We start from the raw sequence: 114,591 nt of genomic DNA, 5'->3' as shown, positions 1-114,591 counted from the left end.
CGGGTCTTCGACAGCATCTTCACCGTGGTCACCGGTGGTCCGGGCAGCCCCCATCCGGGCCCGGGCCCCGTGGAGGTCGGCAATCGGCCCGATCGGGCAGGCGCGGCCCACACTCCGCCCGTGGTGTTGTCCCCGGTCGGCGACCTGGCGATGGGTGCCGGCACCGCCCTCCGGGACGCCGGTGAACTCAACTCGCGCCCTCGCCGACGCGGCCCGTTCGGGCGAGCCACTGAGGGATGCGGTGCGCGGCTACGAGGCCCGGATGACCGACTACGCCTTCTCGATCGTGGCCGAATCCCGGCAGACGGGGCGCAAACGGGTCGGGCAGCGGTAGATCCCGCCGGCCCGGGGGTGGGGATGCCGGGGCACGTGGCATCCGGCCGGCCTGGTGACGCCCGCCCCGGGCCCCGGCGTGCGTACGTGCTCGCCCCGGGCGGTGTCCGGCGGGCACGGCGTCGGGTAGCGGTCGTACACGGGGCCATGGCGCGGTTGCACGGGTACAAGAGGCGGGGAGACGGAAGCTACGGCGTCAGCACGATCCTGCCGAAGACCTCACCCGCGTCCATCTTCCGGTGCGCCAGCACCGCTTCGTCCAGGGGCAGCAGCTCGTGCACCACCGTCTCGACGTCGCCGCGAGCGGCTGCGAGGAACAGCTCGCCGCGCACGGCACGCCGGTCGGCTCCGCCGACGGTGGCCGCGCTGAAGGTGGCGAAGGACATCGACTTCTGGAACGCCGTCATGATCTTCGTGCCGAAGTCCGCAGGGGGCGGGCCCGCGACAACGCCCACGGCCACCATGCGGCCGTTCGGGTTGAGCCTGTCGAAGAACGACGGCATGTCCGCGCCGGCCACCACGTCGATGATGACGTCATAGCCTGCCGGAGCGTCTCTCCCTCCGTCGCCGGATCGCTCCAGCACGTGGGTGGCGCCGAGGCGGCGCAGTCGTCTCCCGCGCTCGGCCGACGATGTCGTGACCGCCACCGCGCCGGCACCACCGCGCGCCGCGAGCTGCACTGCCATGATCCCGATGCTGCCGGCCGCACCCCGCACCAGGACCGTCTGGCCGGGAGCGAAATGGGCGTGGCGAAGCCCGAAGTGGGCCACCACGCCGGAACTGCCGAGCGTCACCGCGTCGACGGCGGAGAGGCCACTGGGCAAGGGGAGGATCTCCTCGACCGGCGCGACAGCCTGTTCGACGTAGCCTCCCCCCGTGCCGGTGAAGCCCCACACCCGGCGGCCGATCCACGCGCTGTCGACGCCGTCGCCGACGGCGGTCACCGTGCCCGCGACCTCGCCACCCGGGATGTGGCCCTCCCTGAAGCCGTAGGCGGCCAGAGCCCCGCTCCGGATCACGCGATCGACGCCACCGACGCCCACCGCCTCGGTGGTGATCAGCACCTGCCCCACAGCGGGTACCGGTACCGGGAGATCGACCACGGCCAAGCCTTCGGGCCCTCCGAACGTCCGGATCGTGATCGCCTTCATGCCGTCTCCAAGTTCTCGGATTGCGCGGGCGCGGTCCTGCTTCGGTACCCACTGCCGAACGCCGCCGACGGGAGGGCTTCGCACCGTTGCCGGGGGTAGGCCCCAGCGCTGCGCCACGCGGTCGGACGGTAACGGACGCCCCCGTCCGTTTCGGTAAAGTGAGAGTGGTGACCGCCCCTTTGCCTCACCCCCTGCGCTCCGACGCGCTGGACAACCGCGCACGCATCCTCGACGCGGCCCGAGCGCTGTTCTCGGCCGAAGGCCTGGACGTGCCCATGCGGGAGATCGCGCGGCGTGCCGGGGTGGGGCCCGCCACTCTGTACCGTCACTTCCCGACCAAGCAGACGCTGGTCGCCGACGCCTTCGCCGACCAGCTGCACGCGTGCCGCGCCATCGTCGACGAAGGGTGCGCGGATCCTGACCCGTGGCACGGCCTGTGCCTGGTGATCCAGAAGATCTGCGAGCTGCACGCCCGGGACCGGGGCTTCACCGAAGCCTTCCTGACGAGCTTCCCCGGGGTGACGGATGTCGCAGCGGGCCGTGAATACACCTTGCGGGCGGTCGCCGAACTGGCCCAGCGAGCGAAGGAGACGGGGCACCTTCGGTCCGACTTCGTCCTGGACGACCTGATTCTCGTACTCATGGCCAACAAGGGGATCCACACCGCGTCGACCGACACCCGGGTCATGGCCTCCCGGCGCTTCGCAGGGCTGGTGATCCAGGCGTTCGAAGCCCGCCCCCAGCACGCACCCCTGCCACCGGCGGCGCGACTGGCACCCGCAGCACCGCGCGGCCTGCCGCGGTAGCGGTGGGGCCCGGCGCTATACGAGGGGCAGCGGCGGGGTCAGGACGGGCTCGAGCAGCTCGGCGAGCTGCCGGCGCTGAGCTTCGTCGAGCCTGCCCGTCGCAGGAGCCAACGCGGCTCTGAACTCCTCGAACATCTGCTCGGCGAGTTCACGGCCGGCATCCGTGATGAGGACGTCGACGGCGCGTTTGTCCGTGGGGTTGGGGGCGCGTGTCATCAACCCGCGGCGTACGGCGCGGTCGACGAGGCCGGAGAGTGTCGATTTGTCCAGGCCGAGGAAGGCGGCGAGGTCGCTCATGCGGGGGCGGCGGTCGCGCAGGATGCCGAGCACGCGCAGCTGGGTGAGGGACAGGTCGTGCTCGGCGCCGAGGCGGGTGAGCACCCCCATGATCTGGAAGGCGCTGCGGGCCAGGCCGTCCACCAGCACGTCCTCGGAGTCGTCGATGGCCATGGAGACCAGACTACTTGACATGGTTCGTAATCCCAACCACTCTGGAGTCGATTGGTAATACAAACCAAATCGATGGAGGACCACCATGCGTGCTGCGATTGTCACGGCTTACGGCGCCTCGCCCGCCTACGGCGACCATCCCGAACCCGTCGCCCGGGGCGACCACCAGATGGTGGTCGAGGTCCTGGCGGCGGGGCTGCACCCCCTGACCCGGGCGAAGGCGAACGGCACGCACTACTCCGCCACCGCCGCCCTCCCGCTCGTGCCCGGCGCCGACGGCGTGGTCCGCGACCCACAGGGGCGCCTTCGCTACGTGGTTCTGGAAGACAGTGCCCTCGGCACGTTCGCCGAGCGCACCGTCATCGACGTGCGCCGCAGCGTGCTCCTGCCGGAGGGCGCCGACCCGGTACGCATCGCCGCCGCGATGAACCCGGGCATGTCCTCCTGGGTCGCGCTGCGCCGCCGCATCACGTTCCCCGAAGGCCGGCGGGTCGCCATCCTCGGTGCCACCGGCAGCGCGGGACGGATGGCGATCCAGGTCGCCAAGCGATTCGGTGCCACCCAGGTCATCGCCGTGGGCCGGGACGCCGCACGGCTCAAGGCGCTGCCGGCCCTCGGCGCCGACCTGGCGGTCACCTTCGAGGAGGCCGGGGCGGCGGCCGACGTCGATGTCGTACTCGACTTCGTGTGGGGTACTCCCGCCGCGAGCGCGATGCTCCCCATCCTGAAGGGGCGGGCCGACCGGAGTGTTCCGCTGACCTGGATCCAGATCGGGTCGATCGCCGGAGAAGCCGCGCCGATTCCCTCCGCCGCGCTGCGTGCGGCCCGGTTCGAGATCGTCGGCAGCGGCATCGGCTCCGTCTCACCCCGCGACTTCATCGCCGAACTCCCCGAACTGGCCGCAGCGGTCATGGCAGGCAGCCTCGACGTCAACGCCCGCCCCGTGCCCCTCGCCGACATCGCGCGCGCATGGGACGACGGGAGCAGCGAGCGCCTCGTCTTCGTCCCGTAGCGTCGCTGCTCCCGGTCCCGGCCTGCGGAGGGCTGAGGAGGGTAACGATTTCGAGCGGCTCGCGGAGTCCCTGGAGCGAATCCGCGCGACCGGTTCCGAACGCGATCCGCTGCCCTTCGCCGGTCGCCGTGTCCGGCCCGCCGTGATGGATGGCATGGAGGCGGGCATGTGGTCCTGAACGGGTCACGGCGCCTGAAGGCTCTCCGTCTCGCCTGTGAGGACGGGCGGCCGCCCGCCCCCGCGGCGGGTGATCCGCGCGCCGGTGGGAGCGTCGGCAGCTGCGACCCGGGGGAGTCGCACTGAACGGGCCCAGACCGCCCGGAAGAGGCGCCCGTCCAGTGCGGGAAGGCCCTGCCGGACCGCCGGGTTCAGCCGCCCCGCTGCCCGCTTTCCGCTTCCTTCGTGGCCCGTCGCCCGTCGCCCGTCGCCCGTCGCTCGCCGTCCGGCGTTTGTCGCCCGGCGTCCGGCGACGAGGGTGGACGAGACTGCGGCAAATGAAGGGCGCGCGGCCAGTTGGAGCATGCGCGGGGTGTACACGCGCATTGCGTGCCGGACGTGCAGGCGAACCCCGTGCAGAGGTACTGACTCCATGCGCCCCTGGCGGCCGGCGTGCACGGAACCGACGATGACTCACGGTTCGGACCGCCGGCACCTGACGGCATGTCATGGGCCGGGCCGGGGACACCCGGCTTCCGTGCCGGGCCCGCCGGTCGGCGGACCCGGACACCTTCCGGAAGGACGTCCATGTCACACAGACCCACAGCCCTGCTCCGCCTGTTATTACCGGCGGCGCTCGCCGCAGGCGTCATCGTGCCGCTCTCAGCGGGCGTCGCCTCCGCCGCACAGCCGATCTGTCTGAGCGGCTCCCTCCAGTTCGACTACCAGTCCGCCGAGGGGGGTATCCCCAAGCCGACTCTGACCCGGGCCGCCCGCAATGCCTCGGTGGAGCTCTGGGGCCGGGAAAGCGCAACCGAGACCGACCACAAGCTGAACACCGACACGCAGCTGACCGGGGCGGCCGACGGCTCGTTCAACCTCTGCTACACACCGGTCAACACCACGGCGATGGACCACCTGTACGTGCGCTTCGCCACCCGCAACAATCAGGTGTGGCGGGTGGCCGACTCCGCCGGCTCGGTGTACACCTACGAGACGCCGAAGCAGTCGAACGTGTCGGCGAGCGTCGCTCTCGGAACCGTCAAACCGGCTACCGCGGCCCGCGCCTGGCACGCCTTCGACACCGTCAACCTGCTCTGGTCGCGCCGGGTCAACTCGACCACGCCGTGCTGGACGACGGCCGAGACGAGCGCTGCGAGCTGCACCACGCTGACGGTGCGCTGGCAGACCGGGTCCACCGACGGCCCGTACTACGACCTCTCCAACACCGTCCACCTGGCCGACGCGGACCCGGACTCCGAGCACACCGTGCTGCACGAATCGGGCCACTTCTTCCAGCACCGGCTGTACAACGGCACGTTCCCGGCCATCACCAACTGCAACCCGCACTACATCGAGTCGGTGTCCTCCGCCAACTGCGCCTGGATCGAGGGCTTCGCCGACTCGACTGCCGCCTACCTGCTGGGCGACCAGCGATACGTGTTCTCGGACGGCTCGTCCTACCCCTTCACCGCCGCCGCGAACTGGCAGACCGGCGACCAGGTGCAGGGGAACGTGGACGGCTCGCTGCTCCAGCTCTGGAACCAGGTGGACGGCAGCTGGGACCGCACCATCACCACACTCGCCTCACACACGCCCGCGACCTTCGCCGACTGGTTCAAGAACGTCCGCCCGACGGCCGTGCCGCCGCTGTCGACCACCGGCGCCGCGCTGACCGCGCTGGACACGCACGCCATCAACTACGGCCCCACCATCGTCGGCGACAACGCCTACCACGCGCTCAGCAACGGCGGTGGCGTCGCCCTCCAGCGCGGGGGGACCTGCAGCGTCAGCATCTCCTCCGGCGCCCAGTTCGCCGCGCTGGACACCTCCCGGGCCTCGCAGCGCTGGAAGTTCACCGCCAACGGTGATGGAACCGTACGGATCTACGACAGTTGCCCGATCCCGCTCTACCTGACCGCACCGACCACCGCGGGCGGCCAGGTATCCCTGCTGGCCGTCAACCTCGGCGCCGCCAACCAGCGTTGGCAGGTGACCCAGAACTCCGCCGGAACGTACACCTTGACGAATCCGGCCACCGGGTTCGTCATGGACGGCAACGCGACCGCGGGCCAGGCGGTCACCGCCAACACCGCTTCCGCCGGCTCGGCCAGTCAGAAGTGGGCGTCGATCTTCTCCATTTCCTGACACCGGTGCACTCCGGTCCTGACGTTCTCCGATCCGTCATGCACCAGGGTTCGGTCGTGCACCGGGAGCGCTGCGTCCGCGGCACACACAGCACCTGCCGGACCGGAGTTTCCGCCGGGAGACCACGGGCAAGCGACCGGCATGGACAGAAACGAAGAGGTTGTGGAGACCCAGGGCGAGCTTCATCACGTGGTGCTGGCGGCCGACACCAACGGCGACGGCAAGCCCGATGTGTGGATGACGGACACGACGGGGGACGGCACGGCGGATCTGTACCAGTTCGACACCACCGGAGACGGCGAGGTCAACGTCACCATGGTGGAACGCGCCGCGACCGTCGGTGAGGACCGTGTCGTGGTCGAGGGCGACGGTGGTCACCCGGTGGAAAGCTGAGTACACGTTCGCCGGCGTGTGTGCGGACCGACCAAGGTCGGCCCGCACACACGTGTGTTCTCGTGTGCCCGCGCCGGGTGTGTGCCGAGCGGGCTGACCGCCCGGTCCGACCGTCGAACCTCGCACAGCCCCGCAGCTCACCGCTCGCCACCCGCCACCCGGGACCGGGTCGTGATCCCCGTGCCCTTCGCCCTCGCCCCTCGGATTCGCGGTGCGATCCCTCCCGCTCACCCCGCCGATCCGTCCCCGGCGGGCGTGCGGCTATCCTGACCGGCGAACCGGACACGGGGTGCCCCGCGCGGGGCTGAGAACACACCCGTCGAACCTGAACCAGCTAGCACTGGCGGAGGGATGTCTTCATGGCGGCGCCGTATGCGCAGAACGACCGTGCGGTCACGGGGCGAGAAGCCCCGGACCCGCGAACCGCTTTCGGGGGCCGCATGCCCACCGCCCCCGGTGATCTGCGGATCGAGACGCACGGAATAGCGCCCGTGCCCGAGGACCGGCGTTACGGCGCCCCTGGCCGGCTGTTCACCGTCTGGTTCGCGCCCAATCTGACGATGACCGGCGTCTTCACCGGCACGGTGGGCATCGCTCTGGGCCTGGACTTCACCACGGCGCTCGTTGCGGTCGTCGTCGGAACGCTCGTGGGGGCGGTACCCGCGGCCTGTCTCGGCACCTGGGGAAGCCGGACCGGTGTGGGGCAACTCCCTCTCGCACGACTGGCGTTCGGCCGTGGAGTCGTTCTGCCCGGCGCGCTGCAGTGGCTGTCCTCGATTGCCTGGGACGCGTTGATCGGCCTGTTCGGCGGGGACGCGCTGGCCCAGCTGTGCGGCTGGCCGTTCTGGCTGGGCGTCCTGGTCATGATGGCCGCCCAGGGAGCGCTCGGCGTACTGGGCTACGAGGCGATCCACCGGCTCCAGACCGTCATGACGTTCATCCTCGCCGCTGCCTTCGCCGTACTGTCGGTCAAACTGCTGCACGGCGTCGATCCCGCAGCCTCCGGCACCGCGCACGGCGCCGACCGGGCGGGCGCATTCGTCCTGACGTGCACGATCGCGCTGAGCCTGTCGCTGTCGTGGGCCCCGTACGCGAGCGACTTCAGCCGTTATCTGCCGGCCGGTACCTCGCGGCCGCGCATGTTCTGGTACACGCTGCTGGGCATCAGCGTCTCCTTCGTGGCGGTTCAGACGCTCGGACTCTGGGGTGCGTCCGTCTTCACCGATCAGACCGCGCGGGGAATCGACACCCTTCTGGGCGGGGGCGCGCTCGGGGCGTTCGGTCTGCTCGCCGTGGCCCTCGCCGCGCTCTGCAGCAACGCCATGAACGACTACAGCGGCTCCCTGGCACTGCAGACGCTGGGGGTGCACCTGCCGCGCCCCGTCGCCGCCGCCCTCGCCGCCGCGCTCGGTTTCCCGCTCGTGCTGTGGATGCACGCGGCCGACACCACGGCGCGGTTCCAGAACGTGCTGCTCCTGGTCGGCTACTGGATCCCCGGATTCGTCGCGATCGTGGCGGTCGACTGGGTGGCGAGGGCCAGGGACCGCCGTGGTGCCCCGATCGACCTCGCCGCGGAGAGTGCCCGCGACCGGCCGTGGTGGCCGGCGCTCGCCGCCTTCGCGGTCGCCTTCGCCGCAGCGGTGCCGTTCATGAGCACCAGTCTGTACGTGGGCCCGGTGGCGAAGGCGCTGCACGGGGCGGACCTCGCCTACGGCGTGGCGTTCCTCGTGGCCCTGTCGCTCTACACCCCGCTGCGGTTGCGGCACCGCTCCTGACGGGAGGCTCGGATCACCTGGGCAGGTTGCGGCGGACACGGGGCGCAGGGCGCCTTCCGTTCGCCAGGTGTACGGCAGGGTGTCACGAACCCACCCCCGCCCGGTATCCGGGAACCGCTGTCCTTGGGGCGACTCAGCCACCCCCTCACCCCAGAGGTCGTCCCCATGACAGAGCTCGACCGTCGCAGGTTCCTGCGGATCGCCGGTGGTACCGCGGCCTTCACGATGCTGAACGAGAGCATCGCGAGGGCCGCCGCCATTCCCGCCCAGGGCACTACCGGCACGATCCAGGACATCGAGCACGTCGTCGTCCTCATGCAGGAGAACCGTTCCTTCGACCACTACTTCGGGGCAATGAAAGGGGTGCGGGGCTTCGGGGATCCCCGGCCGGTACTCCAGGACAACGGCAAGTCCGTCTTCCACCAGTCCAATGGGACGGAGGACGTCCTCCCCTTCAACCCGCAGGTGGCCGACCTCGGGATGCAGTTCCTGGAGGGGCTGGACCACGACTGGGCCGGTGGGCACCAGGCTTACAACAACGGCAAGTACGACAAGTGGGTCCCGGCCAAGACCGCCACGACCATGTCGTACATGACGCGGAACGACATCCCGTTCCACTACGCGCTCGCCGACGCCTTCACCGTGTGCGACGCGTACCACTGCTCGTTCATCGGAGCCACCGACCCCAACCGCTACTACCTCTGGTCCGGCCACACCGGCAACGACGGCACGGGCGGCGGTCCGGTCCTCGGCAATCAGGAAGCCGGCTACAACTGGAAGACCTACCCGGAACGGCTGGAGTCGGCCGGGGTCTCGTGGAAGATCTACCAGGACGTCGGCGACGGCCTGAACGCCGCCGGGTCCTGGGGCTGGATCAACGACGCCTTCCGCGGCAACTACGGCGACAACTCCCTCCTGTACTTCGACAGTTACCGCAACGCCCAGCCCGGCAGCGCCCTGTACGAGAAGGCCCGCACCGGCACCGACGTCAAGGCGGGCGGGTCGTACTTCGACCGGCTCCGCGCGGACGTGGCCGGCGGGACCCTGCCGAAGGTCTCCTGGATCGCCGCTCCCGAGGCCTTCAGCGAGCACGCGAACTGGCCCACGAACTTCGGCGCCTGGTACATCTCGCAGGTCCTGGACGCGCTGACGTCGAACCCGGCCGTCTGGGCCAAGACCGCCCTGTTCCTCACCTACGACGAGAACGACGGCTTCTTCGACCACGTGGTCCCGCCGTACCCGCCGGCCTCGTCCTCCTGGGGGCTGTCCACGGCCGACGTGTCGAAGGACCTGTACCCCGGCGGCACGAACTACGCGGCGGGCGCGTACGGACTCGGACCGCGCGTACCCATGATCGTGGTCTCGCCGTGGAGCAAGGGCGGTTACGTCTGCTCCGAGACCTTCGACCACACCTCGGTGATCCGCTTCCTGGAGAAGCGCTTCGGGGTGCGGGAGCCGAACATCTCACCGTGGCGCCGCGCGATCTGCGGGGACCTGACCTCCGCCTTCGACTTCACGCGCGCGGACCGGGCCCCCGCCGCACTCCCCTCCACGGCCGGATACCTGCCGACGGACAAGAACCGGCACGCCTCCTACCACCCGACCCCGCCGGCCACGGGCACCCTTCCGAAGCAGGAGCGGGGCTCCAAGCCGACCCGACCGCTCGGGTACAGCCCCTACGTGGACGGCCGGGCCACCGTTTCCACCGGCAAGTTCACCCTGACCTTCGCCGCCGGCCCCACCCTGGGCGCGCACTTCCACAGCACGTCGGGCAACCGTACGGACGGCCCCTGGCCCTACAGCGTCGAGGCGGGCAAGACCCTTTCGGACACCTGGAGCACCAACGGTTCGACCGGCAACCGGATCGACCTCACGGTCTGGGGCCCGAACGGTTTCCTGCGCACCTGGCAGGGCCCTGCGGCGAAGGCCGGGCCCGAGGTCACCGCCCGCCACGCGGCGGACGGCACTCTGAGGCTCACCCTGACCAACGCCGCCCCGGCCGCCGTGCACCTCACCGTGACCAACGCCTACGGCGGAGCGGCCCAGACCTTCAAGGTCAAGCCCGGAGGGAGCCTCTCCCACACGGTGGATCTGCGCGCGACGGCCCGCTGGTACGACGTCGAGGTCGTCTCCGACGCCGACGCCACCTTCCTGCGCCGCTTCGCCGGGCACGTGGAGACCGGTGCCCCGGGCGTCTCCGACCCGGCGATCAGGACGGTGTGACGCGGCCTCCGGCTGAGTCGGCGGCCGCCCGCGGACCGGTGGGTCCGGGGCGGCCGGCCCGTGGCGGTCCGGGTCAGCGCCGGGAAGTCCGCTCCGCCCGGTCCATCAGTCGAAGAACGCGTCGCTGCGCACCACTTCGATCCGATCGTCCAGCGACTCGACGAGTTCGGCGGCATCGCTAGGCGTCCAGCTCCAGGCGTTGACCGCACCGGCGATGAAGAGCGGTCCGCTGCCGGCCGACGCGTGAAGCCGGATGAACGCTGCCCGACCCGTCCGGTCGGTCGGTCGGCAGCCGGGCGGACGAGCCGCGCAGTACCCCGGCGTCAGCCCTTCGGCCGCCCTTTCTCGCCGTACGAGCGGATGACGTCGTCAAGGGTCTTCCGCACGCTCTCGGGCTCACTCCGGCTCGCCTCGCGTCATGACGTCCAGCGGTCGGCTTCACCGGTCCGGTTGCGACGGGCCAGCATCCGCTGGGTGGCGGACAGGGCGGCACCGCTGCCCAGCCTCGAACGAAGCGCCGCCCGGGCCGCGTTGGCCCCGGGGGCTCCGTGCACCCCGCCGCCCGGGTGGGCGGACGCGGAGGCCAGGTACAGCCTTTTCACCGGCGTCTCCGGGCGGCCCGTGCCCGGCACCGGACGGAAGACCAACTGCTGGTGCATGGAGGCCGTGCCGCCGTTGATCGCGCCGTTGCGGAGGTTGCCGTCGGCCGCTTCGAACGAGGCCGGTGACAGAATCCGCCGGGCGCGGACCCGGTCGCGGAAGCCGGGTGCGTACCGCTCGACCTGCGACTCCACCCGGTCCGCCATCCTCTCCCGCTCGTCGGCGTCCCACACCCCCGCGAGGCAGTCCCCCCCGGCGTCCCCCTTGGTCCGGTGCGGAACGTGCGTGTAGGCCCAGGCCGATTCCGTACCCCGCGGTGAACGCGTCGCGTCTGCGGTGGTCATCTGCCCGCAGAGGAGGAACGGCCGGTCGGGGATCAAGCCTCGCGCGATCTGCGCGGCCCACCGGGTGAGTTCGTCCACGCCCTCCGCGAGGTGCACCGTGCCGGCCGTGGCGGCGGCCGGAGCACTCCAGGGGATGGGCCCGTCCAGCGCCCAGTCCACCTTGAAGGTGGCGAAGTCCCACTGGAAGCGGCGCATGTCGTCGAGGATGCGCGGCGGCAAGTGCTCCGCCGGGACCAGCGACTCGTACAAGCTGGGCGCCGACACGTCCGCGAGGACCGCCCGCCGGGCGGGTACGGCCTCCCCGGAGGCCGTACGGACGCCCACGGCGCGGCCCTGTCGCACGACCACCTCGGTCACCCGCTCCCCGCACCGCACCGCGCCCCCGCGCGAGCGCAACCGGCTCACCAGGGCCGCGGTCAGAGCCCCGGCGCCCCCGACCGGGACGGGGAAGCCGTGAGCCTGGCCGAGCATCGACATCAGCCAGCCGAAACCGCCGCTGCCGGCCGCCTCGGGCGCCAAGTCCGCGTGCAGCGCGTTGCCCGCCAGCAGCAACTTTCCCCCCTCGCCGAGGAACTCCTCGTCCCCCAGGCGGCGTACCGGCAACACGAGACTGCGCGCGAGCCGCAGACCGCCCGCCGCACGGAGGCGTGCCGCCAGGACACCTCCGGCGAGGACCGGCGGGAAGGGTGCGAAGAGCGCCTTCACGATGTCCTCGCCGAGCCGGTCCCAGATGTGGCAGAGGCCGAGCCAGCTCTCGCCGTCGCCCGGTGCGAAGCCGTCCAGCGCGTCCGCCGTCACCGTCCGGTCGCGGTCCAGCACGGCACAACTGCCGTCGAGCAGCGGGTGGGCGAGTACATGGGGCGCGTGGCTCCAGCGCAGGCCCTCCCGGTCGAGATCGAGGGCGGCGAGTACGGGGGAGGCGGCTGCCAGGGGGTAGAACGAGCTGAACATGTCGTTGATGTAGTCGGGATGGACCTCCCGGTCACTGCGGACGGCGCCACCCGGTTCGGGCTGCTCCTCCAGCACTTCGACGGTCCAGCCCGCGTCCGCCAGCACGTTGGCCGCGACCAGGCCGTTGGGTCCGCTTCCGATCACTACCGCGTCGACCATGGTGCCGCCTTTCGGTGCGCTGCGGGCCGGGCCGTCGGGCCGGGCCTCGGGGCCGGACGCTGTCAGGCCGGCCGCCCGGGACCCGCCTCGCCGGCCTCGTCCGTGGCCGGGCCGGACTTCTCCTCGACCAGCCGGGCGAGCCGCGCCAGCATGCTGCGGTGGCGGATCTGCAACGCCGCGTCCAGCACCACGTTGTGCAGAGTTGCTCCCAAGCCCTTGAGCGGGTGCTCGTCGACGATGACGAGGGTTTTGCCTTCCCCCCAGGCGCGGATGTCGATGGCGATACGTGCCGACCCCAGCGGGCCGCCGCTCGCCTCGAGTTCCAGCGCTCCGGGCCGGTCCAGGCGACGGACGACCGTGTGCCCGGTGAGCTCCTTCGGCCCCACCCGGAGGACATATGTGATCGAGGACCCCACCTCCGGCCACACCCCCTTGTCCGGCCGGGAACGGGTGGTGCCCACCACCCATTTGCCGTACAGGGTCGCGTCCTCCAGTACCGCCCACACGGCAGACGGTGGCCGGTCGATGAGGTGGTGACGGACTGCCATGGTTCTCCTCGGGTCGGTGGGGTCCCGGTGTGTGCCGCGGTCCGTGCGCCTACCCCGCGCGTGCGCCGCCACCCTCGATTCAACCGCGCTCGGGGCGATCCCGCAGGTCGGGTGTGAGGCGGTCGCTGCCATGGCCGCCGTCGCCCGCCTCGCGCGGAATTGTCGCTCCCCGCTCTCGGGACGGGGAGGCGAGGAGCGGCCTTCCCACGCGGGCGCCCCGGTGGAGCCAAGGCGGACGGATCCGTGGCAATCGTCAGAAGGTGACTGTCTCGGCCTTCACGATGGAAGCGCTCATGTTGCGCTCCATCATGCGCAGGGCCGCCTCGGCGAGGTCGGGGTGGATGTGCGCCACCGCGTCCTCGGGCACGGTGACGCGCAGTTGCCGGATATGGGCATCCAACGCCGAGTACAGGACGCACTGTTCGGTCACCTGACCCACGAGCACGACATGGTCCGCGCCGAGTTGCCTGAGCAGGTATTCGAGCGGTGTCTCGTAGAAGATGGAGTGTCGTGCCTTGACGACGAAGAGGTCCTCGTCGACGGGCATCACCGGGCGCACCAGTTCGGCGTTCTTGCCCGCGAGGCTCGTCTCGACGAGCTCCCCGTGATGCGAGCGCCATTCGCCGAAATTGTCGTTCGCGTAGATCACGGGAACGTCCTCGGAGCGGGCCCGGTCGAGAAGGGCGGTCAGGGAGGGCAGCGCGGTCCGGACCGAAGGCACCAGATGTTCCGCATCGGGATGGTCATACGTGTTGATCATGTCTATGACGATGAGCGCACTCTTTCCCATGGCGCCATCCTCCCACCGCGTTCTCGGGACCACCTTTCGTCGGGTGCCCCCACCGATGCTCCCCGATGGCCGTAGGCGGCCGCGCCGCTGCCGGACGCCGAGGAGCGACGCATGATGGATGTCCGGGGCGGCCCCTCTCTGGCCGGGTGCGCGGCGCACCTGCCGGCCCGGCACGACGCCCGCCGGGCGCCTCGTGCTTCGCACCGGGAGTGGGAGAAGCCGTCGCCACGCCGACGAAGGGAGCCCCTTCATGGAGAGCAACCGATCCGGCGGCAAGCGGATCGTGGTCACCGGCGCGACCGGCAACGTCGGGACGAGCGTGGTCCGGGCGCTGGCCGATGCCCCCGAAGTCGCCTCGGTTCTCGGTCTGGCACGCAGAAAGCCGTCGCTGGAGATCCCGGGCGTACGGTGGGGGACCGTCGACCTCTCGCGGCCCGACAGTGCGGACCCGCTCGCCGAACTGATGCGCGGCGCGGACGCCGTCATCCATCTGGCCTGGCGCTTCCAGCCCACCCACGACCCCGTCGTCACCTGGGCGAGCAATGTCCTGGGGTCGATGCGGGTCTTCGACGCGGTGTCACGGAGCGGTGTGCCCGCCCTGGTGCACGCCTCCTCGGTGGGCGCCTACGCGCCGGGCCCCAAGGAGGAACCCGGCGTCGACGAGGAGTGGCCCACGCACGGCTGGCCGGACGCGGCCTACTGCCGCGAGAAGGCATACCTGGAGCGCGTCCTCGACACCTTCGAGCTGCGCCACCCGCACATCAGGGTGGTCCGGATGCGGCCCGGCTTCCTCTTCAAGAACACGGCGGCGCCCGAACAGCGGCGGATCTTCGCCGGGCGGTACGCCCCCGGACCGCTGCTCCGGCCCGACCTGCTGCCGTTCGTGCCCGATCTGGAGGGGCTGCGTTTCCAGGTGCTCCACACCGACGACGCGGCGCAGGCCTACCGGCTGGCGGCACTCCGGGACGTACGTGGGGCCTTCAACCTCGCGGCCGACCCGGTGATCGACGCCCGCAGGCTCGGGGAGCTCCTCGACGCCCGGGTCGTCCGCGTTCCCCGAGCCGTGGTGCGGGCGGCGCTGGCGGCCTCGTGGCACGTACACGCCGTACCGGCGTCGCCGCATCTCTTCGACGCCGTGCTCCGGCTGCCGCTCCTCGACGCGAGCCGGGCGCGGGACGTCCTCGGGTGGCAGCCGGACCACTCCTCGGAGGAGGCGCTGAAGGCCTTCCTGAGCGGTGTACGACGGGGCGAGGGAGAGGACACCGCGCCGCTGACCGGGGGAAAGCTCGACTGACCCGCGCCCGGCCATCCGGTCGGAGGAGCGGCCGGGGCCGTCCCGACGAGAACGGCCGCCGCTCCCTCAGCGTCCCCGGCCGTCCCCGTCCTCGTCCTCGTCGATGACGTGCACCGCGGCCTCTTCGGCCGAGGCGGCCCCGCCGTCGATGCCGACGTCCTCGGCGAACACATCGGTGTGCCGGCCGGTCGGGTCGTCGGCCGTACCGAGACGGCCCGCACGCGCACCACCTTCGATGCGCTCCTCCGGCTCGCCCTCACCCTGGGCGACATCGCCGATGCCGTCTCCGTCGGGCGGTTCGATGTCGGGGACCTCCTGGGCGATCCGCTGGTCCAGGGATTCGCCGCGGCGCTCCTCGTCCCCCGTCGTACCGAACTTGTTCACCCCCAGGGGGCGCTCGGGAGGGGAGTAACCCTCCTCCATCTGGTCGTCCAGATTCCGCTCGCCGAGGGCGTCCTCCATGTCGAGCTCGTCGTTGGGCGGGTCCTGGCCGTCGCCCTGCGGCTGGTAGACATCGTCGCCGCGTGCCTCGTCCGGCATGACTTGATCCTCACGTTCGCATCGATGGGCATGGTCTGATTCGCTCGCCGCTGTCGTGCCGCGGCAGCGGGACGGCGTCAGCGCCCGAGGGCCTTTCGCAGTTGCTCCTTGTTCATGGAGGAGCGCCCGTCGACGTTCTTCTTCCTGGCTTCCGCGTAGAGCTGGTCCCTCGTCGGCCCCTGCGCACCCTGGTGGGAGCGTTCGCCGCCACGCTGGGGGGCGGACTTCTTGTCCTGCGTGGACGTCTTGCTCGCCGTCCTCGACTCACCGGCCCGGGCCCGCTCCTTGTTCACCGTCCGGGCGGCGATCTCCTCGGCCCGTGACTCGGAGGAGCCGCGCTTCTGCTGGCTCTCTTTGATGTGCTCGTACTGGCGTTCGCGCTTCGCATTCGATCCTGCGGGCATGGCTCGTTCCTTTCCGCTCGTCGTCCCGGAGGGCGTCCGGCCTCCGAGGGCCCGGCCGGTCTCGCGCCGCCCTCACGGAGGGACGTAGACCCGCGTGTCCGGGAACAGGTCCCACTAAACAACGGTGAGCGGGAAAGGGCGCTCGGGCCACCGCCCGCTCCGTGGGCATCCCGGTGACGGCCCCCACCTGCGGGAGCCCAGGACGCCATCTCCGCGATCAGGGCGCCGGGTAGGGGTGATCCGCGAGCAGGCGCGCCAGATGGACCGTGTTGGCGGCGAGCGTGCGGGTCGTCGACGAGACCGCGTCCGGCGTCTCGTCCAGGTCCTGGTAGTCGGTACCCCGCATCGCCTCGCCGACCCAGTAGGTCACCGCTCCCGGGGCGAGGGAGAACCCCACGTCGTCCAGCCCCTGGAAGAGGTCCGCGCTCACTTTGTGCGCCCCGTCCTCGTTGCCCACGACGGCGACCGCCGCCACCTTCCCGTAGGTGAGCGGGCGACCCTGCTCGTCACTCTCGGACAGTTCGGCGTCGAGGCGTTCCAGCACGCGCTGGCAGAGGCTGGAAGGGTGGCCGAGCCAGATGGGCGTGGAGACGAGGAGGATGTCGGCGGCGAGTACCTTCGAGCGCAGGACGGGCCAGCCGTCGCCGTCGCCCATGTCGAGCCCCACGCCCGGGAGGACGTCGTGATCGGCCACCCGGACGATCTCGCCCGGCACCCCGAGGCGCTCGAATTCCGCCATGACCTGCTCGGCGAGCAACTGGCTGCTGGAGGGGGCGGGCGAGGCGTTCAACGTGCAGACGAGGGCCAGTGCGCGCATGTCGGGGGTCTCCTTCGAAGCCGGGAGCGGGCGGTTTCCCCTCCGGTGCGGACGCGCGTCCGCCCGGCGGGGGCGGCGACTACTTCTCGGGGTCGTGACCCCAGTTCATGAGCGAGTAGCGCCAGCGGGTGCCGGAGCTGTCTCCCGAGGGACGCTGCGCCAGGTGCCGCCGGACGTAGCCGGTGACCTTGCGCATGTGCGCGAGGTCGTCCTCACCGAGATCGCCCTTCTTGGTGCGCAGCAGCTCGACGATCCGGCGGCCGGACGCGTGGCCGGTCGACTCGCCCCCGTCGTCCTTCTGGCCCACCTCCCGCGAGGCGTCCGTCCCGAGCCACTTCTCCAGCTCACCGGCGGTCATGTTGACGGCTTCGCCGAATTCCTCGACGGCGGTGCGACGACCTTCGTCGTCCCTGTCGCCCCCGCCGCTCATGAGCCGCCGTTCTTCTTGTGCAGCGATCCGGGCTTGTGCACCGCCGACCTGCCCGTCTTGTCACTCTCCACCTCGTACTGGGGGTCGTCCTTCGAGGCGTCCACCGTGCGGCCGGCAGCCTCGGTGCGTCGGTCGATCTTGCGGGTGACGGAACCTTCGACGTCCTGCCCGTGGCTCTTCCAGGTGACGTCGTCGCCCTTGGACACCTTCGTCTCCTTCTTCGGGCTCTTCTTCGCCATGGGAACCTCCCTCTGCCACCGGCCGCGGCCGGACCGTTTGGGCGCGCGGGGTGCACGCCTCATCCAGCATCGAGCCTGCCGGGTGGGTACGCATGCCGGTCCGCAGCCGGTGTCCGGCGGGACGGGGGAGCGTTTCGAGGGGGGGGAGGTGCTTTACGCGCCTCCGGCCCGGATCGTGCGCCGCTCCACCCCCGCTCACCCCGTCAGGTGACCCACGGCAGGCATGGAGCAAGGGGGCCGGGGGATGCTGGTGGGGACGCCGGTGCGTGGCGGAACGGCTCGCGCGCCTTCCGCCACGCACCGGCGGGGCCGTTGTCCCCGCCTCCCGGCTTCACGACGACCCTGCGTCGATTCCGCCCCGCCGGGCAGGCTGGATCCATGACCGACACCTACACGTACGAAGGCCCCGCCACCCTCGTCATCAACGGCGACGAGACCGCCGTGATGGCCGTATTGCACGCCGCGGGTGCCACCGGGCACTGGTCCGGCACCATCCACGCCGACGGCCTGCAAACCTCGTTCTGGCCGGCCGTGCAGAGCGGTGGCGTCGAGCTCCGCATGCCGGACGGCCGCCGGGGGGCGGCCCAGATCGACATGGACGCGGAGAGCGGAAGCGCGACGGTCGGCGGCGACGGTCCGGCACCCTTCTGAGCGGTATCCGGGCGGGGCGGGCGGCCTGATCCGCCCCCGCCCGGTCCGCGGGACCCGCAACTCCGCGTGTACGCCACACCTTCCCCAGGCGCCCGGAAGGCCCGTCGCCCGGGTCGCCGCCCCGGCCGCTCCGGGTCAACCTGGGGGAGGAGCCGACCCCCGGCTCCCGGCCCGGCGGCGCGGCCCCGGCCCCGAGCCCGTAGCCGGAGGTATCCCGAATGGGCCTGCGTACCTGGATCACCGAATGGCCCGTCTACCGGCAACTCACCGGCGACGACCCACTCGGACGGGGCCACGCCGCCCGCTCGCCGCACACCGACGCCCTCCGCCCCCGAACGGACACCGCCGACCGGATCGTGCGGTCGGTGTGCCCCTACTGCGCGGTCGGCTGCGGCCAGCAGGTCTACGTCAAGGATGACCGGGTCGTCCAGATCGAGGGCGATCCGGACTCGCCCGTCAGCCGCGGCCGGCTCTGCCCCAAGGGCTCCGCGACCCTCCAGCTCACCACCGGAACCGCCCGGCGGCACGAGGTCCTCCACCGCCGCCCGTACAGCACCGACTGGGAGACGCTGGACCTGGAGACCGCCATGGACATGGTGGCGGACCGGGTCGTCGAAACCCGCGCGCGGACCTGGGAGTGGGAGCGCGACGGCGCGCGCACCGCCCGGACGATGGGGATCGCCAGCCTCGGTGGAGCGACGCTGGACAACGAGGAGAACTACCTCATCAAGAAGCTGCTGACCGGTCTGGGCATCGTGCAGGTCGAGAACCAGGCGCGGGTCTGTCACAGCTCCACCGTCGCCGGGCTCGGCACCTCCTTCGGACGCGGCGGCGCCACGACCTTCATGCAGGACCTCCAGCACTCCGACTGCATCGTGATCCAGGGCTCCAACTACGCCGAGGCCCACCCCGTCGGCTTCCAGTGGGTCATGGAGGCCAAAGCGCGCGGCGCGAAGATCATCCACGTCGACCCCCGGTTCACCCGCACGAGCGCCCTCGCCGACCTGCACGTACCCATCCGGGCCGGCAGCGACATCGTCTTCCTCGGCGCGATCATCAACCACGTGCTGACGGAGGAGAAGGACTTCCGCGAGTACGTACTGCGCTACACCAACGCCTCGTTCCTGGTCTCCGAGGACTTCCGGGACACCGAGGACCTCGACGGGGTGTTCTCCGGCTTCGACCCCGAGACCGGCACCTACGACCCGGTGAGCTGGCAGTACGAGGGCGTCGACGTGCAGGCTCCCGCCGGAGACCCCGACCAGCGCTACGACGAACGGGTCGAGGAATCCGGAGGTTCCGAGACGCACGGCTCCGGCGGCGCCCAGACCGAGAGCATGCCGCCCCGGGACGAGACCCTGAACCACCCGCGCTGCGTCTACCAGGTCCTCAAGCGCCACTACGCCCGCTACACCCCCGAACTCGTCGAGGAGACCTGCGGGATTCCCCGGGCCACCTTCCTCGACGTGTGCGAGGCGCTCACCGCCAACTCGGGCCGCGAACGCACCAGCGCCTTCTGCTACGCGGTCGGCTGGACCCAGCACACCGTCGGATCGCAGTACATCCGGGCCGCCTGCGTCCTCCAGCTCCTCCTCGGCAACATCGGCCGCCCCGGCGGCGGTATCCAGGCACTGCGCGGCCACGCCTCCATCCAGGGCTCCAGCGACATCCCCACCCTCTTCAACCTGCTCCCCGGCTACCTGCCGATGCCACACGCCCACTTCCACGAGGACCTGGAGTCCTTCATCGCGGCGAGCCGCACCGACAAGGGCTTCTGGGGCAACATGCGGGCCTACTTCGTCAGCCTCCTCAAGGCCTACTACGGTGACGCGGCGACCCCGAAGAACGACTTCTGCTTCGACCACCTGCCGCGCCTCACCGGCTCCCACAGCACCTACGAGACCGTCATGGCCCAGCTGGACGGAGAGTGCAAGGGCTACTTCCTGATGGGGGAGAACCCCGCCGTCGGCTCCGCCAACACCCGGCTCCAGCGCCTCGGCATGGCCCGACTCGAGTGGCTCGTCGTCCGCGACTTCTCCCTCATCGAATCGGCGACCTGGTGGAAGGACGGTCCGGAGATCGCCACCGGCGAGCTGCGCACCGAGTCCATCGCCACGGAGGTGTTCTTCTTCCCCGCCGCGTCGCACACCGAGAAATCCGGCTCCTTCACCAACACCAACCGCTGGGTCCAGTGGCACCAGGCCGCCGTCGAGCCCGGCGGCGACGCCCGCAGCGACCTGTGGTTCATGTACCACCTCGGCCGCCGGATCAAGGCGCGCCTCAAGGACTCCACCGACCCCCGGGACCGGCCGGTCCAGGATCTGACCTGGGACTACCCCGTCGAAGGACCGCTGCGTGAACCCGACGCCACCGCCGTCCTCGCCGAGATCAACGGCCGCGCACCGGACGGCGCGCCGCTCTCCGCGTACACCGAGCTGAAGGACGACGGCTCCACCTCCTGCGGCTGCTGGATCTACTGCGGGGTGTACGCGGACGGCGTCAACCAGGCGAACCGCCGCAAGCCGCACAGCGAGCAGAGCTGGACCGCTCTCGAATGGGCCTGGGCGTGGCCCGCCAACCGGCGCATCCTCTACAACCGCGCCTCCGCCGACCCCGAGGGCCGCCCCTGGAGCGAACGCAAGGCGTACGTGTGGTGGGATGCCGACACGGGCCGCTGGACCGGCCACGACGTGCCCGACTTCATCCCCGACCTCGACCCGGCACACGTACCGGCCGAGGATGCCACCGGACCCGAAGCTCTGCGCGGCGACGACCCGTTCATCATGCAGGCCGACGGCAAGGGCTGGCTCTACGTCCCCGCCGGGCTGGAGGACGGCCCGATGCCCACGCACTACGAACCGCAGGACTCGCCCTTCACCAACCTGCTGTACCCCGGCGTCTCCCGCTCCCCGGCCCGCAAAGTCCTGGCGCGCGAAGGGAACCGCTACCACCCGAGCGGTGACGAACCGGGCGCCGAGGTGTACCCGTACATCGTCACGACCCACCGGCTCACCGAGCACTTCACCGCCGGCGGAATGAGCCGCTGGTCGACCTACCTCAGCGAACTCCAACCGGAGTTCTTCTGTGAACTCTCCCCGCAGCTCGCCGCCGAGCGCGGACTGGAGCACGGCGGCTGGGCCACCGTCATCACCGCCCGCAACGCCGTGGAGGCACGGGTCCTGGTCACGACCCGGATCAGGCCCCTGACCGTGCACGGGCGGACCGTCCACCAGATCGGCATGCCCTTCCACTGGGGCCCCAACGGAGTCGTGACCGGTGACGCGGCCAACGAGCTCATGGCGATCTCGATGGACCCCAACGCCCACATCCAGGAGGACAAGGCGCTCACCGCCGACATCCGGCCCGGTCGCAGGCCGCGGGGGCCGGCCCTGCCGGAACTCGTCGCCGAGTACCGCCGCCGCGCGGGCATCACCGAGAACACCGGAAAGGAACCGCGGGCATGACCACCGACGAGAACGCCCCGGCCCGCGGGGGGAGCCCGACCCCTTCCCCCGTCCGCCGTCTCCTCTCCGGTCCGGAGGGCGACCCGGCCGCCGACGCCGGCTACCACGACGTCCCGGACCGGGTCGGCTTCTTCACCGACACCTCGGTCTGTATCGGCTGCAAGGCCTGCGAGGTGGCCTGCAAGGAGTGGAACGCCGTCCCCGAGGACGGCCTCACCCTGACCGGCATGTCGTACGACAACACCCAGAGCCTGGGCGCCTCCACCTGGCGCCATGTCGCCTTCATCGAACAGGAGAAGCCCGCTCGCACCGGGCCGCCCGAACCCGACGGCCGCCCGCTGCTGCCACTCACGGTCCCGGGGGAGGAGGCCGCGGACCCAGGGACCACCCGCTGGCTCATGTCCTCCGACGTCTGCAAGCACTGCACCCACGCGGCCTGTCTCGACGTCTGTCCCACCGGGTCCCTCTTCCGCACCGAGTTCGGCACCGTGGTCGTCCAGGAGGACATCTGCAACGGCTGCGGCTACTGCGTCCCCGCCTGCCCCTACGGCGTGATCGAGCAACGCCCGGACGACGGACGCGCGTTCAAATGCACCATGTGCTACGACCGGCTGGGCGCCGGACAGGAACCGGCGTGCGCGAAGGCGTGTCCCACCGACTCCATCCAGTTCGGCCCCCTGGAAGAACTGCGCGAACGCGCGGCCCTGCGCGTCGAGCAGCTCCACGCGACGGGCGTTCCCGAAGCGCGCCTCTACGGCCACGAACCCGACGACGGCGTGGGTGGCGACGGCGCCTTCTTCCTTCTCCTGGACGATCCGGAGGTCTACGGACTGCCCCCGGCTCCCGTCGTCACCACCCGCGACCTGCCCGCCATGTGGAAACACGCCGGGGCCGCCGCCCTGACACTGCTTGCCGCCGTGGGCGCCGCGCACGCCCTGCCCGCTCTCCCGGGCCGGCCCCCCGGAGGCCGCTCACCCGTACGCCATCTGTCCGCACTCTTCGGAAGAGGACCCCGATGACCGCCGCAGCCGACACAGAGGGACCGCGCCGCAAGAGCGGCCGGAAGCGCAGGGGCGAGGAACTCATGGTGCCCCGGGCCGAGTTCCGCTCCTACTACGGCAGGCCCGTCATCAAGGCGCCCTCCTGGTCCGCCCGGGACATCGCCGGGTATTTCTTCCTCGGCGGACTCGCCGGAGCAGGGTCCGTGCTGGCCGCCGGCGCCCACGTCACCGGCCGGACCACGACCGCGACGGCCCTCAAGGTCTCCTCGCTCGGAGCCATCGGCCTCTCCGTCGCCGCCCTCGTCAACGACCTCGGCCGCCCCGAGCGGTTCACGAACATGCTGCGTGTCTTCAAGCCCACCTCACCGATGAGCGTCGGCTCCTGGCTGCTCGGCCTCTACGGACCGGCGGCCGGCGTCGCCGCCCTCACCGCGGTCGGCGGAAGATTCCCCCGCGCCGGAGCGGCCGCCACGGTCGCCGCCGCGCTCACCGGACCGGCGGTCGCCTCGTACACCGCCGTCCTCGCCGCGGACACCGCCGTACCGGCCTGGCACGGGGCGCACCGCGAACTGCCCTACCTCTTCGCGGCTTCCGCCACCGCAGCCGCCTCCGGCATGGCCCTCGTCCTCGGCCCGGTGCCCGAGACCGGTCCCGCCCGCCGCACCGCCGTGCTCGCCGCCGCGGCGGACCTGGCCGCGAGCGCCGCCGCCGAGCGCCGCCTCGGCCTCGTCGCGGAGACCTGGCGCGAAGGCCGTGCCGGAACCCTCCTCCGTACGGCCCGAGCACTCACGGTCGTGGGCGCGGCGGGCGCGCTCGTCTCCGCACGTCCCGGCCGAGCCGCGAAGCCCCTTGCGGTCCTCGGGGGCTGCGCCCTGCTGGCCGGGTCCGCCTGTACCCGTTTCGGGGTCTTCGCGGCCGGCGTCGCCTCCGCCGAGGACCCCCGGTACACCGTGCTGCCCCAGCGCGAGCGCCTGGCGCGGGAGGAAGCCGCCCAAGACAGGGCCACGGAGGGCTGAACCGACCGCCCGTCTTTCGCGGAGCCCCTCCCGCGGGTCAGGAGACGGTCATCGACTACAACAACTACCTCCAGAACGTCACCTCTTACGGCAACCTGTCCCGGGGTGCCTCGAAGACCGCCATCGAGAACAGTTACTTCGAGAACGTCGCCAATCCCTTCAACATCGACACCTCGGCGGCGTCCCTGACCCAGTCGGGCAGCGTCATGGTCAACTGCGCGGGCAAGCAGGTGACGGCCGGGACGACCTTCGCCCCGAGCACCTATGACGCGTACACCCTGGACGCGGCGAAGGACGTGCCCGCGTTGCTCAGGGAGTACGCCGGCCCGCAGAGCACGATCGGCGGCTGACCCCGTCCCGGAGGGGCGGAGGCACCTTGGCCGTTCCCCTCTGAGGACGTGCCCGCCGCAGACACGGTCGCGGCGGGCACGTCCCCGCTCTCCCGGGCCGACGGGGGCGGCCGGGCACGGGGCGGGTGAGGGCCTGGGGCACCATGCAGGAGCGACACCCGCACGTCCGCACCCCCACGACCTGGCAGGACGCGCCCCACCGCCCGACCCCGAGGATGGACATGGCGTACTTCGACAACCCCGTCATACCCGGCTTCAGCCCGGACCCGAGCATCTGTCGCGCGGGCGAGGACTACTACGTGGCCACGTCCAGTTTCGAGTACGTACCGGGGGTGCCGCTCTGGCACAGCCGCGACCTCACGAACTGGCGGCTGATCGGCCACGCCCTGGACCGCCCCGCACAGCTGGAGCTCGCCGGCACCGCGCCCTCCTCGTCCGGTGTGTACGCGCCCACTCTGCGGTACCACGACGGACGATTCTGGATGATCACGACCGTGGTCGGCGGCGCCGGCACGGTGCTGGTGACCGCCGAGGATCCGGCCGGCCCCTGGTCGGACCCCGTACCCGTCGCGATACCCGGCATCGATCCCGACCTGGCCTGGGACGAGGACGGCGACTGCTGGTGCCTCTTCTCGCGCGACGGGATCAAGGGCGTGCGCATCGACCCGGCATCGGGTGAACCGCTGGGCGAGCCGGTGGAGATGTGGTCGGGAACCGGGCTGCAGTACCCCGAGGGGCCGCACCTGTACCGGGTCGGCGACTGGTGGTACCTGCTGCTCTCCGAGGGCGGGACGGAACGCGGACACGCCCTCTCGGTGGCCCGGGCCCGTACGCTGCCGGGCCCCTTCGAGTCGCATCCGGACAACCCCGTGCTCTCGCACCGCAGTACGGACCACCCGGTGCAGAACACCGGCCACGGCGACCTCGTGCGGGCCCACGACGGCAGTTGGTGGATGGTGCTGCTCGGCACCCGCCCCCGGGGCGACACTCCCGGCTTCCACGGCATGGGGCGGGAGACCTTCCTGGCACCGGTGCGCTGGGAGGACGGGTGGCCGCTGCCGGGTCCTGTCGAACTCCGCTCCCAGCGACCCGGGTTGACTCCACACCCGTGGCCCGGGGAGCCGCACCGCGACGACTTCGATTCTCCTGCGCTCGCCCCCCGTTGGGTGACCCTGCGCCGCCGGGACCCGGAGGCGGTCGACCTCGGCGCGAGGCCCGGGCATGTCGTACTCAACTCCCGTGCGGACGGTTTGGACCGGCCCGGCGCCGTCTTCGTCGGGCAGCGCCAGCGCGACCCGGAGTGCGGCGCGCGCACCCGGATCGACGTCGCCGAGGGCGGCCGCGGCGGACTCGCCGTACGCCTCGACGAGGCCCACCACTTCCAGGTGGAGCGAGAGGGCGACACCGTGCGGGCGATCGCCCGGATCGGCCCGGTGCGCCAAGCCGTCGCGGAACGAACTGTACCCGAAGGGCCGTTGACGCTGCGGATCGACGTGACCACAGCCGACGCCCTGCCGCCCACCGTCACGTTCCGTGATGCCGACGACCCGCAGGCCGTCACCGGCCTCCGCGTCGGGGCCCCCGACACCCTGCGGCTCGGATACGAGACCGAACAGGGGGACTTCGAGATCCTCGCCGAGTTGGACGGCCGCTACCTCACGACCGAGGTCGCCGGCGGATTCACCGGCCGGGTCATCGGGATGTACGCGACCCGGGGCAGCGCGGCCTTCGACTGGTTCGAGCTGCGCCCCGCCTGACGCCGTAAGCGCGCCGGCGCGACGCGGCGGCCGGGACTCCGGGCCGGGTCGCGCCGGACGGCCTGCGGCCTGGTACTGCATCACCGTAAACGCAGTACTAGTGGGAGCGGGCTGCCTCCAGCCATTCCAGGACCTCCGGGGTGACCGGGTCGGTGATGTCGGCGAACTCCGTGTGCTTCGTGAGGAACTTCGCCACGTAGGGGCAGACCGGCACGATCCGCAGGCCCGAGGCCCGTACGTCGGTGAGCGCCTGCTGCACGAGGACGGACGCCAGGCCCTGGCCGGCGAACGCGTCGTCGACTTCGGTGTGGAAGAAGACGCGTTGCTCGCCGCGGTCGCGGTAGGCGGTCAGTCCCGCGCGGACGCCGTCGACGTGGATCTCGTAGCGGTGCCTGGCGTCGACGTGGTGGACGCTCGGAGTGGCGGCGGGCAGGGTCATGGAGTGCCTTTCGGTAAGGGGCGGGTTGCCCCGCGGCGCGAGGCTCGCGTTCGGCAGGGCGGGGGCGGGGATACGGTCGCCGGGGTAGCCGTCCACGTGACCGAAGCGACTCGACGCCGCCTCCCACGCTTCGCGTGCCTCGACGATGTCCTGGTGGCTGCGGCCCACGAAGTTCCACCACATGACGATCTTCTCTTCGAACGGCGTTCCGCCCACGAGTACGGCCCGGGCGGGGGCGTCCGATTCGTTGGTCAGGGTCACCGTGCGGTACCCCGGACCGGCATAGCCCAACTCGGCGGCGCCGAGCAGGGTTTCACCCATGCGGATGCTCCCCTGGTCCACCAGGACACCGTGCTCGAACCCGGCGTCCGTGTCCAGCGTGACGGTCACGCGGGGTTCGATGACCAGCTCGGCACCGAGCAGCGGAGTGAACGTCGGCACGGGGGAGGTGTCTCCGGCGAGCGATCCGAGGAACACCCTGATGACGGCGCCCTCGACGTGCACCGCTCCGGGTGCGTGGTGGCGGAAGTCGCGGCCGGCGTGCCGGTGTTTCTCCGGGAGGGCCACCCACAGCTGGACACCGTGCAGGATCGTGGTAGCGGCGGTGGAGACCTCGGTGTGGCTGATCCCCAGGCCGCCGGTCATGAGATTGAGCTCGCCCGGGCGCACGTAAGCGTGGCTGCCGAGGCTGTCGCGGTGTTCGATCTCGCCGCTGAAGAGCCAGCTGACCGTCTGCAGGCCCGTGTGCGGATGCGGGGCCACGTCCATCCCGCCCGTCTCGGAGACGTCGTCGGGGCCGTAGTGGTCGATGAAGCACCAGGCACCGATGAACGTACGGGCCCGCTGCGGCAGGGTGCGCCGGACCGTCATCGCCCGGGGGCCACCGAGGGGAACGTCCCGGGGCGTGAGCACCTCCACCCGGGTGGGCTCGGCCGGACCGCCCTGTTCTGCGGGTTTCTCGGGCCGGGTGGGCCCGTCGCCGGGACCGACTCCGCCCGTGCCGGGCGCCCCGCCCCCCTCAAAGGTGCTTTCATGTTCAACGATCATGTTCTGCATAGTAAGCCGCCGCCCGTCCGGGCGCGCGGGGTGGTTCAGGGGCGACGGCCCCGGTTGAGGAGGCACGGGTGACCAGCACCCGGACGGCCGGCAGCGAGCGCCGGATCTACATCGACAAGCAGAGCCCCAAGGCGTACCACGCCCTGGTGGCGACCTCCGGCGCGGTTCGCGCCGTCGCGGAGGAGGCGGGGCTGAGCCGCACCCTGGTGGAACTGGTCAACCTCCGGGTCTCCCAGCTCAACGGATGCGCCTCCTGCCTGGACGTGCACACCCGCGCCGCACTGCGCGCGGGCGACACGGCCCGGCGTCTGGGGGTGCTGGCCGCCTGGCGCGACACCGAGGTGTTCACCGCAGAGGAGCGCGCCGCCCTCGCCCTGGCGGAAGCGACGACGAACCCCGCCGACGCCGCGCAACAAGAGGGCTCCTACGCCCTGGCGCGGGAGACGCTCTCCGACGACCAGATCGCGGCCGTGATCTGGGTGGCCGTCGCCATCAACGCCTTCAACCGGGTCTCCATCATGAGCAAGCACCCGGTGCGTGCCGTTCCCGGTCAGTGAGCCGGTACACCCCGAGCGGGGTGTACCGGTCGGGGCCGGTCCGTAGTCATCGGGTCAGGTGTCCACCTGTTCGGTTTCTCTTCGAACTCCAATCAAAATGCCCCTCTGCGTGTTATTTGGGGCATATCCCGACATGTACACCTTAGGTTGTGGAACGACTCCACTCGGGTGGCGCGGTGCGCCGCCCGGGCAACGCGTTCCGAGGGTGCCGTGCGGGGCTGTCCCGCTCGGCGGAGGACGCCACGGGGCCAGGAACGAGGAAAGGCAGAGCAGGGTGAACGTGGTCGGCGTCATCATCTCCGGGGCTGTCGCGCTGGTGATCACCGTGGCACTCACCGCGGTCGTCCGCGGTCTTGCCCCGGTCATCGCGGCGAAGGGCGGGCGCCGAGGGCCCCGGCGGACCGTCGGTACGGGCGTCGCGGTCGTCATGGCGACCACCGGCGTCATGCTCGCCGCGCCCCGGCTGGGCCTTCCGGAGCCCGGATCCGGCGTGCGCCTCCTGCTCGCCGCGGCCGCCGCGGTCGCGGTGCTCGGACTGGTGAAGGAGCTGCGCCCGGTGGGGGCCCGTACCGAACTCGTCCTCCACACCGTGCTGGCGGCGCTCGTCGCGGCGTTCTCCGGACTCTCCCCGGTGGCAGCGGTGTTCGGAACCGTACTCATGGTGGTCCTCACCCACGCGCTCCAGTTGCTGGAGGGCTCCGACGGCACCGCGGCCGGAGTGACCGTCGTCCTCGCCGCCGGGCTGCTCACGTGCGCGGCGGCCGACCACCACCCCGGAACCGTGCTGCTGCTCGCCGTGGTGGCCGCCTCCGTGTCCGGCGTCCTGCCCTACAACTGGCCGCCCGCGCGTGTCTTCTACGGCTCCTGCGGCTCGCGTTACACGGGCTTCCTGCTCGCCGGGGCCGTTCTGCTGCTGCTCGCCGGAGCACCGTCCGGAAGCGCCGCGTGGGTCTCCGTACCGGCGCTGATGACGGTGGCCCTCGCCGACCTGGTCCTCGTGCTGCTGTCCCGGCGGAAGGCGGCCCGGCCCCTCCTGGCGCCGGCCCAGGACCACGCCGTCCACCGCCTGCGCCGCCTGCGCCTGACGCCCCGGGGAGCCGCGGTCACCCTGATCCTGGCGACGGCGGCCTGCGCCGCCACCGGGACGCTGATCCACACCGATGTGCTCCATCCGGCGGTCGGCCTGGCTCTGCCCGCCACCGTCGGCATCGCGGTCGTCGCCCTGCTGCGCGTACCGGTGTACTCCCCGGCCGCGCCCCGTACCGGCGTCCGCCGGAAGCCCGCGGGCGCGTCCGTCTCTCCCCAGGCCCCGGCCGCGCCGGCCTCCTCCACGCGGCACGCGGCCACGGTCCCCCCTCCCGCGCAGCAGGTCGCCCCCGAACGGAAGCCCGGAACGCCCCCACCGGCGCCCGCCCCGCACATCGCGGCCACCAGGAAGCCGACCGAAGGGCGCCCCGCGGACCTGGCCGGAGACCGGCGCTGACGGGGGACCGGCGCTGACGGATCGGCACCCGAAGGGCGGAAGTCAGAGTGGGGCGCCCAGCGAGAGGTTCCAGCGACCGGAGCGCCCGCTGAGGGTGATGCGGGAGAGCGGTGCCACGTCGAGGCGCCAGAACGCCGTCGGAGGAAGCGGCACCGCGTGGACGACCGCCGCGCGTACGACAGCGGGCTCGACGACCGCGGTGATCCGCCCCACCCCGCCCGGGTCCGCCTCCCCGGCAGCGGCCGTGGCCCCGTCCGCCCCGGTGAGGGAGTCCAGCCAGCGGCCCATGCGCCCGATCAGCGCGAGCAGTGACTCGCCGCCGTGCGGTGCGGCAGCGGGGTCGCCGAGCCAGGCGGCGACGCCGTCCGGTTCGTCCGCCGCCACATCCGACAACCGAAGGCCCCGCCAGCGTCCCATCTCCCAGTCCCGCAACCGAGGTTCGGCGGTCGCCCGGAGGCCGAGCGCCTGCGCCGTACGCCGGCAGCGCTCCGAGGGGCCCGACAGATGGAGCCCGGCGTCCGGGACCGCCGAGGCGGCGGCCCGGGCACGGCGTTCGCCCGCGTCGTCGATCGGGCCCCCACCGGCACAGTCACCGGCGAACCTGGCCTCGCGCAGCGCGGGGCCGAGCGCCGGTGAGACGAACGTCAAGCGCAGGGTCATCCCCGGAGTCTCCCTCATCCTCAACAGCCGCATGCCGAAGGTGTGTCGGGGGTGGGTGGCGCATCGCACCATGGCGGCGCCCGAACGCAGACGCTATGGTCTGACGAGCATGACGACGGGGCAACGGAAGTCCGGTTGAGAATCCGGCACGGTCGCGCCACTGTGAACCCGTACCTGCGGGAAGTCAGACCCGGCACCGTCGTCTCAGGCACCACGATCGGGACGCGTGTTCCCTCAGGAGGTTCTGCCATGGCACACACTGCCGCACCCGCGACCGGCGTTCCCGCCGTCACCCCCATCTCGCTGAAGGCGATCGCCCCGTGGGCGGTCTTCTTCGGCATCCTCATGCTCGTCCTGCTCTACTTCGTCGGCGCGGAGCAGGGTGCCACCTCCCTCATCTCCGGCGAGGCCGTGCACGAGTGGGTCCACGACGGCCGTCACCTTCTCGGTTTCCCCTGCCACTAGGCATCCCGGGGGACGACTCTCATGAACTCCATATCAGTCCGGGCGCTCCTGGTCCGCGGCATGCTCGCGGGCCTTCTCGCGGGCGTCGCGGCGCTCCTCGTCGCCTACTTCCTCGGTGAGTCCCGGGTGGACGCTTCCATCGCCCTGGAAGAGGCCCACAGTCACGACCATCACGGAGGCGAGGAGCTGGTCGGCCGGACGATGCAGGCCACCGGCGGCCTCGCCACCGGCGTCCTCGTCTTCGGTGTCGCCGTCGGCGGCATCGCGGCCCTCGTCTTCTGCTACGCCCTCGGCCGCATCGGGAGTTTCGGCGCCCGGGCCACCGCGGCCCTGGTGGCGGGGGCGGCGCTGCTGACCGTGTACCTCGTACCGTTCCTGAAGTACCCGGCCAACCCGCCGGCCGTCGGTGACCCGGACACCATCGGTCAGCGCACGGGGCTCTTCTTCCTCATGGTGGCGCTCAGCGTGCTGCTCGCCGTCGCCGCCGTCATCGGCGGGAGGAGGCTGGCCCCGCGCCTCGGCAACTGGAACGCGACCATCGCCGCGTCCGCGGGGTACGTCCTGCTGATCGGACTCGCATACGTGTTCCTGCCGTCGTACGACGAGGTGGGCGCGGACTTCCCGGCGACCCTGCTCTGGGAATTCCGGCTCTCCACCCTCGCGGTCCAGGCAACCCTCTGGGTGAGCTATGGGCTGATCTTCGGCGCCCTCACCGAGCGCCTGCTGTTTCCCTCGCGGGGACGGGGGGCGGAGTCCCACGAGGGCGCTCCCCATCCCGCCGGGGCGGTGAGCTGACCCACTCGCGCGTGTGCGGCCGGAGACTTCTCTCCGGCCGCACACGTCACCGGCGTTTGGGCACCGGTCCGGGGGGCCTCAGTCGGTGGGGAAGTCGCCGTTGAGAGCGGCGGCCATCCGCAGGTGCGGCCCGGCCTCCTCCCGCCGGCCCTGACGCTCCAGGGTGCGCCCGAGCAGCAGCCGCGCGTAGTCCTCGACCGGGTCGCGCTCCAGGACGATCCGCAGCTCCGCCTCCGCCTTGCCGAGCCGCGCCGAGTGGTAGTAGGCGCGGGCGAGCAGCAGACGCGGGGCGACCTGCTCGGGAACCTCGTCCACGAGCCCGCGGAGAATGCGCGCCGCGGTCAGATACTCCTTCGTGTCGAAGAACATTTGCGCACGGTTCCACCGGTCGGCGGCCGTGCCGAACTCGTAGTAGCTCTCGTCCATGGGTTCCTCCTCTGCCGCCGGCGGGGCGGCCGTTCAAGGCCTCCCGTCCGTGTGCTCGCGACAACACCACCCGATGGTTGAAAATTCCACCAAATTGGCGAAGTGGCGGTCGTGCCTGTGCGCCTCCCGCGCAGCCGACGCGCAATAGGTTGACCACCATGAGCAACCTCGATCGCCGGGCCACGCTGTCCATCTGCGGAGGACGGGGCTTCGTCGTGGCCGAACCGGTGCGTGAACTCCTCACTCCGCGCCACGTACGCCTGGGCGAGTCCACCGAAGTCCGCAGGTTGCTGCCCAACCTCGGGCGCCGCATGATCGGCGCCTGGGCCTTCGTCGACCACTACGGCCCCGACGACATCGCGGACGAACCCGGCATGCAGGTGCCGCCCCACCCGCACATGGGGCTGCAGACCGTGAGCTGGCTGCACGAGGGCGAGGTCCTGCACCGCGACAGCCTGGGAAGCCTCACGACCGTACGGCCGAGGGAACTCGCCCTGATGACGTCGGGCCGTGCCATCAGCCACTCGGAGGAGAGCCCGAAGAGTCACGCCCGGCTTCTGCACGGTGCCCAGCTCTGGGTGGCCCTGCCGGAGGCCCACCGCAACGTCGAGCCCCACTTCCAGCACCACGCGGACCTTCCCTCGGTGACGGCTCCGGGGCTCACCGCCACGGTGATTCTCGGAGGGCTCGACGGAGCGACCTCGCCCGGCACCGCGTACACCCCGATCGTCGGCGCGGACCTCGCCCTCGCCGCCGGCGCCGAAACCCGCCTGCCGCTCGACCCGGACTTCGAGTACGCGGTCCTGTCGATGTCGGGCCAGGCCCACGTCGACGGGGTGCCCGTACTCCCCGGCTCCATGCTCTATCTCGGCTGCGGCCGCGCAGACCTGCCCCTGCGCGCGGATTCCGACGCCGGACTCATGCTCCTCGGCGGCGAGCCGTTCGCCGAGGAAATCGTCATGTGGTGGAACTTCGTCGGCCGATCCGGTGACGAGATCGTACAGGCGCGAAACGACTGGGAGAAGGGTTCGCGGTTCGGCGAGGTGCACGGTTACGACGGTGGCCGCCTGCCCGCCCCGGAAGTGCCCACCACTCCGCTGAAACCGCGCGGGCGAGTGCGCTGACCTGGGGAAACCATGGCCGGGCTGGTGGTGCTCCCACTGGCGACCGCCATGCTGAGGCCCTCGACCCGCACCTTGTCCTGTGCTCGTGCTCAGGGGCCCGCTGGGATCGAGAGGGGGCGTGTCGAATCTCGTTCCACCCCGCAGGATTCGACTGGTGGGAGGCATACGGTCTGCTGGCCGTCCGCTACCACCAGGGTATGGGCGGCACCCGCCCTTACGGCTACTGGGTGTGGGCGAACCTCGCGTGTGCCGTACTCATCACCGGCCTGGCGACGGCCGCGGCCTGCGACGGGTCGGCACAGCACTCGTCAAGCTGCCGGGCGACTCCGCCACCCGCCCGGACGGCCCGCGCAACCCGACTTCGGCAACCGGCCGCCTCGCTCTCCTGACGGCTGCCGCCGTCATGGCCCTGCTGCAGCCGACCTGTCCGGGAAGAGCAAGGCGGAGACGGAGCGCATCTGGCTTCCCTTCGCCATGTGGCTGCTCCGGCCTGCGCTTTCCTCACCGGCCCCTGCGCCTTCCTCACCCGCCCCAGCGCTGGGCTCACCGCGCAAGCAGCGCTCGCCCTGCTTCTGAACCACCTGCTGATGACCGGCTGGTGATCCCCGCGCCCGGTGACGTCGGCAGCGATGTCGATAACCCGGCTTGCCGCGTCTGTTCGGTGGCGCTCACGACCGGAATCGGTCCCGTGAGCAGCCTACTGAGGTTGAATTCGTGGTGTCGTCAAGCAGATCCGATGGTCAGGCCGGTCTCGGCGAAGCAGTGGCCCGGGACGTGACCGAGGCGATGCCGGTGGAGCACGACACTCGCAACTGCCGGACCCTGGCCGAGGCACTCGGACGGTCCGGCCCCCACCGGCTGCAGTACTTCCTGTCCCACGGCCGTTGACTACGGCACTGCCCGCGACCGGATCGCCGCCTGGACAGCTGGTGAACTCGCCGACGACCAAGCGGTGCTGGTGGTGGACGATCGGCGACGAGAGGTCCTCGACCGACTGTGGCGGGGCAGCCAGGCAGTACTCCGGAGCCCTGGGGCGTGGTCGGCCTGTGCCAGGCCGCCACCTCACCTGCACCCCGCGACGCGGCCACGTCCTGCATGGGTCCGTACGGCACCGCCCCCACCCATACCGGCCGCCCAACCCCACCACCACTGAAACAACATCACCACCACCGCGCCCACCTGACCAGCAACGACGACCCGCCCCTGGAACTGATTGAATTTGTGCGATCAAGTCCACTCGGTTTGATGTATTGACACCAGATCAAACAACAGGGCTCAATACGAAACAGTCTGACACTCCTGACGCGAAGTAAATCGACTCAAGGAGAGACATGTTCAAGCGCACGCTCGTCGCGACGGTTGCCCTGGCGTCCTCGCTGTTCTTATCCACCCTGACGGGCTCGACGCCCGCGCAAGCCCAGGACAACGGTGCGTCGCGGACGCCGCCGATGGGGTGGAGCAGCTGGAGCTTCGTCAGAAACAACCCGACCGAGGCCAAGATCAAGGCCCAGGCGCAGGCAATGCGCGACTCGGGCCTGATGTCTGCCGGTTACCAGTACATCAACCTGGACGACTACTACATCAAGAACCCCGGCACCACCGTCGATCAGTACGGTCGCTGGGTCGTCGACACCGCCAAATTCCCGAACGGTATGAAGAACCTGGGCGACTTCATCCACGGCCTGGGTGAGAAGTTCGGCATGTACGTGACGCCGGGCATCTCGAAGGCTGCGTACGACCAGAACACTCCGATCGAAGGGACGCCGTACCACGCACGGGACATCGTCTCGAGCACCTCGACCTTCGAGTCGAACTACGGCGGGTTCGGCGATGTCATGTACTTCATCGACTACAGCAAGAACCCCACCGCGGCACAGGCGTTCGTGAACTCGTGGGCGAACCTGTTCGCCTCCTACGGGGTCGACTACATCAAGATCGACGGTGTGCACACCAGCGACCAGGACGACGTCATCGCCTGGTCGAAGGCGCTGAACCAGACCGGCCGCACCATCCACCTCGGCCTGTCGAACACCCTGGACATCAACAACATCAAGACCTGGCAGCAGTATTCCAACAGCTGGCGGACGGGAGGTGACATCGAGTGCTACTGCTCGACCCTCACCACCTGGAGCAATGTCGGGCCGCGTTGGGCGAGCCTGGCCCAATGGGGGCAGTACGCCGGTCCGGGTGGCTGGAACGACCCGGACTCGATCGAGGTCGGCAACGGTGACCACAATGGTCTGACCGTGCATGAACGGCAGAGCGTGATCACTCTGTGGGCGATCACAAGGTCGGTGATGATGCTGGGGAGCGACCTGACCAACCTGGACGCCGGTGACCTCAACATGCTGAAGAACACGGAGGTGACCAACGTCAACCAGACCGACTCCGTGGTGGCCGGCCAGATCTCGAACAACAATGATCTGCAGGTGTGGGCCACGAAGCAGAAGAACCCGGACGGCAGCTATACGGTAGCGCTGTTCAACCGTTCCGACCGGGCCGGCAACGAGACGGTCACGGCCAACTTCTCCGACCTCGGGTTCAGCGGCACCGCCACGGTGCGCAATCTTTGGGGCAAGTCGAACGAAACTCTCACCAACTCCGTCAGCCGGAGTCTGGCCCCCCACGAATCCGCATTGTTCAAAGTCACCCCGTCCGGCTCCTCGACTCCAGTCGGCGGCAACCTGACCAGTAGCCTCTCCGGCCGCTGCGCCGACGATCCGAACAGCACCCTGGTGAACGGCACTCAGCTGGACGTGTGGGACTGCAACGCCGGCGCCAACCAGAAGATCACCTACAGCTCTTCAGCCAAAACGCTGAAGGTGCTGGGCAAGTGCTTCGACGCCCATGGCGGCGCTGCCACCGCCGGTACGCACGTGGAGATCTACGACTGCAACGGCGGCGCCAACCAGCAGTGGAACGTCAACTCCAACGGCACCATCACCGGCGTTCAGTCCGGGCTCTGCCTTGACGTCACCGGGGCCGCCAACCCCAATGGTGCGGGCCTGGAGTTGTGGAACTGCACCGGAGGCGCCAACCAGAAATGGACCCTCGGGTCCGGCGTCAAGGTGGACTGACGAACCGAGCCGTGACCATTGTTTCTGATGGAACGGGCTGTTCGCACGGACCCACTTCCGGTCCGTGCGGACCCTCCACCCCCGCAGCCTCGCCATATTTACGCCGCAGGCTGTCAGCCACAGCGGTTAGTTGGTGATGGGTGGGTCGTCGTTGCTGGTCACGTGGGCGCTGCGGCATCGATGTTGTTCCAGTGGTGGTGGGCCTGGTGCCGGTTGGGGCGGTGCCAGGTGGGCCAGGGCAGGACGTGGTCGCGGGGCGGGGCAGGGCGGTGATCCGGAGGAACCACAGGACCTCGCGGACGCTGGGGGTCGACCTGCCCGAGGCCCAGGGTGCTGTCGGGCGCGACCGGGCCCAGTGCTTCCCCGTTCCCTCCCGGACACTCCCCAGGGTGTCCCACGCCGACACCCGGAGCCCGACCGCCCGGTGCGAACACCCCGTACGCCAGGCGTGCCTGCCTCCCACCGGGCCGCGGCGGCCCGGGGGAGCGCTCGCGATCGTCCCCAAGAGGTGCCTGCGCGGCCGCTTCCTGTCTTGAGCGGGCGGTTGTGGGCGAACCCGGGTCTGCGGTCACCGGCGGATGGGATCATCCGAAGCCATGAGCCGAGAAGACAGCGACGAGGCGTACGTACTCGACATGTGTGACGAGATCCTCGGGGAAGCCGGCCGGCGCGGGCATCGGTTCGATTGGCTGCTGGGAGATCCAGGGGCCACCGGACGACAGGTGAAGCTACCGGTCGATTCGTACTGGCACGGCCACCGACTGGTGGTCGAGTACCGCGAACTGCAGCACGACCAGCCGGTGCCGATCTTCGACAAGCCGGAGAGGCTGACCATCAGCGGCGTGCACCGCGGCGAACAGCGCGCGCTGTACGACGCCCGCAGGGACACCGGGATTCCGGCCCACGGTCTGCGGCTCGTGGTGATCCGTCCGGCTGATCTCGATGCCGACGGCAGGGGCCGGCTGCGCCGCACCCGGCTTTCCGATCTGGAGACAGTACGGACGCTCCTGATGCGGACCAGTGACGAAGACCGTGTGACCGACGCCTTCAGGTGCTGGCTGATCGCCGAGGGCTGGACCCCCGTCACCCCCACTGACGAATGGACCGACATCGAAGCCCTGCGCGGTGACGAGCGCCTTGTCGGGGAGGCCAAGGGGCGCACCAAGGAGAAGGGCACGGACGTCGACATCGCCTACGGGCAACTCCTGCGCCGGATGACGCACGAATCCCCGGCCACGCGCTACGCCCTGATCGTGCCTACCTCGTCCGTCAAGGCCGCCGAGCGGGTCCCGGCCGCCGTGCGCCGATCGCTCAGGATCGACCTGTACGAGGTGGCGGACGACAACAGCGTGATCCGCCGACCCTCATGACGTACGGACTCCCGGAACCGCTACGGCGGCAGGGAGCAGTCGCCGTCCCATAGGCATGCGGAGGACCGCGACGGCCGTGTTCCGGGACCGGTGGCGGGTGATCCGGTCGCGGAAAACGGATGGTGCCGGCGGCGGGCGCGGTGGTGGGATGGGGCGATGCGGCGTGACGAATCGGTGGCGGTGGACCGGGGGCAGTACCAGGACGCGGTGACGCCCTGGGCGACCGATGCGTGGCGGGATGCCGCCCTCGCGTGGGCGGAGCGGGAGTTGGCGGCCCACGGGCTGCGCGAAGTGGGTCGGCGGACGGTGCGGCTGCGACCGTGGTCCGTTGCGGTGCGGATGCCCGTCGAGGAACTGGGCGCCGTGTGGTTCAAAGCCGGCCCGCCCGAGGGTGCCTTCGAGGCGGCTCTGACCGACGCCCTGGCGCACTGGGTCCCGGGCCACGTGCTGAAGCCGATCGCCGTCGACGCCGAGCGGGGGTGGTCGCTGACGCCTGACGGAGGCCGGCTCTTCCGGGACGCCCTGGACCGCGGTGGTGCGGGCCTGCCCGACTGGGAGAACATGCTGCGCCGGTTCGCCGAAGTGCAGCGGGAGCTGACGCCGTTCACGGAGAGGATGGAAGCCCTCGGTGTCCCGAACCGGCGGGTGGCCGCCCTGCCGGAGATCTTCGACAGGATGGTTGAGGAGAACCCGGCTCTGGGGCAGGCCGACCGCAGGGCATTGCTGGCACTCCGCCCCCGCCTTGCGGACTGGTGCACCGAACTCACGGCCATCGGTGTCCTCGACTCCCTCGACCACTCCGACCTGCACGACGGTCAGGTGTTCGCCCCTGAGCCGGGCCGTTTCGCCTTCTTCGACTGGGGCGACGCGGCGGTCTCCCACCCCTTCTGCAGCCTCCTGATCTCCGCCCGGACGGCCCGTGAACGTTACGGGCCCGAGGCGCTGCCCCGCCTGCGTGACGCCTACCTGGAGCCGTGGACGGGAACGGGTCCCGCGGCTGCTGAACTGCGACGTGCCGTCACTCTGGCGTGGCGGCTCGGAGCGATCGGCCGGGCCCGCTCCTGGGGCCGCCTCTTCGCCGGAACGTCCGGCGGTGCGAGTGGCCTCGGCGAGACGGAGAGTGCCCGCTGGCTGCGGGAACTCCTCACCGAGCCGCCTCTCTGAGGGAGGGGCGGTATCACGGCGCTCCGGACGGCGCCACCGCCCCGTAGTCACTACGGGCTACCGTCGGGCCGCTGATGCATACGGGTGCGTATCGGGGAAGGCGAAGGGCATGACGACATTGCTCGGCGCATGTGTTCTCGGTACTCCGGACCCGCCCGCCCTGGCCGACTTCTACCGGGCTCTCCTGGGCTGGGAGGAAGTCGAGCGGGAGGCGGAGTGGGTCCGGCTGCGTGCAGTCGGACAGGAGCGCCCCAGTCTCAGCTTCCAACTGGAGGCCGGTCACGCCGTCCCCGTATGGCCCCCACGGCCCGGCACCCAGCAGATGCAGGCACACCTGGACGTGCAGGTCGACGACTTGGAGGCGGAGACCGCGCGCGCCTGCGCACTGGGCGCGACGCTGGAGGAGCACCAGCCCCAAAAGGACGTGCGGGTTCTCCGCGACCCTCACGGGCACGTGTTCTGCCTTTTCCTCCCGGGCGCGTGACCGGCGCCGCGTCAGGGATTCCCGGCCCAATGCACGCATGGGGGCGGTGCATGTCCGCCGGGATCGACGCATCCGCCGCATACCCGTGGCGCAGCGGTAGTTGAGGTAGCTGGAGCGCCAACACGGCCCTCCTGGGCGGAGGTTGGCATGCTGCGCGGGTCGACGTCGGCCGAGGCGGGTCCGTCGGCTCGGCTGCCGGTTGGTCACGGCGGGGCCCGCGCATTACCCCTTGGGCCCGTTCGGGGGGTGGATCGGCTCACGTGTTGTCGACACGCACACGCCGAAGTCGCATGTGTGCCAGGTTCGTTCGACAGCCAGGGCCGCGCTCTTCGACGGTCGACCGCCTGGCGGGTGCTCGGTAGGTGCTCGCCCGGCGTTCCGAAGGCCGTCGAGGAGACCCGTTTGCCCTCCGCCCGCCGACGCGCCGGCGCCGGGGGAACGCCGGTGGTGGCGGGCGGGGGTGGCCGGCGGCGAGTGGCTGACGATGCACGCTTTCTGGGGGATGCGCCACGTTTGCCGCCCATCTTCCTGCTTACGGCTGGGTATCGACACGAGAAAAACCTCAACGCCTCTTGTACGACCCCGTTGTGAGCGCTAACAATCGAGCTCTGCCGAGACTGCTGAGCCTCGGCCGCCAAGCCGGGACGACGCTGTCCAGCGGCGCGAGCATGCTTGCTGCCGCCGAGGTCGTTCCGGACAGAGCCGCCTCGACGACAGGATTACCAGGTAACGCTCATGACGAAACTCCGATCCGCATACGCTCTTCTGGCCGTGACCACCGGTTGTGCCCTGCTCCTGACCGCCTGCGGGCAGAACGGCGAGGGGGGAAGCGAGGAGTCGAAGGACAAGAAGGACCTGACCATCGGCATCGCCATGCCCACCAAGTCCTCCGAGAGGTGGATCGCCGACGGCAAGAACATGACGGCGAGCCTGAAGAAGGCCGGTTTCTCCGCGACGCTGCAGTACGGCGAGGACGACCCCGACCAGCAGGTCGCCCAGATCGAGAACATGATCACTCAGGGCGTCGACGCCCTCGTCGTGGCGGCCATCAACGGCGAGGCGCTCTCCAACGTCCTGCAGCAGGCGGCGGACGCCCACATCCCGGTGATCTCCTACGACCGGCTCATCCTGGGCTCCCCGCACGTCGATTACTACGCCTCCTTCGACAACGAGAAGGTCGGCGAGCTCCAGGCCACGTACATCGTCGACAAGTTGGGGCTGGAGGGCGGCGCGAAGAAGGGGCCCTTCAACATCGAGCTGTTCGCCGGGTCCAACGACGACAACAACACCAAGTACTTCTTCAACGGCGCCATGAAGGTACTCAAGCCCTACCTGGACAAGAAGCAACTGGTCGTACGCTCCAAGCAGACCCAGCTCAACCAGGTCACCACGTTGCGCTGGGACGGCGGGACGGCGCAGAAGCGCATGGACGACCTGCTGACCTCGTCCTACTCCACCGGCCGGGTCGACGCCGTGCTCTCCCCCTACGACGGCATCTCCATCGGCATCCTGTCGGCCCTGAAGTCCGACGACTACGGAAGCGCCAAGAAGCCGCTGCCGATCGTCACCGGTCAGGACGCGGAGGTCGCTTCCGTGAAGTCGATCATTGCGGGCCAGCAGACCCAGACCGTCTACAAGGACACCCGGGCCCTCGCCCAGGTCGCCGCGGACATGGTGTCCGCCGTTCTCGACGGCAAGAAGCCCAAGACCAACGACGACACCACCTACGACAACGGCAAGAAGGTGGTTCCGGCCTACCTGCTCGACCCGGTCAGCGTCGACAAGTCGAACTACAAGAAGGTCCTGGTCGACTCGGGCTACATCGACGCCGGGGAGCTTGGGTGACCCCCGCCGCGCCCCGCTCCTCCGCGGCACCCACCCCGGCCACGCCCCCCACCGGCCCCATCCTCGAGATGCGGTCCATCGTCAAGACGTTTCCCGGAGTCAGGGCACTGTCGGAGGTGACCCTCTCCGTGGCGCACGGAGAGGTGCACGCCCTGTGCGGAGAGAACGGTGCCGGCAAGTCGACACTCATGAAGGTCCTGTCCGGCGTCCACCCGCACGGGACCTACGAGGGCGAGATCGTCTTCGACGGCGAGCCGTGCCGGTTCAAGGACATCAGGGCCAGTGAGCGGCGCGGCATCGTCATCATCCACCAGGAACTCGCCCTGGTTCCCTACCTGTCGATCGCCGAGAACATCTTCCTCGGCAACGAGCCGTCCCGGCGGGGAGTCATCGACTGGCGCGAGGCGCTGCGCCGTGCGGCCGAACTGCTCAGGCGGGTCGGGCTCGACGAACATCCCGAGACCCGGGTCGCCGACATCGGCGTCGGCAAGCAGCAATTGGTGGAGATCGCGAAGGCCCTGGCGAAGAACGTCCGGCTGCTGATCCTCGACGAACCGACCGCCGCGCTCAACGACGAGGACAGTACGAAGCTGCTGCGGCTGATGCGGGAACTGAAGGGCCAGGGCATCACCTCGATCATCATCTCGCACAAGCTGAACGAGATCGCCCGGATCGCCGACTCCGTCACCATCCTGCGCGACGGACGCTCCATCGAGACCCTGGACGTCGCGGACCCGGCAACCACCGAGGAACGCATCATCCGCGGCATGGTGGGACGGGACCTCGACAGCCGCTTCCCCGACCGCACACCCTACGAGGGAGCGGCCGACACCGAACCGGCCCTGGAGATCAGGGACTGGACCGTCCGGCATCCCCTCGACCGCAGCCGCAAGGTCGTCGACGGGGTCTCGCTCCACGTCCGCCGCGGGGAGATCGTCGGCATCGCCGGGCTCATGGGTGCGGGCCGGACCGAGCTGGCGATGAACGTCTTCGGCCGCTCCTACGGCCGCTACGAGCAGGGCTCCGTCTTCAGGGACGGCCGCGAGGTACGGACGCGCACGGTTCCCGAGGCCATAGCCAACGGCATCGCGTACGTCACCGAGGACCGCAAGCACTACGGTCTCGACCTCGGGGACTCCGTGAGTCGGAACATCTCCCTCGCCTCCCTGGGTTCCCTCGCCCGGCGCGGCATCGTCGACAGCCACGAGGAACGCAAGGTGGCCGATCGGTACCGGAAAACCATGAACATCAAGGCTCCGAACGTCCTCGAACCGGTCGGCCGGCTCTCCGGCGGCAACCAGCAGAAGGTCGTCCTCAGCAAGTGGATCCTCGCCGGGCCGGACGTCCTGGTCCTCGACGAGCCCACCCGCGGGGTCGACGTCGGAGCGAAGTTCGAGATCTACACCGTGATCGACCGGCTCGCCGCCGAGGGCAAGGCGATCCTCTTCATCTCCTCCGAGCTGCCCGAACTGCTCGGCATGTGCGACCGCATCTACACCATGGCCGCCGGACGACTGACCGGTCAGGTGTCCCGTGAGGACGCCACCCAGGAAGTGCTGATGCGGCACATGACCCGGGACACCACAGCACCACCGGCAGTCACCGCAGGTGCCACCCCCAGCGAAGGACACCAGGCATGAGCACCGACGTCACCACGAACACGACCACGCCGGCGCCGCCGGGCGACAGGTCCGCAGGGGGGCCGGTGGGCCGAGTGCTCCTCGACGGCGTCCGGCGCAACATGCGCCAGTACGGGATGCTCTTCGCGCTCGGCCTGATCGTGCTCCTGTTCGAGATCTGGACGGGAGGTGATCTGCTGCTGCCGCGCAACGTCTCCAACCTGGTGCTGCAGAACAGCTACATCCTCATCCTGGCCATCGGCATGATGATCGTCATCATCGCCGGGCACATCGACCTGTCGGTGGGCTCCCTGATGGCCCTGGTGGGTGGCATCGGAGCAGTGCTCATGGTCGAGCACCACGTTCCCTGGCCCGTCGCGGTGCTGCTCACTCTGCTGCTGGGAGCCGCCGCGGGCGCGCTCCAGGGCTTCTTCATCGCCTATGTCGGCATCCCGTCGTTCATCGTGACCCTCGCGGGCATGCTGCTCTTCCGCGGGCTGACGGAGATCTTCCTCAAGGGGCAGACCCTCGGCCCGTTCCCGGAAGGGCTGCAGAAGGTCGCCAACGGCTTCCTGCCCGAGGTGGGACCGGAGACCAACTACCACAACATCACGCTGCTCCTGGGGATCGGACTCGCCGGGTACGTGGTGTACCAGGAGGTCCGGGACCGCCGACGCCAGCGCGAGTTCACCCTGGAACCGCTCCCCGGTGCTCTGTTCGCGCTGAAGACGGCGGCGCTCGTCGCGGCGATCCTGGTCACGACGATGCTGCTCGCCAGCTACAAGGGCACGCCCGTGGTGCTTCTGATCCTGGCCGTGCTGCTGGTCGGCTTCGGATACGTGATGCGCAACGTCGTGATCGGACGTCATGTGTACGCGATCGGGGGGAATCTGCCCGCCGCGAAGCTCTCCGGGGTCAAGGACAAGAAGGTCACCTTCGCGGTCTTCCTCAACATGGGGATGCTCGCCGCGCTCGCCGGGCTCGTCTTCGCGGCGCGCTTCAACGCGGCCTCTCCGAAGGCCGGTGTGAACTTCGAGCTGGAAGCCATCGCGGCGGCGTTCATCGGCGGGGCGTCGATGAGCGGTGGCGTGGGCACCGTCCTGGGAGCCATCATCGGCGGCCTGGTCCTCGGTGTGCTCAACAACGGTATGAACCTGGTCGGGGTGGGGACCGACTGGCAGCAGGTCATCAAGGGCCTCGTACTGCTGGCGGCCGTCGGCTTCGACGTGTGGAACAAGCGGAGGGCGGGCGCCTGACCCCGCTCGCCATCTGACCGCGCCCGCCGGCCCGTCCGCCGGCGGGCGCGGCGATGCCGCTCCCGGCCACCGACGTGGCCACGGGAGCGGTCTGCGGTCCACGGTGTCGTACCACCGGGACCGGTGCGGTACGGCACGATGTCGGGCGCCGGACCCGGAGAGTCCGGCGCCCGACTCATCAGTTGGGGTGGCTCACCCTTCGTTCGAGGTGGATTTCGGTGAACACGGCGACCTTGGCGCGCAGGGCCCACGGATCGAAGGGCTTACTGATGTAGTCGACCGCTCCGGCCGCGTACCCGCGCGCGGTGTGCTCGGGGTCGACGCCCATCGCGGTGAGGAAGATGATCGGCACGTCCCTGTTCCGAGGCCGGCGCTTGAGGTGGGCGGCGGTCTCGTAGCCGTCCATCTCGGGCATCTGTACGTCCATGATGATGACGGCGAAGTCGTCGTGGTGAAGCAGCGCTTTGAGGGCCTCCCGCCCCGAGGACACCGTGACCAGCTCCTGGTCCAGCGTCTCCAGCACCGCTGTCATGGCCATCAGGTTGTCGGGTTGGTCGTCCACCACCAGCACCTTGGGCAGCGGCTCCGGTTGGGCCTGGACCAGAGCCACCGGGCGCTCGACGGCTTCGAGTTGTCGCTCCAGCAGGTCGCACCGCGCGTCCGCGTCCGCCTGCTGCTCCTGGGCCGCCGCGAGTTGGGTCCGCAGCCGGGCCACCTCCTGCCGCAGGGCGTTCCGTTCCTCCAGCAACTCCGACGCATCGGAGTGGGCGGAAGCCAGTTGCCCGGCGCGTTCGCGCTCGGCAACGAGTGTCGCCTCCATCTGGTTCAGTCGCACCTCCAGGTCCGCGATGCGTGTCGCGCGGTCCAGGAGCGCGTCTCCGAGCACATCGCCGCGGACGCTGGAGCGGCGTGACACCCGGTCCGCGTCGGCCAGCTGCTGCTCGATGATCTGCACAGCGAGCTTGGGGGAGGAACCGGCGTCGACCGCAGATCCGTAGAGGTCGCGTACGAAGTCGATGGTCGCCGCAGTGACGGTGGCGCCGCGGTGCTCCGCGAGGTCCGTGAACAGATCCAGGATCACCGCCCAGGGCGGTAAGCGTGTTCCGTTGAGGTAGCGCGAGAATGTTCCGGGGTCGCGCTGGCGCCTCGCGGCATATCTGCGTACCGAGACCTCCAGCCCTTCGAAGAGCTTTCTCAGGGCCTCGGCGAGTGCCCGGGACTCCTGCGTCAGGTCCTGGCCCAGCGGCCGCAGTTCACCCATGGTCGCGGTCCTCCGTACGAACGTCACCGGATTCGGCGGACGCGATCAGCCGGTCGAAGAACGGGATGGCGAGCCCCGCGACGCCGAGAGCGGCCAGGGCACTCCGCGGAGAGCCTTCCCCCGCCAGCCAGGAAAGCCCTCCTGCCGTCACGCCGCTGAGCACGGCCAGGAGGAAGATCAGTGCCGTTCTGAGCGGCACCAGTGAGCGATTCACGCGAACCTCCATGAGTCTGCCCCGCCCGTGCGGGGCGTCGGTCCCGCTCCGACTCGAGACGGAGCGGGTGACGAACAGAATGAAGTGTCGCCGAACTGTTGCGCTACTTGATCAAGGTGAGGGATGGCGGAAAGAGCTGTTGCGCGGGAGGTTGCTTCCGGAGCAACGGGCGGTTCTTCCAGCTCAGGACGGAAACCCATACCCCTGTTGCCAGTTGGGAGCGTGCAACGTGGGCAGGGAAGCCGGACGGTCCGCCTCGGCGCCCTGCGATCTCGCGAGCTTATGGGGTTTTTCAGGGCAATTCGTCCATCATGAGTTCCATGTCCTTCTCTCACCGGTCGAACCCCCGGCAGCGCCGCACCGCCCCGGACTCGCTCGGCATCTGGCTGGTGGCGGCGGCATTCGCCGTGACGATGATGGGCACGACCCTGCCCACCCCGCTGTACGTCCTGTACCAGCAGGAGTTCGGCTTCTCCACGCTGATGATCACCGTGATCTTCGCGACCTACGCGGTCGGCGTCGTAGTGGCGCTGCTGTGCTGCGGACACGTGTCGGACGAGATCGGACGGCGCCGCACACTCCTGCCGGGGCTGGCCCTCTCCATGGCCAGCTCCGGGATCTTCCTGGCCGCGTCCGAACTCGCGCTGCTGTTCCCGGCCCGTCTGCTGTCCGGGCTCTCCGCCGGTCTCTTCACGGGAACGGCGACCGCGGCCATCGTCGATCTGGCAGGTTCCCGGAGCCCCGAGCGGGCCACACTGGTGGCCACGGTCACCCAGATGGCCGGCCTCGGCAGCGGCCCACTGATCGGAAGCCTGCTGGCGGAGTACGCGCCCGCCCCGCTGCGGCTGCCCTTCGCGCTCGACCTCGGGCTTCTCGTACTCGCGTTCGTGGCCGTATGGGTCATGCCCGAGCCCGTCGCCGCCGCCCCGGGCCGGCCACGCCTGCGACTTGCCCGGCCGCAGATCCCTCACCCCATGCGCGGCGTCTTCCTGCGGTCGTCCCTCGCGGGCTTCGCCGGGTTCGCGGTGCTCGGCCTGTTCACCGCCGTGGTCCCCTCGTTCCTGCGCGAGCTCCTCGACGTACACAGCCTGACCGCCGCCGGACTGGTGATCTGCGCGATCTTCTGCGCCTCGGCGGTCGGACAGGTCGTCCTGGTACCGGTCTTCGGCCCGCACTCCCTCCCCGTGGGGTGCGCCGGCCTCATCCTCGGCATGCTCCTGCTCACCGCGGGCTTCGCCACCGCGTCGTTCGGTCTCCTGCTCGCCGGCGGCCTCGTCGCCGGAGCGGGCCAGGGAACGAGCTTCCGCGCCGGCCTCGCCGACATCAACGCGGCCGCTCCCGCGCAGCGCAGGGGCGATTTGGCATCCGTCTACTTCACCGTGCTCTACGTGGCACTCGCGCTGCCGGTCGTGGGAGTGGGCCTCGCCGCCGACCTGTTCGGGCTGCGCACCGCGGGAATCGCCTTCGGCGTGGTCGTCGCCGCACTCGCGGCCTGGACGCTGTCCGCCGTGGTGCGCAGCGCATCGGACGCGTAGCCGCACGCCCGGCGGGAACCGCCGGACACGGCCTACAGCGGGCGGCGCCCAGTGCGGTCCTGCCACTCCCTCCGGGCGTCGTCGAGCGCTGCCCGTGCGCGCGGGAGCCTCGGATCGGACTCGTGGCGTTCACGTGTCTCCTCCAACCGTTCCTGCGCCACCTCCATCGGCTCGGTCGCCTCCTCGGCCTCGCGCAGAGCAGTCTCGGCCGTGGCGATGTCGGCAGCGCGTGCCTCACGGGACCGGACCGCTGCCACTGCCGCGTTCCGGAGACGCACGCTGAACCGGCGCACCGTCTCCTCGGGGAATTCCTCACCGTCGTAGCGCTCCATGCGCTCCCGCCCGTCCGGCTCGGTGAGGTAGACGTAGGACACGTGCGAGGAGCGTGCGAGCTCGAAACGTACGTGCACGCCGGCCAGAGGCAGCTCGTCCTCGCCGACGAGGATGCCGTGCTCGTGCAGGGTGATCGCGCCCAGCTGCTCGATGCGAGCGCCGCGGTGTGGAGTGCGCAACCGCTGGAGTTCGGCTTCGGCGCGGCGGACCTCGCGGCGGTAGGACGACCTGGCCCGCTTCACTGCGGTCCACGCCTGCCACGTCTCACGACGGGCGGTCCTGCGCAGTTCCCGTACGGCACCGCGGGCGTTGTCCAGAGCCTGCCGGTCCTTCCGGTGCTGCTGGTGGAACGCGTACGTCCATCCGCCGGGGTAGCGGAGGAAGAACCGCCAGGCGGTCCGACACGCGATCAGAGCCACCAGGACGACCACCCACCAGAATGCGATCACGCGCCCCACCCCCCTGCCGCCGCAACGTGCCCGTGCGGGTCAACGACAGCAATAGCGGAGTGCGCGGAGACCAGTCAAATCGCCTGCCGGGGCACAGGACGCCCGACCGAACACCCGTCGATGACGAGGGTCCGGAGCGGCGGCACCTGCCCGCTCCGGAACCTCGCTGCATGCGTCCGGACAGGCCCTACTCCGGTGCGTACGCTTCCACTTCGAGGATCCGTGAGTAGTCGCCGCTGTTGGAGGCGTGGACGAACACCCGGACCCCGTCCGTGGTGACCGGGTCGAAGGTGGTGACGACCCGGTCGAGGGTGTTGCCCCGGTAGGACCCGACGGTCAGCCACGCGCCGCCGGACCGCACCTGCACGTCGAAGTCCTTGATGCCCTGGAGCGCCGCCGGGCGGGCCGGAGTGCCGTAGGTGACGGTCTCGATCCGTCCCAGCTCGACCGGTTCGGGCCACTGGACCGCGAGCCAGTCGGGGAAGACGCCCTTGTCCGCGTCGTTCCAGCCGTAGCCGGAGCCCCAGTGCAGGTAGTCGCTGTCCCCGTCGACGGCGGCGCAGGTCGTGAAGCTCCCGTGGGTCGAGGAAGCGGTCACCGCCCTGCCGTAGGCCAGGTCGGTGCCCGGCCCGGGCGGGGGCGGGGCCTGGACCGTGAGCGGGACCACGACCCGCTGCTTGCCCGAGACCGCGGTCAGGTCGTAGGTGCCCGATGCCGTGCCCGGGGGCACGCGCACGCCCACCGAGCGCGTCACCGGCCGATCGGGGTCGGCGGCCGGCAGGTAGGTCGAGAACACCTGGTCCGAGAGGGTGATCGGCGCCTCGGCGGTCAGCGTCGCGTCGGCGAAGAGGGCCGTCGTGCCGGTGTTGGTCATGGAGACGCTGAACTTGGTCGGCAGGCAGGGGAGTTCGGATCCGGTGAGGCTCGACGGCGAGACCGAGAGCACCACGGGGGTGGCGGACGACTTGAGGGAGACACGCTCGGCGACCGGTGATCCGGCCACCGGCCACCGGGTGTCGGCGCGGGCCTCGTGCGCCGAGCCACCGGTGGCGAGGGTGCTCGCGGTGATGGCGACGAAGGCGACGGCGGTGACCGTGCGGACGCTCTTCACAGCTGTCTTCATGGCTCGCTCCTCAGGCCTGCTGGACGGCGGGGACGCCGTCCTCGACGGCGAGAACGGTCCGGCTGCTCACCGTGCCGTCAGGGACGGTGACCCGGTCGCAGACACGGTGGTCGGCCAGCCAGAGATCCGGGGTGATTTCGCAACTCACATAACCGCGCTGGAAGTTGCCGAACTTCATGTGCGGGTTCTCGGCGAGGAGCACCCGCCCGGTGGCGTCGAGGTCCTGTCCGTCCAGTCCGGACGTGATCGAGGTGCCCACGAACTCGGTCGCCACCACTCGGGAGTCGGGGTCGTGGAAGTCGAGCGCCAGATCGCTCGCGACGCTGCGGTGCAGATCACCGGCGAGGCTGACGACGTTGCGGACGCCGCGGTCCGAGATGCCGCCGAGCAGCCGGTCGCGGGAGGCGCTGTACCCGTCCCACGTGTCCATCGGCACGGCCACGTCCGGCCCGTACGTCGTGTCGAGCAGGGTGATGGCGGTCTGGTGTCCGAGGACGTTCCAGCGGGCCCGCGAACCGCTGAGCCCGTCGAGCAGCCAGCGCTCCTGCGGGAAACCGAGGATGGAGCGCGCCGGGTCGGCGGTCGCCGCGTTCGGGGCCTTGGTGCCGTCCCCGTTCGCCTGGTCGTCCCGGTACTGACGGGTGTCGAGCATCGAGAACTGGGCGAGCCGACCGTAGGAGAGCCGCCGGTACAACTGCATGTCGGGGCCCTTCGGGAACTGCGGAGCGCGCAGTGGCATGTTCTCCCAGTACGCCCGGAACCCGTTGGCCCGACGGATCAGGAAGTCGTCCGGATTGGTGCCGGAGGCGGCGAGGTTCGCCCAGTTGTCGACGATCTCGTGGTCGTCGAAGACCACGATCCACGGTGCGGAGTGGTGGGCGGCCTGGAGATCGGGATCGAGCTTGTAAGAGGCGTACCGCTGCCGGTAGTCGTCCAGGGTCACCGTCTGACGGGTGTTGTGCTCGTCGCCGTCGCCCGGACGTACGCCGCGGTTGATGCCGAACTCGTAGATGTAGTCCCCGAGGAACAGCACGACGTCGTGGCGGCGGGCCGCGAGGTCGCGGTGGGCGGTGAACCAGCCCTCCCAGATCGCCTGGCAGGAGGCGAAGGCCAGCGAGAGGCGCGGCAGGAGCTGCTGGGCGGCGGGCGCCGTCTTCGTACGCCCCACCGGACTGATGAACCCGCCGCAGCGGAACCGGTAGAAGTACTCGCGCCACGGCTCCAGGCCGCGGACGTCCACATGGGCGGTGTGGTTGAACTCGGGGGTCAGCTGGGCCGTGCCGCGCCGCACGATCCTGCTGAACCGCTCGTCGGAGGCGACCTCCCACTGCACGGGGTAGGTGCGTCGGTCCATTCCGCTGAAAGGGGCGAGGGGGTCGGGAGCCAGCCGGGTCCAGAGGACGACCCCGTCGGGCAGCGGGTCGCCGGAGGCGACACCCAGGGTGAAGGGATCGTCCTTGAGCCGAGCGGCGGGCGCGGCGGCGGACTCCTCGGCGCTGGGCAGAACACCGGACAGGGCGAGGGCGGCAGCGGCGGCGGTGACGGTCACGAACCGTCGGCGTGTGGCTGCCGTGAGCGCCGGAGGTGGAGCGAGTCTGGAAGTCACCTCTTCACCACAACGGAGCGCCGTGAACACGGGGCGTCTCCCGGGAGACCGTCGACGGGCGATGAGCCGACTCCTTATTGTCAGGGACCCGGCGGGATCGGGGGCGGGGTCGCGGGCTGCGGAACCGCCGAGCGGGCCCCGGTCCCAGGTCATGAGCCCCGTGAACTATACGAACGCGGAGCGGCGTTCCCGGTCGTGACGCACCCCCGGCGCGCCAGGAAATCACCCTGCGCGGATGCGCACATGTGTCCAGAGTCGGGCTGCGCGAGTCGCCCCGGCCGGTCGCCCTCCGTGTGGCGCTGATGCGGACGGCCCTGTCCTCGTCACCGGTCGTCTCCGACACGGCCCCGATCCGGCCCACTTGGGAGGCGTCATGCTGGATCCGGCTGTTCGCGGGCGCTGGTCGGAACCGGCTGTTCGAGTCAACTGCTCGGGTCAACAGTGCGAGTCAACTGCGCGGGTCAACTGCGGTAGCCAATTGCTGCCGTGCGCCGTACGGTCCCGCCGGGGGCGCGGGAGGCGACGGCCGGCCCTCGTGCCGGCCGGGATTCGACGGGGCGGCCGGGGGCGGAAGGCCGTGAGAGGGGCGGCGCTTGAAGCCCAGGACGCCGGGGGCGCGCCGGTATGGTGGACCGATGCCGTCGGTCAAGCAGTTCCAAGTCACCTTCGACTGCGCGGAACCCGAGCGCCTCGCTCGTTTCTGGTGCGAAGTGCTGGGGTACGTCGTACCGCCGCCACCGGAAGGAGCTGCCTCCTGGGACGCCTACAGGCACTCGCAGCCCCCGGAGCAGCGGGATGTGTGGTTCGCCTGCGATGATCCCTCCGGTGTGGGCCCGCGACTGTACTTCCAGCGCGTCCCCGAGGGGAAGGCCGCCAAGAACAGGCTGCATCTCGACGTACGGGTCGGCACCGGGCTGGTGGGCAGGGAGCGCCTCGCCGCGCTCGAGGCCGAATGCGCACGACTGGTGCCGCTCGGCGCGGTACACGTGCGGACGTTGTACGACGGGAACGACGCGTGCATCCCGATGCTGGACATCGAGGGCAATGAGTTCTGTACCGACTGAGGTGTTCTCGGCAGGATCCTGGGAACCGGGCGAGCCGGAGCCCGCAAGCGCACCGGAGGCCCGGGGCGGGGTGCGTGCCGACCGTGGGGTGCGCGGCCCGTCCCGGAGAGCCCGGGGCGGGCCGCCGGCGGTCAGGAGGCGACGAAGGCGGCGATCCGCCCGAGCACGACCGTGTCGGTCAGGTACCCGATGTGCGTCTGGCAGGCCACGTTGTTGTTCGTCGCGCCGTCCAGCTTGGTGCTGGTGTACGGGAGGATGACGCCGTCGCACGCCGAGTACCAGGTGGCGTACTTGGTGGTGCCGGGCGTCTCGTCGCCCGAGGTGATCCGGGAGATGAACGAGGAGCCGGGGTACATCTGCTGGCACGTCGTGTACATCAGGCAGGCACTGGCGAACGTGGTGCCGTGGTTCGCCCCGGCGATCGAGGCGAGGTGGCTGACGCTGGTGTTGCCGCCCAGCACCTTCAGGTAGTACTGGCTGACCAGGCCGCCCATCGAGTGGTTGACGATCGCGACCGTGCTCGCACCGGTCTGCGCCTTCACGTTGTCGACGTACGTGGCCAGGCCCTGGGCGTTGGTGATGTTGCTGCCGTACGAGTTGTACTCGTAGGCGAACAGCCGTGAACTGGACCAGCCGTTGAGCTGGAAGACGCTCTTGGCGGTCACCCAGTTGGAAGCGTTGCCGGTGTACCCGTGGACGAACACGACCGGGGTGCTGGTCGACAGGGTCTGGACGGCGGTGGTCGGCCGTGCGACGGAGGCGGCCGGCGCGGAGGCCGAATCGGCCGCACCGGCCGTCGACGCCGAGGAGAACAGGGTGAACGCGGCGGCGGCAGCCGCGAGGACGCCGAGGAGACGGCGCGGAGAACGACGCATGGATGCTCCTGAGAAGTGGGCGGATGGCTGCGGTGTGACTGGCCCGACCAGAGTCTCGGAGCAGGAGGCAGCCGGCCATCGGCGAAATCGCCTGCGCTCACCCCTCGCGAGGGGGTGGGGCGGGTCCGGCCTCCCGCTGAGCCGGCCCCACCCCCCTTCCGGGCTCTCCGGTCAGCCGAACACCCCACGCGGTCGACGCGACGGCCCGGACATCCTCCGGTGACGCGGCACTATCCGTGCGCCGCCACGTCGCGCTGTGCGTCTTCGGCCGCAGCGGCGGCCAGGGGCCGCGTCCGCACCGGGATGCGGACACCGTTCGCCGCGAGGCGTGCCCGTACCCGGGCGAGCAGGGCGGCCGGATCGGGCCGCGCCTGCAACGCCCCGAGGACCAGCAGCCACCACTGGTTCAGCCTGGCGCCCAGTTCCCGCTCGCCGGCCACCTCGTCGGTCAGGGTGTAGAGCCCGAAGAACGAACAGACGAGGGTGGTGGCCGTGCCAGAGGGATCGATTCCTCCGGCGAGTTCGCCTCTCGCCCGCGCCTCGGCGAGCAACCGCGTCACGGCCGCGGTCCACCCGGCGAACGGTGCGGGTACGGCCGCGTCGATACTGCGGCGCTCGTTCCACAGTCGGGCGCCGGCGCGGGCTATGACGTCCTCCCGCAAGGTGTGGGCGACATCGAAGCTGAGGGCGACCAGTTTCTCCAGTGGGGGGATGCCCGGAGCGGTGTACCGGGCGTTCAGCTGCGGCCAGCTGGCGAACTGTGCGCGGACGACCGCGAGAGCCAGCTTCTCCTTGCTGGAGTAGTGGAAGTAGATCGCTCCGCTGGTGCGACCCGAGCGGTCACCGACTTCGTTGATGCTGGTGCCCGCGTATCCCTGTTCGACAAATAGGTGTGCTGCGGATTCCAGGAGGGCTCTCCGGGTTGCTTGCGCTCTGTCTTGCACAAGATTTCTACCTTCGATCAATTGTCTGATTATGCATGGCGCAGGGCTGTGCTCGTGTTCCGATGTCGAAGATTCGGCGCGCGGAGATTTTATTATTCTTCGACTGTGCCTGCGCGTGTGTGCCATTGAAGAATTCGTAAACCGGTTCGCAGGCGGGGTGGCGGGCGGACCTGGCGGAGAGCCTCTGCGGACGCGCTCCAGACCAGCTCAACTCGCTGCGGAAAAAGGTTGGTTGCCGGTCGCGTCGTCACTCCGCAGGCAGGCCGGCACGGCGGGCTTCCGGGTGCTCGCTCCGTCGTTGCTCCGCCGTCAAACACTCGAAGTAGTGATTGCGTGACGCGTGATCCCGAAATTAACGTAGCCACTACGATGTTTTCGGGCTCACCCCGGACAGGGCGGAAATGCGTCCGTCGCGGCGTGCCCGGGAGACGGCAGCATTCCGTCTCCGCGTGCGGTCATCGAGATCGTGCGCCATCGCGATCTCAGCAGTCGAGTGCGCCTCTCCGGCAGCCCCGTGTCACTGCACCCGCAGACCGGGCGGGGCCGGTGCACTCTCCGAGAACGGCAGAGAAATGACAGCTCATCGCATTTTCTCCTGGTCCCCGTCGGCGATCGTCTTCGATTGCGACGGAACCCTGATGGACACCGAAAGCCATTGGCAGGACGCCCGTCAGCGGGTCTTCACCGAGTTCGGCCTCCGTCCTCCGGCCGGTTTCGCGGAACGGGCCAAGGGCGTCCACTACACCGAGTGCGGCGCTCTCATGGCCGAGGAGTGCGGAAAACCCGACTTCGCCGACGACATGACGGACTCCCTGCTCAGACACTTCACGGCACTGGTCGCCGACGATCCCGTCACCATGCCCGGTGCGGCGGCGCTGGTACGGCTCGCCGCCCGGCATCTTCCCCTGGCGGTGGCGAGCAACTGTCCTTTGGACATGGTGGAGTCGAGCCTCGACCGCGCCGGTCTGCTCGGCCACTTCGACCATGTGGTCGTCGCGGGCGACGGCGTGCGGCCGAAACCGCATCCGGACGTCTATACGGTCGCTGCCGGCCTCTGCGGGGTTCCCGCGCAGGAGGCACTCGCCGTCGAGGACTCCGTCACCGGCATCGTCTCCGCGCGGAAGGCCGGTCTCCGGGTCCTGGGCACCGGACCGTTCCCCGACGGACCCGGTGCCGAGCACGCCGACTCCTGGGTCGCCAGTCTCGCCGATCCGGACCTGGTGGCCTGGGCGGAGACACACATCGCCGGCGAGGACTGACAGTCCGCCGCAGGGCACGTGGTGGCCGGCGGATCCAAGGTCGGCGCGGGAGCCACCCATCCCGCCCGCCGGGCGGGCGACACCTGTTTCGAGTCGTTCGGGTGCCGCCCGGTCCGTCATGCGGGTGCCGGCCGGAAGAACGGGGCGGCACCCGCACCCCGCAGGCCCTCAGGGACAGGGGCAGGTGAGCGGCAGGATGCGTTCCGACACCTGTCCGGTGATCAGGGTGTCCGTGACGGCGGCTTCGGCCAGCCACTTCGCCGCCGTCAACCGCTCGACCAACGCGGGCAACTCGCCCGGATCCACGGGGCACCAGGCGGCGAGAGCTTCCAGACCGACGCCCGCGCCGTCGGCGCCGAGCCGTCCGTCGAAGCTGGTCCGGGCGGCCAGGGTCAGGGCCAGCAGCCGGGTGGCGGGGGAGGCTTTCGACTTGCGGAGCTTCTTGTCCCCGACGACCCGCTGTGCCCACCCGCTGAGCTTGGGGCGCATCTTCCGGCCGAACGTGAGCGGGCCCGTACCGTCCTCCCCGGGCACCAGGGAAGGGACGGTGATGGGGACAGGGCTCTCCGGCCGGGCCTCGATGATGTCACCCACGGCGCCGGGAAAGGACATCCAGCCGGACTCCGCCAGCTCGGTCAGCAGGGCCTCCGGTTCCGTCAGGTTCAGCCCGTTGATGTCCTGTCCGACGAGGTTGCCGGTGCCGGTGTGCGCGGTGCGCAGGGTCAGCATCACGGTCAGGAGCCGCGCCTCCGCGCCGGGCAGCGGGGCGTGATCGGCCAGGTGTGCGAGTACGGAGCGCGCGTTGGTCCACTGCATCGGCCCGATCAGGAACCTCTCCACCGTCGGCCCCTCACCGTCCGCACTGGCGCCGGTGCGTTGTTGGTGCTGGAGACGGGCGGCGGTGGCGGCGTGCGCGGCGCGCTCGGCCTCCAGCCGCAGGGTGACGTCCCCGGTGACGTCGGACCAGGTCATGAACGCCTGCGCCTTGCGCGAGTGGAGTTCCGCGAGCAGTGCCAAGTCGGGTTCGGTGCGCTGCTGGTAGCCGCGGAACAGATGCCCGAGCTCGACGAGTTCGTCACGCAGGACGACGGGGCGCAGGTCGTGCGGGATGATCCGTTGCGCGATCTTCTCGTACCCGTGGCGGCGGCGCACCTGTGTGGAGCGGGGCTTCGGCACCCTCCGGGGTCCGGCCCCGGGCGGGGGGGCGGGCATGGACGCGGACGTGGAACTGTCGGAGAACTGCGCGGCGACCGACGGGCGGTCACCCACGGGCCGGGGAGCGGCAACCGCCGGGGCGGAGACGACGGGAGCGGTGGCGACGATCCTGGCGCCGGGTGTGGCGGCGGCACAGCGGGAGCAGCACTCCATCGCCTGCCACCATCGACCCTCCCGGTCGGCGAGTACGGTCAGGACGACCGCGCCGCCGCACCGCCAGGTCGGGGGGGGCTCGTACCGGCCGGTGGTGGGACGGATGTGCGCGCCGCAGTTCTCGGCCTTGCAGGCGCAGTACGCGTGGGCCCGCGGTTCGGCGGCTGCCTTGAGATGGGCCTTCAGGTGGGCGATCGCCGCCGCCCGTCCCTCTGCCGTCGACGGCAGACGCCGCTCGACGCAGGACGGCCGGCTGCAGGTGACGCGCACCGTCGTACCGCCGCAGCCGGTCGCGTCCAGACGCACCGTCCACTTACGTCCCACCACGCGCTCGTCCAGTCCGCCGGCCGCCGCCTTCGTCATGCTGATCTTCCTTCCCCGCCGTTCCAACCGCCCGTGGCCGGCCCTGTCACGACGGACCGGCTCGGCAACGGACCCACCGTACGTGGCAGTACGCCCTCCGGACCTGGGAACTCCGTTCGGCTCACCCGGTCATCGGTGCGGAAGAGTGGGGAAGGGTGGGGAAGGTCGGGGCGACCCAGGGCCTGTACGGGGTTGGTTCGCGGCGTCGCGGGGCCGGGTACGCGCGCTCGCGGCGTTGCCGGAACGCCCTGGTAGCTCCGCTGCAAGGCCGTTCCGGCGCCTTGCGGTCGCACGCACCCGGCCCCGCCCCTTCTTCCGCGCGACAACCCCCTGCGGGCCCTGGTCAGGTCGACGATCGGGACCAGCGCATGCGCGAAGTTCGTTCATCCTTTCGCATGCGTGCTCCGCTCCGGTCCCCTTGACGCCCGCCCCGTCCGGACGGGACGCAGCGGGCGGGAGGCGGGCGCAGGGGTCACCCGGTGATCCGCAGATGCGGTCCCAGGGACCGTATGGTGTCGGCCGCCGAGGCGAAGAGCAGGGCGACGCCCACCGCTCCGGGATCGGGTATGCCCGAGGCGCGTTCGCCGACGTAGCTGGCGCGGCCCATCCGCGCCCGGAGCGCCGCCGTGTCCCGCACGCCCTGCCAGGCGGCATCGGCGGCGAGCGCGAGCGCGTGGTCCGGCGGGGTGCCGTCCGGTGCCGCCCGCAGAGCTCCGGCAGCCGGAGTCAGGGCGTCCACCAGCGTCTTGTCACCGGGCTTGGCGTCACCCACCCGGCGTATGGCGGCGAGGCCGTTCTCCGCGCCCGCGGCGAGACCCGTCGTGGTGAGGGCGGGTCCCTCCGCGGCGACCGCGGCGCCGAGCGCCTGGAACAGCAAGCCGAACAGCGGCCCGCTGGTGCCTCCGATCTCGTCCAGGAAAGCACTGGCCGCACTCTTCAGGGGAGCCGATGGATCGTCCTGCGCGAAGCCTTCGCCCTCGCTCCGCAGCCGTTGCGTGGCCAGTACCCCGGCGCTGAGGTTCACCCCGAAGTCGCCGTCGCCCACCTGCTGGTCGAGCGTGGTCAGCTCCGTCTCGGTGGCATGGGCCGAAGCCGCGAACCGGTCCATCCAGCCGCTCGTGAACGTGCTGTCGAAAGCTGTAGCCATGGCGTTCTCCTTGAGTTTTGCGCGCCCCGCTCCCCGGTCACCAGCGCAGTGCCGCGGTCCGTACCGGTGCGTCGTAGTAGCCCAGCGTCCGGGAATCGGCCACCAGCAGAGTGAGGGAGAACCCCCGCATGTCCAGCGCCGTGACGTAGTCGCCGACGAGATGGCGGGCGAGAAGGACACCGCGTTCGTCCAGCACCCGGCCCAGTTCGCCGAAGACGCCGTACAGCTCCAGGGGAGTGACCGCGCCCAGACCGTTGACCAGCGCCACGACCGGTTCCTCCGGAGTTGGCAGGAGGGCGGCCAGCAGGGTGTCCGTCATCTCCTCCACCAGAGCGGAGACGGGGCCCGCCTTCCTGGTGCGGTCGGCGCGCTCGCCGTGGATGCCGACGCCGTACTCCAGCTCGTCGGCGGCCAGTTCGAACGCCGGCCGGCCGGTGGTGGGTGCGGTGTGCGCGGTGGACGCGACGGAGAGCGTCCGGCAGCGGGCGGCCAGGGCAGCCCCGAGGCCGGCCAGTTCGTCCAGGCCGAGACCCGTGTCGGCCGCGCCGCCGAGGATCTTCTCCAGCAGAACCGTGCCCCCTGTGCCCCGGCGCCCGGCGGCGATGTCCTCGGAGTCGGACGCGAGGTCGTCGTCGACGAGGACGCGTGCGCAGGGGATGTCCTGGTGGACGAGGCGCTCGGCGGCGATACCGAAGTTGATCCGGTCGCCGGTGTAGTTCTTCACGATGTGCAGTACGCCCTCCGCGCGGGCCACCGCGAGCGACGCCTGGTACACCTGCCGGTTGTGCGGTGACGCGAACACCCGTCCCGGGCAGGCGGCGTCCAGCATCCCCGCGCCCACGAAGCCCGCGTGCATCGGCTCGTGTCCCGATCCGCCGCCGGAGAGCAGGCCCACACGGCGGGACGGTGCGGTGTGGCGAGCGGCGAGAAAGCCGTTCTCCACGTCGTGGACGACGAGATCCGCATGGGCGCGGGCGAAACCGGCCAGCGCATTCGGCACCAGGTCGTCAGTGCTGTTCTCGAAGTACGCGGCCATCGTGCGCCCTTTCGTCCCTGGGCCGTACGCGGCCGGGTGAGACGACCCTCCAGACAGGTCACTTCATGCTGAAGGTAGGGGCCGGATGTGGCAACTCGCAGGGCGAAACTCAGCCCATTACGTGACGGCGCACAGCAGCACGACCGATCGCTCATGAGCGCCCTGCGCCGGGTCACGCCCCGGCGGACAGCCCGATGGACTCGGCGGCGTGCTTGTCCAGCGCCGCTCGCACCAGCGCCGCAGCGAGCACCGCCGGCTCCGTCCCGCCGGAGCCCGAGCCCCAACCCGAGCCGTCAGGTTCGGAGCCGCCGGAGCCCCGACCGCGGGCCAGACGCAGCAGGGCATCGGGGGAGGTGGGCAGGCCCAGGCGCTCCGCGCCCTGCAACGCCTTGGCGTCGACGCACGGACCGGCCTCCGGCCAGACGGCCTGCACCTCACGTACGAAGATGTCCGCACCGGCCGGTCCGAGTCCCGGCAGGCGCCGCAGCCCCGCGCGCAGCGCCTCCGTGTCGCCGTCGGCCTCCCGGCGGAGCCGTCGCAGGTCACCGGCCCACTGGTCGAGGAGCAGGAGCGCGCCGTCGCCGAGCTGCGTCGCGGTCCGCTCGTCGTACCGCCGGTAGCCGCCCCTGCCCAGCGCGTCGACACGCTGCTGCCAGGTCGCGTCCGCCATCCGCCGGGGGGTGCGCATGCCGTCGGCGAAGAGCGCTTTCGCGGCCGCCACCGCGACGGAGGCACGAATGCGCGCGCTCAGCAGCAGGCTCAGGACGAGGAGCTGGTACAAGGGCTGAGGCGTGTCGCGCAACCGGATGCCGGCTTCGTCGGCGTACGTGCGCCCGTACGTGTCGAGGAGGAGTTCCAGGGTTTTCCGATCGCCCATGTGTCCACCGTCCTCCTCCCTGCCCGGACCCGCACGCGCGGGGCGTCAGGGAGGCGGCAGCCGGGGGCCGGCCCGCGCGTGCGGTGGGAAGGCCCCCGGCAGTGTTCAGCCCCCCTGCTGCTTCAGGTACTCGGCGCGCAGGGCGTCGAGGATGTCCGCGGCCCCGTCGAGTCCCGCCCCGCGACAGCGTGCCGCCGCCGTCGTCAGCCGGTCGATCGCTTCCTTGCGCCGGTCGAGGCCGTTCCCCTCGATCAGCGCGGCGATGCGGATCGCCTCGGCGCGCGGTACTTCGCCGTCCTCCCCGCCCCGGTCGTAGGCGGTGATGGCGGCCTCGGCGGCGGCGAGCGCCTCGGGGAAGCGCTCGGCGTCCGCGAGGACCCGCGCGCGGCGGTAGTGCACCGCGCCGTCCTCGTACCAGGGGACGAAGGACTCGTCCGCTTGTGGGCCGACGGGCCGGACCTCTTCGGCCCGCGTCAGGTGCTCCAGTGCCGTGTCCAGCCCCTCGGCGCCCCGGAAGGCCATGACGAGCCGTGCGAACTCGCACATCATGTGCCTGACCAGAGACGGGTTCGGCGCCTCGGTGTGGGCGGCGAGGGCGCGTTCGTAGGCCGTGCCGGCCGCTTCCCAGCGATCGGCCAGGGCCAGCGTGACCGCGGTCTCGGCGGCCACCAGGGTGTGGGTCGCCCGGTCGTCCTCCCATGCCGCCACGGTGTCGGCGAGACGCAGGAACTCCTCCGCGGCGGGCAGGAACTCCTCCAGCTCGCGCATGCCGCGAGCCAGCAGCAACCGGGCCTGGGCGATCATGCGTTCGTCGACGGAGGACACCGCCTCGTGGGAGAGCACCGATTCCAGCACCGCGACGGCGTCGGCCTGCTGCCCGGTACCCGCCAGGACGCCGGCGAGCTGGAGCCGGATCCCGGTGGCTCGCTCGTACTCCTCCTCCTGGTCGTACCGGGCGGCGGCCTCCGACAGGTGGCGCACCGCGTCGGCGGAGTTGCCCAGATGCGTGGCGGCATGACCGAGCAGGGCGTACACACCGGCCAGTTCGAACTCCGTGTCGCCGTGACGGACGACGTCGGAGACCACCTGGTGCAGCAGCTCCGTGGCCTCCTCCGGCCTGTCCTGTCCGATGAGGAGCTGCGCGAGCAGCGCGCGGGTACGAGAGCCGCGCCACGGCCGCCCGGACGCCTCCACCTCCCGGAGCGCCTGGCGCATCTCCGCCTCGGCGAGAGCGAAATCGCCCCGCTCGCCGGCCAGGTCCGCGACGAACTGGCGTGCGTTGGCGGCCTGGTGGGGAACGGAGAGACGTTCCGCCTCGGTCCGCAGCCTGTCGACGGACTCCTCGAACCGTTTCAGAGCTTCGCCTGCCCCGTCCGGTCGCAGCCGGACCTCCTGATGGGCGGCGAAGGTCACGGAGAAGAGGACGGAGAGGTACGACAGCACGCGCTCCGTCTCCAGATCCTCCCCGGAAACGGCTTCAGCGGCACCGAGCGCCCCGGACCCGAACGGGGCCTCGGCCAGGAGGCGTTCCGCCTCGCGCAGGGCCTCGTCTAGACCCGCCCGGACAGCGTCGGCGTCCGGGCGTCCGGTGACCGCTACGGCGTCCGGTGCGGTACCGTCCAGGTCCTCCTCCCCGGCGGAAGCCCACACCAACGCCCGGCAGCGGGCGGCGAGCGCGAGCCAGGGCATGTCCACCTTCGCGAACAGGTCCGCGGCCGCCCGGAGCCCGGCGTAGCTCTCCGGGGCGTGCGTCCTGTACGAGAACCGGTCGATGGCGCGCTCCTGCGCGACCTCCGCCTTCAGCCGGTCCTCCGGACCGAGGACGTCGTCGTGGGTGGCGGTGCCGTCCGCGAGGCGGTCCGCCACACGGGCCCAGAGCCGGCGCCTCCCGGGGTGACCCAGAGTGGCCAGGCGCCGGGCCTCACGCACCAGGGCGACGAAGTCGTCGGGTACGTCCAGCACGGTGGCGGGTTCGGCGACCGTGGGGGCGGAGGGCCGGGCCGGGGAGATCCGCAGCCCCAGGGGGAGTGGCTCGTCGAGCAGCGGGCGCTGGGCGAGGCGCCGACGACGGCGGTCGCCCACCGCCGTGGTGCCGTTGCGCGCGTCGAACGCGGCGGCCAGCCGGTCCGCTTCCGAGCGGACGTGGGCGAGGAGTTCACCCGTCGTCCAGTTCCGCCCCGGCGGACCGGCGACGGCGGTGTCGGCGTGACCCTCCCCGGCCAGCGCGGCGAGCAGCACCTCCACACCGGTGAGGAAGCCCAGCCGGGCTCCCGGGGCGCCCGTCGCCTCGAAGAGCGGACGGTTCTCGGCGAGGATCTCCAGCCCGCGCCCCTCGTTGCGCGAGAGGGCGCAGAACTCCAGGTGGAGACCGACCTCCTGAAGCATGCCGGTGTTGCCGCGGACCCGCCGGTACCCGGTCAGATGGTGGGACCGGGCCTCGTCGGTCCGGCCGAGGCGCAGCAGCGGCAGCAGCGCACGGGCCTGGCTCATCTGCGGCTCATCCGTGCAGGTGGTGCCCCCGCGGAGGACCGGCTCCCAGGTGTCCAGGGCCGCGGCGTCGTCGCCCCTCGCCATCTGATGACGGGCGAGGTGCCGTATCTCGCAGGCCTCGCAGTCGCTCAGCCCACTGCGGGGCCGGGTGACCCACAGGTCGTACGCGTCGGCGACGCCCACCCCCGTGTGGGACGCGATGTGGTGGCGCATCGCCGCCACCGGCTGGAGGGAGTGACCGGCAGCCTCGTACCGGCGGCGCATCTCGTCGATCCAGCGGTGGACGGAGGCCAGGGGCACCTCGGGCACCTGCAGCAGCGAGGTCGTCACCCACTTGAACCGCCAGAAGACCTGGTGACCCTCCCACTCGCTGAACGACTCGGGAGTCGTGTCCCAGAGCTTGAGCAGCCGCGCGAAGGTGACGGGCGACTTGGCGTGCTCGCCGATGTTCTCGTACGCCGACATGAGTTCCAGCAGCGCCGTCACCAGGACGTCGGGCTTCTCGAAGGCCTCCGCCGCCTCCACGAGCTCCTCCGCGACGACGGTGCGTGCCAGTCCGTGGGGTCGCTCGAAGTTCTCGCGGAGAGCCTCGACCACGGCCTCGGGAGTGTCCAGCATCTAGAGTTCCTTCCGGGGCTCGGAGCCGGGTGCGGCTGTGCCGGGCTGGTGCATGGCGTGGGTGAGCAGGCTGATGAAGGCCCGGTTGAGCAGGGCACTCTCACTCGCCCGCAAGGGGCGACGGCTGAGCAGCAGCGCCTGGCCGTAGAGCGCCTCGGCGGCCGCGACGGCGAGGCCGCGCTCGGTGATCGTGATCGCCTGGCGGACCAGCGGATTGAGGTGGTTCAGGACGAGCTGGGCACGCGGGGCCTCCTGGCGCAGCGAGCCGAGTATGTCCGCCCAGAGACCGTCACTGTCGGAGGCGAGGCTCGACCTGGTCCGCTCGTGCCTCGCCTCCCGGTTGTCGAGGAGCAGCGCCGGGGCGGTGACCGGCTGGAAGTCGCGCAGCACGACGTCGCAGTCGTGGACCCCGATCGTCTCCCGCGCGACCGCGAGGAAGGCGGCCGCACGCAGTTCGGCGGAGGAGTCCACGGCGTCGAGGTGCGCGGTGACGGTGGCCGGGTCCAGGTCCGCGACGGCCGTGCCGGGCCGGATCTCCGGCAGCCGGTGCACGAGGTCGCGGTCGTAGGTGTAGCCGCCGTTGACGACCCCGAGTCCGGCGGCCGAGGCGATCGGGGCGACCTGGCGGAACTCCTCGACGCTACGGGTGACCAGCAGGGTCGGGTGGGTACGCGCGAACTCCTCCAGCGTCACATTGCCGTCGGAGGTCTCGAACGGCAGCCACGGCAGCACGATGCGCAGCAGTTCGTCGTCGTAACGGGCGAGCGCCTTGACGGCGAGGTGGTGGGTGTCGATGAAGCGGTGCAGAAGGGAGGGATCGCTCGCGGCGAGGCCGGTGAGCCAGTCGCGGATCCGCTCGCCCAGGGCGTCCCGTACGGCGGAGAGCGTGCCGTCCTCGTACAGCGCCTCCCGCGACGCGGTCGGCCGCAGGCTGGTGGTGTCGACGACGCAGCGCACGAAGAAGGCCCACTCGGGCAGCAACTCCGGTGCCTGGTCCGTGAGGAGCATCCCCTTGAGGTGGACGCGGTGCCCCGCCTTCTGGGCCGGGCTGACCGCGGCGGGAAGGACGTAGGCGACCCCGCGCAGTCCGGCGGCCGGCAGGTCGAGGTCGATGGTGTCGAGCGGGGTGAAGTCGAAGAGGGTGCGGCAGTACGCCGTGAACGCCTCGCGCTTGGCCAGCGGCGAACGGTGCGTCCGCTCCCAGGGCGGCGTCTCATTGACCCGGTGGGTCTCGCCCCGTGGCCCGACCACGACGACCTCGTGGCGCAGCAGGCCGCCGTAGTGCCGGGCCAGGGAGACGACCCGGTCCGGTTCCGTCCACTCGGCGTTGTCGGCGCGCGGAGTGAGGCGCACGGTGGTGCCGGCCTCGGGAACGGCCGAGGCGGGCAGCGCGCGGATGGTGTACCGGCCGTCGGAGTGGCCGCGCCATTCGACGGCGGGCGCCGCCGGATCGGCCGCGGTGCGGCTGGTCACGACGATCTCGTCCGCCACGACGAAGCAGGCGAGCAGCCCGATGCCGAACTGGCCGATGAACTCGCCCCGGGCCGCGTCGAGCCCGGCGCCGTCCAGGGCGCCGTCCGGAGTCCGCTTGGAGCTGCGCCCGATGGTGGCGAGGAACTGGTGGACGTCGGCCTCGGTCAGACCGATGCCGGTGTCCGTGACGGTGAGGGTGTCCCCGGTACGCACCGTGATGCGGCCGGGCGCCCCGGGGTCGAGGGCCTGACGGGCCGTGATGGCGTCCACCGCGTTCTGCAGCAGCTCACGCAAGTAGACGCGGGGGGACGAGTACAGGTGGTGGGAGAGGAGGTCGACCAGGCCACGCAGGTCGACCTGGAAGGTGTGGGCGGTCTCGGAAGGAGGCACCGGGCGCAGACTTTCGTGTGGTGGGTCCGCCCTCGTCGCGCGGAGCGCCGACGACGACACGGACGGACATGGACGGACACGGACGGACGCTGATGGACGCGGACGGATGAGGACGATGAGGGACGGGCAGGGTGGCGAGGCTCGGGGAGACGTCTCCCCGGGTCAGCGCCCGGCTGCCGCGCGGTGCTTCCGGTAGGCCGCCACGGGGTCGCGGTGGTCCACGTAGTTCCAGGGAAACTCGCTGACGCGGCCCTCGGTGGCCCGGAAGCACTCCCGTGCCGCGTCGCGGTCCCCCGCCAGCGAGAAGGCCATGGCGAAGAGGTTGAGGAGGCCGTTCCAGGAGCCGCGACGGACGAAGTCGGGGTGTCGGTAGGAGTGCTCGGCGGCCTCGTGCAAGGACTGGGCCACGTCCGGCCGCCGCACGTACGCGGCGTCCTCACCCGGGTCGAGGGAGAGCCACTGCTCGATGTGGGCCTCCGGGATCAGCCTGCCCAGCAGGGTGCCAGCCGGGGCCCCGAACACGGACGCGTGCGCGAAGGCGTGCATCTCCTCGTGCGAGCCGCCCCACTTGTCGCAGACCTGCTGCAACTGCTGCGTGTGGGCACCGACGTGGTACGGGTCGCGCCGGACCGTGGCCTCGAACCTGCGCCGCGCGAGGGCCGGACCGACCTGGAGGCCACGCCCGGTGGTCTGGAGCCCGTACCAGGGGGAGGTCCAGCGCGGTTCGAGCTCCGCCGCCTCGTACAGCCAACGCTCGGCCGTGCGCAGCCGGTCGTGGAACACCTCGAACTGCTCACGGGAGACGTGCGTCGCCCTCGCCTGCGTACGGGCCTCCCAGCCCCAGTGGAGGTGGCGCATACCGGCCACGACCCGGGGCAGGGCCGACTCGGGTTCGGCCTCGGCCGCCCCGGTGATCCACTGCTCCACCCGCGCGGTCTCCCCGACGGCCCGGAGCAGCTCCGTCCGGTCCTCGCTCTCGGGGCGCGCCTCGAGTATCCCGCGCACGGTGTTCCAGTCCGCGGCCGCGGCAGCCGCGCGGATACGCGGGACCTCCGGATCTCCGGAGTCCTTCTGCAACCGTGCTGCGGGCCGTCCCACCTGTTTACCCAGCGCGAGCGTCCAATCACGGAGCAACGCCATGTCCCCACCCTCTGACCTGTGTCGTACGGGGAGGTCCATGATCCTTCGTCCCCGTGGGACTAGTGAGTATCACGCCCGACCGACAATCGCACACGGTTTCGGGTGGGCCTCCGGGGCCGTACACGGAAGCCCCGTGCGGAGGGCCTCAACCCTGTGCACAGAGAGTCGGCGGGTCGTCCCCGGGAGGGACGTCAGGAAGCGCTGCTCGCCGCCCCGCCGGCCGGCAGCGGGGCGGCGGACCGCTCGCTCCGCCGCGAACGGTGCGACATCCAGGCCGCCACCAGGGCGCCCGAGATGTTGTGCCAGACCGAGAAGACGGCCGCGGGCAGCGCCGCCAGTGGGCTGAAATGGGCGGTCGCCAGGGACGCGGCGAGACCGGAGTTCTGCATGCCGACCTCGAAGGCCATGGCACGGCTCGCGGGCGGCCCGAGACGGGCGAGCTTGCCCGCGCCGTAACCGAGCGCCAGGCCGAAGCCGTTGTGCAGGACGACGGCGATCAGCACGGTGGCCGCCGCCGACTTGATCGCGCCGGCGCTTCCCGAGACCACCGCGCAGACGATCGCCGCGACGGCCAGCGAGGACAGCCAGGGCATGGCTCCCAGCACACGGTCGACGAGCTTGCCGGCGACGAGCCGTACCACCAGCCCGCCGATCACCGGGAGCAGCACCGTCTTGAGGATGTCGGTCACCATGGAGCCGGCGTCCACCGGCAGGTACGCGCCGGCCAGCAGCAGGGTCAGCGGGGGTGTCACCAGCGGAGCGAGCACGGTGGAGACGGTGGCTACGGAGACCGACAGTGCCACGTCACCGCGGGCCAGGAAGGTCACCACGTTCGACGCGGTCCCGCTCGGCGCGCAGCCCACCAGGATGACACCCGCGGCCAGTTGCGGGGGGAGCCCCAGCAGATGGGCGATGATCCAGCCGAGGCCCGGCATGATCACGTAGTGCGCGACCAGCCCGATGGCGACGGCCCAGGGGCGCTTCGCCACGCCCCTGAAGTCCTGCGGGGTCATCGTCAGCCCCATGCAGAACATCACGACGCCGAGCAGGTACGGCACCGCCTTCGTCCAGCCCTCGAAGGTCCCGGGTGTGAGGAGACCGGCCGCGCCCGCCACGAGGACGAGAACGGGGAAGACGGTGACGGCGCGCCTCGCGGTCTTGCTCTCCGAGCCCGTGCTGTCGGAGCCCGTGCCGTTCGAGCCCGTGTTGTCGGTGAGGGAGTGATCCGGTGTCGTCCGTTCGTTTCGCACAGCCGCGATGAGACGCTTCCTCGCTGTGCTCCCGCAAACCCGTCTCGATATGTGGTCAGTACATTCATCATGTGCCGCGCCGTCGGCCCGGGGGCCGGACACGTTCCACGGCCATCGGCCGGCACGCCGTCGAGGCGTGCCGGCCGATGACGCGTGAGAGACCAGCAAGGGGTGGTGATGCCGCTACCGGGCGGACGCCGCGCCGGTGTTGACGCTGCCGTTGACGACGAACTGCGATCCGGGTTCGACCAGCACGTCACCCTGGGCGGAGTTCTGGATCGTCACGTTCGTCAGGGTGGCGCTGCCCCTCGCCCCTCCGTGCGCCAGGATGCCGGAGCCGTTGCGCGAGTCGGTGATCCGGACGTTCGAGATCTGCGCTCCGGGGACGGAGCCCCCGCCCGTCTTGAACTGGATCCCGTCGTAGGTCGAGTCCTGTATGTCGGTGTCCCTGATCGTGACGCCGGGGATGTCGGGGCCGGCCGCGAACAGGGTGATGGCGCCGAACTCCTGTGCCTCGCCCCAGAAGGCCCCGCCGGTGCGGTAGAGCGCGTTGTTGGCGATCAGGGTCTGCCCCGAGAAGGGCAGCGGGTCGTGGTCGGTCGCCAGCATGATGCCGGGGTAGTTCATCGTGTCGGAGACGATGTTGTTCTCGATGGTGTTGCCGTATCCGCCGTAGACCGCGATGCCGTTGGCCCGCCAGGGCAGCGCGATCGTGTTGTTGCGGAAGTGGTTGTCGTGGCCGATGTCCACCGCCTGGTTCTTCACGTACTTGTTCGACCAGACAGCCAATGAGTCGTCGCCGGTGTTCCGGAAGGAGGAGTTGAAGACCGTCGAATTGCGGGTCCCGTTGGAGAGGTTGATGCCGTCCGCGTAGGTGTTGCGAATGCGCATTCCGGTGAATTCGACCCCGTCACCGGGACCCCAGAGCTCGGGAATGTTGTCGTAGTCGCGGCCCACCCACACCCCGACGTTGGAGTGCTCCAGCCAGACATTGGTGATCTTGGTGTTGCTGCCGAAGCGCCCGTTGAGGCCCACCCCGCCCTCGGCGTTGCCGTCACCGCCGCGGATCGTGCCGGAACCGAAGATGGCGATGTCGGAGATGGTGGTGCTGTCGTCGATGTCGAAGCCGAAGTTCCCCTCGTGCGGGTGGTTGATGCCGCCCGCGTTCTGCGGCTGGATGAGGGAGTAGAGCTGGGAGTGCCACATGCCCGCGCCGCGGATGGTGACGTTCCTGATGCCCACCTGGTTGTACTGCCCCCGGTTGAGCGGGTCGTCGGTCAGGATCTTCTGCTCCTGCCGCCACTGCCCGGCCGGAATCCATACGCAGCCGATATCGCCTTTCTGGTCTGCCGTCACCGCCCGCTGGATCGCGTCCGTGTCGTCGATGCCGTCGTTGGGCACGGCCCCGTAGGCGGTGATGGAGACACAGCCGGCGGGCTGCGCGGTCGGTGCCGCCACCTGCTCCAGATCGACCAGGTCGATGATGTAGAAGGAGGCGGTGTCGCCCACGTCGCGCTGCAGACGGAACTTCGTGCCGACCGGGTAGGTCTGGCCGAGGAGCGCGTTCGACTCGTCGAAGAGCCTGCGGGCGTCGGCCTGTGGCTGGTTGGTCAGACCCTCCGGGCTGTCCGTGTCTCCGTACAGCCAGCTGTGCTTGGAGGAGAGCGTCAGTTTCCGGGCGAAGGTGTTGTTGACGTAGAGGCTGATCGTGGCCTCCGCGCCGCCGCCGCCGGGCGCGTCGGGGACGGAGTTGCGGACCACGAGGGAGTTGGTGGGCACGGTCGAGGTGATCTCGACGTACTCGCCGGTGGAGTTCAGCCGTACCGACCGGCGGCCCGAGGACTCGGTGGCGAAGTTGGTGTGACCGAAGGTGCGCTTCTGGTCCGCGGTGAGCAGCGTGCCCTGGTAGGAACCCTGCTCGGCCTCGTACTCGGTGTACGGGACTGCCGCGCCGCGGCCCACCACGATGGCGCGGGAGAAGACGTTGTTGCTCTCGTTGGTCTCGGTGAGGACACCGGTCGCGTCCGCGGTGGCGGTCAGATTGGCCCCGCCGCTCTTCGCGGTCCAGGTGCCGCTGATCGGTACGGTGACCGTGCCTCCGGCGGGAACGGCCCCGGTGGTCCCGTCGAGCGTGGTGCTCTCCACCTGGAGGCGGGTCACCGTGGAGGAGCTCACCGCCGTGGTACCGCGATTCTTCACCGAGACGGCGAAGGTGACGGCCGCACCGACCGCCGGGCTGGAGGGGCTCGACGAGATGCCCGTGACCTGGAGGTCGGGCCCGGGGCTCTGCGCGACCACGAGCTTCGAGCCGGCGGTGCGGCTGTTGTTGCTGTTGTCCAATTCGACGACCGTGTCGGTCGGGTCGACCACCGCCGAGACGGAGTACGTACCCATCGGGCGCTTGCCGACGCTCACCGGGACGGTGGCGGAGGCACCGGCCGCGAGCGCGTTCACGGAGGCGCTGCCGAGGACCTGGCCCTCCAGGCTGACGTTGACCGTCGTCGCGGGCGCCGCCGCCGAACCCGCGTTGCGCACGGTGGCGTTCACGGTGACCGCGTCACTCTCCGACGGGGACGCGGGCGACCAGCTGAGGTCGGTGAGGGTCAGGTCCGGGTTGGGTGCGGCCGTACCGACCACCTGGACCTCGGCGACCTGGGCGCCGGGAGCGCCGGTGTTGGAGAAGAACTTCAGCTGTACGTCGGCGTACCGTCCGCTGACCGGGACGGTCACCGTGTTTCCGTTGCCGGACGGCGAGAAGGCGTAATCGGCCTGGCTCTTCAGCGAGGTGAACCCGGTGGCGGACTGCGCCCGGCCCAGCACCTGCAGGCTCTGGGTGCGGGCACCCCATGCCGCGTCCGGCGAGAGCTTGACGACGACGGCCGAGAGATCGGCGTCGGATCCGAGCTTCACCGTCAACGTGGCGGGGTAGCCGTTCGACTCCCAGTAGGTGTCACGCCTGTCGTCGTTGGCGTTGGTGCCCACGTAGGTCTGTGCGTACGACGACGCCTCGATCGGCTTGTTCAGCGCGAGGTTGGTGCCGGTCGGTGCCGGTGTGCCCGGGTCCGTGCCTCCCGCCGCCTCCCCGTAGACCTCCAGCTGGGAGAGCTGCGCCGCGCTCCAGCCGGTGTTGCCGGTCACCAGCACCCGTACGTACCGCACCTGGGCCGCGGTGAAGCCGATGGTGACGGTGTTGCTCGCGGCCGGGGTGAACGACCGGGCGGCCGAGGCGGAGAGGGTGCTGAATGCGGAGCCGTCCGTGCTGCCCTGGACCGAGAGCGTCTGAGTACGCGCCTCCCAGGTGTTCGGCAGCTTCAGCACCACCTGGTCGACGGCGGACGCGGCGCCCAGATCGGCCTGGACCCACTGCGGGAACGTTCCGGGGCTCTCCCAGTACGTCTGCTGACTGCCATCGGTGATGTTCGACGCCGGATAGGCGCCGAGCGAGCCGCCGGCCGACGCGGGCCTGCCGAGCGCCAGGTCGCTGGTCCGTCCGGCCGCCGAGGCGGCGACCGGCAGGAGGCCGACGGTCATCAGCGCGGCTGCCACCGCACCGATGACGAACCGCCGCCATCCGCGTTGCTTCCCTCTCATGCTGTCCTCAGTTCCGTGGGCCTGCGGCGCCGGCCGGACACGAGGAGCGCAGGCGCCGCCCGTCCGACGCCACGGCGTCGGGCGGACGGCGAACGGCCGCGTGCGGGCTGCCGGAACGCCGGTGGGGGGTCGATCGGGACATCGGCAGGAGCGAGGAGCAGGCCGCCTGCCGCGAACTCGCGCGCATTGCTTGGTAATTTGAGGGATCTAGTTCATTTTTTGCGGTGCTGAGGTGACAGGTTTCTAGCAGGCTCCGCATTTGTCAACGGTTCTCGCACCGGCGTGACGGCCCTGCGCATCTTCGCGCAGCTCAGCGCGGTCGGACGGGCCGCAGGAAGAGCGTGGGCCCCGCAGAGGAAGGTGCGGAAGTTGCGCGGGCCGCGCCCGACGCAGCGCAGGCGGGCGGGGCGCGGGGCGCTGGTCCGGGTCCGGGTTCGGCGGAGAGGGCCGAGGACCGGGAGGGCCGAGGGCGGTGCGGGAAGGCCGCTCGACCGGCGGCGGCTGGTGCGAGCGGTGCCTCCCGTACGCTACGGGCGGCGGCCTCGCGCCGGACCGCCCGGCGCGGCCGGCGGGTGCCGCCACCGCTCGGGTGGCGACGGGCGCCCGCACCCGGTCAGGTACCGCCCTCGCGCGCCGGTGGCCGGGCCCCCTGCCGGCGTGCCGTGCTGGCGCGGACGATGAGCTCCGGGGCGACGGTGAGGTGCGCCGTACCGGTGGCCGTTCCCTCGATGTGTTCCAGCAGCAGCGCGATGCTGTTGCGGCCGAGCGCGGCGAAGTCCTGGCGGACCGTGGTGAGTGGCGGCGGGAAGAACTCCGCCTCCGGGATGTCGTCGAACCCGGCCACCGCCACGTCGTGCGGGGTGTGGAAACCCGCCTCCCGCAGGGCGCGCAACACCCCCAGCGCCATCTGGTCGTTGGCCACGAAGACCGCGGTGAGCCCGGGGCCCTGCGGCGAGGAGGCGACCCGGCCGGCGAGCTGCTGACCCGCCCGGTAGCCGGACATCGGCCCCCAGTCGCCGCGCAACGGCGTCGGGATCTCGGCGCCCGCCTCCCGGAGCGCGCCCTCCCAGCCGGCGGTCCGGGCTTCGCTCTCCAGCCAGTCGCGGGGGCCGGCGACGTGCCAGACGGTGGTGTGGCCGGAGGCGAGCAGATGCTCGGTGATCATGCGGGCCCCCAGCTCCTGGTCGAGGGAGACACCCGGCAGGTCGAGATCGTGCCCGCCCTCCACGGTCACCACCGGGCAGGGAGCCTGGAGCGTGGTGAGCGCGCGCACCGCGTCGCGCTGCGGCGTGATGGCGATGATCCCCTCCACGCCCCACGCGCTGAGGTGCTCCATCGCCTCGGTCAGCGCCGCCCGGCTGGCCACCCGCAGGGTGACGGCCGAGACGAGGTATCCCCGGTCGCGCGCCGCCTCCTGCACTCCCGCGAGTGTGCTCGCCGGCCCGTGCAGCGTGGTGTTGACGGCGATGACGCCGAGCGTGTGGGTGCGGCGGGTGGCGAGTGCCCGCGCCGCCGAGTTGCGGCGGTAGCCGAGCCGCTCGATGGCCTCGGTCACCTGGGCGCGGGTCTTGACGCTCACGTTCGGGTGCTCGCTGAGAACCCGTGAAACGGTCTGGTGCGACACGCCTGCCACGCGTGCCACGTCCGCCATCGTGGGTGCTCTCGCGGCGTCTGCGGGCCGGGGCAAATCCGTTTCCTCTCTGTGGAGACCGGGGCGTGGGGGAAGGACGTCGACCTCAAGGTACCTGTCCGGTGCAGGTGTACGGAGGCCGCTGCGGCGGAGCGTCCGCCCGAGAGGGGTGTGCGCTCACATCCGGACCCTTCCCGAACGCCGAAATCCTTGGCAGTTACCGCCCGGGGCTTGAGTTGGCGTCATGTTAGCGCTCACAATCTAGCTGCGTCAGTACACGCGACGTGAGGAAGTAGGGACGTCACGGCGTACGGACGTCGCGGCGTACGGACGCCGTGGTGCTCGGTTTCGGGGCGTTCCGAGGAGCAGTTGTCGTTGTTCTTGTTACAGAGACGGTCCAGAGAGACGGTGAACGCGTCATGAGCGAGACCACACTCCGCGCACTGCGCAGTGAGGTGCTGGCCGCCAACCTGAGGATTCCGCAGGCCGGGCTGGCCACGCTGACCTGGGGAAACGTCAGTGGGGTGGATCGCGGATCGGGGGTCTTCGTCATCAAGCCGTCCGGCGTCTCCTACGCGGAACTCACCGAGCGGGACCTCGTGGTGGTCTCGCTGGAGGACGGCAGCGTGGTGGAGGGGCGGCTGCGGCCGTCCACCGACACCGAGACCCACCGCTGTCTCTACCGGGCGTTCCCGTCCATCGGCGGGGTGACGCACACGCACTCCGAACACGCCGTCGCCTTCGCCCAGGCCCGGGTGCCCATACCCGTACTCGGCACCACCCACGCCGACACCTTCAACGGGCCCGTCCCCGTCACCTCGGACCTCACCGCCGAGCAGTGCGCGAAGGACTACGAGTACAACACCGGCCAGGTCATCGTGACCATGCTGGAGGGTGACGACCGACGGGCCCGCGAGGTGCCGGGTGCGCTCGTCTCGCGCCACGGCCCGTTCACCTGGGGCGCCACCGCGACCGCGTCGCTGGAGAACGCGATCATCTGCGAGGCGGTCGCCAAGATGGCGCTGCACACCCGCGCCCTCCGGCCGGACGGAGCCGGGGCGACACCGCCACCGCAACACCTGCTGGACCGTCACTTCACGCGCAAGCACGGCCCGGACGCCTATTACGGCAACCCCTGACCGGCGCGCGAAGGGGACGCCCCCGGTCCGGCGGACACCGCCGGACCGGGGGCGGGGCTGTCCCGTCACACGAAGCGCCACAGGTGGTCGTCCGTGCCGTTGTCGTCCCACAGCACGAGCTGCGCCCCCTGGGCGGCCGACGCGTTCAGGACGCCCAGGACCCGCCCGCCGTTGGCATTCCGGATACGGAAGTAGCCGGCCGAGCCGTGCCGCAGCTGCCAGAGGTGGTCGGTGGTGCCGTTGTCGTCCCACTGGAGGACCCGCGCCCCGGCCGCCTGGGAGGAGCCCTCGGCCCCCAGGACCTTGCCGCTGTGCAGGTTGCGCAGCCGGAACCGCCCGGCGGTGTCCCGTACCGCCTGCCAGAGATGGTCGTCGGTGCCGCTGTCGCTCCACTGGACCGCGAGCCCGCCGTTCGCGGTGGACATGCCGCTGATGCCCAGCACCAGCCCGCTGCGCAGGTTCTGGATGCGGTGGTAACCACTGGGGACGAACCACCAGGCGTTGTCGGTGCCGCCGTTGTCGCTGTCCTGGACGGCCCGTGCCCCCGCGGCGGTGGACCCCGCCCTGATGCCGAGTACCTTCCCGCTGTGGGTGTTGCGGAGGCGGTGCGTGCCGTCACCGGTGTCGAGCGGGGTCCAGAGGTGGTCGGCCGTGCCCGAGTCGTTCCACTGCAGCACGTCCGCGTCGTCGGCCGTGGACATGTCGCGTACGCCCAGCACCTTGCCGCTGTTGGCGTTGCGGAGCCTGAGCGCGCCGCCGTCCGGGACGAGCTGCCAGTCGTGGTCGGGGGTGCCACTGTCGTCCCACTGGAGCGCCACGCCGCCGTCGGCCGTGGACATGTCCTGGATTCCCAGGACGAGACCGCTCTGGGCGTTGACGAGCCGGAAGCCGGCGACGCCGGCCTTGCCGTCGGCGTCCCAGTAGACAGTGGCGTTCTGGTGGTGGTTGTCGTAGAAGGGGATGAGGTTGACGGAGGCACCGTTCGCCTTGGCGGTGAACGTCAGGGGCGTCGCCGTCGCGGCGATCGAGGCGGTGGTGAGTACGGGCAGGACGCCCCCGAGCGCGGTGCTGCCGAACGCGCCGCTGAGCACCACCGGACCGTAGGAGACCGCCTGCACCTGGGGCCGGTCGGGGGTGCCGTTCAGCGCGAGCCGCATGGGGAACCGCAGGGTGACGGTGTCCCCGGAGGCCCAGGTGCGGTCGAGCGCGGCATAACTGCCCGGCGTCAGGGCCAGGTTCTGGGCGGTGCCGTTGACGCTGACCGAGGCGCCCGTGGTCCAGCCGGGGATCCGCACCCGCAGCACCCATCGGCCCGCGGTGCCCGTCACCTTCAGTACGGTGGTGTCCGACGCCGGGAACGTGGTCGTCTGGGTGACCGTGACACCGCGTTCGGACCAGGTCAGGACCGAGGGGACGAAGAGATTCACCCAGAGGCCCGCCGAGTCGGAGAAGTACACCGAGTCCGTGAGCTTGGTGTGCGTCTCCAGGCCGGTGCCCTGGCAGCAGGTGAAGGTGTCGTAGTCCCGGCTGTAGGTACGCCGGCCGCCGGGGTTGAGCGGGGTGAAGTAGCAGACGTGACCGTGCGGGTCGCCGGGGTCCTGCTGCCCGACGAGCTGGTTGGTCAGAGCCCGCTCGTAGTAGTCCGCGTACGCGGCCCGGGTGGGGTCGAGGGTGTACAGCTCGCGGGTGAGCTTGAGCATGTTGTACGTGTTGCAGCTCTCGCACGTGTTGTCGTTCAGGTACTGGCCGATGGCCCCCGGAGCCCTGAAGAACTCTCCGACGCTGTTGCCGCCGATCACGTAGGTGTGGTTCGTCGTGACGATGTTCCAGAAGTTGACCGCGATGTCCCGGTAGCGCGCGGTCCCGGTCGCCTTGTACTCCCGCGCACTGCCGACGATCTTCGGGATCTGTGTGTTGGCGTGCAGTCCGTCCAGACTGTCGGTGCCCGCCGCCAGCGGGTCGATGACGGCCGCGTGGTCGAAGCGCCGCGCCACGGTCAGCCAGCGGCTCTCTCCGGTCTGCTGGTACAGGTCGGTGAGGACCGCGTTCATGCCTCCGAACTCGATCCTCAGGGTCGTCTGCATCTGCGCCGTGGTGAGACGCGCCGTCCGGACGTCCACCCACCCGGCGAGAGCGAGCAGCACGTCGCGCGCCTGGGTGAGCCCGGTCAGCCGCCATGCGTCCAGCAGCCCCGCCAGCGTCTTGTGGACGCAGTAGTAGGGCACGCCCTTGCGTACCCCCGTCTCCACGGTGTCGAAGTCGGACTCGGGGAATCCCGAGAGATAGCCGGCCCGGTAACTGGTGGGCGCGCTCTGGCACTTGGCGAGTTCGGCGACCATGTAGACGAGCCGGTCCAGGAAGACGCTCTCCCCGGTGACCGCGTACGCCTGCGCCCACGCGCTGAGGAAGTGCCCCTGGCTGTGGCTGCGGAACTCGAAGTCCGGCGCCTCCCAGCCGTAGCACTGCTCGGCTCCCCGGGTGGAGAGCCCGTGGTTGGAGCGGAAGTTGTACAGCAGCCGGTCGGGGTCGATGAAGCGGAGATAGGCCAGCGTACGGTCCATGTTCTCCCGCCAGCGGCCCGCCGTGAGCTGGACGCTGCCCAACGGGAAGGGCTGCACGAGTGCGCCCGTCTCGGCGCGGACCGGGGGGACCGCGGGGGAGGTGCCGGTGGCGGCCGCAGCCGGGGCGGTGGCGAGTGCCGGCGCGAGCGCGGCGAGTGCCACCCCTCCCGAGGCGGAGAAGAAGAGTCGGCGGTTCATCGCGGTCATGGTGTGGTCGTCCTTCCGAGGGGGGAGTGGGCGGCGGACCGGGAGGGCTCGGCCGGTGACCAGGGAGTTCGCGTCCCGCTGGTTGGACAAGGGGGGCGACGAGGTGGACGCGACTCCGTACTCGCGGCGCGGAACCGTGGGGGAAGCGCCCGGGGCGCCGTGCCGGAGGCGGGACGGGGGCGGGTGGCGCGGGTGGGCGCTTCGGGCGGCGGTGGTGGTGGTCCGGTCACGACGGCGAGAGAACGCCACCGCGTCGGCCGGGGGGTACCGGAACAACCGTGCGTCATGGAGTGTTAACGCTAACAATGGACATGTCAATAGTGCGCGTCCTGGGTTGCTCGGAACGCTGCCGGTGGAGGAATGCGCAGGTCACCCCGGGGTACGCCGAAGGCCCGGCGCTTCCCGGGGATTCCCTCGGGGAGCGCCGGTTGGTGGCGAAACGGCGGCCCGTTCAGCGGCGTTCAACACGGCCGTCGGTGCGGTGCGGTGCGGTGCCGGTGCCGCGCTACGGGCGGGCCCGGGTCACTCCTCCGTGACGGAGAAGCGCAGCACCGTGCTGGAGCGGTACACCTCCCCGGGCCGGACGAGGGTGCTGGGGTCGTCGGCGCGGTTGGGTGAGTCGGGGAAGTGCTGGGTCTCCAGTGCCACCCCCGCGTGCGGGCCGTAGGGGCGTCCGCTCTTGCCGGTGATCTCGCCCGCGAGGAGGTTGCCGGTGTACACCTGCATCCCCGGTTCGCTGGTGCGCACCTCCAGACGCCTGCCGGAGGCGGGTGCGTGGAGCGTCGCAGCACTGCGCGGCCGCGCCGAAGGAGCGTCACCGAGCACCCAGTTGTGATCGAAACCGCCTCCGGCCAGACGTAGTTGCTCGTCGTCCCGGGCAAACACCCCGGAAAGGCGGCGGGGGCGGCGCAGATCGAAGGGGGTTCCCTCGACCGGCCGGTGGGGGCCGCTCGGGATCAGCGCCGCGTCGACGGGAGTCCAGCGCGGTGCGTGGATCTGGAGCTCGTGGCCGAGCACGTCGCCGCTGCCCTCTCCCTCCAGGTTCCAGTAGGCGTGGTTGGTGAGGTTGACGACCGTCGGCGCGTCACTCACCGCGTGGTAGTCGAACGTCAGGGCGTTGTGGCGGTCCAGCGTGCAGGTGAGCCGGACGCTCAGGGTGCCGGGGAAGCCCTGGTCCCCGTCGGGGCTGCGCAGGAAGAACCGTACGCCGGTGCGGTCGGTGGTGTGGACCGGTTCGGCGCGCCACACCCGGCGGTCGAAGCCGTCCGGGCCGCCGTGCAGGGTGTGGCCGGTGTCCTGGGTGTCCAGCTGCCGGACCACACCGTCCACCACGAGCCGGCCTCCGGCGATCCGGTTGGCGTAACGGCCCACCGTCGCACCGAAGTAGGAGGCCGGCCCGCGTACCGTCCGGGCGTCCGCACCCGCGAGCACCACGTCCGCGAAGTGGCCCCACCGGTCGGGGAGCAGCAGCGAGTGGAGTCGGGCACCGAGAGTGTGGACCTCCGCGCGGGCCTGCCCGGGGAAGCCGAACACCCAGCGGTCACCCGTACCGGTGCCGGGGAGTCGGTACGGGCGGCCGGTCGGGTCCGGATGTTCGTCGGGCGTCTGCGGCGGGGCGGCCGGAGACTCGGGCGGGTGGCGCATGCGGGTATCCCTCGATGTCGGTTCGTGGTCCGGGCGGGGGCCCGGGGGAGTGCGTGGGCCGGCGGACCGGCCCCGGGGTCAGCCCGTGGACTTCCGGTTTCCGCCCAGGAGCCGCTGGAGCACGATGAAGACGAAGAGCAGTGCGCCGATCACGATCCGGGTCCACCAGGAGCTCAGCGTGCCCTGGAAGTTGATGACCGTCTGGATCATGCCGAGGACCAGGACGCCGAGCGCGGTGCCGAGGACGAAGCCGGAACCGCCGGTGAGCAGGGTGCCACCGATCACCGTCGCCGCGATCGCGTCGAGTTCCATCCCGACCGCGTGCAGTGCGTAGCCGGAGAGCATGTAGAACGTCAGCAGCACACCGCCGAGTGCGGAGCACAGCCCGCTCACCGCGTACACCGCCACCTTGGTGGAGCCCACGGGCAGCCCCATCAGGCGGGCGGAGGTCTCGTTGCCGCCGAGAGCGTGGACGTTGCGGCCGAAGCGGGTGTGGTGGAGAGCGACGAAGGCCACGGCGAGGACGACCAGCGCGATGACGACGGCGGGCGAGACGAACAGCCCTCCGGGCATCACCAGCCGGGTCTGGGCGATGGTGACCGTGGTCGGGTCGCTGATGGAGATGGACTCGGTGCTGATCGTGTAGCAGAGGCCGCGGGCCAGGAACATGCCGGCCAGCGTGACGATGAAGGGCTGGATCTCGAACGTGTGGATGACCCAGCCCATCAGGGCCCCGCCACCGGCGCCCACCAGCAGGACCAGCGGAATGACGGCGAACAGGGGCCAGCCCTGCCGCTCCACCAGCCAGGCGGTGAGCATGGTCGACAGGGCAACCACCGAGCCGACCGACAGGTCGATGCCGCCGGTCAGGATGACGAAGGTGACGCCGATGGCGACCACCAGCAGGAAGCTGTTGTCGATCAGCAGGTTCAGCAGCACCTGGGTGGAGAAGAACCCGTCGTAACGCGCCGACCCGACGGCGAACATCGCCACCAGGAGCACCGCGGTGACCACCAGCGGGACGCGGGTGCGGGCGCGGGGGGAGAGGGGGGCGCGGAACGGCCGCGTGAGGGTGTCGGCGACACCTGCTATGCCGGTGCTCATGTACGTACCTCCTGCGGGAGCGGGCCTTCGTCCGCCGCGGCGTTCTGCCGGGAGGGCGCCGGTCTCCAGCGGCTCAGGACCTTCGCCCGGAAGACGGGCGACTGGATGAGGCAGACCGCGATCACGACGAAGGCCTTGAAGACCAGCGTCGTTTCGGGCGGGACGCCCAGGGTGTAGACCGTCGTGGAGAGGGTCTGGATGATCAGTGCGCCGAGCACCGTCCCGCCGAGGGAGAACCGGCCGCCGGTCAGCGCGGTCCCGCCGATGACCACCGCGAGGATGGCATCGAGCTCGATCCAGAGACCCGCGTTGTTGCCGTCCGCGCTGGACACGTTGGAACTGATCATCAGCCCGGCGACGGCGGCGCAGAGGGCACAGAAGACGTAGACCACGGTCAGCAGGCCCGCCGCCCGGATGCCGACCAGCCGGCTGGCGGCCGGGTTGCCGCCCACCGACTCGATCAGCAGCCCCAGCGCGCTGCGCCGGGTCACCAGCGAGGTCAGGACCACGATCACCGCCGCCAGCAGGACGGCGAACGGGAACATCAGCCAGTAGCCGCCGCCGATCATCTTGTACGGACCGCTGGTGACGGTGATGATCTGGCCGTCCGAGACCAGTTGGGCGATGCCCCGGCCGGCGACCATGAGGATCAGCGTCGCCACGATGGGCTGCACGCCCAGCCGCGACACCAGCGTGCCGTTGACCAGGCCGAGTACCACCGCGACGCCCAGCGCGACGGCGACCGCGGTGAGCACGGTGGAGACGCTGCCGGGGTGCGACGAACCCGCGATGTGCTCGCAGGCCAGCGCGCCGGCGATGGCGACCGTCGAGCCGACCGAGAGGTCGATGCCGCGGGTCGCGATGACGAGCGTCATGCCCAGCGACACCAGGATGAGAGGGGCGCCGAACTGGAGGATGTCGATCAGGCTGCCGTAGAGGTGGTCGCCCCGGACGTGGATGGCGAAGAAGTCGTGGGTGAAGGCGAGGTTGCCGAGCAGCAGGGCCGCCAGGACGGCCGAGGGCCAGAACAGCCGGTGGCGCAGCAGCCGTTGTCCGACGCCGCCGGCCGACGGGCCCTTGGCGGGGTGCGGGGTCATGAGTCCTCTCCGGTGGCGATGGTGGCGAGAATGCGTTCCGGGGTGACGGTGGCGTCGTTGGTCAGGGTGGCGACCATGCGGTGGTCCCGCAGTACGCCGATGCGGTGGCTCAGCCGGAGGACCTCATCCAGTTCGGCCGAGATGAAGAGCACCGCCGTGCCCTGGGCGGAGAGCCGGGCGACGAGCTTCTGGATCTCGGCCTTGGCGCCGATGTCGATGCCGCGGGTCGGCTCGTCCAGGATCAGCAGCTTGGGATCGGTCAGCAGCCAGCGTGCGAGCAGCACCTTCTGCTGGTTGCCGCCGCTGAGGTGACGTACCTGCGCCTCCGGGTCGGTGGGGCGGATGTCCAGCGCGGAGATCCAGTGCCGCGTCAGTTCCTCCTGCCTGGTCCGCGAAATCGGCCTGGTCCAGCCGCGTGCCGCCTGCATCGCCAGCACGATGTTCTCGCGCACGGTGAGCTCGCCCACCAGCCCCTCGGACTTGCGGTTCTCGGAGCAGAAGGCGATCCGGCGGCCGATGGCGGCCCGGGGGGTGCGCAGCGAGGCGGTCTCGCCCTGGACGCGCAGCTCCCCGGTGTCCGCGCCGTCGGCGCCGAAGAGCAGCCGCGCGGCTTCCGTGCGGCCCGAGCCGAGGAGCCCCGCCAGCCCGATCACCTCGCCGGGGCGGATGTCGAGGTCGTACGGTTCGATGAATCCGGTCCGTCCCAACCCTCGTGCCTGGATGAAGGGTTCCTCGGTCGTGCGCTCCTCGGCCTCCTCGCGCGCCGCTTCCGAGAGCTCGTCCAGGGTGGCCAGTTCGCCGCCGATCATGCGCTGCACCAGAGAGACGTGGGTGAGCTCCCCGATGGGGTACTCACCTTCGAGCCGGCCGTTGCGCAGGATCGTGACCCGGTCGCAGATCTCGAAGACCTGGTCCAGGAAGTGGGTCACGAAGAGGATGGCCACGCCCCGGTCGCGCAGCCGCCGCACCAGGGTGAAGAGCTGGGCGACCTCCTCGCGGTCGAGGCTGGAGGTGGGCTCGTCCAGGACGAGCACCTTCGCCGAGACGTCCACCGCCCGGACGATGGCCACCAGTTGCTGGACCGCGAGGGAGTGCGAGTCCAGCGGACCGGTGACGTCGAGGTCCAGCTCCAGTTCCGCCAGGAGTTCACCGGCCCGGCGGCGCAGCGCGGACCAGTGGATGAGGCCGAATCGGCGCGGCTCGCGTCCGATGAGGATGTTCTCCGCCACCGAGAGGTTGGAACAGAGGTTCACCTCCTGGTAGACGGTGCTGATTCCGGCGTTCTGCGCCTGGAGCGGATCGCCGAACTCCCGGGCCTCGCCGTCGACGAGGATGGTGCCGCCGTCCGCGGGGTGCACCCCGGTGAGCACCTTGATCAAGGTGGACTTGCCGGCGCCGTTCTCGCCCATCAGGGCATGGACCTCTCCCGGATAGAGCCGCAGGGCGACCCCGTCCAGGGCCAGCACGCCGGGGAACTCCTTGCGGATGCCGTGGGCTTCGAGCACCGGCCGCGGGCGGTCGGCGGGGTTCGTCTCAAGGGTGGGTGGGGCTGCCATCCGCCCTCCTCTCGTCGGGTGTGGCCGGGGGAGCCGACGAGCCGGGGGTTCGTCGCGTACGCTCCGCCGGCGCGGTCCGGTGGTCCTGGGGGTCCGGTCACGTGGGTGCGTACCGGTGATGTCCGGTACGCGCGGTCCGGCCGGTTCGCCTCGGGCGGCGTCAGTACTTGCGGGTCGGCAGGGCCGCCGCTGCCTTGTCCTGCGGGAAGACGCCTTCCACGGTCTCGACGCGTGCCGGGACGCTCTCTCCCGCCGCGACCTTCTTCGCGAGTTCCATCAGCTGGTCGCCGAGGAGGGGGTTGCACTCGACGACGACATTGATCTTGCCCTCGGTCATGGCGGTGAAGGCGTCCTTGATGCCGTCCACCGAAATGATCTTGATGTCGGTACCCGGCTTCTTGCCCGCCTCCTCGATGGCCTGGATCGCACCCAGAGCCATGTCGTCGTTGTGCGCGTACAGCACGTCGATGTCCTTCTGGGACTTGAGGAAGGCCTGCATGACCTCCTTGCCCTTGGCGCGGGTGAAGTCGCCGGTCTGGGAGGCGACGATCTTGAACTTCGGGTCGGCCTTGATGACCTCGCCGAAGCCGGCCTTCCGGTCGTTGGCCGGGGCCGAACCCGTGGTCCCCTGGAGTTCGACGATGTTGACGGGGCCGGTCTCGTTCTTGTACTCGGAGGTCAGCCACTCACCGGCCGACTTCCCCTCCTTGATGAAGTCGGAGCCCAGGAAGGTCTTGTAGAGCGAGGTGTCCTGCGAGTCCACGGCCCGGTCGGTGAGGATCACCGGGATGCCCGCGTCCTTCGCCTCCTTGAGGACGGTGTCCCAGCCGGACTCGACCACGGGTGAGAAGGCGATGACGTCCACGCGCTGCTGGATGAAGGTGCGGATCGCCTTGATCTGGTTCTCCTGCTTCTGCTGCGCGTCGGAGAACTTCAAGGTGATGCCGGCCTTCTTGGCCGCGTCCTGGACGGACTTGGTGTTGGCGGTACGCCAACCGCTCTCCGCACCCACCTGGGCGAAGCCGAGGACGAGCTTGCCGTCGGACTTGTTCCCGCCGGCGCCGCCGCCGGACGGAGTCGTCTCGGCGGAGCATGCGGTCATCGTCGACGCGGCGAGGATGCCGACGGCGAGGGCGTAGGCGATTCTGCGGGCCATGGTGGTGTGTCCTCTCGGAGGGATGTCGTCGCTGCCGACGTGATGCGATCCGGTACGCCGCACGGGGAGTGGGCCCGGCCGGAGACGGTGCGGTGCTTCCGGCACGGCCGGAGACCCGGGTGGTGACGGCGGAAGTTCTGGGATGCGCCGCGAGCAGTGTGAGCGCTAACACTGCGGTATCTCAAGCCCTGTGCGCGAGTTACCTGTTTGTGACATGGCGCCGCATGGAGGGTGGGCCCGAGGGGCGAGGAGGGGGCGCGGTGGCAGTCCCTGGGCCCCGCCACGGGAAGGATAAGTTCCGTTTGCGGCGGCCTAGTTGCGCACCGTCTCCCCATCGCCGCCCGGTGTCCCGGCGCCCGGATCCTCGTCGGGCGGGCGGGCCGCAGGGGGCGTGGGCGCGGGAGTGCGGTGGCGTCGGGCTCGGTCCCCGGCACGGGCTGTGCCGAAGGGGTCGGGGTGGAACACGAAAGGCGAAGCAGCCGCAGTGCTCTTGATTTCACAATTGTTAGCGTTCACACTTTCGGCTGTCGGCGGTCCGCTCATTCGGCTCCGCGCATCACTGCCGCTGGTGGGCCGCCTGTCGGCCACCTTTCCCGAAGGGCAACCCTGGTGACTACCCATCCGTCCCGTACGCCTTACGACCCGTCAGGTCCGGCGGGCGCCGAGCAGTACACCGTGGGCGTCGACTTCGGCACGCTCTCCGGACGCGCCGTCGTCGTCCGCGTGCGCGACGGCGAGGAACTCGCCTCAGCCGTGCACGAGTACACGCACGGCGTGATCGACCGCCAACTGCCGGGCGGGGAGACACCTCTTCCCCCCGACTGGGCGCTGCAGCATCCGGACGACTGGTGCGAGGTACTCCGGACGGCGGTGCCCGCCGCGGTGCGGGCGGCCGGAATCGACCCCCGTGCCGTCGTCGGGGTCGCCACGGACTTCACGGCCTGCACGGTGCTCCCGACCCTGGCCGACGGCACCCCGCTCGCCGCGACGGAGCTCGCCGGCAGGCCCCACGCCTGGCCCAAGCTCTGGAAGCACCACGCCGCGCAGGACCAGGCCGACCGGATCAACGCACTCGCCCACGAAAGGGGCGAGAAGTGGATCGCCCGCTACGGCGGAAAGATCTCCGCGGAGTGGCAGTTCGCCAAGGCGCTCCAGGTGCTGGAGGAGGACCCCGAGGTCTACGCCCGGTGCGCACGCTGGATCGAGGCGTCCGACTGGATCGTGTGGCAGCTCACCGGAACCGAGTCCCGCAACGCCTGTGCCGCCGGGTACAAGGGCATCCACCAGGACGGCTCCTACCCCACGGAGGAGTACCTCGCCGCCCTGCACCCGGACTTCGCGGACTTCGCACGTACCCGCCTGGAATTCCCGCTGGCGGCGCTCGGTTCACGCGTCGGCTCGCTGACCGCCCGGGCGGCGGAGTGGACCGGCCTGCCCGAGGGGACCGCAGTTGCTGCGGGCAACGTCGACGCGCACGTCGCTGCCGCCGCCGCCCAGGCGGTCGAGAACGGCCGGCTGCTGGCCATCATGGGCACCTCCAGCTGCCACGTGGTCAACGGCCCCGCCCTCGCCGACGTCCCCGGCATCTGCGGAGTCGTCAACGGCGGAGTCGTCGAGGGCGCCTACGGCTACGAAGCGGGCCAGAGCGCGGTCGGCGACATCTTCGGCTGGGCCATCAGTCAGGGCGTCCCCGCCGACTACGCGGCAGAAGCCGCCTCCCGGGGCGAGGACCTGCACACCCTGCTGACCCGCAAGGCCGCCGCCCAGCCGGTCGGCGGGCACGGGCTGGTGGCCCTGGACTGGATGAACGGGAACCGGTCCGTACTGGTGGACCACCACCTCTCCGGTGTCGTCGTCGGACTCACCCTGACCACCCGCCCCGAGGACGTCTACCGGGCCCTGCTGGAAGCCACCGCCTTCGGCACCCGGGTCATCGTCGAGACGCTGGAATCCGGCGGAGTACCGGTCGACGAGTTCATCGTCACCGGAGGGCTCAAGAAAAACACCCTGCTCATGCAGATCTACGCCGACGTCCTGCGCCGCCCCGTCTCCCTCGCCGCCTCCGAACAGGGCTCCGCGCTCGGCTCCGCCATCCACGCCGCCGTCGCCGCCGGCGCCCATCCCGACGTCCGCGCCGCGACGGCCGCCATGGGCAGGCTCCACCGGAACGTGTACGTCCCCGACCCCGCACGCGCCGACGCCTACGACGCGCTCTTCGCCGAATACCGCCTGCTCCACGAGCACTTCGGCGTCCGGGACGGACTCCTCCACCGACTGCGCCGCATCCGCAACCAGGCACTCACCAGCACCCCGGCCGACTGACCCGCCGGACGACCGCCACCCGACCCGCTCCACTTCACCCACCGGGAGTCCCCGTGTCCAGCATGGCCCCCTCCGCCCGCGAAATATGGTTCCTCACCGGCAGCCAAGGCCTCTACGGAGAGGAGACGCTCCGCCAGGTGGCCGAACAGTCCGGCACCATCGCCGCCACCCTCGCCGACTCCGCCGACATGCCCGTCCGGATCGTCTGGAAACCCGTGCTGACGGACAGTTCCGCGATCCGCAAGATCTGCCTGGACGCCAACACCGACGAGCGGTGCGTCGGCCTGATCGCCTGGATGCACACCTTCTCGCCGGCGAAGATGTGGATCTCAGGCCTGGACGCCCTCCGCAAGCCACTGCTGCACCTGCACACCCAGTCGAACGTCGCCCTGCCCTGGGCCACCATCGACATGGACTTCATGAACCTCAACCAAGCCGCCCACGGGGACCGGGAGTTCGGATACATCCAGTCCCGGATCGGCGTCGCCCGGAAGACCGTGGCGGGACACGTCACCGATCCGGTGACCAGCGCGCGGATCGCCGCATGGGCGAGGGCCGCGGCCGGACGGGCCGAACTCGCCACCCTCAAGGTCGCCCGCTTCGGCGACAACATGCGCGACGTCGCCGTCACCGAGGGCGACAAGGTCGACGCCCAGCTCCGCTTCGGGGTCTCCGTCAACACCTACGGAGTCAACGACCTCGTCGCCCACGTCGACTCCGCCACCGACGCGGAGGTCGGCGGACTCGTCAAGGAGTACGAGGACACCTACCGGCTGGCCGCGCCGCTGCGGGCCGGCGGCGAACGCCACGAGGCACTCCGGTACGCGGCGCGCATCGAAGCGGGCCTGCGCACCTTCCTCGTCGACGGCGGGTTCGGCGCCTTCACCACCAACTTCGAGGACCTCGGCGGCCTCCGGCAGCTCCCGGGCATCGCCGTTCAGCGGCTCATGGCGGACGGGTACGGATTCGGCGGCGAGGGCGACTGGAAGACCGCCGTCCTGCTGCGCACCCTCAAGACGGCGGCCCACGGCCTGCCCGGCGGCACCTCCTTCATGGAGGACTACACCTACGACCTCTCGCCCGGCAACGAACTCATCCTCGGGGCGCACATGCTGGAGGTGTGCCCCTCGCTCGCGGACCAGGTGCCGAGCTGCGAGATCCACCCGCTCGGCATCGGTGGCCGGGAGGACCCGGTCCGTCTGGTCTTCGACGCCGCGGCGGGTCCGGCCGTCGTCGTCGGGCTGACCGACCTGGGCGACCGCTTCCGGCTCGTCGCCAACGAGATCGACGTGGTCGCCCCCACCGAGCCGCTGCCCGCACTGCCCGTGGCCCGCGCCGTGTGGCGGCCCCGGCCCAGCCTGCGGACCTCCACGGAGACCTGGCTCACCGCCGGCGGACCGCACCACACGGTGCTCACCACCGCCCTCGGGGCGGAACACCTGGACGACCTGGCCGAGATGCTGCGTACCGAACTCGTACTCATCGACGAGTCCACCACGCCCCGGCAGTTCGCCCGTGAGCTGCGCTGGAACCAGGCCTACCACCGGCTCGCCGGCGGCCTGTGACCCGCGCACGGCCCGGGACACCGAGGAGGGGGGCCGGCCGGACGGCCCGGCCACTCCTCGGCCCCGCTCAGCCCCGCGGCGTCAACCGGTCGACAAGGTAACGGAGTTCCCGCATCAGAGAGGCCGCCTGCGCACGGTTCCGGGCGATGCACAGGGCGCCGAACTTCCCGAACTCGGTGACCGGGCTCATCAGATGGAGCACCACGCCGGTTCTGCGGGCGGGGTCGTAGCCGATCGGCGAACCGGTGACGGCCTCGATGAGCTGGGCCGGGCGCAGCCCCCGGTAGCGGCGGTCCATGATGACGTCCGACGCCTCGTAGACGTACTCCGCGCCGTCCACCTCGAAGCGTCCGTCCGGGGTCGGCCCCACGCCGAGCAGCCCCCCGGCCATGGTGAAGGGGTGCTTGGTGGCGGTGGCGCGGAGATTGATCTCGCAACCCAGCAGACGCCACCCGTCACCGGACCGGGCAGCGAGGAAGTCCACGCCGTAGTCACCGCTGCCGACGCCCCGTTCTCGCAGCACCTCACCCACCCGCAGGCCGTGATCGATGAGCTGCCGGCGGTAGTCGGCGGCGGCGGGGAAGGTGCACCCGTGATAGCTCTGGCCGTCGTCGGCGAGGACCTGGTCGTGGGTGGACACCGCCTCCACGGTCCCCCGCTCGGTCAGACGCCCCTGGAAACTCGGGCTGAGCAACGGCACTTGGGTGATCATCTCCTCCGCGATCACCCCGTCGTCCTTCATCAGGGTCACGTACTCCTGCCAGGTGAGCTTGGGGTCCACGAGCACCGCACCGGGCAACGCGCGTGCGACCCGCTCCTCGACGCTCTCACCGCCCGGCGAGGTGATGCCGTCCGCCAGCGTGAGCCGCGCGTTGCCGAGACCCCCGCCGAACGCCGTGCTGTCGAGCTTCAGCACCAGCTCGCGCACCCCGCTCGCGGCGAGTCGTGCGACCGCCGACGCGAGCGTCCCGGGATCGTGACACACCCCGCTGCCCGCCGGAACCGGAATTCCGGCGGCGGCGAAGATCTGCCGGCCGGAGTGCTTGGTGCCCAGCGGAATGTGGGCCGAAGAGGGCTGGGTGGTCGGCAGGTTCAGATCGCGGGCCAGCTCTTCCAGCGGCTCGGACGGTTCGAAGTAACTCAGCCGGACGTCCGCCCCGGCGCTCCGGTGCGACTCGGCGAACTCCCGCAACCGCGCGCGCACGTCGGCGGCACGTGGGCTGACGGGATCGAGCACCTTCGTGCTGAGCCAGCGGGTCGTGGAGTCGTCGAGCGGGAGCACGCGTACGCGTGCGCGCATCCGCCGCAGGCGCTCCTCGTCCGCCGTGCGCGCACCGCCCAGAAGCAGGCCGAGGTAGTAGTCCACCTGCTCCTCGCCGTCGATCATGCTCGGCGCGGTCACGTAGAGCAGGTGGCCGCCGGCCCGGCAGACGGTCGTCACGATGGCGGGGCCGAGCAGCCGTTCGGGGAAGTACGTCGCGCCGGTCAGCCGCTCCAGCACCTCGGGGCCGCACTCCCTGCTCTCGATGTGGATGCGGGCCGTGGGGCGTCGATGCGTTTCAGTCACAGCGTCCTCGAAGCTACGGGTGCCGGATGGGACTACGTAAGGCGACAACTCGGGTGACCGCGCGGGGGTCACGGTCTCCCCCGGCGGCGCGGACACCTGGACGGGGGCTGAGGCCCGTGTGCGCGGATGTCCGCGCTGCCGTTCCGCCCGCGTGATCCCTCGCGCTCCGGATGCACACGCGGGCTTCCACATGCTCAGGTCGAGAGGCCGGAGTGGAGCAGGCAGGGGGATAACCGGCACCAGTACGTGAACGGGGGATCGGTGAGGGTGCCGTCCCCGTCCGCGAGACGAACTCTGCCCCGGGCGGCCCGTCGCGTACAAGACCGCTTTCCGCCGACCTTTTCATGGGGCACTCATCGGGCACCGGTCGGCATTTCCGAGAACAGCCGGCCGCCGTGCGGCGCGTCTCGGAACCGCCGGCACAAAGGAAACAGGGCCGGCAGACGTGCTGCCGGCCCTGTCGGACCTGTTCGGGTGCTCTCCGGAATCAGGAATCAGGAGCGAGAAACCGAGGAGCTCGGGAGTCGCGGGAGCGGGGAGGAGCGCCCCCGGTCGGCCTCAGCAGGCGCCGAGGTCCACCCAGACGCCCCACTGGCCCGTGGTGCCGGGGACCTCGCCCTGCGTCCACCACTGGGCCTTCCAGGTGTGGCCCTGGTACGAGACCGTCTGACCGCCGGTGTAGACCGAGGCCGCGGCCCACGGGGCAGCCGCGCACGGGGTCGTCGCTCCGCCGGTCACCTTGAGGGAGTAGGTCGCGGTGTGGCTCCCGGACGCGCCGGTGCCGGTGACGCTGATCGTGTACGTACCCGAAGCGGCGGCCGACGTCGTCGCCAGGGTGAGCGTCGAGCTGCCGCCCGCCGTGACGGAGGCGGGGCTGAGCGAGGCGGTGACGCCTGCCGGTGCGCCGGTGACCTTGAGGCTCACCGTCTGCGCCGAGCCCGCCGTCACCGCCGTCTTCACCGAACTGGTGACGGAGCTGCCGGCGGTCACGGAGCCGGAAGCCGGGGTGGCGGTCAGCGAGAAGTCGTTGGCCGGGGTCGTGGTGGTGCCGCCGGTGAAGGGCGCGAAGATGTGCGAGAAGTCCCAGGTGTTCTGCTGGATGCCGGAGCAGCCGTCCGCGGCGGCGCCGCCGGGGCAGCTTCCGTTGTCGCGCTGGAGCGCCCAGAAGGAGAGGAAGTTGATGCCCTTCGAGACGGCCCAGTTGTAGACCTGGGTCGCGTTGGCGAGGGTGAAGGTCTCCGCGGGGCCGAAGTCGTCCACGCCCGGCATCTCGGTGATGCCGACCATCGCCCAGAGCTGGGCCGAGGTCTTGGCCGGATAGAGGGCCGCGAGCTGGTTGACGAGACCCTGGGCCGCAGTCTGGGTGTCGTTCGCCATGTTGTGGGTGGCGTTGTCGTAGTAGTCGAACGTCATGAGGTTGGCGACGTCGACGCGTGCGCCGTTGCTGACCGCATTCTTCAGGACGGCGAGAGCGTTGGACGGGAGTCCGGACGTGGTGGTCGGCAGGGTGTAGGAGATCTCCACCTTGCGTCCGTTGGCGGCGGCCCAGTCCTGGACGAGCTTGATGGCCTTGTTGCGGCGGTCGATGCCCGCGGTGTTGCTCAGCGAGTCGACCTCGATGTCCATGTCGAGGCGGGACACGTCGTACGTGGTGATGACCTTCTCGTAGGCCGCCGCGATCTGGTTGACGTCGGTGCAGCTCTCGGCGATCTCGGTGCCCGTGGTGTCGGCCGTGTACCCGCCGAACGAGGGGATGACGTCGCCACCGTTGGCCTGGATGGTCTTGATGTCGCTGCCGAACGAGGACGCGGCGACCGGCATCCCGGTGTCGCCGCTCCAGTACAGCGTGCAGGAACCGGGCGTCGCGGTCTGGAGGAACGCCATCGTGAGGTGCTTGGTGCCCGACTGGGCGGCCAGCGCGGCGGGGCTGTCGCCGGTCCACGTCTCGAAGTACGGGGCGAAGACGTGGGAGGGGAGAGGCGTCGCCGCCTGGGCGGGCCCCCCGATCAGCGTGAGGCCGGCGGCGGCCACCGCCGTGACCGTGGCGGTGACGACCGTGCGGAGCGAGCGCGTGAGTCTCATGGGTGTCCCAGCTGTGGAGGAAGGGGCAAGAACCGCCGACTGCCTTCCGACAGTGGCATGGTGCATGGAATCGGCGGTGACCGAGGCACGTCAATGGTCTGGACCAAGCGCGCGGTAAACCAATTCCCCCTGGGCCGGGCTTTGTGCTGGTGGAGAGTGCGCGATGGACTGGACCACCCGACCGCGTTTTTACCGGCATTTGGCCAACTGTTTCTCTGCGAAGGCTGGTTCAGGTCTCACCCGTCCGTTCAGGCCATAGCGCGCGGTGGTGCTCGAAGGGCGGGTGGTACGGGAGACGAACGGTGCGACGCCAGACCGCCGCTGATCGGTCGGACCGCCGGTCGCGCAGGATCCTCCGTGAGGGGGGAGGGGCACTCGGGGTTGCTGGGGCGGTTGCCCACGTCCCCAGAACGGCCGAAGCGGAAAGGCTGCGGCGAACCGTTTCTCTGGGACCTTGAGCGCCGGGCTCGGAGCGGGTGACGCGCTCTCCGGACGCCGGGGTCGCCCGGACACCGCCACCTTCGCGGTGACGGGACGACGTACCCCAGCCCCCGGGCCCCAGCACGGACCACGCAGGCAGCACCGACCTCACCCACAGGGGGTACGCATATGCACGTCCGCACCGCACCACCGGCGAACAGACGCGCTCGAGCCGTTCTGCTCGTCATCGGGATGCTGGCCGCACTGCTGGCGGCAGCCCTTCCGACCGCGGGAACCGCGCAGGCCGCCGTCCCCGACCGCTGGGGCTTCGCCTACCTGGACACCCCCACGCCGCCCTCCGGCTACGTGCCCGACCCCACCCGCCAGTGGGGCAGCTGGACTTCCCCGTCGGCCAACCCCGTCAAGGTCGACCAACTGGGCCTCGGTTCGTACGTGGCGCACTTCCCGCTGATCGGCGGTCCGGGCGGAATCGCCCACGCCACCGCGGTCAACAAGGCCGCCCACTGGTGCCAGATCGCCGCCTGGAAGCAGGTGGGCACTGGCGAGGACGTGTTCGTGAACTGCTATCTCCCGAGCGGCGCACCCGACAACTCCACCTTCACCGTCCTGTACACCACCAGCAGCGGTGTTCCGGCCACGCCCACCGGTTCGTACGGCTACCTCTACTCCGACAGCGGCGGGACGGTACTCACCCAGTACAACTCCACCACCGCCGTGAACGCGGTGAGCAAGGGTTCCACCGGCATCTGGAAGGCCTGGCTGCCGGGTCTCGGACTGGCGACCTACGCGGGCAACCTCCAGGTCACCGCCGTCGACCCGCGGCAGGGCGCGCACTGCAAGGTGTCCGACTGGGTGCCGGGTGCCACCGGCCAGACGGTCGTGGTCGCCTGTTACGACGCGTCCGACGCGCCGTACGACACCAAGTGGACGCTGAGCTACTCCTACCTGCGGGCGGTCCACGGCCCGGCTTTCCCGCCGAAGTCGTTCGGTCACCTCTGGTACAACGGATCACTGCCCGCGCTCACCAACTACAACTCCAGCGGTGCCACCAACACCCTCGGCGGTTCGGGAGCCCCCTTCGTGGTCACCCTGCCGTCGGTGGCGGTCCCCTCGGACACCGCACAGGTCACCGCCTACGGCAGCGGGCCCGGATACTGCGGCCTGTACGCCCCCTGGGCGAGGTCGGGCGGCACCGTGCAACTTCCCGTCAACTGCTTCGGTCCGGGCGGTGCTCCGGTGAAGGCCCCCTTCTTCGCCGCGTACACCTCGGCGTTCTGAACCCGTAGCGCGACGTCGGTCCCGGGAGCGCTCCTTTCCCGGGACCGACGTCGTGTCACGTGTACGAGCCTGCCGGCTACGGGCTACGGGCTACGGGCTACGGGCCACGGGCTCAGGGCTCCGGGCTACGGGCTACGGGCTACGGGCGGCGGGCGGCGGGCGGCGGGCGACCGCATCGGCATCGGAGTCGACGCCGGTGCGGCCCGCTCGGCCGTGGTCGCAGAGCCCTCGATCCCGCGCGGTGGTCGCGTCGCTCACGGAGTGCGCGCTTTCCATGGACCGGGGGTGCAGGCGGATCGAAGGGGCCCGCGCGCGGCCCCCCGGGCGGCGATCGCGGCATCCGCTCGTAAGGGGCGAGTAAATTTCTCGGAGGCCCGTGATCTTCGGGCCGTCGGCCGCGGAAGGCTTGCCCACGCGTCCAGCCGGTGGGGCGCAGGCACCCGTTCCGGACGTCGGATGCGGCGTGAACACCTTGGCCGAAATGCGCGGCACACGGTCGTGAAGTGCGGATACGCGGTCCTGCGCCCCTTTGCGAGAGAGAAGTCGACACCGTGGGCGCGTTCAGGGGTGTGAACCCGGTTCGCGGTGCGGGACGACGCCGCGCGGTCGCTCCGGGCGCGCCGACCGCGGTCGCGGGTCGCGGTGGCGCCCGTTCCGTAGGCGTCCGGAACCTTGCCAGCCTCGCGAGGGCCGCCCTATCCTCACGTTCAGAAAGCGCTTTCCCCCTCCAGGGTCCCGCACCGGTGAACGTGAAGTCACCTCATCCGCAGGCGACTTCACCGGCGAGCCGCCACCGATCCGGAACGGTGCCGCATGAGGGAGGTCGCCGTGCCGCGGAGTGAAGGGTGTGCGTCATGATCCACGCCCCTCGCACCGTCCGTCGTGGTTCCGGCGGCGACGACCTCCCGTAGTGGACGGAGTGGGCGGTGGTGCGGACGCGGAGACCCCGCGCCGGTATCGCCGACGGTGCAGGCTTGTGGGTCGCGGCAGAACGGCCGACTCGATCCGACCGGCGCGATCAAGCCCGCGCCATGGGTGGTCGGAGCGTATCCGGTGAGTGTCGGCGAGCTCGGCACGACTTCTTGAATGGCATGAGCATGCCATTTGTTCAATCTCGTATCCGAAGACGAACAGAGAGAGACGAGCATGAGGAAAGCAGTCGCACTGCGACTCTCCGCGGCAGTGGCCACGGCGGCCCTGGCGGCGGCGACCGGTGTCATCGTGTCGATGCCTTCGGCATCCGCCGCGACCGGCGGCGTCACCGGCTACGCGACCCAGAACGGCGGTACCACCGGCGGGGCCGGCGGGCAGGTCGTGAAGGCGACGACGGGTACCGAGATCCACCAGGCACTGTGCGGTCGCGCCAGCAGCAGCACCCCGATCACCATCCAGGTGGAGGGGACGATCAACCACGCCAACACCGCCAAGGTGTCGGGCGACAGCTGCAACACCGCGGCGGGGGTGATCGAGCTCAAGCAGATCAGCAATGTCACGCTCGTCGGCGTCGGCAGCGGCGCTGTCTTCGACCAAGTGGGCATCCACATACGTCAGTCCAGCAACATCATCATCCAGAACGTGACGGTCAAGAACGTCAAGAAGTCCGGCTCTCCCACCTCCAACGGCGGCGACGCCATCGGCATGGAGAGCGACGTCCGCAACATCTGGGTGGACCACACCTCCCTGGAGGCCTCGGGCGGAGAGGCCGAAGGGTTCGACGGCCTCTTCGACATGAAGGACAACACGCAGTACGTCACGCTGTCCTACAGCACCCTGCGCAATTCGGGGCGCGGCGGCCTCATCGGCTCCAGCGAGACCGAACTCTCCAACGGCTTCATCACGTTCCACCACAACCTGTACCAGAACCTCGACTCCCGCACCCCGTTGCTGCGTGGCGGCATCGCGCACATCTACAACAACTACTACGTGAACCTCAACGAGTCGGGCATCAACTCCCGTGCCGGGGCCAAGGCGAAGGTGGACAACAACTACTTCAAGGACTCCAAGGACGTCCTCGGCACCTTCTACACCGACGCGGCCGGCTACTGGCAGGTCAGCGGCAACACCTTCGACAACGTGACCTGGTCGGCCCACGCGTCCGACAACAACCCCGCAGGCCCCAACCCCACGTCCAACACCACGGTCAGCATCCCCTACGCCTATACCCTCGATGCGGCCGGCTGCGTGCCGAGCATCGTGACCCAGACGGCCGGCGCAAACAAGGGCCTCCAGGTCTCCAACGGCAACTGCACGCCGACCACCCCCACGACCGACCCGACCACGCCCACGCCGAGCCCCACCACGGCAACGCCGACGCCGACCACGGGCCCGACGCAGCCCAGCGGCACCAACCTCAGTCTCTCCGGGGGCGCCGACGGCTCCAGCAAGGCGAGCGGAACCAGCTACGGCAACGTCAAGGACGGCGACCTGAGCACCTACTGGTCGCCCTCCGGCTCGACGGGCTCCGTGTCGGTCAAGTGGGACGCCGCCACCGCGGTCTCCTCGGCCACCATCCGCGCGGCGTCCGGCTCCAGCATCGGCTCGTGGCGACTCCTGAACGGTGACACCGGCGCGGTCCTGACCTCCGGCACCGGAGCGGGCACCATCTCGTTTGCCAAGACCTCGCTGCGCAAGGTCACCTTCGAGATCACCAGCTCCAGCGGCACCCCCAAGGTCGCCGAGTTCGAGACGTACGCCTGACCCGGGTACGTGGGCGGGGCCGGAGGTCGTCGAACACGGCGGCGCCCGGCCCCGTCCGGCGTTCGGGGAGAACGCCGGACGGGGCCGGGCGGTACGCGGTCAGCCGGTACGGTTCACCCCCACGGCGTCCACCGCGTGGTGAGCGCCGGTCGGGCCGCTGGAGCTCCGGAGCTCGCCCCGGCCGGGCAGGACGGGCGCGATGCGGACTCCGGCGAGCAGGGACCGCACCCGTGGACGGTCAGCCCCGCGGCGGGACGGCCGGGGTGACCGTGAGCAGGTCTCCCGCCTCCGGCAGGGCGAGTTGCCGCAGCCAGTCGTCGTCGAAGACCTTGGAGAGGTAGTTGCGACCGGAATCCGGCAACAGGACGACGACCAGGTCGTCCGGGCCGAGACCGGCCGCCACCCGCAGCGCCCCGGCCACCGCGGTGCCGGCGGAGCCGCCGACCAGCAGCCCCTCCTCGCGGGCCAGGCGCCGGGCGGTCAGCAGCGAGTCCCGGTCGCTGATCCGCTCGTAACGGTCGACCACCGAAGGGTGGAAGGATTCGGGCCATGTGTCGTCCACCGTCTCCGGATGACGGAAATGGCCGATGCTCTCCACGTGGTACGGGCCGCCGTCGCCACCCGAGTAGACCGATGCCTCCGGGTCGGCGCCCACGACCGTCACCCTCCCGCCGCTGACCTCCTTGAGGTACTCGCCGGTCCCCGTGATGGTGCCCCCGGTGCCGATGCCGGCCACCAGGTGGGTGATCAGGCCCGCGGTCTGCCGCCAGATCTCGGGGCCGGTCGTCCGGTAATGGGCCAGCGGATTGGCCGGGTTGTCGTACTGGTTGGCCAGCCAGCCACCCGGAGTCCCGGCGGCGATCCGGATGGCCGTGGCGTGCACGTGCTCCGGATGCTCGCGCGGTACGTCACCCGGGCAGACGACGACCTCGGCGCCGTACGCACGCAGCACCGCGACCTTCTCCGCGCTGCTCTTGTCCGGGATCGCGAAGACGCACCGGTAGCCACGCTGTGCGGCGACCATGGCCAGGCCGACGCCCGTATTGCCCGAGGTGCCCTCGACGATGGTCCCGCCGGGTGCCAACAGCCCCTCCTTTTCGGCGGCTTCGACCATGGAGAGCGCGATGCGGTCCTTCACGCTCCCGCCCGGATTGACGTACTCCAGCTTCGCGTACACCGGTGCGAGGCCCGGACCGGTGACGCGGTTGAGGCGTACCAGCGGGGTGTTGCCGACCGCGTCGGCCAGTGAGGCGTGGACGTCCATTGCGGTGCTCCCTTGCGTCTGCTGGATCTGATGCCACCGGGTGATCCGGGAACGTACGGCCGGCCGGCCCGCGCGGGACCGGGCCGGGCCCTCCGGCGATGGGGACGACGACCGCGGTCCGCCCGGCGCCGCGCACGGGGCGGGGCTCGACGCACCCGGGCTCGATGCACGCGGACGCGGTGGGTGCCGAGGTGTGCGCACCCGCGCGGAGGCCGCGACGGGTGAGGTCCGGGCGGAGGGTCAGGCCCGACAGAGCGCGCTGGAGGAGCGGCGCAGATCTATGTGCAGGCGGGCGTGGAGACGGGCGGTGGCGGTGGCGCACCGGCCGGGAGGCCTCGCGCGGTGCGTACCGGCGACGCGGCCCGGAGGCGGGGCTCCGGTGACGCTCGACCGGTACGGCATGAGTGGCGCGGTCCCTTCGTGCACGGGGGCGTCACCCGGCGGCGACGCCCCCGAACGTACCAGCCCGGAGACCGTTGTGAGAAGGAGGACTCGGCGGGTGCGGACGGTGTGTCAGGCAGCCGGTCCGCCGCGTTCCAGGGGGATGCGCTCACCGGCCTCGACTGCGACCGGCAGACGGTTCTCCCTCGGCGGCAGCGGGCAGGTCGCCAGGTCGGTGTAGGCGCACGGAAGGTTCGCGGCGCGGTTGAAATCGATGTGAACGGCGCCCTGCTCGTCGGGTGCGTCGATCTGCACGGAGCGGTTCGCCGCATAGGTGGTCACACCGGAGGTGCGGTCCGTGAACAGCGCCATCAGCGTTCCGGGACGCTTGCCGTTGAACGTGGTGAGCCGGTGGGTCTCGCCGCCGAGCTCGAACTCGACCTGGCCGGGGGAGTCGTAGACGTGCTCCAGTCCCTCGACCGACGCGCCGACCGTCACCGGACGTGGCTCCTCGTAGGGCAGGAACCTTCCCGGACGGACCCAGTGCGCCGCAGGAGCGTACGCGGGAGTGCCGGTGAAACCCGTACGGAGTGCGTTCCCCGGGTGTCTGGGGCGCAGGATGTCGTGTCCGCCGCGCTTGGCGACCTCGATCACCGCATCGCCGAACCCCGGGTACAGGCTGTCGCGTTCACCGATGACCCCGAAGTCATGACGTCCCGTCACGACCTCACCGTCGATCGTCAGTTCCTCGCCGTCCGCCAGCTCCACCACCACGCCCGCGGCCGTGGCCGACCAGGCGCCCGGCGCGTCCTCGAAGCGCTCCGGCTCGGCGCTCAGCCAGCGCAGGCTCGTGATCGCGAGGAAGCCGTGCGGTCCGGCGAGTTGTGCCTCCTTCTCCGCGTGCCACCGCTCCCACTCCTCGGTGAAGTTCTTCTGGTCGACGTCGTTCCGCAGGACGGTCATGTCCGCTCCCTCGTCTTCGTTGTGGGGGTCTGCGTGATTCTCCAGAACGCAACTCCGTCCCTGTCGCGCTTCATTCCCCGATCCGGCGGACGGGTTCGGCATTCCGAAACGGCATTGTTCAATGAGCCCGGCGCGGGTTAGCCTGCGGAGAGATCACCCGCGTCGGCGTGGCGATCTTCGACCACCGGCGACCGGTACCCGGCCGCCCGACGACCCGAAGACTGCGAGGTGACCGGCGTGCGGGCGCGACCCTTCAGCGAGCACGGCAGTCATCTGCCGCACCACGGCGGGTCCTCCACGCTCCGCGTCGTCCGGCGACACGTCGATCTGCTCAGGGTGAGCAGCGCACTGTGTACGGACACCGCCCCGCGCCACTGGGCGCTCGCCTGCCTGTAGGGCGTGTTTGGGCAGTCCCGCCTCCCGGATCGTGCACCTGCTCCTCGTGCGTCCCTCGATCACGAGGTACCCGGTCGAGGGGTGAGCTCCCTCCGCGTCCGCCGGGTGCCCTCGCGCGGCCGCCCATCCCTCATCATTTTCTGATGCTTCGTCACTTCAACCTGTGCCCCGCCGCGCCGCGCGGGCGCCGTATCAGGTCTGCCCGTGCGCCCCCGAAGGAAAGGATCATGGTGCCCAAGAACACCGCCCGAACAGGGGTGTTCACCGCTCTGCGGGTCCGCGACTACCGGACCTACTGGAGCACCGGACTGGTCTCCAACATCGGCTCCGCGATGCAGGGCGTGGCACTGGACTGGTTCGTCTTCGACCTCACGCACAGCGGAACCGCGGTCGGGTGGGCGGCGGGTCTGCAGTTCGCTCCGGTTCTGCTGCTCGGCCTGTGGGGCGGGGTGCTCGCCGACCGGTACGACCGTCGTTCCCTCCTGCTGTGGGCACAGTCCCTGTACGCCGTCCAGGCGGTGATCCTCACGGTCGCCGTGCTCTCCGGGCACGCGCCCCTCTGGTCGGTCTATCTGCTCTCCTTCGGCCTGGGCTGTGTCTTCACCGTGGAGAATCCCGCGCGGCTCTCCTTCGTCACCGAACTGGTCGGACCCGCGCTGATACCCAACGCTGCGGGGCTGAACATCCTGTCGCTCAACGCCGCCCGGCTCATCGGTCCCGCGATCGCCGGAACGCTGATCGGACTGATCGGCGCGGGCGGGGTGTTCGCGGTGAACGCAGTCTCCTTCGTGGCCGTGACCCTGGGGCTCCTGACGATCCGCGCGCACCCACCCGCGCCCGGCGCTCCCGGAGGCAGGTCCGTGAGCGCGCCGGAGCCCGTGAAGAGCGCGCGATGGGCCGGCGCGGGCGCCGAGGGCCTGCGCTACGTCGCCGCCCGGCCCGAACTGGCAGGTGTGCTGGCCCTTTTCGGGCTGGTGGCCACCTTCGCGGTGAACTTCCCCACGACCCTCACCCTGTTCGCCGGGCGCGTCTTCGACGTCGGCTCCAGTGGCCTCGGCTTCATGTCGACCGCGCTCTCCGTGGGCACCGTCGCCGGGACGCTGGCCGCCACCCGACGCGCCTCGCCCCGGGTACGGACCGTGGTTTTCGGCGCCGTCCTCTTCGGCGTCAGCGAGGCGGTGGCCGCGCTGATGCCCTCCTACACCACCTTCCTGATCCTGTTGCTGCCGACCGGATTCGCCCTGATGACCCTCAACACGGCGGTCAGCGCCTTCGTCCAGTCGGAGGTCAGCGATGCCGTGCGCGGCCGGGTGATGGCCGTCTACACCGTCGTCTCGATGGGCGGCGCCCCGCTCGGAGGTCCGGCCATCGGCTGGGTTTCCCAGCACGCCGGGGTGCGCTGGGGGCTCGCCTCCGGAGCCGCGGCCGCCGTGCTCTCCGCCCTGGTCGTGGCGCTCCTGCTCTCCCGGCGACGGGGCACCGCTGACGCGGGCCGGGCCTTCCGGACCCGTGCCGCAGCGGGTCCGGCCGCCGCCCCCTTCCGTATCCGTGCTCCGTCCCCGCCCCGGAACCGGACTCCGTCCGTCTCGTCGGCGCACGCCGACACCCACGTCCCCGGAACCCCTTCGACCGGAGGTAACCCTCATGACTGATCACGACACCGGGCTTACCGGCCTGCACCTCGCGCTGGAAGCGGACGGCGACGGCGCCCACCCCGCGTCCTGGCGCCGGTCGGGTCGCCCGCCCGGCGAGGTCCTCGGCCCGCGCGCCCTGCGGGAGGTGGTGGCCGCCGCCGAGAACGCGGGCTTCAGCCTCGTCACCTTCGCCGACTCACCGCTGCCGCCCGAGGCGGCGGGCGGTCCGGCAGGCCGGGTGGAGGCCGGCACGCGCGCCGCGTACGTCTCCACGCTGACCGACCGGATCGGCCTCGCGCCCACCCTGCACGTCACCACCACGGAACCGTTCCATCTCGCCACCCAGCTCGCGAGCCTGGATCACGCAACGCACGGCCGGGGCGCCTGGGTCGTCGGCGCGGCGAACGGCGCGGACGACGCCGCCACCGTCGGTGAGCCAGTACGTTCCGCCGCCGCGCTGGCCCGCGAGACCGCCGACGTCATCGACACCGCCCGGTCCCTGTGGGACTCCTGGGAGGACGACGCGGTGATCAAGGACCTGGCGACCGGGCGCTTCCTGGACGCCGACCGCGTCCACCCCGTCGACTTCGAGGGCCCCGCCTTCTCGGTCAAGGGCCCCCTCATCACTCCGCGGCCCCCGCAGGGCCGGCTCGTCGTACTGGTTCCCGACGCATTGGACGCGGACGGCCGCGCCGACGTGGTGCTGGTCGGCCGGCCCGATCTCGCCGGGATCGCGGAGCGCGCGGCCACCGCGAGGGAGGCCGGAGCGCCGTTGGTGTTCGCGGAGGTGGAGGTGGTCCTCGACGCGGACGCCCCGGCGTCCGACCGGCTCGCCGCCCTCGACGAGGCCGCCGCGTGGCCGGAGACCGGACGGCTGCGCCACGTCGGCTCGCCCGAGGCTCTCGTCGGCCTGTTGCGTGAACTCTCCGCCCTGGTCGACGGGGTGAGGCTGCACCCGGCCGTACTCGCCGTCGACCTGCCGGTGCTGACCGAACGGGTGCTGCCGGCGCTGGCCGGGGAGCGGCCCGTGCCACGCCCCGGCGGTACCTTGCGCGACACGCTCGGCCTTCCCCGTCCCGCCAACCGCTTCGCCGCCCCGGCGGCCACGAACGCCTGAGGTGACCGCCATGACCGCACAGAACCCCCGACCGCAGCTGCACCTCGGCGTGTTCTACACGGGAGTAGGACCGCAGCTGATCTGGACCGACCCGGACGCCCCTTCGCACACCGAGATCGAGACGTTCGTCGAGATCGCGCAGACTCTCGAACGCGGCCTCTTCGACGCGTTCTTCCTGGGAGAGGGGCTGCGCGTACGGGAGAACCGGGGCCGGGTCTTCGAGCTCGACGTGGCAGGCCGGCCCGACGCGATCACCCAGCTGGCCGCGCTCGCCGCCGTCACGACACGCATCGGGCTGGTGGCCACCCAGAACACCACCTACAACTATCCGGCCGACCTCGCACGCCGGCTGGCGAGTCTGGATTTGCTCTCCGAAGGCCGCGCGGGGTGGAACATCGTCACCACCGACAACGCCTGGACCGGAGCCAACTTCCGGCACGGCGGCTGGCTGGAGCACGAACGCCGCTACGAACGCGCCGGGCAATTCGTGGAGGCGGCCAAAGAACTCTGGGCGTCCTGGGCACCCGGCACCATCGCCGCGGACGGGAACGCCGGCCACTGGGCCCGGCCCGGCGCCCTCGTGCCGGTCGAGCGCTCCACCGACCTGGTGACGCTGCGCGCCCCGGCCACCGTGCCGGGCAGCCGCCAGGGCCGACCGGTGCTGTTCCAGGCGGGCGACTCCCCGGGAGGCCGCGAACTTGCCGCCCGCCACGCCGACGTGGTGTTCTCCGCCAACACCGAGTTCGGCAAGGCCACCGCCTACGCGGCCGACCTCCGCGACCGGCTGGCCCGCCACGGCCGGACGCCCGACTCGCTGCGGATCCTGCCGGGCGCCAGCGTCGTCATCGGCGACACCCCGGCCGAGGCGGAGGAGAAGGCCCGCTGGGTACGCGGCGAACAGATCAACGGCCCGCGCGCCCTCGCCTTCCTGGAGCAGTACTGGGGCACCGACCTCTCCGGCTATGACCCCGACGGCCCACTGCCGGACATCGAACCGGGCGAGCAGGAGCTCGATCCGTCCCGGGGGACCCTCGCCGTCGACCAGCGCACCGGCAAACTCGCGACCATCCGTAAATGGCGCGAGCTCTCCGCCGAACGCAACCTGTCCATCGTGGAGTTGGTACGCGCTGTGTCGCCTGGACATCCGTCCTTCGTGGGCACCCCCGCGTCGATCGCCGAGGAGTGGACCCGTTACGTGCGCGAGGGGGTCGCGGACGGCTTCAACCTGCTTCCGCACCTGCTTCCGGCCTCCGTGACGGACATCGTCGACAAGCTCGTCCCGGAACTCCAGGAGCGGGGCGTCTACCGCACCGAGTACCGGGGCACCACCCTGCGCGAACACCTGGAGCTGCCGCCACTCGGCACGCCCGGCGAGTGAACCGGTGCGGTCCCGCCCGGCCCGCGGGCGCGTGGGCCGGCGCTGCGGTGAAGGGAGGGGCCCGGGGGAGTCGGGGCGGCGCGAAACCCTCGCCGCCCCGCAACGAGCCCTCCGCGTCTCCGTCGCCTGTCGGCCGGCAAGGCCGTGGGTGAACACCCTGCGGCCCAAAGCCAGTCGGGCATCGGCCAGTTCGGAGGCGATCCGCTGCTCACGGGCCTCGTCCATGAGCACCGCCGTCTCGGTGGGCGGCCCCGACAGCAGGCCGGCCCGGCGCAGAGGGGTCGGGGGGTGGGTCGAGTTGCTGCTGTGACCCCGGAACACGCACACCCGCCGCAGGCGCTCGTACTCGCGAGGCGGAATCGACTCCATGTGCGCCGCGAGCCGCTCCCAGAGGCCGAGCCACGGCTGCTTCGCGGCCAGGGTGTCGCGGCGGGCGAGCCGGCGCGTGTTCGCCTCCCGGAGCAGCGCGCCCTCGACCGATGCCGTCACCAGCAGACGGTCCGTCAGCGACACCGCCGCCGCGGTGGAACCGGCCTGGGCAGCCTTCCTGTCGGCGAGGTACTCGGCCCGTTGGGCCGCGCGCAGCGCCAGCAGGTCCAGTACGACCACGATCCCGATCACCAGCGCGCGGGGAATGAGGGTAGTTGCGTTGACCAGTGCCTGCATCGGCGTCGGGTCGGGTTCCGGAGCGACGAAGCGGAGCAGGGTGGAGAGCGAGCGGAAAGCCGTGGCCACGACAGCCCCGTGCCGGGTGTCCCCATTGCTGAAGTGGCCGAGTTCGTGGCCCAGCAGAGCGAGACGTTCCTGAGGGGTGAGAGTCTCCCAGAACGGCAGCCCGATCATGAGAAGACGTCTGCCGCGCAGGCCGTAGGTCGTCACACACGCGTTGACCGCGGTGTCGAGGACGACAGCGTCCACGCCGCGGGTCCCGGTCGCGCCGCCCACCTCGTCGATCAGCGCGAAGAGATTCGGGTGCCTGCGCGCGACGCAGCACCGGATCGCCCTCGGGCGGCCCACCGAAGCGCGGGAGCAGTGTCCACGCCAACGCGAGCGAGACGACGCCCGGGACCATCCACGCGGTGGCCCAGCCCCTCACCAGGAAGCAGCCACCTGCGACGACCACGGCCAGGGTGAAGGCGTGCACCGAGAGGGCCAGCAGGAACGCCGCTACGGACGAGGTGCTCCGGTGCGGGCTCAGGGACCCGCCACCGGTCACGTCGGCGAGCAGCTTCTCCCCGTGCCGCTGGGCCAGTCTCCTGCGACGGCTCTCCAGGAGCCCGTACTTCTCCTCCGGCGGGCTCGGATCGACGTTCCAGTCGCACCGGTCGCACCAGGTCACGAACCGGATGCTCGTCTCCATGTCCGACCCGCACTGCGGGCACGGCTGGACGGTCATTTCCGCACCGCGCACGGTGCGTTGCCCCCTCGTCCCGGGCGCTCCGCGGGAGCCGCAACTGCCATGTCGCGCACGGCTGATCACACCGCTGCCGCCGGAGCAAAGCGGAATCGGCAGGTTCCGAGGGCGGACGAGCGCCCTCGGAACCCACCCGGGCAGTCAGCCCTTCGGAGTGCGCAGACCCAAGTGGTCGCGGAGCGTCGTCCCCTCGTACTCCGTGCGGAAGACGCCCTGCTCCTGGAGGAGCGGGACCACCGTGTCCGCGAACTCGTCCAGGCCTCCGGGCACCAGGTGCGGGGCGAGGATGAACCCGTCGGACACCTCGCTCTGCACGGAGTCGTTCAGTGCCCGCGCGACCGTCGACGGTGAGCCGATGAAGGTCTGCCGGGCGCTCGTCTCGATCACCAGCTCCCGGATCGAAAGGCCCTCCGCCTTTGCGCGCTGACGCCACTCGGAGGCGGTGGTGAGAGGATCGCGGACCATCCGCACGCTCGCACGGCCCCGGGCCACGGTATGCGCACCGGTGTCCGGCTCGATGTCGGGCAGCGGCCCGTCCGGGTCGTAGGAGGACAGATCCCGGTTCCACACGTGCTCCAGGAACTTGATCGCGGTCTGTCCGCTGACCTGGCTGCGCCGCACCTCGTGCGCGCGCTCCTCCGCCTCGGCGTCCGTCTCGCCCAGCACGAAGGTGGCCGCCGGCAGGATCAGCAGCTCGTCCCACTCGCGCCCGTGGCGGGCGAGACGCCCCTTGACGTCCTGGTAGAAGGCACGGCCCGGCCCGGGGGCGGAGTGCCGGCTGAAGATCGCGTCCGCGGTGGCCGCCGCGAACTCCCGCCCCTGGTCCGAGTCCCCGGCCTGGAAGATCACCGGGCGGCCCTGCGGGGAGCGCGGCACGTCGAAGCGGCCCGCGATGTCGAAGTGCTGGTCGCGGTGGGCGAACGTACCGGCGTCCGCGCTGCGCAGGAACTGCCCGCTCTCCCGGTCGGCGAGGATCTCGTCCTCGGCCCAGGAGTCGAAGAGCTCCCAGGCGGTCCGCAGGAACTGTTCGGCGCGGGTGTACCGGTCCTCCTCCGCGAGGAAGCCGCCGCGCCGGAAGTTCTCGCCGGTGAACGCGTCCCAGGAGGTGACGACGTTCCACGCCGCACGGCCCGCCGAGAGGTGGTCAAGGGAGGCGAACTGCCGTGCCACCTCGTACGGTTCGTTGAAGGTGGAGTTGATCGTGCCGGCCAGGCCGATCCGGTCGGTGACCGCGGCCAGCGCGGCGAGGATACCGAAGGTGTCCGGACGGCCGACCACGTCCAGGTCGTAGATCGCGCCGCCCTGCTCGCGCAGCCGCAGCCCCTCGGCCAGGAAGAGGAAGTCGAACTTGGCCCGTTCCGCGGTGCGCGCGAAGTGGCTGAAGGAAGCGAAGTCGATCTGGCTGCCCGCCTCCGGGTCGCTCCAGACCGTGGTGTTGTTGACCCCGGGAAAGTGGGCAGCGAGGTGGATCTGCTTCAGGATGTCGCTCATGACTGTCCTCCGGCCCGGACCCGGGCGTAACGGTTGGCGGGACGCGAGAGGCCGAGGAGGCCGCGCAGTGAGTCGGCTTCGTACGCGCGGCGGAAGGCGTCGCGGCGCTGCAGTTCGGGTACCAGCCCCCGGGTGATGGCGGGCAGGTCGTGACCGGCGACCGCCGGACGGAGCCGGAACCCGGTCAGGCCCGCCCGCTGCCAGTCCAGCAGCAGGTCGGCCAGCTCGGCGGGGGTGCCGGTGAAGATCTCGGCGTCGCTGGTCAGAGGTGTGCCGGCCAGGTCGTCGAGGCGCTGACGGCGTGCCTTCGCGGCGCTCGCGGTCTCGTCCAGGAAGACCACCAGGTCCCCGAAGACGTGGAGGGTCTCCCCGCCGCGTCCGGCCGCGTCCTGGGCGGCCCGGATCTCCTCGGTCACGGCCCGCGCCCCGGTGGCGTCGTGCGGGGTGACGTAACCGACGTCGGTGGAGCTCGCCACCAGTTCGTACGGAATGGTCGCGTGGGCCAGCGAGGTCACCAGCGGCTGCCCCTGCGGCGAACGGGGCGTGATGGAGGGGCCCTTGACGCTGAAGTGCTTGCCCTCGAAGTCGATGTAGTGCAGCTTCTCGCGGTCGATGAACCGCCCGGTGGCGGCGTCGCGTATCTCCGCGTCGTCCTCCCAGCTGTCCCAGAGCCTGCGGAGCACCTCGACGTAGTCGGCGGCCTCGGCGAACAGCTCGCGCACCAACTCCTGGGCCTCGGGCAGCAAGTAGTCCTGCGGGCGGAACGGCGGCAGATCCCGGCGGCCGAAGTGCGCCGCCTCGTGGCCGGCGGCCGAGACCTTGACCCGGACCCCGGCGCGGCCGGAACTCACGAAGTCCAGTGTCGCGACGGCCTTGGCCAGATGGAACGGTTCGGTGTGGGTGGCCACCACGGTCGGCACCAGTCCCACGTGCCGGGTGAGCGGCGCCACCCGGGAGGCGATCAGGACCGCGTCGAGCCGGCCGCGCACCTGGTCGGTGCGCCGGTCGTCGGCGGTCGGATCGGTGGACTGGAGGGAGAGCGCGTCCTCGAAGGTGACGAAGTCGAGCAGACCGCGTTCCGCCTCCCGCACGGCGTCCAGCCAGAAGCCGGCGGTGAAGAGTTCACGGGCGCGGGACTCCGGCTCGCGCCAGGACGCGGGGTGCCAGCCCGTGCCGTCCAGCGCCACGGCGAGATGGAGGGGTTCGGGAGGTGAGGAGGGGGACTGCGACATGTCGGGGAGAGGCCTTTCCTGATCTGGCTGTTGAGTACGGGGAGGCGGCGGACCGGCCTCGGGCACGCGCCTTCGGGGCGCGGAGGTCAGTTCGCCGGCACGGTGGCGGGGGCGCCGCCCGGGACGCGGACCACGGCGAAGAGGGTGCGACGGCGCAGGGCGAAGCCGATCGAGAGGTAGAGGCGGATGGCGTTCTCGTTGTCGCCCGCCGCGTGCAGGAAGGGAACGTCCCCGCGGTCCCGGATCCCGTCGGCGACATGGCGGACCAGCCGGGTGGCGAGCCCCTCGCCGCGGTGTTCGGCGTCCGTGCAGACCGCACTGATCTCGGTGTGACCGGGGGGCCGCAGCCGTTCCCCGGCCATCGCCACCAGCCGACCGCCGCGCCGGATTCCCCAGTACGCGCCCAGCTCGATGGTGCGCGGGAGGAACGGCCCGGGCTTGTTCCGGCTCACCAGGTCCAGCATCTCGGGCACGTCGGCCGTGGTCAGCCGGACGGCTTCCGGATCGGACCGTGTCTGCAGGGTGTCCGCGACGAGTTGTACACCCTCCGCGCGCTGGACGGTCTCCCAGTGCTCAGGCACATCGTCGATCCCGGTCACCGCCGTCTGCGTACCGGGGCCGAGGAGCGCCGCCAGATCGTCCCAGGCGCGCGGGTCCGCGGAGTCGCCCAGCGCCACGAAGGGGGCGACGTCCGTACGGTAGCGGGCCGCGGAGCCGACGATTTCCGCGAAGCGGCGATGGGCTCCGGTGAGGGCGGCCCAGGCGGCGTTGTCCAGCACGTGCGGGACGAACCGGGCGGGAACGGAACCGGGGCCGGTCCGGGGCAGTGACTGCGGTGAGTGGACGTCGGTGGACATGTGGGGCCGTTCTTTCCTTCGGTGGATCGTGCCGGTCGCGGCACGGTGGACAGGGGCGGGCGGACCGGATCAGCCGACGGCTGCGGGCAGCGGGCGCCCGAGGGCGAAGCGCCGGGCCCCCGGCCGGCCTTCGACCAGGTCCGCCGCCAGCTCGCCGATGGCGGGAGCGAACTTGAATCCATGGCCGGAGAAGCCGGCGAGCACCGTCACGGGGCCCCGGCGGTCGACCACGAAGTCGTGGTCGGGGGTGGACGTGTAGAGGCAGGTGACCGGCTCGGGGACGGCCCCGGCCAGTCCGGGCAGCCAGGTACGCACGTAACCCTCCAGCCGCCCGACCGCCACCGGGTCAGGGGTACGGTCCCGGTGGTCGGGGTCGACCACCGGCCCGACCGCGTGGAACCCGACCTTGACGCCGTCCTCGCTGCCGAGCCCGTACACCCCGCCCGGTTCGTCGAACCCGGCGCCGGGATGGTGCACGAAAGCCGGCCATTCCAGCGCGTCGTCCACCGCGAAGTGCAGGGGCTGCTCCTGAGTGACCCGCAGCGGCGGCAGCCCGTCCACCAGGTCGGGCAGGACGGACGGCGACCAGCCGCCGACCGCGACCACAGCGGCGTCCGCCGCGAGTGCACCGCCGTCCTCGGTCTCGACGGTGACCCCGCTCCTTCCCCGGCGCAGAGCCCGCACCCGCACTCCGTGCCGTACGTCCGCGCCGAGGCCCGCCGCAGCCGTGAGCAGCGCCGTCACGGCCGCGTCGGCGTGCAGTCGGCCGCCCTCCGCGTGCAGCAGCACGGTCGTGTCGGCACGCAGCCCGGGCCACCGCTCGGCCGCCTCCTCCGGGCTGAGAACCAACCCCGGCCGGCCGGCCGCCGTCAGTGCGCCGGCCAGCTCCCCCACGGTCCGGGGCGACCCGTGGTCGACGGCTCCGGTGACCGTCAGCACCGGCAAACCGGACTCCTCCTCCAGCCGCCGCCACAACGGCAGCGCTCGCAGGGCGAGCCCGACGTACCAGGGATCGGCATACGTCAGCCGGAAGATGCGGGAGCTGCCGTGCGAACTTCCGCGATCGTGGCCGGGCCCGAACCGCTCCAGAACCGTGACCCGGTGACCGCGTCCCGCCAGCCGCCAGGCCGCCGCCGCGCCCATCACTCCGCCGCCGACGATCACCACACTGGGTGGCATGACGGGTCTCCCTCTCTGCTCTCTCGCGTCCGGGCACGCCCCCGGCCCGATCGGGGTGCGGTGTGCCGGTGGATCAGGAGTTGGTGATCGGCAGCCCCGGCGGGTTGACCTCCGCCTTCTGCACGGCCTCGTCCTTGAGGTTCCACGCCTCCAGCCACTTCGCGTACTGGCCGTTCTCGATCAAGTAGTTGATCGCCTCCGCCAGCGGCTTCGCCAGACCGCTGTCCTTCTTCGCCGTGGCGCAGATCAGCCCCTGCAGCGAGGCCCCGGCACCCGAGTACGTACCACCGCTCCGGGTGGCCTGAGGGGTGCTCGCGGACTGGGTGATGTGGTACGAGACGGCGGGGTTCGGGCCGAAGTAGCCGTCGATCTTCTTGGCATTGAGCGCCAGATAGGCGCTGTTGTTGTCAGCGAAGTACTTGACGTCGAGCTTCTTGCCCTCGGACTTCAGCTTGTCCCGCCACTCCAGCAGGATCTTCTCCTGGTTGGTGCCGGAGCCCACGGCGATGGTCTTGCCCGCCAGGTTCTCGTAGTCGTTGTCGAAGCTCCAGTCCGCTTCCTTGCTCACCTCGAAACCGAGGTTGTCCTCGCGGTAGCAGGCGAACTCGTACTTCTTCTTGCGCTCCTCGGTGTCCGTGATGTTGGAGAAGCCGGCCTCCGTGCGGCCGCTGTCGATCCCCACGAAGAGGTTCTCCCAGGTCGCGTTCTTCGGATCGGGCTTCAGACCGAAGACCGCGGCGACCAGGCGACCGAGGTCGACCTCGGAGCCGGTGAGCGTCTTCTGGTCGTCGCCGACGTAGCCGAGCGGGGCGGACCCGGCGGGGAGCATGCCGAGACCGATGGTGAACTTTCCGTCCTCGGTGACGGACTTGGGCAGCTGCGCCCGGATTTCCGCGACCTCGGGGACGTCCAGCGTCGTCTCCTTGGCGGCACCGTTCGAGGCGGCGCCGATGACGACCGATCCCTTCGCGGCGCCCGCAGCGGCGGTGGAGTCCTCGGTGTCGCTGTCCCCGCAGGCGCTGAGTCCGGCGGCGAGCGCGAGGACGGTGCCGGCGGTGGCGAGGGTGGTCAGTCGGGATCTGCGGCGGGACATGTCGGTTCCTTGAGGGTGATGGAGTACAGGTGAGAGGACGTGTGGGGAGGGGAGTCCGGCAGAGGAGAGCCGCGCTCCGGCAGATGGCCGGCGGTCGATCACAAGCCGCCGGAAAGGTGATGGGCAGTCAGAGAACCTTTCCCAGGAACTCCCTGGTGCGGGCCTCGCGGGGGTTGTCGAGCACGTCGGCGGGCTTCCCCTGCTCGACGATCACGCCGTGGTCCAGGAAGACGACCTGGTCGGCGACCTCACGGGCAAACCCGATCTCGTGGGTCACCACGATCAGCGTCGTACCTCCGGTCGCCAACTCCTTGATGACGGAGAGAACTTCGCCGACGAGTTCCGGGTCGAGCGCCGAGGTCGGCTCGTCGAAGAGGATCACACCGGGTTCCAGCGCGAGCGCCCGTGCGATGGCGACCCGCTGCTGCTGGCCACCGGACAACTGGCGGGGGTAGCTGGCGGCCTTGTCCGCCAGTCCCACCCGGTCGAGGAGAAGACGGGCCGACTCGCGGGCGCCGTCGCGGTCGGCGAGACCGATGGCGGTGGGCGCGGCCGCCACGTTCTCCAGCACCGTGAGGTTGGGGAACAGGTTGAAGTTCTGGAAGACGAATCCGATCCGGCTGCGCTGCGCCCGGATGGTGCGCTCGGGCAGTTCCTTCAGCCGGCCGCGGTGGTGCCGCACCCCGATCGGCTCACCTCCGACCGTCACATGGCCGATGTCCAGCTTCTCCAAGTGGTTCACCGTGCGCAGCAGCGTCGACTTGCCGGACCCCGACGGCCCGAGGATCACCGTCACCGACCCCGGCTCGACCGTCAGATCGATGCCGCGCAGGACCTGGTTCTCACCGAACCACTTGTGTGCCCGGTGGATCTCCACCGCCACCGGCTCGGCGCGGACGGGGCTCTTCGTGCTCCCGGGGGCGATGACGCTCATGTGCTCGATCCGATCGGGGTCCTGGGAAGGGCGCCCCGGACGGTGGCCCGGAGTCTCTGCAACGGGGTCGGAGGTACGGTGCGCAGCGCGCCCCGTGAGTAGTGGCGTTCCACGTAGAACTGGATCACCGAGATGACGCTGGTGAGGATGACGTACCAGAGGGTGGCGACCAGCAGCAGCGGGACGATGTCCCCGGAGTAGGTGCTGCCGAGGCTCTGGACGGTGCCGAACAGATCGAGGAGCGAGACGTAGAAGACCAGCGAGGTGCCCTTGACCAGCCCGATCAGCTGGTTCACGTAGGAGGGCACGATCACCCGCAGCGCCTGCGGGAAGACGATGCGGCGGAACTGGTAGCCGCGTGGCAGGCCGAGCGCCGAAGCCGCCTCGTGCTGTCCCTGGTCCACCGAGAGCACGCCGGACCTGACCACCTCGGCCGCGTACGCCGCCTCGTTGAGGCTGAGGCCGACCACGGCGACGGTCATGTCGGTGGCGAGCCGCGACTCGTCGAACTCGAAGAAGGCCGGTCCGAAGGGAACACCGAGGCTCAACGTCTGATAGAGGGCACTGAAGTTGTAGAGGAAGAGCAGCACCACGATCAGCGGTACCGAACGCAGCAACCAGATGTAGACCCAGGAGACGGACCGCAGCACCGGATTGGGCGACAGCCGGCCCAGCGCGAGGATCACACCACCGATCAGTCCGAACACCGCGCTGAGGGCGGCGACTTCGAGAGTGATCAGCAGACCGTCGAGTACCACCGGGCGGAAGAACCAGTACGAGAACCGGCTCCACTGGTAGAACGGGTTGCTCACCAGACCGTGGACGAACTGTGCGACCAGGACGACGACCACCGCGGTGAGCACCCACCGCCACGGGTGTCGCAGCGGCAGCACGCGCTCGGCAGCCAGACGCGGGTCGTGTGCCGACGCGGCGCGGGTGGCGGCCTTCGGAGCCGGGCCCTCTCCGGGCGGGGCGGGGGGAGAGCCGGCGGTGACCGGATCTTCCGGGGGTGCGAACGTCTCGGGCATGGGGTGCTCCAGCGGTCAAGGGGCGGCCGGACGGCGCGCGGCACGCGGTCGGGCCGATAGCGGGAACCCTGGCCGGAGGCCCGGGCAGGGCTGCGGTGAAGCGCGAGAGGGGCGGGGCGGACGTGGTCCGGCCGGTCGGTCAGCAGCCGCAGTGCGGTGCGCGGGCCGGCAGCCCGCCGGTACACGAGCGGCAGGCACGGCATGGGCCGCACTCGTGCGACGGTGTACGCGGGGAGGGGAGGGACAGCGCGGCCGACGGCACGGCGGAGCGGAGGCGGCGGACGCCTGCCGTCCTCTCCGGTGCGATCTCCATGCTGGTCATCCTGGTTCTCTCTGCCGCGATGAGTGAGCCGCTGGGACACGCTCGGTGGTACGGGCGACGCACGGGACCGTGGCCGCCGGACCGCCGGAGAAACCCGGGCCGGTCCGGCGTCAGTAACCCATGTGGGGGCACGCGCGTCAACGTGCTCCGGAACCGTGTGAACAGGTGTGCGGCCAGGCCCGGCGACCCTCCGATGCGTCGCCGTAAACCCAGCTGACCAGCGGAAACAGCATCAGGGAAGTGATCGGGCGCCGCACTCGGACCTCATCGGGACACACCGTGGGACGGCGTTCATTTCGTGATCCTGTAACACGGGCTTCACGCCCGGTCATGCGGCGCACACGGTGACCGGAGCCCCTCACGGTCGCCCCGCGAACGGCACGACGGCCGAGGGAGCGGCGGCGCTCGCGTACGGGTGGTGCCAGAGCCCGCGCCGGGTGAGGACCGGCAGGACCCCCTCCCCGAACCAGTAGGCCTCCTCCAGGTGTGGGTAGCCCGACAGGACGAATTCCTCGATGCCCAGCGCCTGGTACTCGGCGATCAGGTCGGCGACCTCCTCGTGCGAACCGACCATGGCCGTGCCCGCGCCGCCGCGCACCAGCCCGATACCGGCCCACAGGTTCGGATGGATCTCCAGCCCGTCCCGGCCGCCGCCGTGCAGTGCGAGCATCCGGTGCTGCCCCTCCGACTCGCTGCGCGCGAGGCCCTCCTGCACGGACCGGACGGTCGCCTCGTCGAAGCCCGCCAGCAGTCGCCCGGCCTCGGCCCACGCTTGCTCGGAGGTGTCGCGGGCGATCACGTGCAACCGGATGCCGAAGCGTACGGTCCGCCCCTCCTCGGCGGCGAGCTTCCTGATCCAGGCGATCTTCCCCGCGACGGCCGCGGGCGGCTCGCCCCAGGTGAGGTAGACATCGCTGTGCCGGGCCGCGACCACGCCCGCGGCAGGGGACGAACCGCCGAAGTAGATCTCGGGGACGGGTTCGGGCACCCTCGCCAGCTTGGCGTCCTCCACCCGCAGGTGCTCACCCGCGTGGTCCACCGTCCTGCCCTGCCACAACTCCCGCACGATGTGCAGGAACTCGCCGGTGCGCGCGTACCGGCCGTCCTTGTCGAGGAAGTCGCCGTAGGCGCGCTGTTCGCGGCTCTCGCCACCGGTGACGATGTTCAGCAGCAGCCGGTTACCGGTGAGCCGTTGATACGTGGACGCCATCTGGGCCGCGAGGGTCGGTGACACGGAGCCGGGCCGGAAGGCCACCAGGAACTTGAGGCGTTCGGTGTGCTGACTGATCAACGCCGTGGTGAGCCAGGCGTCTTCGCACCAGGCACCCGTCGGTGTGAGCACGCCGACGAAGCCGATCTGCTCGGCGGCGAGCGCGATCTGGGTGAGGTAGGGGACGCTCGGCGGTCGGTCGCCGCCCGCCGCCGTGACGGGCGTACCGTGACCGCCTCCCACGACGTGCCGGCTGTCGCCGTTGGTGGGGAGGAACCAGTGGAACGTGAGAGACATGGGGAGCCCTTTCGGTGTGACGGATCGCCGGATCGGCGGATCGCTGGATGGAGGAGGTCGGTGGATCGGGGGTGGGGGCGCCAGTCGGGGGACACGGGATGCGCGCCCGTGCGGCTCGGCGGCGCGGCGGGCCGTCCGGAGGTCAGAGGAGCCCGTGGCGGGGCGGACGGGTGCCGTTGAGCGCCCAACGGCCCAGATGCTGCACCTTCCAGCGCGTCGGGTCGTGAAGGGTGTGGGTCCGGGCGTCGCGCCAGTGCCGGTGGAGATTGAGGGAGTCGAGCGCCGCTCGGGTACCCGCCACTTCGAAGAGCGCCGAGCCCGTCTCGACCGCAGCCTCCGCGGCGACGACCTTCGCCGCCGCGACCGCGAGGGAAGCCTCGGCAGCGGAGTCGTCGGTGAGATCGGCCTCCGCGCGATCGACCGCGCGTGCCGCCTCGGCGAGCAAGGCGTCGGAAGCCCTTACACGCAGGGACAGTTCACCGAACCGCTGGATGAGGAGCGGATCGTCGGACGCCCTCTCCACCCCGCTCTCGAACCAGGGCCGGCTCTTCGTACGGACGAACGCGGCGGCCTCCTCCAGAGCGCCCGCCGCGATCCCCGCGTCGATGGCGGAGTGCAGCAACTGTGCGACGGCGCCGTGCAACTGGGGTCCCCGGAAGGTGAGATGGTGCGGCACCACCCGGTCGGCCGGCACGCGGACACCGTCCAGCCGGACCGTCCCGCTCGCGGTCGTGCGCTGCCCCATGCCGTCCCAGTCGTCCAGAACGGTGACCCCGCTCGCGGTATGCGGTACGTACGCCACCCACAGTTCCCCGTCATCCCCCCTGGCCAACACGGGTATCCAGTGCGCGTAGAGGGCTCCGGTCGAGTAGTGCTTCTCCCCGGTCAGCAGGAAGTCCCCGTCCCCGTCGGCCGTGAGCCGTGTCCGGATGTCCTGGACGTGCTTCGTACCCGCCTCGGACTGGGCGTTGCCGAGACGGCGGCCGGCCAGCACCTCGCCGAAGAAGAACCGGCGTTGCTCCGCACTGCCCCGGGCCCGCAGCACGTTGACGTACACGAAGTGGCTTTGCGGGATCTGCGCGAGGCTGGCATCGGCCGAGGCGAGGGTCCGTACGACACGGGTGAGAGTGGTGTGGCGTACACCGGCTCCGCCGTATGACCGGGGCACCGTGATGCCGAGGAGACCGGAGGCGGAGAGACGGTCGAGTTCGGCGTGCGGCAGCCGGCGCTCCGAGTCCCGTGCGGCGGCCCCCGAGCGGAAGTCGGCGGCGAGTTCGGCCGCGAGGGCGAGCGCCTCCGTGTCGTCGCGGACGACACGGACGGCGGACGGATCGCCGGCGGACACGGGGGGAGGGGCGGGGAGATCGGTCATCGGAACTCCGGAGGTCGGGTGCGAACGTGCGGGCGTGCGGTCGGCGGTGCCGGGCCGACGGGTACGGGTGGGGAAGCGCCGGTGGGGAAGGGCGGCGGTAGGGGGCCCGAGTCGTACATCGCGTACAGGGGTCGGGAAGCCTGCACACCTCCCGCGTGTACATGGCGAGGCGGCGGTGGCCCGGCGACGCACCGGACGACCGGAACGCTCCCGTCGGTGAACTCGTCACCGGACGTCGGACGTCAATGCGCGGTGGCGAACAGCCCTCGTGCGACACCGATCCGCCCTGCCGCGAGCCACGCGCGGAGGTCCGTGCGAAGGCGCTCGCAGGGTGTGCGGGAAGGTACGTCGGAAGAGACGTAACGGCCCGGAGTGACCCCGGAACTCGCTCGCTACGGCAGGACGGTCAGCGGCCGTTGCCGGTACGACAACCGTGGCAGGGGCGACAGACAGCGCTGGAGACACGCGCGAGGTCGACATGGCGCCGCCGCGTGAGGTCCACTCGCTTGTCCATGGTCACCGATCCGCTGGGAGGAGGTGGAGTTGTGCGACCGGGCCCGCGCCGACCGTCCGTCGGGGAACCCGTGCCACCGGGGAACGCGAGACGCGCGGCCCGTCCGGACGCCCGCTGCCCGTTCCCGTCAGGGAGCGTACCGGCAGTCGGGCGCGGGTGGGAGCCGGTACCGGCGAACCGGGCGTCGGCGGCGACGTGCTCGCCCTGCCCGTGCCCATGGGCCACGACCAGCTCGAAGCCCGGACGCGGGTGCCGGCGCAGCCAGGCGTCCATCAACCCGTCGAGGCGCGCCCGCAGGGCGAAGCGGGCCGCAGCGTACCCCTGGCGGCCGGTGCCGGTGACGGCGCGTAGGCGGATGTGGCTGTCGGACGCGGAACGCGCGGGTCGGTGACCGCCCGGCAGCGGGTCCAGCCGCCCGCCTCCACCGCCGGGTGGGCGACT

At 70.9% G+C, this 114,591-nt stretch carries 91 protein-coding genes, 4 pseudogenes and 1 riboswitch (1 of these 96 cut by a window edge); of the genes and pseudogenes, 40 read left to right on the top strand and 55 right to left on the bottom strand.

From position 1 onward, the window contains the following. Window positions 1-181 precede the first annotated feature (181 nt). Window positions 182-334 (top strand): hypothetical protein, encoded by a 153-nt coding sequence (locus ACFYPN_RS24165; RefSeq protein WP_389300879.1) that lies wholly within the window; start codon window positions 182-184, stop codon window positions 332-334. Window positions 335-521: 187 nt separating this feature from the next. Here ACFYPN_RS24165 and ACFYPN_RS24160 read toward each other — a convergent pair whose 3' ends face one another. Then, entirely contained in the window at window positions 522-1,484 is a 963-nt protein-coding gene (locus ACFYPN_RS24160; RefSeq protein WP_389300876.1) for a zinc-binding dehydrogenase, read from the bottom strand. 167 nt (window positions 1,485-1,651) lie between these two features. Here ACFYPN_RS24160 and ACFYPN_RS24155 point away from each other — a divergent pair, with 167 nt between their 5' ends. Further along, window positions 1,652-2,290, top strand: coding sequence for a TetR/AcrR family transcriptional regulator (locus tag ACFYPN_RS24155; protein ID WP_389300873.1), 639 nt, complete (start codon window positions 1,652-1,654; stop codon window positions 2,288-2,290). A gap of 15 nt (window positions 2,291-2,305) precedes the next feature. On the opposite strand, the gene ACFYPN_RS24150 is transcribed toward ACFYPN_RS24155, so the two are convergent. Further along, window positions 2,306-2,761 carry a MarR family winged helix-turn-helix transcriptional regulator gene (locus tag ACFYPN_RS24150; RefSeq protein ID WP_389300871.1) on the bottom strand — a complete coding sequence of 152 codons (456 nt, stop codon included), beginning with the start codon at window positions 2,759-2,761 and terminating at the stop codon, window positions 2,306-2,308. Window positions 2,762-2,825: 64 nt separating this feature from the next. On the opposite strand from ACFYPN_RS24150, the gene ACFYPN_RS24145 reads away from it, so the two are divergent. The 5 genes from ACFYPN_RS24145 to ACFYPN_RS24125 all read left to right on the top strand — a co-directional run bounded on the left by ACFYPN_RS24145 (window position 2,826) and on the right by ACFYPN_RS24125 (window position 10,447). Further along, window positions 2,826-3,752, top strand: a complete 927-nt coding sequence (locus ACFYPN_RS24145) for a zinc-binding alcohol dehydrogenase family protein (protein WP_358764936.1) — start codon at window positions 2,826-2,828, stop codon at window positions 3,750-3,752. A gap of 744 nt (window positions 3,753-4,496) precedes the next feature. Next, window positions 4,497-6,056, top strand: a complete 1,560-nt coding sequence (locus ACFYPN_RS24140; RefSeq protein ID WP_389300868.1) for an RICIN domain-containing protein — start codon at window positions 4,497-4,499, stop codon at window positions 6,054-6,056. Window positions 6,057-6,197: 141 nt separating this feature from the next. Continuing rightward, window positions 6,198-6,449 (top strand): hypothetical protein, encoded by a 252-nt coding sequence (locus ACFYPN_RS24135; RefSeq protein ID WP_358764934.1) that lies wholly within the window; start codon window positions 6,198-6,200, stop codon window positions 6,447-6,449. A 275-nt stretch (window positions 6,450-6,724) separates the two neighbouring features. Next, a riboswitch (TPP riboswitch) is annotated at window positions 6,725-6,818 on the top strand. Continuing rightward, entirely contained in the window at window positions 6,809-8,224 is a 1,416-nt protein-coding gene (locus tag ACFYPN_RS24130) for a purine-cytosine permease family protein (RefSeq protein ID WP_389300865.1), read from the top strand. (Overlaps the previous riboswitch by 10 nt.) 165 nt (window positions 8,225-8,389) lie before the next feature. Continuing rightward, window positions 8,390-10,447 (top strand): phosphocholine-specific phospholipase C, encoded by a 2,058-nt coding sequence (locus ACFYPN_RS24125; protein WP_389300862.1) that lies wholly within the window; start codon window positions 8,390-8,392, stop codon window positions 10,445-10,447. Window positions 10,448-10,552: 105 nt separating this feature from the next. Here ACFYPN_RS24125 and ACFYPN_RS24120 read toward each other — a convergent pair whose 3' ends face one another. From ACFYPN_RS24120 to ACFYPN_RS24105, 4 genes are all read right to left on the bottom strand, one after another. After that, window positions 10,553-10,702 (bottom strand): hypothetical protein, encoded by a 150-nt coding sequence (locus ACFYPN_RS24120; RefSeq protein ID WP_389300981.1) that lies wholly within the window; start codon window positions 10,700-10,702, stop codon window positions 10,553-10,555. A gap of 161 nt (window positions 10,703-10,863) precedes the next feature. Further along, window positions 10,864-12,501: a phytoene desaturase family protein gene (locus tag ACFYPN_RS24115; protein ID WP_389300859.1), complete on the bottom strand. Its 1,638-nt coding sequence runs from the start codon at window positions 12,499-12,501 to the stop codon at window positions 10,864-10,866. A gap of 62 nt (window positions 12,502-12,563) precedes the next feature. Further along, window positions 12,564-13,049 (bottom strand): SRPBCC family protein, encoded by a 486-nt coding sequence (locus ACFYPN_RS24110; RefSeq protein ID WP_389300856.1) that lies wholly within the window; start codon window positions 13,047-13,049, stop codon window positions 12,564-12,566. 253 nt (window positions 13,050-13,302) lie between these two features. Further along, complete coding sequence (locus ACFYPN_RS24105) at window positions 13,303-13,839, bottom strand: isochorismatase family cysteine hydrolase (protein WP_358764925.1); 537 nt, start codon at window positions 13,837-13,839, stop codon at window positions 13,303-13,305. A gap of 250 nt (window positions 13,840-14,089) precedes the next feature. Here ACFYPN_RS24105 and ACFYPN_RS24100 point away from each other — a divergent pair, with 250 nt between their 5' ends. After that, complete coding sequence (locus ACFYPN_RS24100) at window positions 14,090-15,133, top strand: NAD-dependent epimerase/dehydratase family protein (protein WP_358764923.1); 1,044 nt, start codon at window positions 14,090-14,092, stop codon at window positions 15,131-15,133. A gap of 66 nt (window positions 15,134-15,199) precedes the next feature. Here the strand turns inward: ACFYPN_RS24100 and ACFYPN_RS24095 are convergent, their stop codons facing one another. The 5 genes from ACFYPN_RS24095 to ACFYPN_RS24075 form a co-directional block, all read right to left on the bottom strand. Further along, the gene (locus ACFYPN_RS24095) at window positions 15,200-15,673 is read right to left on the bottom strand and encodes a DUF5709 domain-containing protein (RefSeq protein ID WP_358764921.1); all 474 of its coding nucleotides are present in this window, start codon (window positions 15,671-15,673) and stop codon (window positions 15,200-15,202) included. Between the two features lie 77 nt (window positions 15,674-15,750). Next, complete coding sequence (locus tag ACFYPN_RS24090; protein ID WP_358764919.1) at window positions 15,751-16,077, bottom strand: plasmid stabilization protein; 327 nt, start codon at window positions 16,075-16,077, stop codon at window positions 15,751-15,753. Window positions 16,078-16,294: 217 nt separating this feature from the next. Next, on the bottom strand, window positions 16,295-16,894 hold the full coding sequence (locus ACFYPN_RS24085; protein ID WP_389300852.1) for a flavodoxin family protein: 600 nt from the start codon (window positions 16,892-16,894) through the stop codon (window positions 16,295-16,297). Between the two features lie 79 nt (window positions 16,895-16,973). Then, complete coding sequence (locus ACFYPN_RS24080; RefSeq protein WP_358764915.1) at window positions 16,974-17,324, bottom strand: DUF3140 domain-containing protein; 351 nt, start codon at window positions 17,322-17,324, stop codon at window positions 16,974-16,976. Then, window positions 17,321-17,563: a DUF2945 domain-containing protein gene (locus ACFYPN_RS24075; RefSeq protein WP_358764913.1), complete on the bottom strand. Its 243-nt coding sequence runs from the start codon at window positions 17,561-17,563 to the stop codon at window positions 17,321-17,323. The genes ACFYPN_RS24080 and ACFYPN_RS24075 overlap by 4 nt, the downstream gene beginning before the upstream one ends. A 378-nt stretch (window positions 17,564-17,941) precedes the next feature. Between ACFYPN_RS24075 and ACFYPN_RS24070 the strand changes: the two genes are divergently transcribed. From ACFYPN_RS24070 to ACFYPN_RS24045, 6 genes are all read left to right on the top strand, one after another. Beyond that, entirely contained in the window at window positions 17,942-18,214 is a 273-nt protein-coding gene (locus tag ACFYPN_RS24070) for a hypothetical protein (RefSeq protein ID WP_358764911.1), read from the top strand. 218 nt (window positions 18,215-18,432) lie between these two features. Then, window positions 18,433-21,678 (top strand): formate dehydrogenase, encoded by a 3,246-nt coding sequence (gene fdh, locus ACFYPN_RS24065; RefSeq protein WP_389300850.1) that lies wholly within the window; start codon window positions 18,433-18,435, stop codon window positions 21,676-21,678. Further along, the gene (locus ACFYPN_RS24060) at window positions 21,675-22,697 is read left to right on the top strand and encodes a 4Fe-4S dicluster domain-containing protein (RefSeq protein WP_389300848.1); all 1,023 of its coding nucleotides are present in this window, start codon (window positions 21,675-21,677) and stop codon (window positions 22,695-22,697) included. The genes fdh and ACFYPN_RS24060 overlap by 4 nt, the downstream gene beginning before the upstream one ends. A 65-nt stretch (window positions 22,698-22,762) precedes the next feature. After that, the gene (gene nrfD / locus ACFYPN_RS24055; protein WP_389300978.1) at window positions 22,763-23,695 is read left to right on the top strand and encodes an NrfD/PsrC family molybdoenzyme membrane anchor subunit; all 933 of its coding nucleotides are present in this window, start codon (window positions 22,763-22,765) and stop codon (window positions 23,693-23,695) included. Between the two features lie 206 nt (window positions 23,696-23,901). Then, on the top strand, window positions 23,902-24,045 hold the full coding sequence (locus tag ACFYPN_RS24050) for a hypothetical protein (protein WP_358764961.1): 144 nt from the start codon (window positions 23,902-23,904) through the stop codon (window positions 24,043-24,045). Window positions 24,046-24,266: 221 nt separating this feature from the next. Then, window positions 24,267-25,802, top strand: a complete 1,536-nt coding sequence (locus tag ACFYPN_RS24045; protein WP_389300976.1) for a glycoside hydrolase family 43 protein — start codon at window positions 24,267-24,269, stop codon at window positions 25,800-25,802. A 97-nt stretch (window positions 25,803-25,899) separates the two neighbouring features. Here the strand turns inward: ACFYPN_RS24045 and ACFYPN_RS24040 are convergent, their stop codons facing one another. Then, window positions 25,900-26,241, bottom strand: coding sequence for a GNAT family N-acetyltransferase (locus ACFYPN_RS24040; protein WP_358757644.1), 342 nt, complete (start codon window positions 26,239-26,241; stop codon window positions 25,900-25,902). A gap of 21 nt (window positions 26,242-26,262) precedes the next feature. Next, window positions 26,263-27,288: pseudogene (locus ACFYPN_RS24035) on the bottom strand (pirin family protein); the annotation flags it as partial. Between the two features lie 77 nt (window positions 27,289-27,365). Here ACFYPN_RS24035 and ACFYPN_RS24030 point away from each other — a divergent pair. Together ACFYPN_RS24030 and ACFYPN_RS24025 are read left to right on the top strand one after the other, a co-directional pair. Next, on the top strand, window positions 27,366-27,854 hold the full coding sequence (locus tag ACFYPN_RS24030) for a carboxymuconolactone decarboxylase family protein (RefSeq protein ID WP_358757622.1): 489 nt from the start codon (window positions 27,366-27,368) through the stop codon (window positions 27,852-27,854). Between the two features lie 274 nt (window positions 27,855-28,128). Next, entirely contained in the window at window positions 28,129-29,337 is a 1,209-nt protein-coding gene (locus ACFYPN_RS24025) for an undecaprenyl/decaprenyl-phosphate alpha-N-acetylglucosaminyl 1-phosphate transferase (protein WP_358757620.1), read from the top strand. A gap of 42 nt (window positions 29,338-29,379) precedes the next feature. Here ACFYPN_RS24025 and ACFYPN_RS24020 read toward each other — a convergent pair whose 3' ends face one another. After that, window positions 29,380-29,997 carry a histidine phosphatase family protein gene (locus ACFYPN_RS24020; RefSeq protein ID WP_358757618.1) on the bottom strand — a complete coding sequence of 206 codons (618 nt, stop codon included), beginning with the start codon at window positions 29,995-29,997 and terminating at the stop codon, window positions 29,380-29,382. A gap of 249 nt (window positions 29,998-30,246) precedes the next feature. On the opposite strand from ACFYPN_RS24020, the gene ACFYPN_RS24015 reads away from it, so the two are divergent. Together ACFYPN_RS24015 and ACFYPN_RS24010 are read left to right on the top strand one after the other, a co-directional pair. Continuing rightward, complete coding sequence (locus ACFYPN_RS24015; protein ID WP_358757617.1) at window positions 30,247-30,462, top strand: CbtB-domain containing protein; 216 nt, start codon at window positions 30,247-30,249, stop codon at window positions 30,460-30,462. Between the two features lie 21 nt (window positions 30,463-30,483). Further along, window positions 30,484-31,257 (top strand): CbtA family protein, encoded by a 774-nt coding sequence (locus ACFYPN_RS24010; protein ID WP_358757615.1) that lies wholly within the window; start codon window positions 30,484-30,486, stop codon window positions 31,255-31,257. A gap of 78 nt (window positions 31,258-31,335) precedes the next feature. Here the strand turns inward: ACFYPN_RS24010 and ACFYPN_RS24005 are convergent, their stop codons facing one another. After that, complete coding sequence (locus tag ACFYPN_RS24005; RefSeq protein WP_358757613.1) at window positions 31,336-31,683, bottom strand: tetratricopeptide repeat protein; 348 nt, start codon at window positions 31,681-31,683, stop codon at window positions 31,336-31,338. A gap of 158 nt (window positions 31,684-31,841) precedes the next feature. On the opposite strand from ACFYPN_RS24005, the gene ACFYPN_RS24000 reads away from it, so the two are divergent. The 10 genes and pseudogenes from ACFYPN_RS24000 to mmsB all read left to right on the top strand — a co-directional run bounded on the left by ACFYPN_RS24000 (window position 31,842) and on the right by mmsB (window position 43,622). Then, window positions 31,842-32,807, top strand: a complete 966-nt coding sequence (locus ACFYPN_RS24000; protein ID WP_358757611.1) for a pirin family protein — start codon at window positions 31,842-31,844, stop codon at window positions 32,805-32,807. A 131-nt stretch (window positions 32,808-32,938) separates the two neighbouring features. Continuing rightward, window positions 32,939-33,409, top strand: a pseudogene (locus tag ACFYPN_RS23995) (hypothetical protein); the annotation flags it as partial. Between the two features lie 115 nt (window positions 33,410-33,524). After that, the gene (locus ACFYPN_RS23990) at window positions 33,525-33,695 is read left to right on the top strand and encodes a hypothetical protein (RefSeq protein WP_358757609.1); all 171 of its coding nucleotides are present in this window, start codon (window positions 33,525-33,527) and stop codon (window positions 33,693-33,695) included. 443 nt (window positions 33,696-34,138) lie between these two features. After that, a complete protein-coding gene (locus tag ACFYPN_RS23985; protein ID WP_358757607.1) occupies window positions 34,139-35,884 on the top strand; it encodes a ricin-type beta-trefoil lectin domain protein in 1,746 nt (581 codons plus the stop codon). A 596-nt stretch (window positions 35,885-36,480) separates the two neighbouring features. After that, complete coding sequence (locus ACFYPN_RS23980) at window positions 36,481-37,254, top strand: hypothetical protein (protein WP_358757606.1); 774 nt, start codon at window positions 36,481-36,483, stop codon at window positions 37,252-37,254. A 156-nt stretch (window positions 37,255-37,410) separates the two neighbouring features. After that, window positions 37,411-38,418, top strand: a complete 1,008-nt coding sequence (locus tag ACFYPN_RS23975) for a phosphotransferase (RefSeq protein ID WP_358757604.1) — start codon at window positions 37,411-37,413, stop codon at window positions 38,416-38,418. Between the two features lie 109 nt (window positions 38,419-38,527). Further along, window positions 38,528-38,902, top strand: coding sequence for a VOC family protein (locus ACFYPN_RS23970; RefSeq protein WP_358757602.1), 375 nt, complete (start codon window positions 38,528-38,530; stop codon window positions 38,900-38,902). Window positions 38,903-39,637: 735 nt separating this feature from the next. Further along, a complete protein-coding gene (chvE, locus tag ACFYPN_RS23965) occupies window positions 39,638-40,747 on the top strand; it encodes a multiple monosaccharide ABC transporter substrate-binding protein (RefSeq protein WP_358757600.1) in 1,110 nt (369 codons plus the stop codon). Window positions 40,748-40,815: 68 nt separating this feature from the next. Continuing rightward, complete coding sequence (gene mmsA / locus ACFYPN_RS23960; protein WP_358757642.1) at window positions 40,816-42,387, top strand: multiple monosaccharide ABC transporter ATP-binding protein; 1,572 nt, start codon at window positions 40,816-40,818, stop codon at window positions 42,385-42,387. Continuing rightward, window positions 42,384-43,622, top strand: a complete 1,239-nt coding sequence (gene mmsB, locus ACFYPN_RS23955) for a multiple monosaccharide ABC transporter permease (RefSeq protein WP_358757598.1) — start codon at window positions 42,384-42,386, stop codon at window positions 43,620-43,622. The genes mmsA and mmsB overlap by 4 nt, the downstream gene beginning before the upstream one ends. Before the next feature lie 178 nt (window positions 43,623-43,800). On the opposite strand, the gene ACFYPN_RS23950 is transcribed toward mmsB, so the two are convergent. Then, window positions 43,801-44,883 (bottom strand): response regulator, encoded by a 1,083-nt coding sequence (locus ACFYPN_RS23950; RefSeq protein ID WP_358757596.1) that lies wholly within the window; start codon window positions 44,881-44,883, stop codon window positions 43,801-43,803. After that, window positions 44,876-45,097 carry a hypothetical protein gene (locus tag ACFYPN_RS23945; RefSeq protein WP_358757594.1) on the bottom strand — a complete coding sequence of 74 codons (222 nt, stop codon included), beginning with the start codon at window positions 45,095-45,097 and terminating at the stop codon, window positions 44,876-44,878. Before ACFYPN_RS23945 ends, ACFYPN_RS23950 begins: the two co-directional genes overlap by 8 nt. 320 nt (window positions 45,098-45,417) lie before the next feature. On the opposite strand from ACFYPN_RS23945, the gene ACFYPN_RS23940 reads away from it, so the two are divergent. Beyond that, window positions 45,418-46,632, top strand: a complete 1,215-nt coding sequence (locus ACFYPN_RS23940; RefSeq protein WP_358757592.1) for an MFS transporter — start codon at window positions 45,418-45,420, stop codon at window positions 46,630-46,632. A 32-nt stretch (window positions 46,633-46,664) separates the two neighbouring features. Here ACFYPN_RS23940 and ACFYPN_RS23935 read toward each other — a convergent pair whose 3' ends face one another. The 3 genes from ACFYPN_RS23935 to ACFYPN_RS23925 form a co-directional block, all read right to left on the bottom strand. After that, on the bottom strand, window positions 46,665-47,414 hold the full coding sequence (locus ACFYPN_RS23935) for a hypothetical protein (protein WP_358757591.1): 750 nt from the start codon (window positions 47,412-47,414) through the stop codon (window positions 46,665-46,667). A gap of 187 nt (window positions 47,415-47,601) precedes the next feature. Continuing rightward, window positions 47,602-48,537: a discoidin domain-containing protein gene (locus tag ACFYPN_RS23930; protein WP_358757589.1), complete on the bottom strand. Its 936-nt coding sequence runs from the start codon at window positions 48,535-48,537 to the stop codon at window positions 47,602-47,604. A 10-nt stretch (window positions 48,538-48,547) separates the two neighbouring features. Further along, window positions 48,548-50,086: an alkaline phosphatase D family protein gene (locus ACFYPN_RS23925; RefSeq protein ID WP_358757588.1), complete on the bottom strand. Its 1,539-nt coding sequence runs from the start codon at window positions 50,084-50,086 to the stop codon at window positions 48,548-48,550. 692 nt (window positions 50,087-50,778) lie between these two features. On the opposite strand from ACFYPN_RS23925, the gene ACFYPN_RS23920 reads away from it, so the two are divergent. Continuing rightward, window positions 50,779-51,207 (top strand): VOC family protein, encoded by a 429-nt coding sequence (locus ACFYPN_RS23920; protein WP_358757587.1) that lies wholly within the window; start codon window positions 50,779-50,781, stop codon window positions 51,205-51,207. Between the two features lie 131 nt (window positions 51,208-51,338). Here ACFYPN_RS23920 and ACFYPN_RS23915 read toward each other — a convergent pair whose 3' ends face one another. After that, window positions 51,339-52,082 carry an esterase/lipase family protein gene (locus ACFYPN_RS23915; RefSeq protein WP_389300836.1) on the bottom strand — a complete coding sequence of 248 codons (744 nt, stop codon included), beginning with the start codon at window positions 52,080-52,082 and terminating at the stop codon, window positions 51,339-51,341. Window positions 52,083-52,312: 230 nt separating this feature from the next. Further along, window positions 52,313-53,026 carry a ScbR family autoregulator-binding transcription factor gene (locus ACFYPN_RS23910; protein WP_358757584.1) on the bottom strand — a complete coding sequence of 238 codons (714 nt, stop codon included), beginning with the start codon at window positions 53,024-53,026 and terminating at the stop codon, window positions 52,313-52,315. A 572-nt stretch (window positions 53,027-53,598) separates the two neighbouring features. Between ACFYPN_RS23910 and ACFYPN_RS23905 the strand changes: the two genes are divergently transcribed. After that, window positions 53,599-54,285 carry an HAD family phosphatase gene (locus ACFYPN_RS23905; protein ID WP_358757582.1) on the top strand — a complete coding sequence of 229 codons (687 nt, stop codon included), beginning with the start codon at window positions 53,599-53,601 and terminating at the stop codon, window positions 54,283-54,285. 168 nt (window positions 54,286-54,453) lie between these two features. Here ACFYPN_RS23905 and ACFYPN_RS23900 read toward each other — a convergent pair whose 3' ends face one another. The 10 genes from ACFYPN_RS23900 to ACFYPN_RS23855 form a co-directional block, all read right to left on the bottom strand. Then, entirely contained in the window at window positions 54,454-56,016 is a 1,563-nt protein-coding gene (locus ACFYPN_RS23900; protein WP_358757580.1) for a hypothetical protein, read from the bottom strand. Between the two features lie 472 nt (window positions 56,017-56,488). Further along, complete coding sequence (gene dhaL, locus ACFYPN_RS23895; protein WP_358757578.1) at window positions 56,489-57,163, bottom strand: dihydroxyacetone kinase subunit DhaL; 675 nt, start codon at window positions 57,161-57,163, stop codon at window positions 56,489-56,491. 37 nt (window positions 57,164-57,200) lie between these two features. Further along, a complete protein-coding gene (locus ACFYPN_RS23890; protein WP_358757576.1) occupies window positions 57,201-58,199 on the bottom strand; it encodes a dihydroxyacetone kinase subunit DhaK in 999 nt (332 codons plus the stop codon). A 172-nt stretch (window positions 58,200-58,371) separates the two neighbouring features. After that, window positions 58,372-59,076, bottom strand: a complete 705-nt coding sequence (locus ACFYPN_RS23885; protein ID WP_358757575.1) for an endonuclease — start codon at window positions 59,074-59,076, stop codon at window positions 58,372-58,374. Between the two features lie 105 nt (window positions 59,077-59,181). Then, entirely contained in the window at window positions 59,182-62,184 is a 3,003-nt protein-coding gene (locus tag ACFYPN_RS23880) for a hypothetical protein (RefSeq protein ID WP_358757573.1), read from the bottom strand. Then, on the bottom strand, window positions 62,185-64,047 hold the full coding sequence (locus ACFYPN_RS23875) for an HSP90 family protein (protein WP_358757571.1): 1,863 nt from the start codon (window positions 64,045-64,047) through the stop codon (window positions 62,185-62,187). It abuts the gene before it with no gap. A 162-nt stretch (window positions 64,048-64,209) separates the two neighbouring features. Continuing rightward, on the bottom strand, window positions 64,210-65,187 hold the full coding sequence (locus ACFYPN_RS23870) for a hypothetical protein (RefSeq protein ID WP_358757569.1): 978 nt from the start codon (window positions 65,185-65,187) through the stop codon (window positions 64,210-64,212). A 191-nt stretch (window positions 65,188-65,378) separates the two neighbouring features. Continuing rightward, the gene (locus ACFYPN_RS23865; protein ID WP_358757640.1) at window positions 65,379-66,302 is read right to left on the bottom strand and encodes a bile acid:sodium symporter family protein; all 924 of its coding nucleotides are present in this window, start codon (window positions 66,300-66,302) and stop codon (window positions 65,379-65,381) included. Between the two features lie 318 nt (window positions 66,303-66,620). Then, the gene (locus ACFYPN_RS23860) at window positions 66,621-70,028 is read right to left on the bottom strand and encodes a CARDB domain-containing protein (protein WP_389300829.1); all 3,408 of its coding nucleotides are present in this window, start codon (window positions 70,026-70,028) and stop codon (window positions 66,621-66,623) included. A 613-nt stretch (window positions 70,029-70,641) separates the two neighbouring features. Next, window positions 70,642-71,679, bottom strand: a complete 1,038-nt coding sequence (locus tag ACFYPN_RS23855; RefSeq protein WP_389300971.1) for a LacI family DNA-binding transcriptional regulator — start codon at window positions 71,677-71,679, stop codon at window positions 70,642-70,644. A gap of 398 nt (window positions 71,680-72,077) precedes the next feature. Between ACFYPN_RS23855 and araD the strand changes: the two genes are divergently transcribed. After that, complete coding sequence (gene araD / locus ACFYPN_RS23850) at window positions 72,078-72,797, top strand: L-ribulose-5-phosphate 4-epimerase AraD (RefSeq protein WP_358757564.1); 720 nt, start codon at window positions 72,078-72,080, stop codon at window positions 72,795-72,797. A 65-nt stretch (window positions 72,798-72,862) separates the two neighbouring features. On the opposite strand, the gene ACFYPN_RS23845 is transcribed toward araD, so the two are convergent. The 6 genes from ACFYPN_RS23845 to ACFYPN_RS23820 form a co-directional block, all read right to left on the bottom strand. Then, window positions 72,863-75,565 carry a beta-L-arabinofuranosidase domain-containing protein gene (locus tag ACFYPN_RS23845; protein WP_358757562.1) on the bottom strand — a complete coding sequence of 901 codons (2,703 nt, stop codon included), beginning with the start codon at window positions 75,563-75,565 and terminating at the stop codon, window positions 72,863-72,865. Window positions 75,566-76,087: 522 nt separating this feature from the next. Next, on the bottom strand, window positions 76,088-77,209 hold the full coding sequence (locus ACFYPN_RS23840) for an aldose epimerase family protein (protein ID WP_358757560.1): 1,122 nt from the start codon (window positions 77,207-77,209) through the stop codon (window positions 76,088-76,090). A gap of 78 nt (window positions 77,210-77,287) precedes the next feature. Beyond that, a complete protein-coding gene (yjfF, locus tag ACFYPN_RS23835) occupies window positions 77,288-78,313 on the bottom strand; it encodes a galactofuranose ABC transporter, permease protein YjfF (RefSeq protein ID WP_358757558.1) in 1,026 nt (341 codons plus the stop codon). Continuing rightward, window positions 78,310-79,410 (bottom strand): ABC transporter permease, encoded by a 1,101-nt coding sequence (locus ACFYPN_RS23830; protein ID WP_358757556.1) that lies wholly within the window; start codon window positions 79,408-79,410, stop codon window positions 78,310-78,312. Before ACFYPN_RS23830 ends, yjfF begins: the two co-directional genes overlap by 4 nt. Continuing rightward, window positions 79,407-80,966 (bottom strand): sugar ABC transporter ATP-binding protein, encoded by a 1,560-nt coding sequence (locus ACFYPN_RS23825; protein ID WP_358757554.1) that lies wholly within the window; start codon window positions 80,964-80,966, stop codon window positions 79,407-79,409. Before ACFYPN_RS23825 ends, ACFYPN_RS23830 begins: the two co-directional genes overlap by 4 nt. Window positions 80,967-81,126: 160 nt before the next feature. After that, window positions 81,127-82,122 carry an ABC transporter substrate-binding protein gene (locus ACFYPN_RS23820; RefSeq protein ID WP_358757552.1) on the bottom strand — a complete coding sequence of 332 codons (996 nt, stop codon included), beginning with the start codon at window positions 82,120-82,122 and terminating at the stop codon, window positions 81,127-81,129. Window positions 82,123-82,797: 675 nt separating this feature from the next. Between ACFYPN_RS23820 and ACFYPN_RS23815 the strand changes: the two genes are divergently transcribed. Both ACFYPN_RS23815 and araA read left to right on the top strand, forming a co-directional pair. Then, window positions 82,798-84,444: a ribulokinase gene (locus ACFYPN_RS23815; RefSeq protein WP_358757639.1), complete on the top strand. Its 1,647-nt coding sequence runs from the start codon at window positions 82,798-82,800 to the stop codon at window positions 84,442-84,444. 62 nt (window positions 84,445-84,506) lie between these two features. After that, a complete protein-coding gene (gene araA, locus ACFYPN_RS23810; protein WP_358757637.1) occupies window positions 84,507-86,009 on the top strand; it encodes an L-arabinose isomerase in 1,503 nt (500 codons plus the stop codon). A gap of 67 nt (window positions 86,010-86,076) precedes the next feature. On the opposite strand, the gene ACFYPN_RS23805 is transcribed toward araA, so the two are convergent. Together ACFYPN_RS23805 and ACFYPN_RS23800 are read right to left on the bottom strand one after the other, a co-directional pair. Next, window positions 86,077-87,576: a peptide ligase PGM1-related protein gene (locus ACFYPN_RS23805; protein WP_358757550.1), complete on the bottom strand. Its 1,500-nt coding sequence runs from the start codon at window positions 87,574-87,576 to the stop codon at window positions 86,077-86,079. 558 nt (window positions 87,577-88,134) lie between these two features. After that, complete coding sequence (locus tag ACFYPN_RS23800) at window positions 88,135-89,658, bottom strand: glycosyl hydrolase family 18 protein (protein ID WP_358757548.1); 1,524 nt, start codon at window positions 89,656-89,658, stop codon at window positions 88,135-88,137. Between the two features lie 609 nt (window positions 89,659-90,267). Between ACFYPN_RS23800 and ACFYPN_RS23795 the strand changes: the two genes are divergently transcribed. Both ACFYPN_RS23795 and ACFYPN_RS23790 read left to right on the top strand, forming a co-directional pair. Continuing rightward, a complete protein-coding gene (locus ACFYPN_RS23795; protein ID WP_358757546.1) occupies window positions 90,268-91,377 on the top strand; it encodes a hypothetical protein in 1,110 nt (369 codons plus the stop codon). A 1,146-nt stretch (window positions 91,378-92,523) separates the two neighbouring features. Further along, window positions 92,524-94,074 (top strand): pectate lyase, encoded by a 1,551-nt coding sequence (locus ACFYPN_RS23790; RefSeq protein WP_358757544.1) that lies wholly within the window; start codon window positions 92,524-92,526, stop codon window positions 94,072-94,074. Window positions 94,075-94,173: 99 nt separating this feature from the next. On the opposite strand, the gene ACFYPN_RS23785 is transcribed toward ACFYPN_RS23790, so the two are convergent. From ACFYPN_RS23785 to ACFYPN_RS23775, 3 genes and pseudogenes are all read right to left on the bottom strand, one after another. Then, a complete protein-coding gene (locus ACFYPN_RS23785; RefSeq protein ID WP_358757542.1) occupies window positions 94,174-94,302 on the bottom strand; it encodes a hypothetical protein in 129 nt (42 codons plus the stop codon). 49 nt (window positions 94,303-94,351) lie between these two features. Beyond that, window positions 94,352-95,338 (bottom strand): annotated as a pseudogene (locus ACFYPN_RS23780) (PLP-dependent cysteine synthase family protein); the annotation flags it as partial. Window positions 95,339-95,851: 513 nt separating this feature from the next. Continuing rightward, window positions 95,852-96,682 (bottom strand): DUF1684 domain-containing protein, encoded by an 831-nt coding sequence (locus ACFYPN_RS23775; RefSeq protein ID WP_358757540.1) that lies wholly within the window; start codon window positions 96,680-96,682, stop codon window positions 95,852-95,854. Between the two features lie 237 nt (window positions 96,683-96,919). Here ACFYPN_RS23775 and ACFYPN_RS23770 point away from each other — a divergent pair, with 237 nt between their 5' ends. The 4 genes from ACFYPN_RS23770 to ACFYPN_RS23755 all read left to right on the top strand — a co-directional run bounded on the left by ACFYPN_RS23770 (window position 96,920) and on the right by ACFYPN_RS23755 (window position 101,207). Then, on the top strand, window positions 96,920-97,078 hold the full coding sequence (locus tag ACFYPN_RS23770; RefSeq protein ID WP_358757539.1) for a putative leader peptide: 159 nt from the start codon (window positions 96,920-96,922) through the stop codon (window positions 97,076-97,078). Between the two features lie 227 nt (window positions 97,079-97,305). Next, window positions 97,306-98,730 carry an MFS transporter gene (locus ACFYPN_RS23765; RefSeq protein ID WP_358757537.1) on the top strand — a complete coding sequence of 475 codons (1,425 nt, stop codon included), beginning with the start codon at window positions 97,306-97,308 and terminating at the stop codon, window positions 98,728-98,730. Continuing rightward, the gene (locus ACFYPN_RS23760) at window positions 98,723-99,829 is read left to right on the top strand and encodes an LLM class flavin-dependent oxidoreductase (RefSeq protein WP_358757535.1); all 1,107 of its coding nucleotides are present in this window, start codon (window positions 98,723-98,725) and stop codon (window positions 99,827-99,829) included. The genes ACFYPN_RS23765 and ACFYPN_RS23760 overlap by 8 nt, the downstream gene beginning before the upstream one ends. A gap of 10 nt (window positions 99,830-99,839) precedes the next feature. After that, entirely contained in the window at window positions 99,840-101,207 is a 1,368-nt protein-coding gene (locus tag ACFYPN_RS23755; RefSeq protein WP_358757533.1) for an NtaA/DmoA family FMN-dependent monooxygenase, read from the top strand. A 327-nt stretch (window positions 101,208-101,534) separates the two neighbouring features. Here ACFYPN_RS23755 and ACFYPN_RS23750 read toward each other — a convergent pair. The 12 genes and pseudogenes from ACFYPN_RS23750 to ACFYPN_RS23695 all read right to left on the bottom strand — a co-directional run. Continuing rightward, window positions 101,535-102,086: pseudogene (locus ACFYPN_RS23750) on the bottom strand (M48 family metalloprotease); the annotation flags it as partial. A 676-nt stretch (window positions 102,087-102,762) separates the two neighbouring features. Continuing rightward, the gene (locus tag ACFYPN_RS23745) at window positions 102,763-104,112 is read right to left on the bottom strand and encodes an NtaA/DmoA family FMN-dependent monooxygenase (RefSeq protein ID WP_358757531.1); all 1,350 of its coding nucleotides are present in this window, start codon (window positions 104,110-104,112) and stop codon (window positions 102,763-102,765) included. Further along, window positions 104,109-105,344, bottom strand: a complete 1,236-nt coding sequence (locus tag ACFYPN_RS23740; RefSeq protein WP_358757530.1) for an LLM class flavin-dependent oxidoreductase — start codon at window positions 105,342-105,344, stop codon at window positions 104,109-104,111. Before ACFYPN_RS23740 ends, ACFYPN_RS23745 begins: the two co-directional genes overlap by 4 nt. Before the next feature lie 86 nt (window positions 105,345-105,430). Beyond that, window positions 105,431-106,201: a GNAT family N-acetyltransferase gene (locus tag ACFYPN_RS23735; RefSeq protein WP_358757528.1), complete on the bottom strand. Its 771-nt coding sequence runs from the start codon at window positions 106,199-106,201 to the stop codon at window positions 105,431-105,433. Window positions 106,202-106,270: 69 nt separating this feature from the next. Continuing rightward, the gene (locus ACFYPN_RS23730) at window positions 106,271-107,380 is read right to left on the bottom strand and encodes an FAD-dependent oxidoreductase (protein ID WP_358757526.1); all 1,110 of its coding nucleotides are present in this window, start codon (window positions 107,378-107,380) and stop codon (window positions 106,271-106,273) included. A gap of 73 nt (window positions 107,381-107,453) precedes the next feature. Further along, window positions 107,454-108,473 carry a transporter substrate-binding domain-containing protein gene (locus ACFYPN_RS23725; RefSeq protein ID WP_389300815.1) on the bottom strand — a complete coding sequence of 340 codons (1,020 nt, stop codon included), beginning with the start codon at window positions 108,471-108,473 and terminating at the stop codon, window positions 107,454-107,456. Window positions 108,474-108,600: 127 nt separating this feature from the next. Next, window positions 108,601-109,407 (bottom strand): amino acid ABC transporter ATP-binding protein, encoded by an 807-nt coding sequence (locus ACFYPN_RS23720; protein WP_358757523.1) that lies wholly within the window; start codon window positions 109,405-109,407, stop codon window positions 108,601-108,603. Then, entirely contained in the window at window positions 109,404-110,435 is a 1,032-nt protein-coding gene (locus ACFYPN_RS23715; protein WP_358757521.1) for an amino acid ABC transporter permease, read from the bottom strand. The genes ACFYPN_RS23720 and ACFYPN_RS23715 overlap by 4 nt, the downstream gene beginning before the upstream one ends. A gap of 680 nt (window positions 110,436-111,115) precedes the next feature. Further along, window positions 111,116-112,264 carry an LLM class flavin-dependent oxidoreductase gene (locus ACFYPN_RS23710; protein WP_358757520.1) on the bottom strand — a complete coding sequence of 383 codons (1,149 nt, stop codon included), beginning with the start codon at window positions 112,262-112,264 and terminating at the stop codon, window positions 111,116-111,118. 142 nt (window positions 112,265-112,406) lie between these two features. Next, complete coding sequence (locus tag ACFYPN_RS23705; RefSeq protein ID WP_358757518.1) at window positions 112,407-113,636, bottom strand: SfnB family sulfur acquisition oxidoreductase; 1,230 nt, start codon at window positions 113,634-113,636, stop codon at window positions 112,407-112,409. A 406-nt stretch (window positions 113,637-114,042) separates the two neighbouring features. After that, on the bottom strand, window positions 114,043-114,150 hold the full coding sequence (locus ACFYPN_RS23700) for a putative leader peptide (protein ID WP_358757516.1): 108 nt from the start codon (window positions 114,148-114,150) through the stop codon (window positions 114,043-114,045). Window positions 114,151-114,422: 272 nt separating this feature from the next. Beyond that, window positions 114,423-114,591, bottom strand: the 3' end of a protein-coding gene (locus ACFYPN_RS23695; RefSeq protein ID WP_358757514.1) for a PLP-dependent cysteine synthase family protein. 983 nt of this gene lie beyond the right edge of the window; only the last 169 of its 1,152 coding nucleotides appear in the window; the start codon falls outside the window, past its right edge — the gene reads right to left on this strand; it ends in the stop codon at window positions 114,423-114,425.

The organism is Streptomyces sp. NPDC005576 (assembly GCF_042871745.1).
In the GTDB taxonomy this organism is placed as follows: domain Bacteria; phylum Actinomycetota; class Actinomycetes; order Streptomycetales; family Streptomycetaceae; genus Streptomyces.
The sequence above is the reverse complement of the archived record's forward strand: the minus strand, read 5'-3'. Positions and strand labels throughout refer to the sequence as shown.

What these genes read in the sequence shown, in the direction of transcription:
- ACFYPN_RS23730 (WP_358757526.1), bottom strand. Translation starts at nt 107,380, where the DNA reads ATGCCACCCAGTGTGGTGATCGTCGGCGGCGGAGTGATGGGCGCGGCG.
- ACFYPN_RS23885 (WP_358757575.1), bottom strand. Translation starts at nt 59,076, where the DNA reads ATGGGCGATCGGAAAACCCTGGAACTCCTCCTCGACACGTACGGGCGC.
- mmsA (WP_358757642.1), top strand. Translation starts at nt 40,816, where the DNA reads ATGCGGTCCATCGTCAAGACGTTTCCCGGAGTCAGGGCACTGTCGGAG.
- ACFYPN_RS23855 (WP_389300971.1), bottom strand. Translation starts at nt 71,679, where the DNA reads ATGGCGGACGTGGCACGCGTGGCAGGCGTGTCGCACCAGACCGTTTCA.
- ACFYPN_RS24015 (WP_358757617.1), top strand. Translation starts at nt 30,247, where the DNA reads ATGGCACACACTGCCGCACCCGCGACCGGCGTTCCCGCCGTCACCCCC.
- ACFYPN_RS23705 (WP_358757518.1), bottom strand. Translation starts at nt 113,636, where the DNA reads ATGACCGATCTCCCCGCCCCTCCCCCCGTGTCCGCCGGCGATCCGTCC.
- ACFYPN_RS23900 (WP_358757580.1), bottom strand. Translation starts at nt 56,016, where the DNA reads ATGACGAAGGCGGCGGCCGGCGGACTGGACGAGCGCGTGGTGGGACGT.
- ACFYPN_RS24050 (WP_358764961.1), top strand. Translation starts at nt 23,902, where the DNA reads ATGGTCAACTGCGCGGGCAAGCAGGTGACGGCCGGGACGACCTTCGCC.
- ACFYPN_RS23830 (WP_358757556.1), bottom strand. Translation starts at nt 79,410, where the DNA reads ATGACCCCGCACCCCGCCAAGGGCCCGTCGGCCGGCGGCGTCGGACAA.
- ACFYPN_RS24045 (WP_389300976.1), top strand. Translation starts at nt 24,267, where the DNA reads ATGGCGTACTTCGACAACCCCGTCATACCCGGCTTCAGCCCGGACCCG.
- ACFYPN_RS24115 (WP_389300859.1), bottom strand. Translation starts at nt 12,501, where the DNA reads ATGGTCGACGCGGTAGTGATCGGAAGCGGACCCAACGGCCTGGTCGCG.
- ACFYPN_RS24125 (WP_389300862.1), top strand. Translation starts at nt 8,390, where the DNA reads ATGACAGAGCTCGACCGTCGCAGGTTCCTGCGGATCGCCGGTGGTACC.
- ACFYPN_RS24060 (WP_389300848.1), top strand. Translation starts at nt 21,675, where the DNA reads ATGACCACCGACGAGAACGCCCCGGCCCGCGGGGGGAGCCCGACCCCT.
- ACFYPN_RS23740 (WP_358757530.1), bottom strand. Translation starts at nt 105,344, where the DNA reads ATGTCGCAGTCCCCCTCCTCACCTCCCGAACCCCTCCATCTCGCCGTG.
- ACFYPN_RS23930 (WP_358757589.1), bottom strand. Translation starts at nt 48,537, where the DNA reads ATGAAGACAGCTGTGAAGAGCGTCCGCACGGTCACCGCCGTCGCCTTC.
- ACFYPN_RS23880 (WP_358757573.1), bottom strand. Translation starts at nt 62,184, where the DNA reads ATGCTGGACACTCCCGAGGCCGTGGTCGAGGCTCTCCGCGAGAACTTC.
- araD (WP_358757564.1), top strand. Translation starts at nt 72,078, where the DNA reads ATGAGCGAGACCACACTCCGCGCACTGCGCAGTGAGGTGCTGGCCGCC.
- ACFYPN_RS23940 (WP_358757592.1), top strand. Translation starts at nt 45,418, where the DNA reads ATGTCCTTCTCTCACCGGTCGAACCCCCGGCAGCGCCGCACCGCCCCG.
- ACFYPN_RS24080 (WP_358764915.1), bottom strand. Translation starts at nt 17,324, where the DNA reads ATGAGCGGCGGGGGCGACAGGGACGACGAAGGTCGTCGCACCGCCGTC.
- ACFYPN_RS23715 (WP_358757521.1), bottom strand. Translation starts at nt 110,435, where the DNA reads ATGCCCGAGACGTTCGCACCCCCGGAAGATCCGGTCACCGCCGGCTCT.
- ACFYPN_RS23840 (WP_358757560.1), bottom strand. Translation starts at nt 77,209, where the DNA reads ATGCGCCACCCGCCCGAGTCTCCGGCCGCCCCGCCGCAGACGCCCGAC.
- ACFYPN_RS23980 (WP_358757606.1), top strand. Translation starts at nt 36,481, where the DNA reads ATGAGCCGAGAAGACAGCGACGAGGCGTACGTACTCGACATGTGTGAC.
- ACFYPN_RS24010 (WP_358757615.1), top strand. Translation starts at nt 30,484, where the DNA reads ATGAACTCCATATCAGTCCGGGCGCTCCTGGTCCGCGGCATGCTCGCG.
- ACFYPN_RS24000 (WP_358757611.1), top strand. Translation starts at nt 31,842, where the DNA reads ATGAGCAACCTCGATCGCCGGGCCACGCTGTCCATCTGCGGAGGACGG.
- ACFYPN_RS23975 (WP_358757604.1), top strand. Translation starts at nt 37,411, where the DNA reads ATGCGGCGTGACGAATCGGTGGCGGTGGACCGGGGGCAGTACCAGGAC.
- ACFYPN_RS24140 (WP_389300868.1), top strand. Translation starts at nt 4,497, where the DNA reads ATGTCACACAGACCCACAGCCCTGCTCCGCCTGTTATTACCGGCGGCG.
- ACFYPN_RS24160 (WP_389300876.1), bottom strand. Translation starts at nt 1,484, where the DNA reads ATGAAGGCGATCACGATCCGGACGTTCGGAGGGCCCGAAGGCTTGGCC.
- ACFYPN_RS24070 (WP_358764911.1), top strand. Translation starts at nt 17,942, where the DNA reads ATGACCGACACCTACACGTACGAAGGCCCCGCCACCCTCGTCATCAAC.
- ACFYPN_RS24130 (WP_389300865.1), top strand. Translation starts at nt 6,809, where the DNA reads ATGGCGGCGCCGTATGCGCAGAACGACCGTGCGGTCACGGGGCGAGAA.
- ACFYPN_RS24095 (WP_358764921.1), bottom strand. Translation starts at nt 15,673, where the DNA reads ATGCCGGACGAGGCACGCGGCGACGATGTCTACCAGCCGCAGGGCGAC.
- ACFYPN_RS24085 (WP_389300852.1), bottom strand. Translation starts at nt 16,894, where the DNA reads ATGCGCGCACTGGCCCTCGTCTGCACGTTGAACGCCTCGCCCGCCCCC.
- ACFYPN_RS24090 (WP_358764919.1), bottom strand. Translation starts at nt 16,077, where the DNA reads ATGCCCGCAGGATCGAATGCGAAGCGCGAACGCCAGTACGAGCACATC.
- ACFYPN_RS24040 (WP_358757644.1), bottom strand. Translation starts at nt 26,241, where the DNA reads ATGACCCTGCCCGCCGCCACTCCGAGCGTCCACCACGTCGACGCCAGG.
- ACFYPN_RS23860 (WP_389300829.1), bottom strand. Translation starts at nt 70,028, where the DNA reads ATGAGAGGGAAGCAACGCGGATGGCGGCGGTTCGTCATCGGTGCGGTG.
- araA (WP_358757637.1), top strand. Translation starts at nt 84,507, where the DNA reads ATGGCCCCCTCCGCCCGCGAAATATGGTTCCTCACCGGCAGCCAAGGC.
- ACFYPN_RS23890 (WP_358757576.1), bottom strand. Translation starts at nt 58,199, where the DNA reads ATGGCCGCGTACTTCGAGAACAGCACTGACGACCTGGTGCCGAATGCG.
- fdh (WP_389300850.1), top strand. Translation starts at nt 18,433, where the DNA reads ATGGGCCTGCGTACCTGGATCACCGAATGGCCCGTCTACCGGCAACTC.
- ACFYPN_RS24135 (WP_358764934.1), top strand. Translation starts at nt 6,198, where the DNA reads ATGGACAGAAACGAAGAGGTTGTGGAGACCCAGGGCGAGCTTCATCAC.
- ACFYPN_RS23735 (WP_358757528.1), bottom strand. Translation starts at nt 106,201, where the DNA reads ATGTCCACCGACGTCCACTCACCGCAGTCACTGCCCCGGACCGGCCCC.
- ACFYPN_RS23800 (WP_358757548.1), bottom strand. Translation starts at nt 89,658, where the DNA reads ATGAGACTCACGCGCTCGCTCCGCACGGTCGTCACCGCCACGGTCACG.
- ACFYPN_RS23745 (WP_358757531.1), bottom strand. Translation starts at nt 104,112, where the DNA reads ATGAGCGACATCCTGAAGCAGATCCACCTCGCTGCCCACTTTCCCGGG.
- ACFYPN_RS23720 (WP_358757523.1), bottom strand. Translation starts at nt 109,407, where the DNA reads ATGAGCGTCATCGCCCCCGGGAGCACGAAGAGCCCCGTCCGCGCCGAG.
- ACFYPN_RS23755 (WP_358757533.1), top strand. Translation starts at nt 99,840, where the DNA reads ATGACCGCACAGAACCCCCGACCGCAGCTGCACCTCGGCGTGTTCTAC.
- ACFYPN_RS23760 (WP_358757535.1), top strand. Translation starts at nt 98,723, where the DNA reads ATGACTGATCACGACACCGGGCTTACCGGCCTGCACCTCGCGCTGGAA.
- ACFYPN_RS23870 (WP_358757569.1), bottom strand. Translation starts at nt 65,187, where the DNA reads ATGGCGTTGCTCCGTGATTGGACGCTCGCGCTGGGTAAACAGGTGGGA.
- ACFYPN_RS23950 (WP_358757596.1), bottom strand. Translation starts at nt 44,883, where the DNA reads ATGGGTGAACTGCGGCCGCTGGGCCAGGACCTGACGCAGGAGTCCCGG.
- ACFYPN_RS23710 (WP_358757520.1), bottom strand. Translation starts at nt 112,264, where the DNA reads ATGTCTCTCACGTTCCACTGGTTCCTCCCCACCAACGGCGACAGCCGG.
- ACFYPN_RS23915 (WP_389300836.1), bottom strand. Translation starts at nt 52,082, where the DNA reads ATGCGTCGTTCTCCGCGCCGTCTCCTCGGCGTCCTCGCGGCTGCCGCC.
- dhaL (WP_358757578.1), bottom strand. Translation starts at nt 57,163, where the DNA reads ATGGCTACAGCTTTCGACAGCACGTTCACGAGCGGCTGGATGGACCGG.
- ACFYPN_RS23970 (WP_358757602.1), top strand. Translation starts at nt 38,528, where the DNA reads ATGACGACATTGCTCGGCGCATGTGTTCTCGGTACTCCGGACCCGCCC.
- ACFYPN_RS23825 (WP_358757554.1), bottom strand. Translation starts at nt 80,966, where the DNA reads ATGGCAGCCCCACCCACCCTTGAGACGAACCCCGCCGACCGCCCGCGG.
- ACFYPN_RS24105 (WP_358764925.1), bottom strand. Translation starts at nt 13,839, where the DNA reads ATGGGAAAGAGTGCGCTCATCGTCATAGACATGATCAACACGTATGAC.
- mmsB (WP_358757598.1), top strand. Translation starts at nt 42,384, where the DNA reads ATGAGCACCGACGTCACCACGAACACGACCACGCCGGCGCCGCCGGGC.
- ACFYPN_RS23905 (WP_358757582.1), top strand. Translation starts at nt 53,599, where the DNA reads ATGACAGCTCATCGCATTTTCTCCTGGTCCCCGTCGGCGATCGTCTTC.
- ACFYPN_RS23985 (WP_358757607.1), top strand. Translation starts at nt 34,139, where the DNA reads ATGTTCAAGCGCACGCTCGTCGCGACGGTTGCCCTGGCGTCCTCGCTG.
- ACFYPN_RS23775 (WP_358757540.1), bottom strand. Translation starts at nt 96,682, where the DNA reads ATGACCGTCCTGCGGAACGACGTCGACCAGAAGAACTTCACCGAGGAG.
- ACFYPN_RS24020 (WP_358757618.1), bottom strand. Translation starts at nt 29,997, where the DNA reads ATGACCCTGCGCTTGACGTTCGTCTCACCGGCGCTCGGCCCCGCGCTG.
- ACFYPN_RS24145 (WP_358764936.1), top strand. Translation starts at nt 2,826, where the DNA reads ATGCGTGCTGCGATTGTCACGGCTTACGGCGCCTCGCCCGCCTACGGC.
- ACFYPN_RS24005 (WP_358757613.1), bottom strand. Translation starts at nt 31,683, where the DNA reads ATGGACGAGAGCTACTACGAGTTCGGCACGGCCGCCGACCGGTGGAAC.
- ACFYPN_RS24150 (WP_389300871.1), bottom strand. Translation starts at nt 2,761, where the DNA reads ATGTCAAGTAGTCTGGTCTCCATGGCCATCGACGACTCCGAGGACGTG.
- nrfD (WP_389300978.1), top strand. Translation starts at nt 22,763, where the DNA reads ATGGTGCCCCGGGCCGAGTTCCGCTCCTACTACGGCAGGCCCGTCATC.
- ACFYPN_RS23820 (WP_358757552.1), bottom strand. Translation starts at nt 82,122, where the DNA reads ATGGCCCGCAGAATCGCCTACGCCCTCGCCGTCGGCATCCTCGCCGCG.
- ACFYPN_RS24110 (WP_389300856.1), bottom strand. Translation starts at nt 13,049, where the DNA reads ATGGCAGTCCGTCACCACCTCATCGACCGGCCACCGTCTGCCGTGTGG.
- ACFYPN_RS23795 (WP_358757546.1), top strand. Translation starts at nt 90,268, where the DNA reads ATGCACGTCCGCACCGCACCACCGGCGAACAGACGCGCTCGAGCCGTT.
- ACFYPN_RS23700 (WP_358757516.1), bottom strand. Translation starts at nt 114,150, where the DNA reads ATGGACAAGCGAGTGGACCTCACGCGGCGGCGCCATGTCGACCTCGCG.
- ACFYPN_RS23920 (WP_358757587.1), top strand. Translation starts at nt 50,779, where the DNA reads ATGCCGTCGGTCAAGCAGTTCCAAGTCACCTTCGACTGCGCGGAACCC.
- chvE (WP_358757600.1), top strand. Translation starts at nt 39,638, where the DNA reads ATGACGAAACTCCGATCCGCATACGCTCTTCTGGCCGTGACCACCGGT.
- ACFYPN_RS24100 (WP_358764923.1), top strand. Translation starts at nt 14,090, where the DNA reads ATGGAGAGCAACCGATCCGGCGGCAAGCGGATCGTGGTCACCGGCGCG.
- ACFYPN_RS24075 (WP_358764913.1), bottom strand. Translation starts at nt 17,563, where the DNA reads ATGGCGAAGAAGAGCCCGAAGAAGGAGACGAAGGTGTCCAAGGGCGAC.
- ACFYPN_RS23790 (WP_358757544.1), top strand. Translation starts at nt 92,524, where the DNA reads ATGAGGAAAGCAGTCGCACTGCGACTCTCCGCGGCAGTGGCCACGGCG.
- yjfF (WP_358757558.1), bottom strand. Translation starts at nt 78,313, where the DNA reads ATGAGCACCGGCATAGCAGGTGTCGCCGACACCCTCACGCGGCCGTTC.
- ACFYPN_RS23725 (WP_389300815.1), bottom strand. Translation starts at nt 108,473, where the DNA reads ATGTCCCGCCGCAGATCCCGACTGACCACCCTCGCCACCGCCGGCACC.
- ACFYPN_RS23845 (WP_358757562.1), bottom strand. Translation starts at nt 75,565, where the DNA reads ATGACCGCGATGAACCGCCGACTCTTCTTCTCCGCCTCGGGAGGGGTG.
- ACFYPN_RS23765 (WP_358757537.1), top strand. Translation starts at nt 97,306, where the DNA reads ATGGTGCCCAAGAACACCGCCCGAACAGGGGTGTTCACCGCTCTGCGG.